Source organism: Methanoregula sp. (assembly GCF_028679125.1).
In the GTDB taxonomy this organism is placed as follows: domain Archaea; phylum Halobacteriota; class Methanomicrobia; order Methanomicrobiales; family Methanospirillaceae; genus Methanoregula.
The window spans coordinates 1-115,343 of record NZ_JAJRCG010000003.1 but is presented as its reverse complement, the minus strand read 5'-3'; the positions used below and the strand labels follow the sequence as shown (position 1 = coordinate 115,343).

Here is a 115,343-nt window from a genome sequence, read left to right as displayed (position 1 = left end):
CCCTCAAGCCTTATGCCCCATCCCGTCCAATGCCTGACAATCAATGTCGTTCGAACCATTGCAGGAAACTGCCATCGATCCCGAAGACCGGGACTATCTCTCGTATAACTGGGGAGGTCTTCCCTGGTCCCCGTGGATCCCATTCAGTGCCGATAAACACGCTTTCCATGAGATCCCTCGTGAACCCGGGTTGTACCGGATAAAACCGGTTTGCGGGGATTACCTCATGTACGTGGGCGAGACCAGCCGGGCCCTGTACCAGCGGTTGCAGGATCTCCGGATCGAACTCCGGAACTGTAACCAGATGCCATGGACCGATCCCCATGCAGAAGCCCCTGCACTCTGGGCCTGGCAGGACGCCGCAGGATTGAAGGAGCCGGGTACTTCACCGGATCCTGAAGTGAACGATCCCCGGGATGATGCAGATTCCGGGGAATCAATCCCCTCTCAGGAATACGAAGGACCGGTCAGGGCACTTCAGTTTGAATGTTCCGCCGCACCGCTCGATGCATCGACAGGCGGGCGAAAGGGAATGGAAAGTTTCCTGCTCTATAAGTATCGGCAGGAGCGTGGCGAATCCACGCTCTGCAACTTCGGGCGGTTTCACCCGCGATATCGGAAATCCACGACCCGCAAGGAGGGACGGCGGGGCGGGAAACTTGCCGGCGACCAGAAAGACAACCCGGCCGGGTGGCCAAGCATAACTCCGTTGGAGATCGGGGGAAAACCGGGCGACAGCGACTGGATGGGGCTTGAGTGGGCGGACTATATGCCGGTAGATGTGGAACATATCGAGGGTATTGCACCCGGAGCCGGTCTTTACCTGCTCATGGATGCCGGGTCACGGGAGATCCTGTATATCGGCCAGTCCGCAGATCTCAAAAAGAGTCTGTTCAATTCCTGCCGTAAATCAGGGGATGACCGGAACCTGAAATTTTCTTACCAGATCATCGGGCAGTCTGTTCTTCCGCACAATCTCAAAGAGCTGGAGAATGATCTTATCGGGAATTTCTTTGAGCTGTTCCGGAAAGTGCCTGAATTCCAGTTTCGTGGCGGTAAATAATTGAAAGGGTTCATTACGCATCAAATCAACCGTAACAAAAGATGTTTACCAGACGATTCTCATGAAACTTCAGGAAAAATCTTTTTTGGTTATCATCTGCATGCTCATTGCAGTTTTTTTTACGGCAGGTATTTTTTATTCTACCATCATTCTTGCCAGTTACACCTCTCTTGAAGAACAATATATCCGGCAGGATCTCGATCAGGCAGTCAATAAATACCAGGATGAGATCGGGTCCCTGTCGCTTACCGCATCTGACTGGGGTCCCTGGGATGAGACAGTTTATTTTGTGAACGGAAATGCTCCGGATTACATCTCCTCCAATCTCCATTCCTTTGGTTACGAGAACCTCGACCTGAACCTCATTGTCATAACCAATACCCGGGGAGAAATACTCTATTCTGGGGCATATGATATTCAGAAGCATTCAATGGTTCCCGTCCCGTCGTTCTTTTCAGGGACTTTGGATCCCCGTAATCCCCTGATGAACATGTCGGATCCCCATTATGTAACTACCGGAATTCTGATGCTACCGGAGGATCCCATGCTAGTGGTATCGCAACCGATCGTCTATTCGAATTTTTCCGGTAGGCCGCAGGGTGTCGTGATTATGGGACGGTATATCAGCCAGGTAGAGACCTCCCGGCTCACAAAACTCACGAGACTCACGCTCACCTTCAAAAGGATTGAAGACCGGTCAGTATCCCCGGATATTATTTCTCGTCTTCGGCAGTACTCCGGGACCTCCCCCGGCATCATCATTCCACTGAACAACGATGAAGTTGCCGGATATTCTCTTATCAGGGATATTTACGGAAATGATGCACTCATCCTTGAAATTACCGAGCCCCGCGATATCTACCACCAGGGAATAACTACCACGCTGCAGTTTATCCTCCTCATTCTTGCGGCATGCCTGGTCCTGGGCCTTGGAATAATTTTCCTGATGGATCATGCAGTACTGGGAAGGATCCGGTCCCTGGCAGACCAGGTGAGTACGATCGGCCGGTCGGGCAAAAGCAGGGATCCGGTGAAGATTGATGGCGACGATGAACTGACGGGACTTGCGCTGGAAATAAACCGGATGCTCGGGACAATCCGGGAGACCCATGACGGTCTGATGCAGAGCGAAGCACGATTCCATGAGCTCGCAGATCTTCTGCCCCAGATCATCTATGAAGCAGATAACCAGGGCAACCTGAAATACACGAATCGCATTGCATTTGCAAATTTCGGGTATACGGAAGAAGAATTCCAGCAAGGCCTTACCATCCAGCAGATGATTGTTCCCGAGGATCGTGAACGGGCCTCTGCCTTGTTCCGTATCATGAGCGAAGGAAAGGACAGGAGCCAGAATGGAAAAATTCCTAACGAGTTTCTGGCCGTGCGCAAAGATGGCAGTACGTTCCCGGTCTCAATCTATTCGTCACCGGTTGTTGAAAATGGAACTATTACCGGGCTCCGGGGAATCCTCGTTGATATTACGGAGCGCAAGAAAGCGGAAGATGCCCTCCGGGTTGCAAACCGCCAGCTCAGCCTGCTGACGGGTATCACACGGCACGATATCAACAACCAGATGACGGTCGTGCGCGGATATACCTCTCTGCTGGAAATGACGCAGAAGGATACGATTTCGGCCGAATATTTCAGGAAGATCAATGCTTCCCTTGACCGGATCTCTGCCATGATCCAGTTCACCAAGGAATATGAATCGATTGGGAGCCAGGCACCGCTCTGGCAGGACTGCCATGCGCTGGTAGAGTCTTCGAGATTCCTTGTTTCTCCCGGCACAATTGCCATAAAAAATGATATCCCGGCAGGCTCGGAGGTATTTGCCGATCCCTTGATTGCCAAAGTCTTTTACAACTTGGTAGATAATGCCATCCGGCATGGCGGAACGATCACGAGTATCCGGTTTGGTGTGCAGGAATCCGGGGATTCCCTGCTGATCCTGTGTGAGGATAACGGAATAGGAATACCAGCCAATGAGAAAAAAAGGATATTTGAACGGGGTTTTGGGAAAAACACCGGCCTTGGACTCTTCCTTGCGCAGGAGATTCTCAGCATAACCGGTATTACCATCCGGGAGACCGGGGAACCGGGAAAAGGTGCGCGGTTTGAGATGGTGGTGCCATGGGAGAACTGGCGAAAACCGGAACTATGAGAGTCTAATAATCCCTTGTCCTGGATAAGAGATGGAATGCCATGAAACCGGGTATCCGGGTTCCATATCAGAAATATCGGACTGCCAGGGTCGGGTACACGGTATGAACCATGCGGGAATCACGGTAGCACAAGTCATCCCGGGAACAAGTTATGATCAAAATTTATACGGGATATATTTCCAGCATATATTCAACTATTCCGGTTGGTTCAATGCAGAACCTCTTATACTCGGTAGTCAATTAAGATTACACAGTTTCTAAAAGAACTGTTCGAGAAACCATTATGTTCGGATCATCAAACTTTGGCGGCAACCGCGCTCCCCGTGACCTCGGCCCCCGTGAAATGACAAAAGTAGTCTGTTCAGACTGCGGAAAAGAATGCGAAGTACCGTTCAAGCCAACCGAGGGAAGGCCAGTTTATTGCAGGGACTGCCTGCCCAAACACCGGAAGCCCCGCTTCTGAAGTAACCGTACAAATTATCTTTCACTTTTTTTAATAAGCGCTGTGTTACTATAGCACGGTGAATTCAGCAACTCATATAATTACCCTGTAAAACCGGTCGTAATCCCGACTGGCACGATAACGTAACTTATCGGATAGAACAGAGCGCTGCATTCAAATCGTAAACGCAAATAAAAAAATATGCTCTGTAGAAAACCTTTTTTGAAATAACATTCCTCACTCCCCCTGTTTGTACACCATGCGACCCCCCCTCCCCCATGGTGCCTGGACAATCCCTTCATTCATCCTGTAAAACTGCACGAATCCGGCACGGAAATGGGAGGGCCCTGGGGGGGTCTGGCGGTGTACTTTGATACTTTATCGTCCGTGACCAACAGATCCGGGGGAAAATTCCCGATAGTACTTACATGAATTACATCGGTTTGTTCGCACTGGAAGTACACCGCCCGACCCCCGTCAATATATGCAACGTAAGCCCGGGAGCGTTAGCATTTCGAAATGATTTCTACAGAGCAAAAAATTATCTCTTCTGTCGTACGACAGCCAGGATCCCGACAGCAATAATTACCATTGCGATGCCGGGTGTTGCTTTCTGCGCTGGAGTTGCAGTCGTTGCAGTGACCACCGGGGGTGCCTGCCCGGTTGCCTGCTGTTCATCCAGCCACTCCATTGCGTAGGTCAGCTGGACATCCTCTCCCGCCATGGCCCGAGCTACCGTGCTTTCGTTAAGCGGTACCCGGATCTGCGGGGAGATCCCGCCGGAAAGGGTTGCATTACTGTCCACCTGTATCGCGCGGGTCTCATCAAGTGAAGCACCGTTCGGGAAAAACACGTACATACCCAGCGGCAGGATGCCCTGCACATTATTCATACCGAACGCCCCGTTCGTACCGTACCAGGAGATGATCTTTCCCCGTCCGGAGCGAGTAAATATCATCGGCAATCCTTCGCCGGAACTGATGGTATCCGGGGACACGAGCACCGCGACCGGCCCATGATAGGCGTTCACCTGCGGTTGCGCCCAGGCTTCCGTGAGAATGGTGAACTTCCGGGAACCGCGGTCATAGGTTGTCCCATACTCATAAAAGACCGGCTTGTCAACGAACCAGCCGGCATAACAGGCCGCAAGATTGTCATCCCCGCCATTGTTATACCGGAGATCGATAACAATACCCGGTGAATTGTTCGTGACCGCATCCAGCATTGCAGCCCTGAATGGCTGGTATACCTCATAGGACTCCTTGTAGATCCCGATGTACGAGTATCCCCCGGGCAGCGTCCGGTAGGTAACGGTATCATTGCTGATCTGCGGCAGGAAGTAAGTCAGGATATTGTCAGCGCCAATGTCATTAACCGGTTTCCCAAGATAGATGGTGCTCTTTGACAGGGTATCGTACGCATCATCATATGCCGTAAGATTCAGGGTCCGGGGATGGGGAATACCCCCGTAGGTGATCTTGACCGAGGCTTGTGAACCGACCGGATCGCGGGCCAGGAGCCGGGTCTGCTGGAGAAGGATACCCTCATGCGTCGAGGGCTTCTTCACAGCCCAGATATAGGAAGTAGCATTGATCGCATCATGGATCTCCTTCCCGTTCCACCCGGTGATCTTATCGCCGGGTTTGATCCCTATCTTCTCAGCGGCGCTGCCGTTTGCAACATAGCTCACTATCACATCATCGGAATCAAGCAGGGTCATCGTAATGCCGTACCCTCCGCCAATGTCAGCATACTTTGCACCGAACTCACCTTCAGTCGGCAACACGACCACATGCCCGTCTGGGATCGAGTACAGGTATTGCCGGATGGCACGGTAATAAGCAGCCTTGTCCTGTTTTTTCTCAGCGGCAGCAATCAGCGGTGTATACGTTGCGTTGAGAGAATCGAAGTCAACCGATCGCTGTCGGGTAAATGCATAACGTTCTTTGATATCGTTATGGAATGCAAGAAACGCCCGGGTCCAGGAAATGTTACGGTAATCTGCTGTCGGAGTCTGGTTCGCCGCAACAGGTGCAAAGGCTGCGATCAGTTCCTCGTTATAGGCAGATTCATTATTCTTCTCGAACGGTATGCAGGTGTCCTTCCAGACCATTCCGCAGCCCGGGCAACCTGCGGGATCCGTAGCTGCGGCTGATGGCAGAACACAACCGGCCATGAAGAGAAACAGGATAACAACAAACGCCAGATTGCAGAGGTTTTTCATACGGTAATTTTCCCGGGAACCGGCAGAAGCACTCATGATATAACCATTATTCTCTTTCAGTATGATAAGGGATGACCTGATTACCGGAAATTTACCCGATGATATCCCAGGAGGTACATGGTTCAAAAGCATAGACACCGGAAATGACGCTTATGAGAAGCAAGATATCCGGTCCAGTAGGATCTGAAAAAAATATGGAAACATCGGCCTCATTGTCATCGCAGTTACCTTCTTCTTCGGTATAAATCTCATGTCATTCATATCGTACGCGAGACGGGTAATCCAGCTCATTCTCATCCCGGAGTCTTCATTTTTTGCACCCGGCACAGGTCAAAGATATGTGACCATGCCAGCCAAAGGCAAAATCCTGATCCGAACAATTCTCCCTTTTCTGGTACTGGTTACCTCAGATGATGCCAGTTCTCCGGCAGGGATTAAAAAAAAGATCAGATGAACAGCATGATGCAGAGCATCACGCCAATGAGAAGTGTCAGGATAAGAGCAACCGGGGCTACCTTCCGGATGACCTCCCCTTCAATACCCAGTTTATCGATGACCGCCGCTGCATTGATGATCTTGGCTACAGCCACACCGGATGCTACCCCGCCTGCCACTGCATGAGCCGCATAAACCGAGAGGAAGTCAAGGGAGAGGACATCCGAGGATTTCTTCAGGATACCATAGAACATCACGTTGGATGATGCTTCCGAACCGGAGATAAATGACCCGAAGAGGCCGAGTGTCGGGCTGATCAGGGGAAACGTAATGCCAAAGGCGAGGGCAAGGAAGAGACCGATCACCGCGTTCATGTTAAATGCATCCGCCCCGGGGGCAAACGCGAGCGTCCCGCCAATCACCGACCGGCCGGACCAGTCCATCACGTATGCGATCGCAAAAAAGACCATTGCAGCAAGAGTCGGACTCCAGGCCCGCTTTACCCAGAGCGAGAGGATATCCCGTGCTTCTTTGCGGCTCCGGATAAGGAGCGGTGCGGAGATAATGGTACTGACAACTACCCAGAAGTAGGCCTGGTTCAGGAGTTTTAAATCCACGATCTTGTCGGCCACAACGGGAACTTTCTGGACCGGGCCGAGAAAATTGTAGAGTCCGGATTGGATAACCGGGATGCTGATGAGGACTGCAAAGGTAACCAGCAGGATCCAGGGGAAGGCTGCTTTCCAGAGTGGCATTGTACCCGTCACTGTCGGAATTGGTACAGGGGTCGGGACTGCATCTGCCGGTCTGCCCCGAAGAGCCCGCATGAGAAAGAGGACGGCGATGGTGACAAGCCCGGAAAAGACCCCTACAAGCCCGATTGCAGACGCAGGCAGGATATTGACAAAAAAGATTGCGGAGAACCCGAGGGTGAGTCCTGCAACGAGCGCCATGAAAAACCCTCGCCGGACTCCTTCAAATCCATCGGCAACCCAGAGCATGCCCAGGGCAAGGCCCGTGGAGATGACCGGCAGGAAGAGTGCAATCCTGCACCCGAGAACCTGGGCATCGAAACCGAAGGCCGCTGCCGGGATCGTGATGGGGACAGCAAGGAGCGAGAATGAAGTGAGCGGATCATAGCCAAGACAGGGAAGGGCGACGGCTGCCACGGGAGAGAAACCGAGAGCAAGCATTATGGGGGGCAGCATGGTGACCGGTGTTGCGCCGATTGAAACCAGGAATGACCCGAACCCGACATTCAGGATCATGATCTGCTCGTACCGCTCGGCTGCAATTGATTTGATGTACGCCGTAATCCGGGTGATTGCACCGGTCAGATCCATCATCGTAACCTGGAGGATGGTAAAGAGGACCATCAGCGAGATACCAAAGGAAGAGAGAACCCCGGCCCAGGATGCGGAGAGCGCTATTCCCAGGGAGGTCTGGAAGAAAAGGACCGCAATGATGACCGTCAAAAGCCAGCCAAGTACACCCATCAGCGTTCCCGATTGTTTCAGGAAAACAAGGCCGACAAAGATCACCAGGATCGGAAGGATGGCAAGGAGGAACAGGATAAGGGAATCGATGATCAACACTCCGTCATATGCTCATATCAGTGAATCATGGTCAAACAAAACCATATCGTTTTGATTATGAAATGTGGCCATAAGGGATGGAAAAACCGGGATGCCGGTAACAAAGCCAGATCGTAACCCGGACTTTACCCATCAGAATCAATCATAACGCTTCTTTAAAAAACAGCAGAATATGATTTGGGATTGATCTCATAGTAAATGAGAATATCTCAGTCCGTTAAAAGTCCCGTAAAAAATCCAGTTCACGACGATCAATCAACGGATTAATTTCGAATTTGTTATATGTTAGCATGCTACAAGTTAACAGGGAACCATGTTTGGATTACCGGATATCACCATTATTGCGGTTGGCGGCGTTGTGCTCGTCATCATTGTAGCATTGCTGTACTGGGGACTCACGTTCAAGGGGCATGACTGATGGCTGCTGACTGGATTACCATTGGCGTTGTCGGCCTCTACTTTATCCTGATGCTCGGCATCGGGGCATGGGCCTCACAGAAGATCAAGAACACGGAAGACTACATCCTTGCCGGGCGCCAGCTCGGGTTCTGGGTTTTCATTCTCATGATGATCGGCACAGTCTGCTCGGGCATGTCGCTGCTCGGCGTCTCGGGTCTCGGGTACAAAGCCGGCTGGCCAACCATCTGGGAGCAGATCTTTGTCCCGCTCTCGATTGGCATCTGCATCATCTTCTTCGGGGTCAAACTCCACAATGTCTCAAGGAGCGCCGGTTACATCACCGTGCAGGATTACCTTGCCCACCGGTTTGAAAGCCCGGTTGCGCTGAGGACGCTCTCCGCGGTGGCCGGTATCATCGTCTCGCTGATCTATCTCGTAGGCCAGTATACCGCAATCTCGATGGTGCTCATGTGGCTCTTTGGAATTCCGCTCTGGCTCGCGCTCGTAATCGCCACCCTGGTCACCATGGCCTATACGGCTATTGGCGGTCTCTATGCCGTGGCCTGGGCCTCGCTCGTCCAGTCAATCACGCTCATCATCGGGGTTCTTGTCATGGCCCCCATCATCATCTGGTATGCCGGCGGGTTCACGCATGTCAACGAGTTCATCGCCACCATCAACCCGAATCTCGTCATGCCGTGGAACCCGGTGGGAGCATTCGCACCACCGTACGTTGTCTCGTTCGCGCTCCTGCTCGGTCTCGGGCTTGCCTGTGCCCCGCACGTGATCAATAACGTGCTTGCCATCAAGGATGTCAAGTACTTCAAGTGGTCGCCGCTGATCGCCTTCCTTATCTACGGTGTGGTAATTTTCCTCCTGAAATTCGCCGGGTTTGCCGGTCTCGTCATGGTCAAGGAAGGGGTATTCACTCTTCCGGCAGTTTCGAATGCACAGGACTTCGTGATCCTGTACGGTATCCAGTATGCCATGCCGGTTATGGCGATCTGGGCCATCTTTGCAGTCATCGTGCTCGCAGCAGTCATGTCCACTACCGACCGGCTCATGCTCACGATTGGTGCAATGTTCTCGTGGGATATCTATAAGAAAGTCTTAAAACCGGATGCAGATGACAAGAGCGTCCTCCTCCTCTCCAAGATCGTTGTCGTTGTCGCGGCCCTGGGCACGATGATCATCGCGATCAATCCACCGGAGATGCTCGCCATCCTGATCTGGATGGGTATCGGTACGATGCTTGCCACATTTTCCGTCCCGCTCCTTGCCGGGTTATACTGGCGTGGCGCAACCCGGGAAGGTGCCCTTGCCAGCATGACGCTCGGACTCTTTGCAGCCCTGCTCTTCGGTTTCCTCAACTACTTCAAGGTCAAGGCGCTCGGCATTGACTTTGCCGCAATACCGCTCCACTTCTCGGCCTACGCATTCTTCATCTCGCTCCTTGCGATGATCGTTGTCAGTTCCCTGACAAAGAAGACTGCAACAAAAGTACTCGACGAGACGCAGACCGGCTGGTACATCTCAAAACAATAATCCACAGATAATACGCATTTGTGACACAAAAACAGAAGAAACCTTTTTTCATCATCCCGGGAAAGCAGATTAGCAGCATAGTATGGTGATTGCTCTTGCGAATCTGTGCTTCCTGCGGTGTACCCGCAAAACCTGACGATCAGTTCTGTGGCCAGTGCGGCACCCGGCTCGAACCGGAAACCGACGGGACTGCTGCTGCTTCTAACACCACCGTAATTCCGACAGTATCGGATCCAGGAGATTCCGGCAAACGCTCTCACCGCGCCCTGATACTCGGAGCCGCAGTAATTGTCATCGTTCTTATCATTCTCGCAGCGGGGTACCCGTTCCTCAATAGTTCCCCGTCATCCGGAAAGGCAGCCGCAACAAACCAGACCTCAACGATACCGAACGGATCCTATGTGATTGTCATCGATGAAGAACCGCTGACCACCGCGACAACGCCACCCTCCAACACAACGATCCTGCCAACAACGTCCCTCCCGATAACTACAACCAAACCTCAGGCAACCAAGGCCCTCATCTGTGCTTCCGATCAACGGCTATGCAATGGTACGTGTGTTGACCCAAGGACGAACAGCGGCCACTGCGGTATATGTGACAATGCCTGCGCGAAAGGACAATCCTGCGTCAATGGAAACTGCCAGAAAACCTGTGCATACGGGCAGACCGCATGCGTGGAGGGTTGTTTTAACCTCTCCTCCGATGCCGATCACTGCGGCACCTGCGACAACAACTGCCCGGCAGGCCTGCTCTGCGCGGATAGCAAATGTGTACCGCCAGAGACTCCCCTGCTGGTCTCATTCTGATAATGAGCCGGGAAATCTCTCACCCTCACGCATATAACTCCTGCCGGCAAATTCCTATGCAGTGACAACAGTAATTCTTGGCGGCGGACTTTCCGGCCTGACTCTTGCCCGGCTCCTGCACGAGCGCGGCGAAAAAGTCCTGGTTCTTGAAGCAGAACCGGCAATCGGCGGGCTTTGCCGATCGAAAACAACGGCAGGATTCACGTTCGATACCGGTGGATCCCATATCATCTTCTCGCGGGATACTGAAGTCCTCATGTTCATGCGCCGGATGATCGAAGGCAACGAACAGCGGAACAACCGGAATACCAAAATTTTCTTCAAAGGCCGGCAGGTCAAATACCCGTTCGAGAATGGCCTGTACGAGTTACCCCCGGAGGACCGGTTTGCCTGTATCAATGGCTTTGTGCAGAACCTTATCGCAGTTGAGAAAGGCACCATACCTGCACCCGTGAATTTCCGGGACTGGATCTATTACACATTCGGCCCGGGCATAGCCGAATGCTACATGGTGCCTTACAATGAGAAGATCTGGAAATATCCCACGGAGAAGATGTCGCTCCACTGGGTGGACGGACGGATCCCCCGGCCCCCGGTCGAAGACATCATCAAGTCCGCTATCGGGATCGAAACGGAGGGGTATACTCACCAGGCAGTCTTCTCATACCCGCTGGATGGCGGGATTGAGGCACTCGTCAAAGCCATCGCCAGCCCGGTCACCGAGTCCATCCGCATCGGGTTCCGTGTTACATCCGTAAAAAAGACCGGTAAAAAATGGCTCATAAGCAACAGCACCGAGACCATTGAGGCGGACCGGGTGATCTGCACGATCCCGGTCCAGCACCTGTTACCCTGCCTAAAGAACGTTCCCCCCGACGTAAGCGAGGCCTGTCATGCGCTCGTGTACAACTCACTTGCCTGCGTCAACATCGGCATCAAAGGATCTCTCCCGCCGGTCTCCTGGATGTACATCCCGGACAGAGACCTCGGCAAGACCAACCGGCTCTCGTTTCCGTCCAACTTCAGCCGACATGCAGCGCCGGAAGGATGCAGCGCCATCCTTGCTGAGATCACCCATCAGCCGGGCGATGAGATTGCCGCACGTTCCGATGGTGAACTGATCCATGAAGTGACGGGCATGCTTGATGCCATGCACATCTGCACCTCGGACAACATTGTTTTCTCGTCCGTTGAGCGCCAGCCGTTCGCGTACGTTGTCTACGACCTCGCCTACCAGAAGAACATCGCCATCATAAAGGACTACTGCGCCAAAATCGGTCTCCCGCTCGTTGGCCGGTTCGCCCAGTTCGAGTACCTGAACATGGACGGCGTCATCCGCTCGGTCTTTGACTTTATGGCACACGACAAAACAGCCTGAATGTACTTCTGCATCACGCTTATTATCCGCCAGACCCAAAAATGAACAAGGAGTCCTGAAAACCTGATGATATCTGTCGTTATCCCGACATTCAATGAAGAGGAGAATATTGCGCAGTGCCTGGTCTCGCTCTCCCACCAGAACATCCCGCGAAGCGAGTACGAGATCATCGTGGTGGATGGCGGGTCGAAAGATGCGACCTGCGAGATCGCGAAAAAATATGCCGACAAGGTCTTCACCCAGACCAGCAAAAAAGTCGGCGGTGCGCGGAACGATGGGGTCAATGCAGCAAAAGGAGAGATCATTGCCACAACGGACGCGGACTGTATCATCCCGCCCGGCTGGGTCAAACGGATTGGCGAAGATTTCCGGAACCCGGCCATTGTCCAGCTCTACGGTCCCGTGTACCCTATCGAAGAGGGTTTGAACAACCGCTTCTCGCTCATGCTTGCCAACACATTCTCGCGGATCGGCTACTACAGCCGGACATTCTATTACACGCTGGGCTGCAACACCGCATTCCGGAAAGATGCGTTCATACAGGCAGGCATGTACCGTTGCATCGATGCCGGGGACGATCTTGAAATCGCAATGCGGATGAAAGATCTCGGTAAAGTAAAGTTCGACGGGAAGCTCAGTGTCGGATTCTCGATGCGGCGCTATAAGCAGTTTGGCACCATGCAGTCCCTGTACGAGTGGGTGGCCATTGTTTCCGATGGCGGCGAGAGCGGGAAATACACCTACACGCAGAAGAAATACAAATGATCGCCAGGATCACGTCAGGTCTGGATTAATATGACCTCAATGCCCCATCCCCGCCCGGAAGACCTGAATACACGTGAATGTATTCAAGTATTCAATGAGAACGAGTTTGCCCGACTGCTCGGCATGGTGATCACCGAGGCCCGCGACGGGTATGCCCGTGTCACGATGAACTGTACGGGTAAACTGAACCCATCCGGCGCAGCACACGGCGGGGCAATCTTCGCGCTCGCAGACCAGGCCTTCGGGATTGCCTCGAACTGTGGCGGCATACACCGGACCGCCATCTCGATCAGCATCCATTATCTCGCTCCGGCAACGGGCGATCTTGTTGCCATTGCCGAGCGGGTGAAAGACAATGGTACTACTGACACGTTCCGGGTGATAATTTATGCCGGAGACCGCACCGTTGCGGAGTTCACTGGCGTGGCATTCCGGGTATGATCTTTTTCTTTTGTAACAATTATTTTAAAAATATCCCATGACGAATGGAACAGGCAATCGTTTTTCCGGAAGTCTGTGGGAATCACAGGTCATTTTTTCGTTTATTTGAAGTTTCAGATTATTACAGCGATACAGGAATATTTTAAGAGGGAAAAAAGATAAATAGAATCATTCAAAGACGTAGCGAGGTGATTGTATGCCGACAAGTAAGAAACAGATGACGAAACTGAACCAGGCAAAGAAGGTCAAGGCAGAAGAGCTCTCGAAGCAGGCAGCGTCGGGTAGCGAAAGCGCAAAGAAGAAGCTCAAGAAACTTGAGAAAAAACTCAAGTGAGCCAACGGGACGTTGTCTTGCTCATTTTTTTATCCGAAACGTTTTCTTAAATAAAATCTCCGCGCTTTTTAAAAATCTAAAAAATTTTCAAATTTTTTTTGTTATCAGCCGGAAAAATTCCGGATTTTTCATGAAGTCCCTGGAATTTATCTAAAAAATCTTTGGCGTGAAAAAATTTCACATGAAATCAACTCATTTCAGACAGGTACGATCAGACCACGTGCATCGACACGGGAGTTTCCAAAAAGCAGGACACATCCCGTCCAACGGGTTATCATTCATTATACACACAGAGCAGTAGGGTATTTCGTGCAGTTGCCCGGATCGAAAATAACAAAGGTTTCAAGAACATATAAAATACAGCATCAGGCCATTGTCCCATGTATCATATTCTGTATGTTGACGATGAACCCACCCTGCTCGACATCGGCAAACTTTTCCTTGAACAGAGCGGGGAGTTCATCGTTGATACCATCTCCTCTGCAACGGCGGCACGCGTACTGCTGGATACAAAAGAGTACGATGCCGTTATTTCCGATTACCAGATGCCGGAAATGGATGGCATCGCCTTCTTAAAAACGATACGGACTTCCAAAAATACTATCCCGTTCATCCTTTTCACCGGGCGGGGGCGTGAGGAGATCGTTATCCAGGCCCTGAATGAGGGCGCAGATTTCTACATCCAGAAAGGCGGGGAGCCCAAAAGCCTGTTTGCCGAGCTCTCAAATAAGATCCGCTACGCCGTCATGCGCAGGCGCGCAGAAAATTCACTGAAACAGAACGAGGCACAACTCAGGCAGATCATTGATCTGGTCCCCCACATGATCTTTGCAAAAGATGCAAATGGGAATTTCCTGCTCGCGAACCAGGCTATGGCAAATATGTACAGGACAACAGCTGCCGAGCTCATTGGAAAATCACAGGCACACTTCCACAAGGATGCTGACGAACTCCGGTACATGCTCGAAGACGATCGCGAAGTCATAACCACAGGAAAAATCAAATATATCCCGGAGGATTTCCGTATCAGTACCTCCGGAAACCGCCGTATCTTCCAGACAACCAAGGTCCCTTTTATCACCATTGGCTACAATCAGCAGGCCGTGCTGGGGGTTTCCATCGATATTACAGAACAGAAAAGAACAGAGCTGGCATTGCGCGAGAGCGAGGAGCGGTATCGCTGCATCGTCGAGACCACGGACGAAGGCATCTTCCAGCTGGATGAGAAGTTCACGATACTTTATGTCAACCGGAGAATGGCAGAGATGCACGGCTGCACTCCGGAAGAGATGACCGGACAACCCATTGCGTCATTCATGGCAGCAGAGGATATCCCGGCAAATTCCTCACGGATAACCGCGTGCCGGAACGGGAAAAGCACCCGGTACGAGCGCCGTTACATGACAAAAGATGGTGAGATCCGATGGATGCAGGTATCGGCAACTCCCTTTGTGGACCCGGACGGCACATTCCGGGGATCATTTGCAATGTGTTCGGATATATCGGATCGCAAAGACGCAGAAGAGGAGATTGCACGCCGCAGCGAGGAACTTCACGCTGCATACGAGCAGCTGGCCGCCAGCGAGAAAGAGATCCGGCAGAATTATGATAACCTGACAAAAAGCCAGGAACTGCTTGCAGAAAGCGAGAAGAAGTACCGGAACGTGGTCGAGGACCAGACTGAATTTATCACCCGGTTCCGACCGGATGGCACGCTTGTATTTGTCAATGAGGCATACTGCCGGTATTTCAGCCTGGATCGTGAAACAACTCTCGGTAAACGGTTCCGGCCAAAGATCCCTGCTGATGATAAGGATCGGGTCAAACAATTCTTTGCCTCATTACATCCGGCCCACCCGGTCGACAGTATAGAACACCGGATCATAATGCCTGACGGGACAATCCGGTGGCAGTGGTGGAGTGATCGTGCTATCTTTGATGCATCCGGGACGGTAACCGAATACCAATCCGTTGGCCGCGATGTTACTGAAGAAAAAGCAATGCAGGCCGCGTTGCAGGAAAGTGAAACCCGGTTCCGTCAGCAGTACCAGAATAATCCCCTTGCTATTTTCACGTGGCAACAACGGGACAACGATTTCATCCTCGTTGACTGTAACAGGAAAGCAGAACTCATTTCCGGTGGACGATCGAGTGATTACCTGCAAAAGACCGCATCTGAGATCTATGCAGACCAGCCCGGATTCATTGACGAGATCGCGCAATGCATTTCAGAAAAGAACGTTGTCACTATGGATCTGGAATCAGAGCATTTCATGCCGGGAAAGTATGTCCATATCAACGCGGCTTTCGTTCCACCGGATCTTATTATGGTCCATATGGAGGATATCACCGAGCGTAAGTCAACGGAAGTGGCACTCCGGGAAAGCCAGCGAATGCTTGCAGAAGCAATGGACCTGGCGAATCTTACGAGCTGGGAATGCGATATCCGCACAGGCATTCTGACGTTCGATGACCGTTTCTCAATGCTGTATGGTACGGATGTTAATGGTAAAGGCATCCGTCAGATGACCGCAGAAGCCTATATCCGGGATCTGGTTCATCCGGATGATCGCCATATCCTTGCTGAGGAAGATGAAAAAACCCGGACGTCACCGGACGCGGATTACGTATCACGGAGGGAATACCGGATTATCCGCGGGGATGGAAAGATCCGGTATATCGAGATGTGTGTCGGGATCACCAAAGATGCTGATGGCCGGACTATCAAGACTCATGGCGTAAACCATGATATCACCGAACGCAAAGTGGCAGAAGAAGCACTTCATCGTGCGAACCGCCAGCTGGGTCTGCTTTCCGGCATCACGCGACACGATGTCCTGAACAAAGTTACCTCAATTTACGGGTACCTTGAACTTGCAAAGATGCGAGCACAGGATCCAGAACTTATAGTGTACCTGGAAAAAATCAGAACTGCAATCACGGAGATCCAGTCACAAATCGAATTTAACCGGATCTATCATGATCTTGGCGCCAAAGAACCGCAGTGGATCAAACTGGATACGGTCATTTCCCGCATAAACGTACCAGCAACGATGACCCTTGATGCTGACGTACAAGACATCTGGGTATTTGCCGATCCCATGCTGGAAACGATCTTTTCCAATCTTCTGGACAACTCCCTCCGTCACGGAAGACAGGCAACCCACATTGCAGTTTCAGCGCATTCCTCTGGCGGAGATCTGGTTATTCTCTGGGAGGACAATGGCGTTGGCGTTCCTGAAGAGGAAAAAGAACGGATCTTCGACCAGGGATTCGGGAAAAATTCCGGTCTGGGGTTGTTCCTCATCCGGGAAATTCTTTCCCTGACTGGTATCACCCTCAGGGAAAACGGGATCGCAGGTAAAGGAGCACGGTTTGAGATGGTCGTACCAAAGCGGCAGTACCGTTCTGACAATTCCTAAAAATGGTAAGTACCAGCATCCTTCCTGTCAGGATCTCAGTCAGCCATTATCTTTCGAGAACGTTTTTATCATGATTCTTCGGTTCAAAAAGGGGTTGACGGCATAAAAGGAAATGCGCGTTTGAATGTACAATTAAAAAAATCAGAACTGAGCACAATAGGGGTTATTTTGTCCTGACCTGAAACGGGTCAACAATTTTCATACCCGGAACGATCCCAGTACTTTTCTCATAATTTTTTTGTGAATCGAGGCAATGTACACTACCAGCCAAAAACCTGAACGAATAGTTACTCAAGTATCAGCATCGCAATCGATCTTCCGCAAAAATTTTCAATCACACCCTCAGCCCCTTTTTAAAATTTTTCAGGCAGGGTCCGTTTGATCGGCAAACCCTCTCACGCCGGCAAATCAAAAAATTTTGTAGCATGTACATGCATTTTGTAGCATAATTGCCCGATTGTAGCCTCATCAACTAACACATCATGATCGCGATTGAAATTTTTTCAGCAGAGTCTGGCTCAAAAAAAATGCTCTAGAATACCTTAATCAAGACTAATTGACGGAATACCGTACGTCCCTGAAATACACTCTGTGAATAGAGGATAGTCAGCAACCCTGATATTCTTGTGCAGGAACGAGATGATAGTCAGTAGGTACCGGATCGCACGGTTTCCGGAAGATGTTTGAATATCCGGCTGGCTTTTTTACCCTATAGTGATCATATCCGGTGCCCACTGCCGGTTTAGATCTTAGCTTTTCTTTAGTTCGGGCTAAAATTTAGTAAAGTACTGGATCCAGGAAAATACCGAATAACTTACAGAATGCAACACGAACCAGAATATAGTTCGGGGGTGGGAAACCCCCGTTGTTGTCGAATTGTGCGGTACCGGTCTTCCGCATTCGGATGAGAGATTTCATGACATCACATTATGTCCCGGCATACCTCTGATTTATAACACCTCACCCATAGTGAGGGTATATTATCGTAAAACCGGAGGGAAAATAATTCTTTGCCACCCAATGATGCATGGCATTTGTGAACGTCAATAGTTTTTTCCTTCTTTCATTCCCCGAAAAACCGGCGCACACGTGAGCCTTGCGTGTAAAAAAAAGAGATTTCCGTTATGAGATTACTGGTGTCCCATGGCGAAATGGATTGCCTTATGGATGCAGGTCGCACCTTCATTTTCCTGCCCCATCTTCTTGAGGAGAATACCTTTATTGAACCAGCATTCAGCATCTTCCGGATCGCAGCTCAGCGCACTGTCATAACATTCGATTGCATCGTTATACTTGCCCATCGCATCAAGGGCATTTGCTTTGCTCTGCCATGCACGCGTCTGGGTATACTTTGACGAGCCTTTCAGTGCCCGATCATAGTATTCAAGCGCCTTTACAACCTGCCCCATGATCAACAGTTCATCGCCGTACTTAATCCAGGGATCCGTCTGGGATTCTATCTCAAACCTGCCTTCATGAACTCCACGCATGTCATTTTCCCCCCTCCACGGTCCTTGAGATCCGTCTCTCATACCGTGGATAAAATATAGTAAAATAAATGAGATTATATTTTTTTGCAATAAATGGTTGCATACCTGAAATGCTTTCATGGCTGCAATTATAAAGTGCACAACATAGATGATGAGCAAATCTTTATAATTTGATGACGGGAAAAAGATTATACTTTAATAATACGTGTGCATTATCAACCGGTCATAAAATAAATGGTAAAAACGTGCAAAATCGTTCGGGCTCTCTACTCCCGTAGCCCATACGTGGAATCCCTGGTCCTCATATGCTTGAAGAAGAAAAGATCTCCCGAATCAGAGCTATCCTGAAAACACATACCCGCGGGATGACAATCTCCGATATTGCATCGCAGCTGAAGATGAACAGGAATTCTCTTGCAAAATATCTGGAAATTCTCCTGATCTCCGGACAGGTTGAAAGCCGGACCTATGGCACGGCCCGGGTATTTTTCCTGTCGCACCGGATACCTATTTCAGCCATGCTGGACATGTCATCCGATCTCTCCATCACCCTGAATGAAAATAATGAAGTAATTTTTTTTAATGACAATTTTCTCCAGTTCTTCGAGTTAAAACGAGAGGACGTGACGGGCAGACATATCATCACTATTCCGTGCAATGCCATCCGCAACGTAAATCTCCACGAGATATTTTCCGATCTCATTGCTGATGACGGGAAGATAAAAGAAGTACGGGTAGAAAAGGAAACGGGAGAATGGTATTTCAAGATCAAAAGTATCGGAACTGTTTTTGATGATGGACGTAAGGGCGTAACCATCATCATGGAGGATATTACCCGGGAAAAGAAATATCAGCTCGAACTGGTAGCAAATGAAGCCCGGTACCGGGGAATCGTGGAAGACCAGACCGAGTTCATCAACCGGGTCAGACCTGATGGGACAATCACCTTTGTGAATGAATCTTTTGCCCGGTTTCTCGGAACTACTGCGGAGGCTCTCACCGGTACCTCAGCCCTGCCCTTTATTTTCGGGGATGATCAGGCAAAAGTGGACCGGCTGATCTCCCTTCTCAAAACCGGAATCCCGGTGGCAACCAGTGAAGTCCGTATTGTTGATTATGCCGGTCGGACAAGATGGTGTCTCTGGACTATTCGTGCATTACATGATGGGACCGGCGCGGTTTATGAATACCAGAACGTTGGTACGGATATAACAGAGCGCAAGGAAGCAACGGAAAAACTCACCCTGTACCTCTCCCAGATGGAGTTTTTCTCCAAAAAACTCGAAGAATTCTCCGAACTGCCATGGGATGCAGACATCTATGCTGCAATCGGCACCGGGTTAACGGATCTCCTGCCCCATGCAATTGTTGATGTGAATGACTATGACCCGGTTACAAAAACACTGAGAAAACGGGCTGTTTTCGGAACCCATGCCGAGACGTTTGTAACCAGGTGCCGGGAGAATAATTTTCCCTGGGATGATGCCCCGGCATACGACAGTTTGACACAGCTTCTTGCATCCGGAAAACTCTACCACCTTCCGGGAAGACTTCATTATGCATCCTTTAAACAGATTTCTCCAGAAACCGCAAGAGAAATTGAAACAGAACTGAACCTGGGGGATTTCTATTCGATTGGTCTCACGTGGAGGGGAAATCTCCTGGGAAATATCCTGTTCATTCTTCCGGAAGGAGAGACAATAGATACTATCCCTCTCATCGAACTTTATGCCCGGGCAGCGTCAATTACCCTCCAGCGGCATGTCGTGGATACTGCACTCCGGGAGAGTGAGCGTAAGAGAGTTGACGATATTATCAAGAACAGTGAAAATTATCTCCTGAAAATATTCAACTCCACCCAGTCAGGGATAGCCATCATCGATCCCGGGACGCATACCATTTTTGACATCAATTCAACCGCACTGGAGATGATCGGATGTGAAAAAAATGCCGTCATCGGTGCGCCGTGCAACCTGGTGTTCTGCCCTTCCGAGAAAGGAGCCTGTCCAATCACCGATAAGAATCTGGATATCACCCGCACTGAATGCACCATACGCACACCGAAGGGCGAGAGAAAACCCGTACTCAAGACCGTAGTTCTTGTTTCCATCAACAGCAGGACATACCTTCTTGAAAGTTTCCTTGATATCACCAAACAAAAAAATGCCGAAGACTCCCTGCGTGCCGACGGGGAGAGGTTCCGGAATCTTGCCGAGATGCTTCCCCAGAATGTCTGGGAATGCGATGCTTCCGGAAAATTTACCTTTGTGAATAACTGCGGAATGGAAATGTATGGTATGTCAAAGGAGGATTTCCGGCAGGACCTGTATATATGGCAGACGATCCACCAGAAAGACCGGGACAGGGTGCTGAAGAATTATAAGAAAGCTCAGATTCAGGAACCATCAGACTTTCCTGTATCCCATGAATTCACGGCAGTGCGAAAAGACGGGAGTACGTTCGATACCGTGGTCTACCATGTCCCGATTGTTCATGAAGGAAAAGTTGCCGGTATGCGTGGGATTGGCATTGACCTTTCTGCGAATAGAAAAATATCAGGAATGCCGCAAAAAACATAAGGCCCGTGTTTTTCCTGCTTCAGTTCACTCTTCACTAGCATTGAGGGCATAAAACCCGGGGGTGATTTCGCAGGAAACAATGGTGCGGATCACAGGAATAATTGCACCAACGGGAGTATCCGGTACAACACCGGCATGACAGCACGACATCTGGATCACGCAATATACAACCAATACTGATTTCTCGCAGGGAATTTTCCACCGACAACTTTTATTCACACCTTCCACCCATATTGCCTTATGACCCCGGAACAGAATGCGGTAAAAACCGTGGCAGAACTCATGGCCCTTGCTGCCAGGACAGCCCCCAAAGGCAAGGGGGAAGACACGCTGGAGATTCGCGTGCTTACGAAAAAAGAAACAGATACGCTCGCAACCCGGCTGGAGAACCTGGGTGGAGAACGGAACATCGGGTTCTTCATCCGTGATGCCAGGAACCTGGCAGCATCCGATGCCTGTGTCCTTATCGGCTCGCGGGGAAATACCATCGCCGGCATCAACTGCGGTGGATGCGGATATCCCACGTGCGCAGAATTCGAAAAAGCACGGAAGGGCAAAAAGAAATCCGATACGCCCTATGACGGCCCGAACTGCGTGATCCGGATGGCCGATCTCGGGATTGCGGTTGGTTCCGCAGTCAAGACCGCCCAGATCCACAATGTGGATAACCGGGTTATGTACTCCGCAGGAGTTGCTGCACGTGACCTGAAGTTCCTGCCAGAGGAATGTACCGTTGTGTACGCTATCCCGCTCTCGGCAACAGGTAAAAATATCTTCTTCGACCGGCCATCCAGCCACGGATAACCTTTTTTTTACCGCGCGGGTTACAGGAAGAGGAGCGGATTGAGTTCCTTCGATGGATCCGAATGATTCCGGATCCTTTGGATGATCGCCAGTTCGGCATTCAGGCCAAGATCCCGGCTGAACCGCGCTGCCTGTTCGAGCTTGTCTGCGGTATCTGCGTACTTGTCCGGGAACTTCCCGGCCTCATTGTGATAGAGCAGAGCTTCCGAGATGAACATCCGGACAATTCCCCAGCGGGAATTGATCTGGCAGTAAATCTCAAAAGCATTATCATATTTTGTCTCCAGGTCGGCAGGAAGGGGAGTGCCTGCTTTCTGGTAGGCAATACGCGCCAGTTCGCATTCCCCGATAAGCGTATGGGCATATCCCCGTATATTGCGGATTCGCTGGAATGCAATCTTTGCCTCGTCATATTTCCGGGCAGATTCTTCAAGGAACTGTGCCCGCTCTGACCCTTCCGCACAAAATGCCCGGGCACGCAGGAGTTCTGCCTGATCGGGGAGAAGCCATGACAGACCACGGAACATCTCCCCGCTTCGGTAAATCTTCTCAGCAGCAGCATAACCGGCAGCTGATTCCGGCAACCTGCCTTGGATCCGTTCGGCAGATGCGGTCAGCCGTTGGATGTCGCCATGCAGTTCCTGGACATCCATGTCCGTTCCCTCCGGATCCGCTTCGCGACAGAAATTTGCGGCCTGGGTAAACCGGCTAATGATCGAGGATGTGGAATCCGCGCTGCTGATAAGATCTACTTCACCAATCCCGAACAGGTTCTTGGCTTTAGAGAACGGGCTTGCGCCACGATCGTGGTACTGGTCAAGAAACGCCTGTCTGGCCCCGGCTAATTCATTGAGGTAAAGGAGGAGCGTGCCGCGGGAAATACGGGCACTGTCGAGAATCCCGGCAATGTTCACACCATCAGTTTGTGCACGTTCCACTCCGAGATCAAAGGTATCGAGCGCCTCCTGGTGCAGATCAAGGGTATAAAAGAACCCGGCATACCACAAAAAGAAGCGAATCGTACTCTCTTCCTGGGGTGCCGCAGCCACGAACCGGAGGAAGTCCCGGGCCAGCTGGCTGTCGATATCACTGGCCGGCACACGGTTTTCATAAATATCCGAGTAGATTCCCTCAAGATAATTATCAATGGCAGTACTGTTACCAAGGTGTGTCTTGAATGACGCATATTCTGCCGAGACCTGGTTGCCACGTTCCGTGCGCTCGCCGAATGCCGCAATAAAACGCGGGTGGGGCAGAGTTGTCGCACCGTCCCTGCTCTGCCGGGACAGTTCATGGAGAAGGATCGTGAGATCGAGCAGGCCGGCATCCGGGCCATCGCGACACTTGGTCATGATATAATAATTGAAGAGCCACTGGCGCCGGATAAAATAATACGGGTTAATCCGCTCATTGCCCGTGCGTGCTGCAATGCCACGGGATATGAGGGACTCCAGCCGTTTCCTGAGCGCAGACTCAGAGATGTCACGGGAACCTTTTTCTTTCGCACCGGAACCCTCTCTCGGGGTATTGACCGCAGCAAGGATCTGCCGGAGCCGAAGCGGCCCGTTGTACAGAACCGTCAGGGTCTCCCTGCCGGCAGCAGTGAGATCGGGCACATCATTGACCATCCGTGTGAAGGTTATCCGGTCAGGGTACATGGATAGTAAATGATATTATTCGCCGGTATTAATGCGTGATCAGTTGTGCGTGACAATAAAACAACAAGGGATCCGGGGGACGCGGGAACGGAAAATTTTTTTCCTTTTTCCCACGTTCCGTGATATTAATACTAGAATCATGAATCTCCCCTTCAGGCCGGGAATAAACCAAAATCCGTTACTTTTGGTACGGTTCTTCGTAGTTTCAGATGATTGGGATCGGATACGGATTGCTGACTATCCACTCATCACAGGAAAATTTCAGATACGCAAAGGGTTCCTTCAAGTTGTCTGGATTAAGGTATTCCAGAGCCTTTTTTCAGCCAGACTCTGCTGAAAAAAAATTGCTCTGTAGAAAACCTTTTTTGAAATAACATTCCTCATTCCCCTGTTTGTACACCATGCGACCCCCCCTCCCCCATGGTGCCTGGACAATCCCTTCATTCATCCTGTAAACCTGCACGAATCCGGCACGGAAAAGGGAGGGGCCTGGGGGGGTCTGGCGGTGTACTATGATACTTTGTCGTCCGTGACCAACAGATCCGGGGGAAAATTCCCGATAGTACTTACCTGAATTATATCGGTTTGTTCGCACGGGAAGTACACCGCCCGACCCCCGCCAATATATGCAACGGTAGCCCGGGAGCGTTATCATTTCGAAATGATTTCTACAGAGCAAAAAAAACCAATCGCGATCATGATGTGTTAGTTGATGAGGCTACAATTGGGTAATTATGCTACAAAATGCATGTACATGCTACAAAATTTTTGATTTGCCGGCGTGAGAGGGTTTGCCGATCAACCAGACCCTGCCTGAAAAATTTTGAGCAGGGGGTGAGGGGGTGGTTGAATTTTTTTTGCCGGAGATCGATTGCGATGCTGATACTGGTGAAACTATTCGTTCAGGTTTTTGACAGGAAGTGTACATTGCCTCGATTCACGAAGAAATTTTGAGATAAGTACTGAACCCGATATGCAGATCTCATGCACCATTACCGGGTTGCAGGGATATATTCCCTGTTTTGGCATCCGGACCGTTCTCTTACCTTTTCAACGGGAACAAACACGAGAAATACGAAACATTAAATCTGGTTGCTCCTAACAGGAACTGTTACCCATGGCAATCATGAAAATCCGTGGCGGCGATCTCGATCTTGTGGAATACGAGTTCGGTACGTTTGCCCCGGGAAAAAATCTCAAGACCCTGGGGCTTGAGAAGAAGAAATATTCTCTCAAACCCGTTACCGGGACCGTGCTCGTGAAAGCCCCAGCACGGATCCACCTGACCGTATTGGACATGAACCGTTTTGCACCGGACCACCCAGGCGGAGGGGGCATCGGGTTTGCCATCCAGTGTTACTGCACCGCAGAAGTCCGCTGCACAAAAAAGGAGATTACTATCGACTATAACCGGGCACCCATTGTCAAAAACTTTGTCGAGGTCTTCCGGAAGATCACCGGATACAAAGGCGGGTTTGCGATACGGGTGACCGATCACGAGCACAAACATGTGGGGCTCGGCTCGACCAGCACGGTTATGATCGCGGTTGCAACCGCCCTCAACGATGCAGTCGGCTCCCCGCTGACTGTCACCCAGCTCCGGCATCTGATCGGCCATAACTATGTCGAAGAGACCGCAGACGGGAAAATCGCGTTCGGCTTTGAGACCGGTGTCGGCCCGGCAGCCAGTATCCATGGGGGCATGGTCCTGATGGGCGATGAGCTCTCGCTTGTATATCATCACTCGTTCGCAGAAGGAAGAAATGTGTATATCCTCATCCCGCCCACGGACATCTCCTCAGCCGGGACGCAGGAATTCGATCTCCTGATGAATAAGGCCCGGACCCTCGATTACCGGGATCGTGAGCTCAAGGCATATCTCTTCCTCATGGACCTGGTCCCGGCCCTTGAACGGGATGATGTGAGAAAGATTGGGGAAGTCATCTGGGAGATCGAGTTCCGGGGCTCCAAACGTGCCGAAGTGGAGCATCACAGTTACGGTATCTATCATTACATGAACCTGCTCCGCGAACGAAAACTGGAGTTTGTGGGCATGAGTTCGGTTGGTCCCTCAATTGCCGTTGTCACCGAACTCGATAAATCCGCAATGAAAAAAATGCTGGACCCGCTCGGCCTGAAAATTGCCATTGTAACAAAGGCCGACAACAAGGGACTGGTTATTACAAGAACAGATTAACTTTTTTCCTCGTGTCCGGCATTTTTACGATATGAAGACAATAAAAAATACTATTTGGTCCGGGAAAAATACAGGGGAGATATGCAGGTCAGGTTACCTGTCGTTCTTCTCATTGGCCGGTTTTTTACACCATGCCATGATCAGACTGGCAACAATGAAGAGGATCGTGGCAACAGACAGGGCAACAACACCGATCATGAGAAGACTCATGTTCTCTTTGACAACGGTAAACGTACCCAGATAATATCCCGCCAGGACGATGACAAGCGCCCAGGAAATCCCCCCGAGTATATTATAAAAGAGGAATTTCGGGTACCGCATTGAACCAATCCCGGCAAGGCAGGGTGCAAATGTCCGTACCATCGGGACGAAACGGGCGACAAAGATGGTCGCTCCTCCATATTTCTCAAAGAACCCGTAGGTTCTGTCGATATACTCCTTTTTTACCAGGTTCGGGAAACGTTCAAGGAAAAAATGAAGCCCGACACGGTTGCCTATCCAGTAATTCAGGGTATCTCCAAGCACAGCCCCGACAATGATTACGATAAGCAGGTACTCGAGGTTGAGGATACCGCTTGCGGCTGCTGCCCCGCCGACAAAGAGCAGACTGTCACCGGGTAAAAACGGGGTGACAACAAGACCCGTTTCCAGAAAAATGATGATAAAGAGGATGACATATGTCCAGATCCCGTACTCGTTGACAACCAGGGGGAGGTTCTGATCGATATTGAGCGCAAGCGAGAGGAGCGAATCCAGCATATCTTCAGGAATATGTGCACCGAGCCTATATTAAGATACGGCGCTGACAGAAGGATGCAGGATTCCTGTGCAAATACTTAACGGTTATCCGGTTAAATCAGTATCAGAAAACCTGCGTTCAGTTCTTATCGCACGAACGTTCATCCGATAGCATACTATAGGGGAAATAACCATGGCCGACATCACTCCGCACATCACCCGGGGCTTGCTCCTGCTCATCTGCAGTGCATTCCTGATTACCATCCCGGCACATGCATTCACTGCCGATTCATTAGATATTACCGTGGATAAGAGCGGGGATGCAACCGCAACGTTCCGGTTCACTCTTGAAGGGCTCATCGAGAACGCCATCCCCCAGTCCATGCTCGAAGAGCAGCTGGTGAAAGGGCTTGCCGGCAGTTCCGATCCCCCTCAGCTCATCTCGATGGACAGGTCAAGCGCCTCCCTTCTCCTGAAAAAATTTGCGAATGTGAATGATGTTCCCACAGGAACTGAATACCTGACCAGTACCATGGACTTCAAGAAGGCGGAGATCGCGTTACAGAGCTCCGCAGTGAGCAATGTCATCACCGCTGATTTTTCACCGGCAAAAGTGACCATCACCTTCCCGGACAACTATGCCCGGGTTTTCAATAATGTGGACTCGCTCCCTTCTATCACCCATACCATTGTTGATCCGGAGAAAGCGGCTGCAGCTGCTGTATCGGCAAACACGGGATCCATCAATATCTCTGCATCCCCTTCGGAAGCCGAAGTCTGGATGGACGGAGTCTATATCGGTAATGCACCATCCACCTTTGATGAGATTACACCGGGAGCCCACACGCTCCAGTTCCAGAAAAGCGGGTATGCCCCGGTAACAAAAAACGTTAATGTGACTGCAGGCAGAACCCTCCGGATCTCCGTAGTCCTTGCCTATACCGCCACGACACCCGAGGCTACCCAATCCCCGGGCTTTGGAGGCATTCCTGCAGGAATTGCGCTTGCCGGTTGTGCTCTCCTGTGGGCATCCCGTAGACATTGAAGAACTTGTTCTCCATTTTTAGTCAGAAAAAATTTCCTTACCGGGTAATCGTCCGCTGTCATACGCCACATTCCCCAATGGGGAACGTGACGGAGTGCGATGATGCCGGCAGATTATCCAGAACCATTGACCAGGGGTATCCGGTTGTAGCGATAATATCCGGGACCCTGGATCCAGATTATCAGATGAATCCAATACCCTGGTTTTCCGGATCAGGTTTTCAGGCAAAACCGGTATGATTAAAACGGTATGATTTTTGTATTGGAGACGGGATCCTGAAATGATCTGCCCCAGACAATATGCATCACAGAATGGACTGGATGACTACTAAAAAGAAAGGAAACCGGTTAGTGTCTCCTGCGGAGAACAATAAATGCTGCACCAAGAATGGCGATGAATCCTGCTACCGGTATCATGGGGGATTTCAGGGTCGGGGTGACCTGGGTCAGGGCAGCTGAAACCGTGCTTACTGCACCGGTGTTCACCGGTGTGGTAACACTGTACTCCTGGTACCCATCCATTTTGATGGATACCACATGACTGCCTGTTGGCACCGTACTGATCGAAAGGGGAGTGATTCCTATGAACTGGTTGTCAAGGAAGACATTGGCGCCCGACGGGGATGACGTGACGGACAGGCCACCGGTGCCGGAGGGAGTCGTGGTTGGCTGGAGGATTGCACTCACTTCTGTAACGGTGTTTGAGGAGACTGACGTACGTGTGGAATATTGCTCGTACCCTGACCGGGTGAGAACAACGGTATGAGTCCCGATGGCGATATTGTTCAGTTTCAGGGATCCGGACGCAGGGGTCTCACCCATAGTGCTGCCATCGAGGGTTACTGTTGCACCACCGGGGCTGGATGAAACATAAAGCCAGCCGGTTGTGCTGGCCGGTACCGGGTTAAGCGTGGTATCTACGGTCTTGGTACCACCGGACGGAACTTCTACCGAGGATTTCCAGTCATAATACCCGGCATGATCGATCTCAAGGATGTGAGTACCGGGAGCCAGGTTGTTTATTGTCATCGGAGTGATGCCCTTGTAGGTCCCATCGAGATAAATATTCGAGTTGGTCGGGGACGACAGAACATAGAGAGCACCTGATGTTGATAATGCAGTGAGCGGACAGTACACGCTGGTCTGCGAACCGGACGAGACCGAAGTCGTGGTTGAATAGGTGCGGTATCCGTTCTTCTCCGCAGAGATGGTGTACGTTCCCGGCCAGACATCCGAAATCGTCAGCGGGGCAAGACCCCGGTAATCACCGTTGAAGTAGATCTCTGCCCCGGATGGCTGGGATGTGACGTAGATCCACCCATAACTGACGGGCGTCGGGGTAACGATCTGGTTCAGCGTTGCATAGATGGTCGTGGTCTGCCCTTCTGCGGGCATCGTGACACCGGAGGTGTACGTGGTATAACCGGATTTCTCAACCGATGCAGTGGTATAGGGAGTTCCGGTAGTGTACACCAGGATACTCAGGTCACCATTGGTGGTCATTCCCTTGTATTCCCCGTTGAGATACACCGCAGCACCATCTACATTCGAGTAAACGGTGATCCATCCTTCGCCACCCCCGAGAGCAGCAACTCCCGGTACGGAGGAGAACAGAAGGCAGATCGCGATCAGCACAAGTATTGCAGAAGTCTTCATGGTCTTTCACCAGTGAGGGTACGTAGGTGCGGATACCATAAAACAGTATCAAAATTACGGCATCATTCCTCTTTTTTGAATACCGCTGAAATTTCCGATCTCCGGTACTCTGTTCCCCGGACCCGGAGCGACCATTCCGTCACCCTGATAGATTCCCGGAGAAGACCTGAAAAGAGAGTCTCAACTTCCTTTTCGGTAAAATAATGGGTCTGGACACCATTGCCCCGCAAAAACGTCCCAGGTTCCGTCTCGCGACCGGTACCGGCCCGAAAATCATGTATTGAGAAATCGGTAAACCAGAGCTGGCCACCCGGGGAGAGTACCCGTATGATCTCCCTGGCGATTGCTTCACGTTCAGGAATCTTCCCGTGACCAATAATATGGAATGCCGCAATACCGTCAAAAGATCCGGAACCGAACGGAAGCGACACGGCATCAGCAATGGCTATGTCTGCTCCGGATCCTTCCTGTGCAGCAGACCGTGCAAGCACGGCTGCCCGGGATGAGAAATCGATCGCCGTTACCAGCCAGTCGCGGTGGAGCATGGCAGCCAGCAGCCGGCCATTCCCGCACCCGAGCTCCAGCACCCGTGAACCGGGCGGAAGAGGGGGAACATTGTGGGGGGTACCGCCATACAGCCGTCCTTTTCTCTGGTAATCCGCATCCCAGTTTTCCCGGGTAGTATCGTCACGCATCATATCCTTGTACTACCCGGAGTATTCTTCCGGGAGTTCACATATAGGTTCCATGAACGGGAAGGTGGAGATACTGTTCCACCGGGAATCAGTGGCCGGGGAAATACTCCGGTTTGCCGGGGATGTAAACCGCTGCTGCATACTCTTCAATAAAATCGGCATCAACCAGCAGGTCAATGTACACCATCTTTTTTGCCACTTCAGCTGCCTCCTGTCGTTTCTTTAAGGAAAGAAGCGCGGCACAGGCACCGGAAAGAGAACCGTTTCCGATCTGGTGGAATTCTGCACGGTTAAAGTCCGGAATGATGCCAAACGCAATGATCTTCCTGGTATCCGCGTAGGCACCGAATGCCCCGGCAAGGTACACGTGCCGGATATCTTCAATATGTACGCGATATTTTTTCATGAGCACACCGATGGAACCACAGGTAGCGGCTTTCGAATCAATGAGATATGCCATATCATCGCGGGTGATCAGGATATCCTGCCCGGTCGCGGTTTTGTCATGCGGGACGAGCACGAACTCCGGGCCATCCAGACCCGTGCGAACCCCGGGTTTTTCGTCCACGAGCCGACCAGTGAAATCAAGAATGCCGGCAGCAACCATACCGGCTGCGGCATCGATGATGCCTGACCCGCAGATTCCCCGGGGGCGGGCGTCACCAATCGTGGTCCACGAGACAACCCCTGTCACGGGATCAATGGCCACATGATCGATCGCCCCTTTCATAGCCCGCATGCCGGACGAGATACCGGCACCCTCGAATGCCGGCCCGGATGCACAGGAGACCGATGCCAGCCAGTCGGCATCTCCAAGAATAACCTCGCCGTTTGTACCCAGATCGATGACCAGCGAGAGATCCTGCGAGTCTGTCACGCCGGCAGTAACAATATCCCCGACAGCATCCCCGCCAACAAACCGGCTCACATTCGGGAGGCAGAAGACGCGGGCAAGGGGATGCACAGAAATTCCAAGAGTCCCGGCATCAACAATTTCCGGCGTGCGGGGAACCGCTATGTTGGCAATCTCCAGTTGTCCGGAATCGTGCGCAAGGAGAAGATACACCATGACGGTATTTCCGGCAATACAGAGATCGGTGATCATTGCTGTTGCGATCCCGGCCTGGCGGGCCAGGTGCCCGATAACGGCATTGATACTCTCGACAGCGGCAGACTGGAGTTTTGCTCTCCCGCCGGATTTCTTTGCAACGGCTATCCGGGTCAGCAGTTCCTCGCCATGCGTGATCTGCCGGTTCAGGACAGATGCCTCACCCAGGACCTTTCCGGTATTCAGATCCAGGAGGAGGCCGACAACCGTGGTGGTGCCAAGATCGATAGCAACGCCGTAATTCTGTGCCACCAGGTCTCCATCGCAGATCTCCATTACCTCGGGATAACCCCCCGTCCGCGTAATCGTAACAGTAAGCGGGTGATCGGTTGTCGTCAACTGATCGAGCTGATCCTTGGTCATATGGGGGCGCGGGCCATGCCAGCCTTCCAGCCGGAGGGACCGGGGGGCAGTTGCATGGATGGTGTGCCAGCGGCTGGGGTCAACCAGGTGGCGGGTGACCGAAGGAGAGATCTCCTGTAGGTCTTCATGGTGATTTTCTAGGATCTTGGGAGTATCGATACGGCTCTCAACAGGGATGGTAAACTCGCAGGGTCCAAGAATATGTGTCTGGCAGGCACGGCAGTACTTCCTGGCAATCTCATCTGCCGACAGCCCATGGAGAGAGGCAGGAGTGCCGGCATCGCAGTCGCCTTTGACAAGGATAACCCGGCACTTGTTGCACTCGCCTTTCCCGCCACAGATGCTCTCGACCAGGATACCGGCAGCCCGGATAGCGGTAAGAACCGTAGATCCCGGTGCAACAAGCACCTCTTTTTCCATGGGGTGAAAGAGAATCCTGTACGTATCAGTCATCGTGTGCACCTGTCGATAGGAATATAATGCTGGATCCTCCCGTCATGAGCAGGGCGGGCAGGAAAATGGCAACCGTGATCATAACCTTCAGGATTCCGGCGGCCAGCGTTCCCGGAGGAACTGCGGAAGACCGGATGAATCCTTGGGGCCTACCAGGATCTTCCAGCCGGTCGCTTCTTCGGTCTCGCCACTCAGGCGGGCTGCAAGCCCGGGGATGATCAGGGTCGTGTGACCGACAAGTGCGGCGACATTGTTGGATTTGAGAGCCGTGGCAATGGCTTCAGCAGTGAAGTACCGCCCGGCAACCGCGCTCTCGACACTCAGGCCACCGGTATCTGCAACAATCAGGTAACAGTCGAGGTTGGCTGCCTTGATGTCGGACTCCACCGTGAAGTAGGTCAGGGCATAATTGGTCGTGATAAGGACCGGAGAGCGCTGATCCGGCCGGCCGAATGTCCGGACACCCGGCTCCACCGTGACAGGTTTCCGGGGATCGGTATAGATATTGAAACGCCAGATCAGCTGCGGCAGGAGCACCCAGCCGTCAAGGCTGTGCATGATGAGGAGATCGGAATAGCGCGAGAGGAGCATGGAGGCGGTGATCGCTTCGCGCCACTTGAGCACATCTTCAGAGAGTTCTCCTCCTGCCCAGACCGTAAGCGGGACCCCGAGAAGCGGGTAACCGAAGGTCTCGTCAAACCGTTTTGTTGCGGCTGCACGGATAGCGGTAAAGTTCGCGATGGTGTCAGCCAGCCCTTCATCGGCAAATGTGCCCGGGTCCAGGACGAGATTTCGGATACCGCAGGCATTCAGCGTCTTTACGAGCGAGCGCAGCAGCGCAAGATTGCCCGGGGCAAATACCGCAAGGGGGGCATTGTGGGCGAGCGCGAGATCCGCCATCGCTTCCCAGTTCGCTTCAGTAGCTGCATAGATGAGCGGGCGGCGCCCGGCAGCGGCAGCAAGGCCGGCAGACATGACCTCCGGGTCAAGGGCGCAGAGGATCAGGGGCAGGTGGCTGGCGTTGGCGATGACCCGTACCGCATAGGCAAATGTTTCCGGGTTGCCGGATACCGAGCGGACGGCAATTGCGTTCAGGGTTACCGTTCTGCCGATATAATTGTATGAGTACTGCCCGATGTGCCGGACCCGTTCAAGCAGTTCGGGTTCCGGCATCAGGTCATTGACATCGATGGCAATGGGTGTCGGGTTATGATAGGTGAAATCATGCCGCTGCAATACGTATTTCCCGCCAATATCGATCGCATTTTCGCCGGACCCAATCGTAACCGTTCGCACCGGGGGTGCAAGAAGAATTGATAGTTTTTCGTGTGCTGACTGGTACTCCGCAGTAAAGAGCGGGAGGCAGTCGGCAAGGAGCAGTTCACCATTGACCAGCCGGGTTGCATAGGCCATGCAGTTTGCCTCACGACACTTCCCGCAGTTGGTCTTCGGCAGGAGTTTATAAACATCGATAGGACTGATCTCCCGGATGCTCTTTCGCTTCTTCTCTATGGCAGGCTGACTATTCCCGCTCATATGCGCACCCACACCCAGTCGGCGATCTGCTCCGGGTGTGCCGTGCCGTTCCTTGAAAGTTTTGGAATAAGATCCCGGAGGGTCAGTACTGCAGCCGGGTGCATCATCAGGAAGAGATCGACACCGGCAAGGAGGAGCGTCAGGGCATTGACCGTCTCCCAGACAGGGCCTCGCAGTTCCCGTGTTCCGTACTCGGGAGCCATCTTCATCCAGGCTTCCCGTGCAGCCCACGCGTTCGTGGCAGCCGAGATCGTGGGATGCGCCAGTTCGGTATCTCCCATGAGTGCGGCATATCGTGCCCGCTCATGGATGGTGAACGAGTATTCAAGACCGTACCCGAGTGCAACCGTAGTGAGGTCCATGACAATCTGCTCGGGAGGGATATACTCGTACAACCGCCGGTTGAGCTCCTTTGCATTGTTCAGGTCAAGACCCGTGAAAGCAAGCAGGGCATGACCATGGTCGCGTGCTGCTGTTGCAACCCGTTCAAGGGTTTTTGCCTGTGCCATATCCAGCGTGACCGAGTTGATGAGGAGCCGCTCGCCGTCGGCCATCTCGGCTACCGCGGAGAATACCTCGGCATCCTTCTTCGGGTCGCCGCATCCACCGATGATCAGCGGGACATCCACTGCCTGGAGTATACTTTCAACGGTTTTTACCGCGGTGGCCGCTGACGCATTGGCAAAGAGCGGATCGGTACTCATCAGGTGAATGGTGATCACATCAGCACCGAACTTGTTCACATTCATCCGCGCCCATTCGGCCGGATCGTTCATAACGTCGGCCACGTTCTCTTTGAGCACCTTGGGGAGCTGGACGGGCATATCGAAGACATCAAGGGATATGACTGCCGGATGGGCCGGGGGTCGTGCGGGATCGAAATATGCAGGCGTTGTTGAACCACCGATGGTGACAGAGTGCGATCTGCTACCCCCTTCGGCCCGGGTTGCCCCGAGTTGCACTTCACGAATCTTGCCCGGGAACGAATATTCAGCGGGAATATAGGCTTCCTGGATCAGGGCTGAAGGTTTAACCGGAGCAACCGGGATACCGCCGGCCTGGCCCGGTTGCGTAATGCCCGGTGAAGCGGCCGTTGTCGGGATAAAAAGTTCGAGATCCCCGATTTCCATGGCGAAATTTTCCAGCTCGATCTGGTGGACACCCTTGAGCAGTTCGCGGAGATGGGGAGCGAGGGCGAAGAGCTGTTCAGCATCAAGACCCGGATGGTTCCCGGTTTCAGGGTTTTTTTGCACCATGGTGCTCACCCCCTGGAGAACCCGGCTTGATTGGCTGGATGATCACCTTATCAGCGGTAATCCGGGCATTCTTCAAGATAATCCTGAAACCGCCGGAAGTGAAGGGAATGTCCCCCCCGGAAAAGACCGGGATCCGGGGACTGCCATCCTCCGCTCTGCCGGTCTCTTCCTCAGCATCCCACCGGCTGGTAACCGGATGGTTATGGGATTCAAGGAATGTCTTCAGTTCCGGGATCGTCCTGACGTCCTGCTCGGTTGCGATCGCCCCGAACACGGATTCCGGGATGAACTGTTTCAGGCGTTCTCTGGTCTCATGCGGCATCCAGACTACGCGGTTATAGCCGCCGTCGGCACCCAGGAACTTCATGGAGCGCATATACTCGATCGAGATGCCATGGAATCCGTCCACCTGTCTTCCTCCGGCAGTGGAATCCGCCATTGTCGAGAAGGGGAGGCCGTTGACCGTTACATCGCGGAATCCTCGCAGGACAATGCCGAAGCCATCCACTTCGGGAATATAAAACGCGATACCCTCGAAACACCCGCAGGAAGTGTGGGGATACTCAAATGCGGAGTACAGGTAGACGCGGTTCACTTCGCCCATGGAACGTTGCTTGGCACTCTCGTTCACACCGGTATACTCGCCTTTTACCTTGTCAATGCAGGTACCTTTATCGATGGCATAGATCGGGCCCTTGGGATCGATACCGGCCGCAGCCCGCCCGTCAAACCAGCTGATGGCCCCGCAGTTTGCGTACCGCTGGGGAGTGATGACGCAGACATGGGTGGGGGCAAATGACTGGCAAAGGGCACAGCCATAGAACGAATCCACATCATCATCTGAGAGCCCGCGTGCCCGGGCATCACGTGCCTCGTAGGTGGTGAGCGCTTTGGCATAGAGAGGGCTGATCGTTTCCGGATCCGTGATGAAGGTTATCTGGATCTTCTCAATGATTGGGAGCTCGCTCTTGTACAGTTCGAGCATCACTTCGCCGGCAAACCGTAACGATGTGAATCCTTTCTTATATGATTTCTTCGAGAGCCGGATCCAGATATCGTACCGCTGGTTGAGGTGCATAAAACCTTCAATGTAATTGCTGTACTCGTGAATCCGCCGCTCAAGGACACCTTCGAGATCCGGTTCTACTTTTGCCCCGGAGACTTCGACAATGATCGCTACCGGGTAGTGCTTTCCTTCCCCCATTTCGCCAAGATCGGGGCCGATAATAGAGATTCTGCCATCCTCGATCTGATCAGCAGGACTGACCCGGACGATCTCAAACTTCTCCTTCTCGTTCGGACCGCCAAGCTCCACCTGCATGTCGTTCTTGCGGACACGCTCGCCTTCATGGGTAAGGCCGACTTCCACCGGGATCTTCTCAAACATGGTATTCTTCCTAATCTTCGAGGTTCTCGACAATGCCCTTGAGACTTGCCGCCCAGTCCTTGATAGTACTGTTCGGGAACGACCAGCTGGCATTGGGCTGGTACACGCAGTCAAAGGTCATGGTCTTGACACCGGGAGCAAAATGCTTAAGCCCGGAGAGGATTGTCCACTCCATCGAGTACGGCAGGCCGACAAAGATAGCGAGATCATACGATTCCTTCCCGTCAAGCCCTTTCCATTCAGGATCCGTCAGCCGGTAACTGATGTCGATTGCCGACATAATAGCTGCAGGCTCGAACTCGCGGGCAAGGAACTCCTTGTTGGTACTGGCGGATGAGACAATGGGGATCTTCGCCTTCCTTGAGAGGTCGATGAGACAGTCAATCAGCGGCCTGCCTTCGACATCATATTCGATGATGCCATGGCCGACGATCATGATCGGGCGCTTTGCCCGCCGGATCATCGCGTCCGCAATGTCCGGTTTCATGATGAGCGAGGCCTTCTTGGGCCCGGGGATCTCGGCGGTCTGCCAGGACTCGTTCATCGGCATGATCAGGCCACCTTCCGGGAGTGGACCATACGGGACAGGAGAGTCGGGTCCGGTATGGTGGCTTCTTTCCAGTCATGCTCGGCCAGGTGAACCTGGATCTCATCCTTCATGGTCAGCGGGATATCAGCTGGAGTCCGCACGAGCCGGTACACGTCCGGGGGAATACCGCCGATCAACCGCTTGTGGAGGTCGATGTAATTGGCGAGCTTGTTGGCCCGTCCCTTGCTCGTGTCATTCGGGCGCATGGTCAGTTTTGCTATCATGACCATCGCCTCCTCCTTGGTCTCGGCCGCAAAGAAGAGATGCTCGGGCACCGGCCCGCCATTGACCTGCTCGCCGGTCCTGGCATCGTACACGAGCCAGTCCGCTTCCTTGTCAGCACGGCCGAGCAGCATGCGGCGGTACTTGGTGCCATGGGGTCCGACTACAACGGGAATACCGAGACGCCAGAACCCAGCCGCAATGGCAGCGGCCTTCTGCGACATGGCTCCCCATGCCACGCCAACCGCACCGACCCTGTTATACACGTAATCGGCAATCTCTTCATAATTGCCCCGCAGGGGACGTTTGGCAAAGACGCTCGCGATCTTAATTGCAGCTCCGGCAATATGGGCGTTCGCAACGCACGAGCCGACATTCACAATACCACCGGCTTCGAACGCGCCGGAGTAACGTTCATACGCAGTCTTTCCCTCCTCGTCACGGTACATACCGGCCGACATTGCGGAACACCCGGATGTGCAGACAATGTACCGGCGTCGCGCAAATTCCATGCACATCTCCGCTACTTCGCGCGAGCCTTTCGGGTAATTGGCGCAACCGACAAATGCGACAATACCGGGGATCTCGCCAAGCACGATGGGACCACCGACTTTGCGGATCTCGGTATCCTGGATGGCGCCCCGCCCGCTCCGCAGGCAAAAGGTCTCTTCCCGGGTCTTCTTGTCGGCAGCAGTAACGATGAGGCTGTGCACGGGGATCTTCTGCTTACAGGCGGATTCACATCGCCCGCATCCAAGACAGTCATCATAAAGCTCATCAAGCCCTGAAAGATTGCCGGATGCCGCGAGTCTGATTGCCTGCGCCACGGGCAGGTCATTGGGGCATGCACGACGGCAGAGCATGCACTGGGTGCATTTCTTTGCCCACTCGGTGAGCTGGTGCTTAGTCGGGAGAGCGCTGTGCTTCTTCCGCTGAGGGGCCATAGCAATGGCTACCCGGACTGCAACTTCACCGACTTTTTCGGGGTCGAGGATGAGAGCCCCGGGGACGGTTCCGGTAACGAATCCGGATATGATCGATTCCACAGGTTCATGCGTGAGATCGGGCAGACCCAGACAGTTCTTCTCGCTCGTTGCAATGAGGGGAGTATTGATCCGGGCCGCTTCAAAAAGAGTGTCGGTCCTGATACACTGCTCATCGATGACAATGACATCGGGCACACCGCTCCGGATATAACGAAGCTGCCAGGATATGGGCCCGACAATCTTTGCTTTCGGCGAGTACCGGGTGATATCCAGTGCTGTGCAGCAGATACCGGTTACTTCGACCTCCGGGAAGAGATCGTTCTCTTTCAGGTAATCGATAATTTCTGTTGCCGGCGGAACATTGTGGCCGATAACAAGGATGACTGGTTTTTTGGTATCAACCGTGCCAAGACCGAGATCCACCAGAGGGGCTTCGGCGTCCGCTTTGGGAAAACCAAGCGCCGATACCTGCGCGATATCAGCAACTTCCATCCCAACGTGATCGATCATCCCGGCATGGAATACCTTGGACTCAAAGTCGAGATTGTTACCTTCCTGGCCGGTGTGGGTGACCGCGAGGAGCTGGGTAACCTGGTTCTCACAATAGTCCAGTACCGGTTCAAGATCTCCCAGCGTTATGGGTTTGATCCCGCAGACGAGCCGGGTGATGGGGGCTTCCACCTCGACACCGGTGCCGCCGACATTGATCGGGCAGTCCCTCCCGGAAGCAGCGATCAGATGGGTGAGGAGGTCGCGTGAGTGGCTGATATGCGTTGCCGCCCCGATGCAGGCTGACAGGAGGACCGTACGGGACTGCTGGGCGGACATGGAAATTCCACAGGCCCCTTTCTTCGAGCCGGTGAGATCGCATTTCCCGTACGTGCACATGCAGCAGAGATCGCAGAACGGGAGATAGAATGGCTTGTACCGTTTCAGGAGCCGCTGGTCCCATGGGCGGAGGGTTGTGAGTGAAGGAAAAGGCGTGGGTCCCATCGGCTCGTCCCACTGCTCCCGGGTGATGGCGCCGATGGTGATATTGAGATCGCGGAACCGGGCGAGATCGGTATTGATCTCTTTTATACTGAAGTTGACACTTTTCCGTCCCATCGTGGATCCGCCCCAGAGATTCATCTATACATTGAGGGATGGGTAAAATAAGGTTATCGAAGTGGCAACTGGTGAACCCGTCTACCCCCTGGGGAAACCCCCTGCCGGTCCCGGCTCCCGGATCCGGACCTCCGCCATTTCCCCGGCCAGCCTTTTCCACAGGATCTCAGTTCCCGGATCAACCAAAAGGCAATAATTAGACGTTTTTTTGAGACTGAAATACCCCCCATATACGTAAATGGGGGAAGGCAAGGGTATTTTTTTAACATTGGCGATCGGTAATTCGTGAAAAAGTGCGACTATCGGAAGATCGTTTTTTCAATTCGGGCTCCGTTTGCCAAACGGGGCATTTTACGGGTAGTTATTTCTACGAGGGAACGCAGGTCCCGACCACCGACGAAAACGAGGGAGCGTATAACCCGGATCGGGAACCCCGCCATAGTACGGATCGCGAAAAGATACTCATGACTCATAGAGAGACCTGAACCCTCGTTCCAACCCATCCGGCCCCACGGCAGCCCCAGATCGATACGTTCGGGAATACTCCAACCGGCCTGATTCGGGGGTTATTGAGGGAAGTGCCCCGGAAAAACCCTATGCGTTGCTCTGCGGTGCAACGGGCGATTTCTACAGGAGAAAAACCGGCCTGTTCAGAACATGTTTCCTTTGAGGACAGGTGGTTGCCATGGGATTCAGGATGAGGAAGGGTGGGAATGAAGAAATCCTGTTTTTGGGATCCTGTTTTATGTCCGGGATCCGGGGCGATTTTACGAGGCCCTTTGCGATACCTTACGCGCAAAACGCCTCATTTGGTTTTGCGCTACGTACGTACCGGTACTCCCGGCTCTTTCAGATCACTTGGCCAGCGAGGGCTCGACACGTGCCCAGGCAACTCCCTGCGAAGCCGGGTGAGAGACCGTTGCAAATAATTTTGGAATTTAAAAAATCAACGAATCAAAAAAAACGGATGAAATTATCCGGAAACGTGTGTTGGCTTTTAGCCCCTGGAATTTATTCTTTGCCCAACACCTTTCCCACAATCCCTGCCACCGACCGGTACGCAGCAGAATCCGCAGGAGTGTCCAGCAGGTTCTTTCCCTGCAGCACCATCCGGGCCACCTCCGGATCCGCTGCAATCTTTCCGAGGTACGGCAGGCCGAGCGCGGAAAGTGAGGAGGGGTCCGGATCGGCATCAAAGCCGTAACCCCCGACAACGAAAAACCGGTTAAACCGGATCCCAACCTCATTGATGACGCGATGGGCCCGCTTCACGTGGGCGAAGGACTTGGAAGACGGCCCCATGATATCGAAGATGGTATCAACATCGCTTGCGATCTTCCGGTTCAGGTGCTCAAGGCCTCCCGGAGAATCAATGAGGATATAGCGGTACTGCCGGGTTATCGATGCAAGTGCATTTTTCAGGGCAGCATCCGGAAGGCAGTAACATCCCTCGACCCATTTGGTGCCAACCGAGAAGAGATCGAAGGACTCTCCTTCATAGAGCCCTTCCTGCCAGATCCGGTTCTCGATTCTCCGGGACGGGGGGATTCCCACCATGGTCCCACCCTGTTGGATGAACGTCTCAGACAAGAGTTCCGCGATCGTCTTCTTCCCAGCCGTCTCGAGATCAACACCCACCAGCTCCGCAAGGTTCTGGTCCGGATCCGCATCGACAAGCAGGAGAGGAGTCTCTCCATGTTCGACAAGATATTTTGCCATCAGCGCAACGAACGTAGTCTTGCCGGTACCGCCCCGGCCCATCGTGACAAAAGTCTTCATATGCGTACTCCTCCGGAAGAGAGACGCGGGGTATCCTGCATCATCGTCTCCAGGCAATCGGCAAGGTCCCCGATCGCCTTCATGGCAAGGGAACCGGAAGGATCCGGTAATTCCCCGGACATACCGGCATCTGCCACCCGTTCATCAAACGGGATCCTGCCGATGAGGAGAAGTCCGTGAGTCCCGGCATAAGTCCTGATCAGGGATTCCTGCCGTGAATTCGCAACACGGTTGGCAACAAGGCCAATGGTGCGGATTTCAGATTCCTGCGCAAGCCTGCAGATCGTGGAGGCGATTTCAAGGGATTTCAGGTTTGCATCTGCGACCGCGAGGAGAACATCGACATGTTCAGCGGTACCCCGGCCGAGATGCTCGATACCGGCTTCCATGTCAAGGATCACGATCTCGTTACGCTCGACAACAAGATGGCGAATAAGAGCCTTGATCACGGAATGTGCAGGGCAGACACAACCGGATCCCATGGATTTTACCGTACCCATGACCAGCAGATTTGCCCCGGAGGGGGTTGGCACAGCGTACCGGCTGATAATATCGTCGACAGTGAATAAGAGCCGGAACACACCGGGGTGTTCCGTACCTGTCTTTATACGTATCAGGTCTTCATTGTCTGCAACAGGAAGGATTCGTGATGCTTCTTCAAGCGAGAGCCCGAGATTGAGTGCGAGATTGGGCGATGAGTCCGCATCAATTGCGATGACCTGGCGGCCGGACGCTGCAAAATGCGCGGCAAGGGTCCCGACAATGAACGTCTTGCCAACCCCCCCTTTCCCGCAGACTGCGATCTTCATAGTTTCATTTCCTGCACAGGTGTACCGTGTTTCGCCTACATAGAGTATTGCTTTACAGCAGAATCCGGCAGGGTCTCTCAGTTTTTTCTGCGTGTGAATTATTCCGGGTGGAACGGATAGGAATAGTACCGGGAAGACTTTTACAGTCTGGAGCGTTACCGTACTATGCTTACCGGTCCGGGAGCATAATGGGGATTGAAACATGAAACTGCCGGGTTCCAAAAAGAAGAAAACCGTATCATGTCCACGATGTAACAGCCCGATGCCCGAGGGATCCGCGTTCTGTGATGCCTGTGGCGCACGAATCGCCCCACCGCCGGCCTGCTCCCTCTGCGGTACCCTGCTTGAACCGGGTGCCCGGTTCTGCCCTTCCTGCGGATCCATGATAGGTTCATCAAAAGATAACCCTCCAAAAGAGATCGAGAGACCGGCTGCAGGTCAGGTCCCTGAAAAGAAACCCGGAACGCCCCGGGCAAAAAAACCAAAAGCAGACGATAAAAACCGCAGCGCAGTAAAGGCAGAGAAAACCCCGGATCCCCTCATGATGATTCCGGAGGATGACGGAACCGGATCCGGTACTGGGAACGTTGAAACCGAACCGTCCTCACTTCTGGCAAAAAAGACACCTGCCCGATCTGCACTCATCACGATACCGCCATCCGGCAATAAAACCCCGGGTATCCTCGCGAAGGTTAATCAGAAAAAAACGATACTTGCAGCCGGCATCGTCATTCTCATTATCGGCATCCTGCTTGTCTTCTCTGGTGTCCTGCATGGTGTATCATCCCCATCCCCTGGCTCTCCCTCCTCATCCATGAACACAACCGTGAACGGTGTCATTGCACCAGAAACACCGGATGCAGCAATAAGTACCGCGACGGTGTCCGAACCTGCAGTGATTGCGGTCACGACAACGGAAACCGTCTCCCTGGTTCCGGGCCCGACCCAGGTACCACCCGACACATTCATGGTAAATTTCCAGGCAGAGCGGGACCCGCGATCAAAAATTGTTTCTGTGCAGTTCATGGGAGGAAAGGGGCAGTATGGCGTGCGGGATGTCTTTGTACGGCTCACCCGTTCCGATGGCGAGGTGCTTACTGCAACATTCAGGCCCATCCAGTCCGGCAGCGGTGTTGAACTCCAGGGCACTGAAAAAGTCGATCGTATCGAAGTGATTGTAAATTACCATACCGGTGATGTCTACAAGGTCATCGATAAAAATTTTGAATACAAAATACGGTCCTGAAAGACCCTGCATCCAACGGGGGTCTATCCCCCACAAGGATCCCCGGGGCGCCTAAAATTTTCTTTTCCGGATCGCGAGAATTTTCAGATACTCTGCAGACGGGCATTCTTTCTTCCCTGCTGCTGCACCTTCCGCTGAGTCAGCAGTACAGAACGTTCCCGTCTCACAATGACGCGAACAGGCCGGGGCACCGGACTCGCCCCCTTTTGTCGGTGCAGTACCGCTAAGATTCTTACAGATATAGGAAAAATCCGCCATAGGTCTTCACGTCTTTTTTTATCCACATGACCAGATAAAGGGGTCGGACCCGGAAAAAGGAAGGCGATAAATGATAACGAAACCAATGTACTGGTCAATGGCAGGTGTGGAGAATCTGGAATGCTTGACATAAGGTTCGTACGGGCCAGCCCGGATGCAGTGAAAGCGGATCTCAGGAAACGCGCGGACATCGAAAAGATCCCCTGGGTCGACGATGTGCTGGCAAAGGATGCCCGTTCCCGCGAACTAAAAGTGGAGACCGACCAGATCCGGCAGAGGCGCAACACCATTGCACGCGACATCAACGCTGCAAAGAAAGCCGGGCAGGATGCAAAGCCGCTGATGGCAGAAGCTGCCGCACTCCCCCTGAAGATCAGGGAATGCGATGCCGAGCAGGAAGATCTGAAAAATGCCATCAGGGGAATCCTGATGCGCCTGCCCAACATCCTGCACGAGAGCGTCCCGGTGGGAAAGGACGATACCGAAAATGTGGAGATCCGGAAGGTAGGAACCCCGAGAACATTCTCCTTTGAGGTGAAGAACCACGGGCAGCTCGCGGCCGACCGGGGCTGGGCTGATTTTGAGCGGGCAACCAAGACATCGGGTGCGGGATTCTATTTCCTGAAAGGCAGCCTCGTCCTCCTCGACATGGCACTCCAGCGGTATGCCATTGACCTGCTTGCGGCAAAAGGGTACACGCCGGTCATTCCCCCGTACATGATCAACCGGACATCCTACGAAGGAGTAACGGATCTCGGGGATTTCGAAAAAGTCATGTACAAGATCGATGGCGATGATGCCTACCTTATTGCCACGAGCGAGCACCCGATTGCTGCGATGTACCAGGACGAGATCTTTGAAGAGAAGGATCTTCCCCTCCGCCTTGCCGGGATCTCGCCCTGCTTCCGCAGGGAGATCGGTGCGCACGGGCTTGACACAAAGGGCCTCTTCCGGGTCCACCAGTTCACCAAGGTGGAACAGTTCGTCTTCTGCAAACCGGAAGACTCATGGACCATTGTCGAAGAACTCCTGGCAAATGCCGAGGAGATCTTCCAGGGACTGGGTCTTCCGTACCATGTCGTGAACATCTGCACCGGAGATATCGGTACCGTGGCGGCAAAGAAATATGATATCGAAGTCTGGATGCCGCGCGAGAATGCGTACAAGGAAGTCGTCTCCTGTTCGAACTGCACCGCGTACCAAGCGGTCCGGCTCAACATCAAAGTGCGGGACAAGAGCGATTTCGAGTCCAAACAACACGTACACACCCTCAACTCCACGGCAATTGCCACCTCACGGGTCATGCGTGCCATTCTCGAAAATTACCAGCAGGACGATGGGACCGTTATTATACCGGAAGTCCTCCGCCCGTACATGAACGGTCGCGATCAGTTATGGTGAGACAAAAAACATGATTCCCACAAACACTTTTTTTATTCGAATAGCGCAGATATATTCAGGAACGTGGTAGCATGGCATATCCCAATCTCTATAATGACGAATCAATCATCCTCAATGCACAGAATATAAAAGTCAAATCTGTATCCTTTGAGGCAGTGCTGACAACGCGCCGCCTTATTCTTGTTGACAGCAAGAAACATCTCATCGCACCCCAGGAGATCCTGCTTGCCACCCTCAGGGATATCGAACCCGGTGAAAATGCCATCCGCGACCCCACGATCGCCCTCTCCATCATCACCAATACCGGTGCGACCCGGCAGATGATCCTCACGTTCTCCAAGACCAGTGGCGAGCGGCAGCGCGAATGCGACGAATGGGTAAAGGCACTTCGCCACCAGATTACCGCGGCAGTCCAGCACACCATTATGCCGGATATCCAGGCTCATGAAGAAGCACCCGTATACCCGGCAAATACTCCCGTGCAACCATACCATACTGAATCCGTTGCTTCCCCGGTATCCCATTCACCGAAACGGAAGATCGAGATCGCCCGCCCGGGCCCGATGAAGAAAATTATTGAGACCGCACCCTCCATGCCCCAGCCGGTGGAGACGACATCACTGCCCACCGGTTCATTCTGCAACCGGTGCGGAAGCCGCGTTCCTCCGGAATCAGCATTCTGTAACAAGTGCGGGACACCTGTAGTGACAGAAGCCGATCTTGCGGCCCAGGTCGCAGCACCGTACCCGGTATCCTCCGTCCCCCAGGTCCATGTAACCACACCCCCGACATTCGGTACCGGAGCAACAGACCGGCCCATTGAAGATGTCATTCATTCAATCGAGCCGCTCATCGAGGATTCGGTTCCCCGCCGCAGGGAACCCGCGCCCCTGGTACCAAAACAGCATGGGCAGCAGCAACCGGCAGTAACAACACCGCCGGCAGCACCTGAACAGCCGGTTGCAGTCCCGGTTGCCGCACCCGGAACAGCATCTCCTGTTGCTCCGGCAACACCGGCAGTACCTCAGGATCCTCAGTCGTCACAACCTGGCACAACTGATGTGAAATGGCCGGTGATCGGTTCTCCGGAGACTGCGGCACCGGTGGAGCCTGCCGGGCCACCGACAGCAGCACCCGCTGCAGCAGCGCCGGCAGCGCCCCCGATTACCCCTCCCCCGGCAACACCATCGAAGAAGAAATGGATCGTTGTGGGAGGCATCGCAATTGCTATCATCGTCATCATTGCCGCAGTAGTAATTTTTGCCAATCCCCTTGGGGGGAATACGGGTCCAACCGTGGCAACACCCACACCCTATATTACCACCCTGGTAACTCCGGCACCAACGACCACCCTCCCGCAAGTATTAGTTCCTGATGTTACAGAAACCGTCGAACCCATAGTTACTGCTGCGACGACAGCAACAGGTGCAGTACAACTCGTTATTCCGGATTCCGGTGTCTGGGTGCGTGTCACCTATATCAGTGAATATGAAGGTACTGTTGGTACTCCTGGCACAGGGACATCCGTCACAGGCTCTGGTGAAAAACTCTTCCAGATCCCAACTAGTGAGGGTATTGTTGTCGCATCATTCCAGAAACTGGATGGATCATCCGACAAACTGACCGTGGAAGTGTATAAGAACGGTAACCTGGTTTCAGAAAAATCCACGGTCACCCCGAAAGGAGTTGTCGAGATCATGGCTGACCTGAAAACCCCTACTCCCACCCCCACCCCGACGAAGATAGCCGTAATTACCAAAACAACCACTGCATCAACAGTGAATACTACGGGTAACACGACCGTGTCAACAACAACCTAACTTTTTTTTAGTATTCTATCATTCGTCCCGAAAAACAACCATTACCGAATCTCACCACTTTTTAAAAAAGATTCGGAGTAAACCAGAATTTAATAATCCCATAATCTGGCCTGCATTCACGGAAAACTAAGTTTACCAGGCAGAATAAAAATCGGACACGATTAGATCCTGGGCACAATTAAGCTGAAATAAAAAAGAATTTACTGGATTCTCTAGGGATATACGAGATCTTCTCACCGGGTCAGCGGCATGCACCAGGGCTTTTCTTCAGCAAGGATGAACTCCCATTCCTGCTTACAGGCGCAGACCGTGTCAAACAGGGCACCGATAAGGTCCTTGTCGGCATTCAGGGAATAATCGCGGATGCCTTTGACGATCTCGTAATCACATTTCCCGCAATTGTGCGGTCCACGTTTCTGTCCGCCGCCAAGAGGATCGCAGGTGATGTGGCCCGGTGCATTCTTCAGGATGGACAGGACGCTCCAGAGGTAGGGCGGGCGATAAGCGCCGCGTTTCCAGTAATATTCCAGTTCCGTATTCCGCTGGACCGTGCAGGGATTCATGGAGATCATATCAGCAAACGGCTGGATGTCTGCGATGGTTGTCTCCATATCCTTCAATGCTTCCTGCTCTGTCAGGAAAAGGGGTTTGAACAGGAGGTATGCCTTCACACCGGCCCCGATCGCATGGGCGGTGTCTGCTGCACACCTAAAATCTGCGAAACTGAATCCTTTGTTGATGCATTTCTCCCGGATCGCATCGCTGCTGGTCTCAAGACCGATGGCACAGTACAAGGGGGTTTTCCAGCTGCCGTCATCGATTGCATCAATAAAATTCCTGAACACCGCTTCCTGAACGAACTCAGGGCGGGTCTCGGCAATCAGTAATTTGCCGCGGAACGCTGATGCAACATCCTGGAGAAATGCCGGGGGAACTTCAGCCGGATCGAAAAAACTTCCGGATGTGAAGATCTTGACCATACGGTACCCATCCACGGGATTCTCCCTGAGGACCATTGCCAGTTGAGCCCGGAGATGGGCCAGGAGCTCATCACAGCTCTGTTTGCCATAGCGTTCGTGGCGGTAACTGCACATCCGGCACTTTGACCAGCTGCACCCGCCGCTTTTGAAAATCACGGTCAGGCAATCGAGCAGCTCCGTGTCATACCGCTCTTTTCCCCGCCAGCTTGCAAGCGGTTTTTCAGTCACATCAGAGATCATTAACATCTATTAATTGATCCGATATAGATGAAAAAGGAGAGGGACAGACTAAAGTCGTGACCCGTGGTGCAACGAGCTTTGCCAGGTTGGTATCCCTGTATATGGATGAAACGGGGAACCTCCAGGTAACCTACTGGAGTCCTATCATATAGCCGTACCGTGAATACACGTCTTTCACAAGCTCCCCGGCCTTCGGGTTCCCCCAGTCATGCATCCATTCCGAGACAAGGGACTCGACCGTCATGGGGATGACGCCGGCCTGGAGCATCCGTTTGATGCCATACTTGTGAGCATCCGGGGTGGAATCTCCTGCTGCGTCCATCAGCCCGTACACTTCATAGCCGTCCCTGAGCGCGTGCAGGGCCGTATAGGCAAAGCACATACTCGTCCATAATCCTGAAACAATGATCTTCCTGCGGCCGGTTTTTTTGAACGCAGCATAGGTCTTCTCATCTTCGAATGCATCGAAGCTGGGTATGATGCGGGCAAATACCTCCTGGCCGGGAAATATTTTTGTCACGTCCGCAATAAAATTGCCATTGTGCTGCGGGTTGATGGTCGAGAGTACGACCGGTACGTTCAGGATACTCGCGGCCTTTGCAGAACAATACGCTGCGTTCCGGATGATCGTCTTGTCGCCGGACGCAACACCGGAAAACATCGTGGGCTGGTAATCCACCAGCACCAGTGCACTGTTTTTGTCCGTAAGCAGTTCCAGTTTTCCATCTTTAACAGTTGACATTTTTTCCCTCCGGGTTTCAAACTGCTTCCTTCCACTGGCAGGAGCAGTGACGGAAATCCATCAGGGCGGCCGATGCACAATCCTTGCAGATCCGTGCAGGTGCGGCAGCTACGGTCTTGTTCAGGGCGATGATGTTCGTCATCAGCGTCGCCGTGACCGGCTCGCTCGTCAGGAGGCAGGGGTAATCGGAGAGGCGCATCATGGCCGAGAACCGGACGGTCATTGCACAGGCCGGGTACGCGTACCGCTGTGGATTGGCCATCACCTCGTTCTTCAGGATAGGCGAAAGGTCGATATTGAACCCGCCGACTTTTGGCGTTATCGGGCCCGGCTCGCTGCTCTGCATCCGCCGTGCCTTGTCTACCATCTTCCAGCCACGGTAGATCATGTCCATGAAGTCACAGTTGTGGAGTTCGATGGCCGCACTCCGCTTCGGGTAGAGCTGGACATAGTTATGGTAGCGCTTCGTCAGCATGTCCACGACCATGATCGCGTTGAACCCGTCGAGTTCGAGGATATACTCCGCAGCACTGGCCGATGCCCCGGTTGCAACCGACAACACCTCGTTCGGGGACTTCATCTTCGGGGCCGCCGCGTTGAGTGTCTTGTCCATCACCTCAGTCACGGACTCGATGACAGCCATGATCACATCGTCCTTGCACATGTTGAACGTGGACTGGGAGATATGGTGGGCGATGTCGCCGACACAATAGGCCGGCACGGTCACGATGTTGCCGTAGTGAACGCCTTCATCGAGCGATGCCCTGACCGCCCCCTGCATCTTCGTGCGGTACTCCTTCATGTACTTCCGGCAGTCGAACGATGACTGGCCAACGCTGTCCATCAGTTTTGCCTGTGCTGCGACCGGGGTATCATAGATGGACTGGATCATGGAGACCTCCTGTTTCACGGCATCGGCAAGCGTTGCGCCGCCTTCAACCGCATGGGCAAAGACATCCCCGATACCATAGGACGTGTTCATTCCCCATGACTTCGCTGCAAGAATCGTCTGCTTGTGCGCAACCGGGATATCCGTGGTCTTGAGGATCTGGTTGACGATGTTGCTGCTGCTGCCCGGTATCAGGGCAAAGTCCACCACGCAGGTAGGCCCATAGAATCCCGCGTACCTCCGGGCTGACTCCTTGCCGATGAGAGCTTCGGCCTTGCCGACCGCTTTGATAAACACATCAGCACTCTTCCGGAACTTCGGGTCGGCATCATAGAGCATTTCAAGAATGACGGGTGTCTGGTAATGTTCGACAAACGGATCGTCTTCAGGACGGATCGTACTGGTCAGGCTTTTCAGGATCGTGTAATGGGCATTGACCGAATCGGTATGGAGGGCAAAGACCGCCTTGCTCTGGTCCCCGATGGGTTTCATATCCCGGACTGCATCTACATAGACTTTCGAATCATCGATGACAAAATTCTGCCCGCGTCTTTTTTTTATCTGGTTCACGTCAGCGTGCTGGGCAGCCATCGCTTCGGTGATCATCTTTTTTATGATTTCCTGTACCATATTATGAACTCCTGATCGTTCCGTATACCGGACTGATTCGTGATATCATCGATAACGGGGATAAAGTGTCGTTCATCTTTCAAATTTTGAAATAATAGTTGAAAGAAGAGCCGGGTGACCTGTCACCATCCTGGTACCCGAACGCCCGGGCAAGAAATCTCCTCACGCCCCCGGGCTCACCTTCGCGGTACACGAGGATCGCAGCGGCAACAAGCGGCATGCACGTGGCCCCGATATCAGTGACAGGAAGATTATCTATCGGGAGGTTTACAGGGAAGAAGACATTGATAAACCAGAAGGGGACGGAGAGCGCATAGACCAGAATAAAAAAAGCCAGGGTGATTTTTCTGGCGATGCATTTCCGGTCATGAAATAAAACCTTCCTGGGGGCCATGAAAAAAACCCGAATTTTAATCCGGTAACCCCAGCGGGCCTCCTGATCACATCCCTGTAAAGATCCACGCCGCGATCCCGATGAACACGAGGAACCCGAAGAGTGCCAGGATCGCATAAGTCCTTGTGGTGAAGGGGTTTGCTTTACTGAACCCGAGGAAGGAATTCGCGTTGATCAGGTGGAAGGCAAAGCCGAGGGCGAGCAGGGAAACAACCAGCGGAGACGGGACCGTAAGGACCGTGATCACGGAATAGAAGAGAAGTTCGAGGACAAACGCCGACCGGGGATAGTTCCAGAGACCGAGGCCGACTTTTGTGTCTCTGACGGTTCCCAGTACCGGGAGATCCTTTTTATGCGTCACCACATCGAGGAGCCAGTGCGAGGCCGAGGCGACGACAAACACGATGCCGGCAACCGGGCTGATAAGGCACCCGATAAAAAATCCTGGAATGGTGGCAATCAGGGTACCGGTCACCAGCGAGTGGGAGAACGGGTACGATGTGAACCCGATGGCGTTCTGGAGCGGGGTATCGGGACTGACGGTTACCCTCTCCTTCCCGGAGAGTACAAGGATCGGCCAGAGCAGGTCCGGGAAACTGACCCCGAACAGGACAACAAGGGGCGGAACGGCCGGGAAGAGCGCGATGAGGAGATAGGCCACCGCAAAGTGTCCGATGAACATGGATCGCTGCTCCCGTGATCGGCTCTAACTCTCCTCAACGGTGATGATCGACACGGGGCAGGAGTCTGCCGCATCGGTAACGCAGGCTTCCAGATCCTCCGGGGCAGTGCCTTTGCCAATATCCCCGTTGAGCCGGAATTTTTCCATCACCTGGCTGAACGCATCGTCCGGGTTCTCTTCAAAGAATGCCGGGCAGGCATCCCAGCAGGTACCACAACTGGTACAGTTTGCACGATCAATACTGACGTTCATAGACAGTCCTCATCGGGGCAGGTTAATGGTGCCCGCCGCACCCGCATTTTTTCCTGCCATGCGGATTTTCATGCCCGGGGGCTTCTTTTACCGACATGTAGAGGTGATGGGAATACACAACCCAGCCAATGAATGCTTCAATGAATTCCCGGCCGGCAGGTACATCATCCACATCATAGGTCTTCTTCTCCATCACGTGCTGGAAACGACTGTTCAGGTCGTCCTCAACCGTCATGAGAAGAAATGCGATCGTCTCGCCGGAATTGCCGTTCTCGATCGCTTTTTCCGCCATCGGTACAACCGGCCCTTCACTGAGCCCGGCCGGCTTCATACCGGTATAGGACGCACCTTCCCCGGCACGGTGGAGCCGGATGGCATTCTCGAAGAACCAGTCATCTGCAACTTCTTTTGCATCCTTCCCGGCTTTTCTTGCCTTTAAGGTTTTTGCAAAGATACTTTTGAGTTCTTTTTCGGATTCCTGGGGAATCCAGATCAACAGATAATTGAGGTTTCCCGTATCCAGCGCTTGTACCGCTGCCTTAACTACGGGGCCGTCTCGTGTATCGCAATGGGGTGGCATAAGGTATCACGTTCATTGTTATTGGCTCTCTTTGTCGGTACGGAACGCACGATGTATCCATCAGCGTTTTTTCCGGCCGGAATGTTCCGGTCAGATCTCTGCCAGAATATCCTGCCGGACCGGAATGCTCCGGTCCTGGTAAATGATCTGGCGCATGTCCCGCATGTTCAGTTTCTCAATGATCAATTCATTTTCCTTGAGTCGTCTCAGGGCAAAGCGCACGGTTCGCGGAGAACAATGGGATTTTTTCACAATATCCTTGTGAGTCAGTGCACCTTCTTTGCCAAGGATTTTAAGTACGATCTTTGATGAGGGGGGTAACGGTTTCATGATCATTCGCAGGTATGGGATCCCATCAGATACAGCTGGGTCCGCACGCCGCCTCCTTTCCATGGTCCATCGCATTCTTCTCTTCAAGAATGTGGTCGAGCGCTTTTTCCACAAAATCATCAATCAATGCCATGGGCCCCCAGGATTCTGTGCTGTATGCATCGCCACTGACCGGGTCACGCAGGATCCGGACCGTGCCGTGCTCGTTTGGCCCCGACAGATATTTTCTTCCAACATGGAGGTGGTGGGTCCCGGGGGCATGACTCCTGGGAATCCGGGCATATACGGTCCAGGCAGTCGGTTCTTCTGTTGCACTGACATAGACCTCGTGGTCCCGCTCAAATTTTTTCAGGAGTTCTTCTGTTTTTTTCTGCATGGTTTTCTTCATCACTCACATTCATTTGCCAGTTCAGGTAAGGACGCAGATCGCTTCCGGCGCCCGGATGAGAAGCGCAATACTCTCGGAGATACTGAATTCAAATGCATCCCCGGCCGGACCGTTAAACCCGATACTCATGTCCTGGCCGACTACGAGCGAACAGTACTGGCGGCCGGATGCAAGCATGACGCCTCCTTTTTTCAGGACCGGGGCCTTGATGACATCGCCTCCGATGATGGTCCGGACATGATCGAGTTCGGTACCCTCGCCCTGGGGATAGCGGCGCAGGAGAAGGTTGTACTGGGCTGGGGCAAGCCCCAGGCAGTACGGGCCGTGGAAGCCTGCATCGTCCAGCAGCGTCACGGCATTGATGAGCTGATCTGCTGCAGAGCCGACCTTATCCCATTTTGACAGGGGCATGGAACTCGATCCTTCAGCACCCAGGAGACCGGGAGTGTCCTGGATTCCGGAGAAGATGATACCATCCTCTTTACGGGCGCAGGTCATTGCAGCAGCGGCAACCGGGTCCAGATCCAGGAGCAGCCCGTTTTTCTCGCTTGCGGCAAGATCCCGCTTGTTGAGGAAGAACGTGCTCGTTACCAGGTTTACCGGAATAAACGGGCTGCTCGTGATCCCCTCAGCGATCTCGCAGTCGCTGAGCGGTACGACCTTGAGCCCAAAGCCGAACGGACCTTCGATACCAATTAACCGGCGTCCTGAAAGCTGGCTCTTTGCCGATTCAATCATCGCGGCATCGAGTTGTTTCCAGGTTTCAGCGCTTAAGGGAGCGTCTTCTCGTCCCATGTATGATTTTTCCATTTTTTTCCTCCTAGGATTGTTTTAAGGATCCGATGGTTGTCTCGCCCGCGGCCTGCGGGGGTTTCTGGGCCAGCGATGCGGCCATGGTGTCGACCTCGAGGGTTCCCTTCTTCATGTATTCATCCTCGTTACCGGTAAGGATCGAGAGAAGCCGGTTGAGTTCGCCGACGTGGACCCGTTCTTCATTCGCGATATCGATAAATACCGCCTTGGCAAGGGGATTGTCCGTTGCATCGGCGTGGGCCATGTAACCATGGATCGCTTCAAGTTCCGCGGCAACATCGAGGCGGACTGCCCGGATCAGTTCTTCCATGGTCATTTTACGTTCCGGTACCATCCCGCTGAACGGGTTAACAAATTCTGGCATTTTTTACACTCCATTTAATTCTTTATCCCGGCCGGGGATCATTTCCTCCATGTGTCGAACCGCTGTGCAACAACATCCCAGTTCACGATATCCCAGAATGTATTGACGAATTTTACCCGGTCATTCCGGTAGTCAAGATAGTACGCGTGTTCCCACACGTCGAGTACCATCAGGATGCCAAAACCGGGAATCACGTTCACATTGTGTTTTTCTATCTGCATGATGAGAGGCCGTTTTGTCTTCCGGCAGAAGGTCAGGGCTGCCCACCCGGAACCTTCAGCACTGGCCGCAGCCTGGGTGAACTCCTTTTTGAAACGGTCGAATGTTGAAAATTCACTCGTGATCGCTTTGGCCAGTTCGCCTTTCGGAGCCCCGCCGCCGCCTTTTCCTGAAGGGGCGAGATTTTCCCAGAAGAGATTGTGAAGTCGGAATCCTCCGATGTGGAACGAGAGTTCCTTTAAGGTTGCCTTCATGTCAATATCGGCGTTCTCTTTCCGTGCCTTATCGATTTTTTCCAGCACGGCATTTGCACCGGTGACATATGCCTGGTGATGTTTCTGGTGGTGAAGCTTGAGCTGTTCTTCAGAGATCTGGGGTGCCAGGGCCGTGTATTCGTACGGCAGTTTTGGCAAGGAATAAAATTTGTTGTCGTCCATGGTTTTCTCCTCATGAAACTGAGGAACCACCGGTAACGGCAGGTTCCTCGCATGCAGGAAACTGCACCACACGAAGGTATAGGCTCTTTCTCAAAAATCAAACTATGAAGCAAAATTTGAAACGAAAAGTACCTTGGGTTTTCTGACCGGGAACCTGTTGTGGAAATTTTAAACAACGTATCGCTAACGATGTGTAGATAAAATTCCTGCAAAAAAAATTCAGTGACCCTGGATGGGGACTCATGCCCCAAACCCCCGGTTGCGATGAACGCCGCCACCCTCCGCGGGGCGCCCCGCGACGGATCCGGGACGAATCATCTCCCTGAAAAGACCCTGCTGCTCCGCTGTGTCCCGGAGAGGTCCTGATGAGGGGAGGGATCAGTTGATCCGGAAGATCGCCCTTCTTCTCCGGGCACTTACGGTACCATGCAAAAGACCCTCCGATCAAAATAAAAGGGTTCTATTAGCGAAATTTCCTGGTCCGACGTGAAAAACCCGAATAAGCATCGCTTTCCGGAGCCAAAATTCTGGTTTTTGTGCGAATTCCCCCAGGGCATGGGATCCCGTGAAGAGTGGCCCCACAATGAAAAGGCCAAAATGACCTTCGTTTGGTAAAAGAAGCCTGATTTGAACTATCGATCATCCTGCCAGACGCTCATCTCCCAGAGGGGGCGTTCTCCGACGGAGAGCCCGGGATACGGAACCCCCCGCAGGAAGAACTGCCTGCCCGTGGCGGCAGTTCGGAGGGGAAGGAGGATTTGGGGGGAGTTGGCTCGCATGCTGAAAATTTTTGGAACTTCATCACAGTCAACAACCTCATGAGTTCGAGAGCACGAGATCCCGGCAGTTCACAAAACAAAAAAGGAGGATCAATCTGTTGCGGTTCGTGGTTTAATTTTATACATTGCCAGTGCGAGTACGTTTTCGAACGTGTCCAGCGATTCGTTCCACACGTCACTCACTGAATCCCACCTCCCGCCAGGAGAAGAGCTGCCAGGTCCCATGGTGAACCGGATCATACCGGCCTGGACTTCGGAGGTCCGTGTCATGAGCATCTCAATAGGAACGTCCGGACTCATGCCATAATGAATTGCCGGAACCACATCGCCTTTTTAATCGGCAATACGGTCCGTGCAGATGATCCATTTCGATTCTTCATCCAGGAAATCCTCGCGTTTTCCGGTACGGAGCCTTGATCAGGTTCCGCCCACGAAAGTCTCGGTTATCAGGTCTTCCTGTTTTTTGGTCAGGCTTGCGGGGATCTTCACGATCACCTTCACCAGGAGATCGCCCCGTTTGTCGGAATTGATACAGGACATTCCCTGTCCCCGGAGCCGGAAGAGGGTATGGCTCTGGGTGCCACGGGGAATATTCAGGGCGGCGCTGCCTGTCAGGGTATGCACGCTGATTTCCCCGCCGAGCAGAGCGGTTGCAAGCCCGACAACAGCGGTTGTGTGCAGGTCAGCACCCTGCCGGACGAACCGCTCGTGCGGTTTTACATGCACGACAACATAGAGATCACCCGGTGGACCCCGGTTCTCCCCGGGCTCTCCTTCACCGGAAATTCTCAGGAACTGGCCATCGGCAACGCCCGGGGGGATGGTTACTTCTATTCTCCGCGTTTTCTCTAGTGCACCTTTTCCCAAACAGGTACTGCAGGCTTTCTCGATCCGCTTCCCGCTCCCGCCGCAGTCCGGGCACTGGGCAATGTTCATCATCTGGCGGTTGCCTATCCGCTGGGGTTGCCGGATCTCACCGGTCCCCTTGCAGCTGGGACAGTCCCGCAGGTACCCGGGTTCAGCTCCGGTTCCATGGCAGGAACTGCATTCATAATTATGCGGAATTGCCACGGTATTTTTCGTGCCGGAGAACGCGTCAGACAATGAGATCCCGATATCATACCGGAGATCGGCTCCCGCCCGCTGTCGTACTCTCCGGGATCCGCCGGAAAAGGCATCGAAAATATCGCCCAACCCGAAATCCCGGAAAAGATCGTCATAACTGGGAGGCTGGTAACTGGCAGCATCCCCGGGTTTGAACTCAGCGTGTCCCACCTGGTCGTACTGGGCCTTTTTTGTGGGATCGCCCAGGACCTGGTACGCCTCGTTGATCTCCTTGAATTTTTCTTCTGCTTCCTTGCTCCCCTTGTTGAGATCCGGGTGATATTTCCGTGCAAGGTGCCGGAATGCCTTTTTCAGATCATCCGGCGATGCATCCCGTTTTACGCCAAGAGTTTCATAATAGTCGGCCTTTGTCATGGGTGGGGGGAAAAATATTATTTTTCATCGTGGACTTTGAAATCGGCATCGACAACATTCTCGCCACCCGGTCCACTTGAGTCTCCACCGGGTTCTCCGCCCGAATCAGATGCCTGCGGCCCGGCCTGCTTCTGTGTCTGCGATTCTGCCTGGCGCTGGGCTGCCTGCTGGTATGCAGCGGATCCGGCTTCTCCAAGAACCTTCTGGAGTTTCTCCGTTTCTGATTTGAGTTTTGCAGTATCCGTTCCTCCCAGTGCGGCCTTGACGCCGGTGATCGCCCCGTTCAGCCGGTCAATCATATCCGGATTCAGTTTATCCGCGAGATCGGTTTTTGTCTTCTCCGCGGAGTATACCAGGGAATCGGCGGCATTGCGCGCTTCCACCTCTTCCTTGCGCGCCTTGTCCTGCTCCTCGTACTGTTTGGCATCGCTGACCATCTTCTTCACATCGCTGTCGGCAAGCTTTGTCGATGCGGTGATGGTCATCTTCTGCTCTTTGCCGGTACCGAGATCCTTTGCCGATACATTGAGGATACCGGAAGCATCGATATCAAAGGTGACATCGATCTGCGGGATCCCCCGGGGGGCAGGGGGCAGCCCGACAAGGTTGAACTGGCCGAGGCTCACGTTGTCGGCAGCCATCGGGCGTTCGCCCTGGAGCACATGGATAGTGACCGAGGTCTGCATGTCTGCGGCGGTTGAGAATGTCTGGCTCTTCCGGGTAGGAATGGTGGTATTCCTGTCGATCAATGCAGTCCGTACGCCCCCAAGAGTTTCAAGACCCAGGGTAAGTGGGGTGACATCGAGCAGCACCATGTCCGTAATTTCGCCGCCAAGGATCGCGCCCTGGATCGCAGCTCCCATGGCAACGCATTCCATGGGGTCGATGCCGCGTTCCATCTTTTTGCCGACATGGTCCTCAATGAACTTCTGGACCACCGGCATGCGGGTGGGTCCGCCGACAAGGATCACTTTCTGGATATCGTTCTTGGTCAGGTTAGCATCCTTTAATGCGGTCTCGAAGGGGGTGATACACCGTTTGATGATCGGTTCGATCAGCTGTTCGAGTTTTGCCCGGCTCATCTTTATGGACAGGTGTTTGGGGCCTGCCTGCGTGGCGGATACATAGGGCAGGTTGATCTCGGTCTCCATGACGGTCGAGAGTTCGATCTTTGCTTTTTCAGCAGCTTCTTTTACCCGGTTGACCGCCATCTTGTCGCTCCGGAGATCAATGCCATCCGTCTTTTTGAATTCCGATGCAATCCATTCGTAAATGGCATTATCCATGTCCGTGCCGCCCAGCTGGCTGTCACCGGACGTGGCGAGGACGGTGAATGTACCGCCGCCGAATTCCATGATCGTCACATCGAGAGTTCCGCCACCGAGATCGAAGACCAGGATCTTGTATTCCCCGCCGCGATCAAGACCGTACGCCATCGAAGCCGCCGTGGGTTCGTTCACGAGCCGGACTACATCAAGGCCGGCGATCTTTCCGGCATCTTTCGTTGCTGTCCGCTGGTTGTCATTGAAATACGCAGGGACTGTAATGACTGCCTTCGTCACGGTTTCGCCAAGAAACGCTTCCGCGTCCCGCTTGATCTTCTGCAGGAGGAATGCCGAGATCTGTTGCGGCGTGTACTCCTTGTTGTAGATTTTATACACGTGCGAGGTCCCGATCTTCCGTTTGGCCGCTGTTACGGTCCCCTCAGGATTCGTTACGGACTGCCGCCGGGCCGGCTCCCCGACAAGCAGCTGGCCATCCGAGGTAAACGCTACGTACGAGGGAAACATTTTCCCGGCAACGGTTGCTCCTTCCGCGGACGGGATGATCGTTGGTTTTCCCCCGACCATGACCGCAGCCTCGCTGTTCGATGTCCCCAAATCGATCCCGATAATTTTTTCCTTACCCATTGTCCTCACCTGTATCATCCATAACGTGTTCTGCAATCTTTACTTTCGATGGCCGGATGACCTTCGATTTCAACCGGTATCCTTTCCCGAGATCCTCAAGAACCGTACCTGTCTCCTCACCGCACCGCTCCATGCAGAGGGCCTCGTGAGAATTCGGGTCGAATTTTTTGCCAATGCATTCGATCGGTTCAAGCCCGTAACCGGAGAGGATTTTTTGGAGGTTATTATAGACCATCTGCATCCCCTCCTTGTTCTTCTCCTGTTCGATCGCGGGTAGCGCCCGTTCGAAATCATCGAGAATTACCAGGAGATCTTTGATCAGTTGCTCGTTCGCTAAGGTGGTAATCACACCCTTCTCTTTTTCGTACCACTTGCGGAAATTGTCGAAATCTGCCTGGAGATACTTCAGCTGGTTGAGACGATCTTCGGCCTGGCGGGTCTGAACTTCGAGTTCTTTTTTCAGGACCTCAATATCTTCCACACGATCACCCCCTTTCCGGTACATGTGCTTTTCCGGATGCAGACATGATCAGTCACACCTCGGATGATTCCAGTAAAGCCGCAGGAAATCAACATAGATACATTCCTGATGATCACAATGGTTGCAGCCATATGCCGGACACGGTGTCCCGTACGCGGGGATTTCGGTGAAGAGTCCCTTCTGGGCAATACCTTTCCCCATACGAAAATTACTCCAGATCTTGTCCAGGATCTCGCCGGTCATAAACAACCCGCCGGCATGGTTATCAACAGAAATCGATCTCACCTGATGTGGAATTGATGGAGCGATATAATAGGCTCTTTTGTAAAAATCAGTTTTTGAAACAAATTTTGAAACGGAACTGGTTAGTTATGAAACCAAACGGATCGTTACAATCCGGGGATCAGGGGACCGTTTTTTCAAGAATGATCTCCAGTACTCCGTCAGAGAACTTCTTTTTGAAAACCCGCGCTCCCTGCGGAATATCGATAACTTTTCTGCAGGTATTTCCATTGTCGGCTATGGTTACCGTAAATGTCGTTTGTTCCAGATCGATCCGGATCTGTTCTTCCGCTACTCCGGGAAGACCGATGCTGACGTGAATATACCTGCCCTCATCAGTCATGCGAACCTCTGGGTCGAATGCAGTACTGTCGTTGAGTCGTTCACGTTCTTTCATGGTAGTAAGTCCTTTGCCAGGAGTCCCATTCGTCCGGCCCGGTGCAATGAATTTTTCCTGAAATTTGTTCCTGCCGCCAGTCATCTTTGTTGTGCGTGATCCCATTGCATCGGGAATCACCTTCAGACACTGATTGCGGTCATCGGTTTTTTTCTTGAACGTTCCCTGGCAGGGTTGCTTACTGTCAGGGAACGATCGGATACCCGTATCGGCGTCAGCGATTTCCCCCGGGCAGTATTACTCCACGGTTTTTCCGGTGTGTGCAGTGCTTCCGTGACAGAGGGTTTTGTCCTGCCCGCATGATGCCTTCAGCGATAATTGAGGGCTCTTTATCCTTGCGTGTATGGCATTTCTCTGGATGTGAGTACCTGATACTCACACATCACCCATCTTTTGCTCCGCCAATATAGGTTGGCAGATGTTGCAGGGATTGTTTCAAATTTTGTTACATCCCGCAGGCCATGATCCCGGATTACGATCCATGCAGTATCTCATGGCGTCATCTGCCGGGCATTTCCGGGATTCGTTGGCAGGAAAGATAGAGGCCCGGCCATTATTTTTTGTCGTTTGAGGGGATGGCAGCGACACTATCTCCCAGGATATGCCGGAAGACAAATTTGAATTCGTTCAAGCGGGTGTGGATATATTTTTTTCCGGCATCGGTCGGGGAATACAGTTTCGATTTTCCCGAAGCCTTCATGACAAGGTAACCTTTCTGTTCGAGATCATAGAGATACGTATAAATCCGTGCCTGGGGGATGAGGACATTATACCGGTTGTGGATTTCATGGACAATATCGTACCCGGATATGGGTTTATCGAGAAGCGAGAGCACTACCGGTTCAAGGGATTTTTTCACCACATCGTCAATAGTAGCCTGGGGAACCGCAGCAACGGATTCGGAAGGGAATGAGCGGTGGGCAAACGACAGGGTTGTCTCTTTTCCGGTGGAGATGATGATCTTTGCAATACCATCTGAGAGCTGTTTTATCTGGTGGTGATCGATATCGGCCATGTTGACGGCAATGATACCCGAGACGGGGATGCCCTGGCTCTTCTTTGCGAGGATGAGATCCTTTACCGTGATGATATCAGAAAATTCTCCGGTTTCAGAAAAATCCAGGAGAACCTGAAGTGAGCCGGATGATGTGTCCTCAGGTAATGATGCGGTACATTTCTCAAGGATACCCGGTAAGAGATAGATCTCCCCCGGTTTTATCCGTCGCGTGAAGAGGTCTTTGTCCTGGATCTCCTTTAAAAAATATTTCTGCAACACGGACCGTTGATACGCAAAGAAATTGCGCCCTCCTTTCTTTATGCCCGCTTCGATGGCAAATTTGAATATCGGCTCTTTTAAGGTGGGATCGGCGTACAGGAAAAGGACGATATCGGTAAAAATGTCTTTTAAGAGGACGGTCTTGACCTCCGGGAGATCGATATATTCTGCCCCGGACTCATCCTCGTCATCACGTTCGTTCTGGCGGACACTCTTTCCCCGGGTTCCCCGGGTGGCTTTGCGGAGTTCCTGTTCAGCTGCTTTCCGGAACAGGGCAACCTCTATTGCAGCCTTGATCTCCAGTTCATTGAAGGGTTTTACAATATACCCATAGGGCCCGACCTGTTTTGCTTTCTCGATGATTGCATCGTCTGCATAGGAGGTGACAAAAACTACCGGGATTGCGAGTTCCTCGCCAATGGTTTTTGCTGCTTCGATACCGTTTTGTTTTCCCGGCATAACGATATCCATCAGGATCAGGTCCGGGGAGAGCCGGCGTGCCTTCTCGATCGCATCCTCCCCGGATGCCGCCATACCCACTACCGTATACCCCATTGCATGCAGCCGTTCTTCCAGCTGCATGGTAATGATTGCCTCGTCATCAACTACAAGAATTTTCGACATTGTTCTCATCACTCCGTACCGATCGGGAAGTCAATATTCACCGCAGTTCCCGGGGCGGTACTCTCCATTATCAGGGTTCCCCGCAGCTGCTGCACCAGGTTCCGGATCAGTTTCAGGCCCAGGCTGGTTGCACGGTCGACATCCACATTTTTGGGAATACCAATGCCGTCATCCTGAATGCGGATATTGATCCTTCCTTTGTCGAGTCGCGCAGAGACCATAATGGTTCCCTGCCTGCGCCCTTTGAATGCATGTTTGAAGGAATTGGACAGGGCTTCATTGACGACGAGTGCACAGGGAATAGCCTGGTCGACCGACAGATTGAGTTCCTCCGCATTCACCTGGCAGGTGATCTCCGGGCCGGATCTCCCGTAAATGCTGGAGAGATCGGCCACCTGGTCACGGATCTGGTCGCCCATATTGATCTTATCGACCTGTTTGCTCTCGTACAGCCGTGTGTGGATCTGTGCCATGGTCTTGATCTTCATCATCATATCGGTCAGGATCTCGGTTGTTGCCGTATCCTTCGTCCTCATCCGGGTCATGTCGAGCAGTCCCGAGATGATCTGGAGGTTGTTCTTGACCCGGTGGTGGATCTCACGGATCAGGATCTCCTTTTCCTGGAGTGAGGCACGGAGTTTGTCCTCGGCATGACGGCGATCGGTGACATCCCGGTAACTCAGAACCCGTCCGATAATGGCCGACTCCATCTTCTGGGGTTTTGTATACCGCTCAAAAACCCGGCCATCCTTAAGTTCCAGCATGTCATAGGTCTCACGATCCTTGGGGGGAAGATGGTCATCGTTCTCCCTGAACGCCACCGGTTTTTTTACGAGCGTGCTCAGGTATTCTGACATCCTGCGATCATCACCGCTTTGCAGCAGTTCATCTGGAATCTTCCACATGGATGCAAAATTCTGGTTATACCGGATGATCCTGCCTGCCCGGTCAACGACATAAATCCCGTCCGCTGTTGATTCAATGGCAGCATGCAGTTCGGAAACGGTTTTTTTCACCAGGGATTCTGCAATCCTGCGCTGGGAGATCTCTTCTTTGAGCTGGGCATTGGACTGCACCAGTTCTGCGGTCCGCTCCTTCACCCGCTGCTCAAGGAGATCGTGCGCTTTACGGAGTTCTGTTTCGGCGTTCTTCCGATCGGTGATGTCCCGGGCAGAGGCAAAGACACCGGTGATATTTCCGAGGGCATCCCGGAACACGCTCGCGTTATAAAGGACCGGGGTCACCCGCCCGTTCCGGTGCCGGATCTCCAGTTCGTAATCGGTCACCGCCCCGTCACGGAATGCCTTCCCGTACCCTGCCTCTGCTTTCGCAGGTTCGGTGAAATAATTCGAGAAGTCGGTTCCTATCAATTCCTCCCGGGAGAAGCCGGTGACCCGGATCGTGGCTTCGTTGACGTCACTGATCGTACCATCAGGAGCAATCGTGACAAGCGGGTCAAGGTTCGCTTCTATCAGGCTACGGTTATAGGCATTCGCCTTCGCGAGGGCATCTTCGGCTTTTTTCCGTTCGGTGATGTCCCGGGCAGAGGCAAAGACACCGATAACCTCCCCGAAACCGTTCCGGTACACCGTTGCATTATAGAGGACCGGGGTTACCTGCCCGTTCCGGTGACGGATCTCCAATGCATAATCGGTTACCGAACCATCCCGGAACGCATTCACATAACCGGTCTTTGCTTTCGCGGGTTCAGTGAAGTAGTTCGAAAAATCAGTCCCGATCAGTTCATTCCGGGAGAAACCGGTGATCCGGATCGTAGCCTCGTTGACGTCACTAATCTTACCATCCGGGGCAATGGTAACGAGCGGATCAAGGCTTGCCTCTATCAGGCTCCGGTTATAGGCATTTGCCTTTGCCAGTGCATCTTCAGATTTCTTTCGTTCCGTGATATTCCTGGCGATCGTAGATGCGCCGATCAGGGTTCCGTTCCGGTCTTTGATGGGAGAGATGGTAAGCGCGACCTGAATCCATACCCCGTCTTTGCGCATCCTGACCGTATCATACTGGAAGACCGGCTTGCCGTCCCGGATCTGGCCCAGGATAAATTCCAGGTCATCACTCTCATCGGGAGGCACAAGCATCGATATATGCCTGCCGACTGCCTCCTGTGCAGAATAACCATAAATTTTCTCAGCACCGCTGTTCCAGCTCCTGATGATACCATCCAGGGATTTTCCGATGATTGCATCATCAGAATGATCGACAATGGATGCAAGGGCTGCCCGTTCTTCCTCGGCTTTTTTCCGTTCTGTGATATCGATCCCCATCTCAAGGATCATAAATGATCCGTCTGCATCGGTGAACGGGAAGTCATAGACATCATAGTCCCTGCCATTCGGGCCGTTCCAGAACCAGTGATGGGGCGCACCGGTCTTCAGGACTTTGTATGTCTCACAGCTCTTGCAGGGTTCGCTGCGGGAGAAGAGGGCATCGTAACACCGGCGCCCTTTCGATTCGCCAAACGATTCGCGGAAACACCGGTTGGCAAACGGCATATGGTAATCCTCGTCGAGCAGGCAGACATAGACCGGGAGCGTCTCGAGGACATCAAAGAGCCGGTGCCGTTCGGTGCCGATGGATTCAACGGCACTTTTCAGCTCCATTGTCCTGTCCCGTACCTGGTTCTCCATTTCGGCGTGGAGCAGTCCGCGATATTCTTCTGCACTCACACGATCCGTGATGTCCAGGCCCTGGGCCATGGTTGAAAAACCCGCTGTACTATTTTTTTCACAGAGCGGTGCTGAGTTCCACAGGATGATCCGGACATCCCCGTTTTTCTGGAGAATGGGAATTTCCACACCCTTCCATCGTTCCCCGGCGGTTGTCGATCGTATCAGGTCCATTGCTCTGCTGCGGTATTTTTCCGGGAACAGGATTTCTGGAGTCTGTCCGATGACATCCTGCGCGTTCAGGCCCGTGAGCCGTTCGAACGCAGGATTGAACCGGAGTATTCTGCACTGGTGGTCCCAGATCACTATGGGAGCATGGGCATGGTCAAGCAGGCTTTCAAGATAGTGGTTAGGATCCGGGAGATCCGTTTTTATCTCTTTACGGCTCTCTTTTTTCATCTGTCTGCTTCGCCTCTATACTATGGGAAAAAACATGTACCGCAGCGACCGCAGTACCCGATGATGCGATTCCTGAATTATAATTAATAAACCTTTTTTGGGAACTTAAAAAGGATTCCGTCATATTACAGATTTTGAAACGATCCTGATTCAGGAACGTGTAAGGCTCCGGGCAGAGACCAGACTCCCGGTTACTGTGGATCATGATAAGGTATGGCCAAAAAAAGCGGAGACCAATGCAGCGACGAGGGGTTTTATTGTTCTATATTTTGAAAACAATCCATGGGCTTATGAATCATCATTGCCGATGAAAAATTACCAGCGGGCAGACAATTGACAATAATCGCCCCGCTTGCGGTGATGCGTTCATGAAATCCCAGACAATAGTGATTATTTCTCTGGCTGCTGTCGTTCTGTTTGCTGGTATCTTTATTCTCATGAAGTTACCGGGAAATGTCACCAGCAGCACCTCCGATGGCCCGGTTCCGCTTCCGGACGTCGAAGTGAGATCATACCAGGGCAGAGATCTCTCTTCAATCAATGATTTTCACGAGAATTCCATCCGGGGCCCGCAATACATCAATATAGCTGACTACCGGCTTACCGTTACGGGGCTGACGAATGAAACCCGGGTTTATACATACGATGAAGTACTGTCCGTATTTCCCCATTATTCCAAGGTGACCACGCTTTACTGTGTTGAAGGCTGGGATGTGACACTCCTGTGGGAGGGGGTTCTGGTGCGGGATATGATCGCGGATGCAGGAATTGATCCCCGGGCAAACACCGTGATCTTCACTGCCCATGATGGATATACGACATCATTCCCGCTCGATTATCTGATGAACAACAACATTCTCATGGCATACCGGATGAATAACCTCACGCTCCCTGCAGAACGGGGCTATCCGTTCGAACTGGTTGCAGAAGACAAGTGGGGATACAAGTGGATCCGGTGGATAGAAAAGATCGAGTTGACCGACGATCCGACGTACCGTGGCTACTGGGAACAGCGGGGATATTCAAACAACGGAAGCCTCAATGGAACTATATTCGAGAGATGATGCAGCCGGGATTTATGATTCCCATCACATCAGATTTTCCGTAAAGTACCATGCAGGATATCGTAAGTCATGGAAATTATCCAATGCCGGTTCAGGAAGAGGTGCAGGCATACCAACACACCCAGGGCGATTCCTGACCAGTCGTGCAGATCCGAGATCAGTGCAGAGGGTAAGACAACCATGTTCAGCCCGGTCAGCCGTAAGAGCAGCGTGAGTTTCAACAGCCCGGTGATAAAACAGATCGCAAACATAATCCCCATCGCAAGGTTGACACCCCATTGAATAACCTGGATATTCGTGGTTGTTCCTCCTGCCATAATGGATGATAATGCAGAATCAGGATAAGGATGTTGCGAAGATAGCAGGTTTTTTCTAAAAAAGCCCGACAGATTACCGGCTACGGTAACAGTATTATTCTAAAAAAGGTCATGAGACGACTGCATCCTGATTAAAAAAAGTATTGCAGGATAACCAGTATTACATGGATTACTGCAAAAAAAATGGTGACCGCAGCCATCCTCATATGCCATTTGAAGGGGATGTTGTAGCGTCCCTTCAACACGAGAATACCCAGAGTTGCCGCTGTTACAAGACAAAGGAACGTGATCATGCCGAACCAGAGAGCAATAGGGAGACCGGAGATCATGATGTGTGCGAAGGAAGAAACCATGATCTCTCACTGCACGATGACAGTACCTTTCATTGATGGGTGAATTGTACAGTGATACGAGTACGTTCCAGCCTGAGTGAACGTGAATGAGTACGAGGCACCGTTCGGGAGCGAGTCGGAAGAGAACGGTACGGGTGAACCGGTATCGGAAGCGATGATGTGGGAAACACTATCCTGGTTTGTCCACGAAACGGTGGTACCGGTCTTCACGGTGAGCGAGCCCGGCTCGAATGCGAAATTTTTGATCGCAATGGTATTTCCTCCCCCCGTAACCGCGGGGGGTGTGGCGGTTACCGGCGCAGACGGGTATGATGTGCAGCCGGCAACCATACAGGCAAGAAGCACAAGAATAGTGCATGCAGTGCAGAATGCAAGGCGGGAACGTGATGGCATACGTTCCTGATTGTGGGGTGGGTTTAAAAAAGAAACGCCAGTTTTCAATTATTGTAAATTCGCATTCCCCTTAAGTAGTTACACACGTAATCAGCAGCCGGGAGAACTATATCATGGATAAGAAAAAAGGAATCACGCTCTGCATGTGCAGGATGTGCCCGAGTTTTGTTGACTGCAAAGAGGAGATTGCATTCTGCATGGCAGAACCGGGAACGAGCGGATGTATCAAGAAGGAACAGGGATGCCTCTGCCCGGGATGCCCTGTACAGGCAGCGGAGAATTTCCGGCATGTCTTTTACTGCACCCGGGGAAGCGAAGCCGGGCAGTCCCATGACCGGTAAAATATGGAAGTGTACGATCTGCGGCTATATCTTACCGGGAGAGACCCCTCCTGAAGAATGCCCGCAGTGTGCCGGTTCCGTCAGGGAATTCATCGAAGTTTCCGAAAAGAAAGGGCTTCGTTATGACAGGGAACCGTTTGACGTGCTACTGATCAATGGCAGCAGCCACCGGGCCAACAACACCAGTTACCTGGCGGACCTGGCAGAGGAGGTCCTGCGGGAGAAGGGAGTGAGTTACCGGCGGTACAATCTCAACGAATATACCATCAATCACTGCTGGTGCTGCTACAGCATGCGGGACAATGCCTGCCGCTATCCGTGCAGGGACCAGCTCGACGATATGCCCGCATTTCACGAGATGGTGATCGCATCCAAAGCGATCATCGTTGCCTCGCCCATTAACTGGAACAACATGTCCGCCCGGCTCAAGGATTTCCTCGACCGGCTGAACTGCATCCAGAACCTCTACCTGCTGAAAACGCCGGGGCTTACTGAAGGAAAAATCGTGGGAATTGCGGTCTCGGGGCATGAGGACGGTGCAACCAAGACCGCGATGGATATCTACCTGTACTTCCAGCAGATGGGGTACATCCTGGCTCCCTTCGGCATCGCGTACCGTACACACGGGGCACAGTTCAACACGATCACGGACACAGAATTCTTAAAATCCGATCCACTCGTGATCCAGAAAGTGAAAGGGATGACAAATAATGTCGTGGAAATGATCCGGCTGGATCCCGAAACAAAACTGAAAGGAAAACTGGTCCCGGTCTGCGAATGAACCGGTTCCGTAAGATGCCATAGACGGCCCCTTTTTACTCTGCCGCTGCACGGCAGACCTGAACCCCCGGCCGGGAAATCCGGCAGACCGGTTGGGGGAGGTGTGATATTCCCGACAGGAACAGGACAATCCTCATCTCCCGGACGCAGGACAGTATTGTGGAGTTTTGGACAAAAATACCTAAACCATCATCTTTATAATTAGGTAAGACCTAACTAACGAAGGATCGGAGCATGACAAAACGAGAAGAACACCTGTTCGAAGCATTGGACCGCCTGGTCAGGATCAGGAACGAATGCTCCTGCTCGATCTTCTCTGAATGCGGGCTCTCCGACATGACGGTGAAACAGATCGCCTACCTCAAAGTCATCAATGAGGAGGGGGATGTCACGTTCAGCCGTCTCGCGGAGATCACGAAGAACTCCAAGCCCACGATCACGGAAATGATCAACAAATGCGCACGGATGGAGTGCGTATACCGCGAACAATGTCCCGATGACGGCCGGATTCTCTATATCCGCCTGACTGAAAAAGGGAGAATGATCGCACAGGCCGAACAGGCCTCCCTGCGCAGGATGATTGAACGGATGATGAACTCGCTGGATGAACACGAGCAGGAACTCCTGGTGGAGATCCTGGAGAAAGTCAGGTAATTTTTTTGTCCCGGACTTTAGTTAGGTAAATTCGAACTAAATGATTGAGGCAACCATGCAACCCGAAAAAACTGAGAGTACCACAGAAATTACCGCAGAAAAGATCGTTATACCCCTCTTTGAGATTGTCGTGTTCCCGGACAGCCGGACAAAATTCCCGGTTGACCAGGCCACGGGAGATCTTCTCCTTGCCGCGATGGAGAATGAGAACGAAGATGCAGTGCACGCTATCGGCATCACGGTGAAAAGCGGTACCAGGCCAGCGGAACTGACCGCAGAGTCGCTGTACCGGATTGGCAACCTGTTCCGGATCCACCATGTGGAGCCGATTGATAACGGGTACCTTGTCTGTGCGCAGGTTACCGGGCGGGCAAAGACCATCGAGGTATTCGAAAAAGACGACCGGTTCTATGCAACGTATGAGCCGGTCCCGGATGTGCAGGATCTTGACTCCGACTTACAGAGCCGGATTCTCTCGGACATCAAACTCACCATCCACGAGATCAGCAGCCGCTTCAATGGTTCGGAACAGTTCACCGGCCCGATCGACCGGATGATCTCCATTGACGAGATTGCGGGCTTTGTCATGCCGTTCCTGCCGGTTACCCTGGAAGAGAAGCAGTCGCTCCTTGAGATCGTCTCGGTCCGGCAGCGGTACATCACGTTCCTCGCACTCCTCATCAAAGTACGGGAGAACATCAGCATCCGGATCGAGATGGCAAAGAAGGTCTCCGACAAGGTGAGCAAATCGAACCGTGAGGCAATACTGCGCGAGCAGCTCCGGGTGATCCAGGAAGAGCTTGACGAGAGTTCGGGAACTCCCGGCGACATGGGCTACCGGGAACGGATCGGGCAGTCCGCGATGCCGGACGAGGTCAGGAAGAAGGCACTGGCAGAAGTAAAAAAGCTCGAGACCGGAGGCAGCCAGAACCATGAGAGCTCCGTGATCCGGAACTATCTCGATCTCATGCTCGACCTCCCGTGGACAACCGGAGAGAAGAAGAACATCGACATTGCGGAAGCCCGACGGGTGCTTGAGAGTAACCACAATGGCCTTGAGAAGGTCAAGGAGCGGATCATCCAGCACCTCGCGGTCATGAAACTCCGGCAGGAGAAACAGGGTTCGATCCTCCTCTTTGCCGGCCCGCCCGGCACCGGCAAGACCAGCCTGGGCAAAAGTATTGCCGAGGCGCTCGGCCGTAAGTATGTCAGGATCAGCCTTGGCGGTGTCCATGACGAGGCCGAGATCCGGGGGCACCGGAGAACCTATGTCGGCGCCCTTCCCGGGCGTATCATCCAGGGCATGCAGAAAGCCGGCACCAAGAACCCGGTCTTCATCCTCGACGAGATCGACAAGCTGGCCACTTCGTATGCCGGGGACCCGGCAAGCGCCCTCCTTGAGGTGCTCGACCCGGAACAGAACAACACGTTCTCGGACCACTACCTTGAGGTCCCTTATGACCTCTCCGATGTGCTCTTCATCGCCACCGCGAACTCCCTTGCAACCATCCCGGCCCCGCTGCTCGACCGGCTGGAACTGATCGAGATCTCGGGCTACACGAAGAACGAGAAGTTCGCGATAGCGAAAGATCACCTCATACCCGAGATCCTCAAAGAGCACGGGCTCGATTCTGACAAACTCCGGTTTGAGGACGAGGCACTGAAGGTGCTCATCGAGAAGTACACCCGCGAAGCCGGTGTCCGGTGGCTCAAGAAACAACTTGCCAAGACTGCACGCCACGTATCCGAGAAGATCGTCTCGGGAACTGCCGAACTTCCGTTTGTCGTGTCAACGAAAAATCTTCAGGACGTGCTCGGAAAGGAATTGATCCGACAGGAAGTGGTACGGAAGGAACCGGTTCCCGGCGTTGTTACCGGTCTTGCATGGACCCCGGTCGGGGGAGAGATCCTCTTTATCGAGGGGACATTCATGCCCGGGACCGGGAAACTCACGCTGACCGGCCAGCTTGGGGACGTGATGAAGGAGTCTGCAACGATCTCACTCTCTCTCATCCGGTCCCGGCTTGCAACCATGGAGAACGGGTTCAACTTCATGACAAGCGACATCCACGTTCATGTACCTTCCGGCGCAACTCCCAAGGACGGGCCTTCAGCAGGCGTGACTCTGTTCACCGCCCTTGCCTCCCTGATCACCGGGAAGACCGTTGCTTCGGACCTTGCGATGACCGGCGAGATCACCCTCAGTGGCGGCGTACTGCCGGTTGGCGGGATCAAGGAGAAGATCCTTGCCGCTCACCGGGCGGGAATCAGAATGATCATCCTGCCTAAAGAGAACGAGCGGGACCTGCAGGACGTGCCCCAGGATGTCAGGGATGAACTGGTGTTCATGCCGGTGGAGACCGTTGAGGAAGTCCTGAAAGAGGCACTCGGGATAGAGATGCCCCGCTCTGTTGTCATGCATACCGGGAATAGTTTTGTCCCGGTGCAGAATGCCTGAATACGGGGGGATATGAGCGGGAGGTTTATGACCCCGACAGGGCTTTCATTTTTTTGCTCTGTAGAAAACCTTTTTTGAAATAACAATCCTCACTCCCCCTGTTTGTACACCATGCGACCCCCCCCCTCCCCCATGGTGCCTGGACAATCCCTTCATTCATCCTATAAACCTGCACGAATCCGGCACGGAAATGGGAGGGCCTTGGGGGGGTCTGGCGGTGTACTTTGATACTTTGTCGTCCGTGACCAACAGATCCGGGGGAAAATTCCCGATAGTACTTACCTGAATTACATCGGTTTGTTCGCACTGGAAGTACACCGCCCGACCCCCGCCAATATATGCAACGTAAGCCCGGGAGCGTTAGCATTTCGAAATGATTTCTACAGAGCACATTTTTTCAACAGGTTACGAAGACATCAATCCGGTAGACACTTCTTATTTTCTACCAGTTTTTTGAGTTGATCCTGAGGCATTTTTGATAATACTATTATATCTGCCAAAATCAACAATTCATTACTAAAATGATAGATCCATCAGATATCATATTCACAGGAAAAAATAATACAATCGCATCGGCGTCATGGGGATAATAGATGTCCAAGTTCGTCCTGCTGCTGATAGGACTTCTCTTTCTCACAAATCCGGTATTGGCATACCAGGTGAACATTGATGCACCGGATTCGCTTGCCGTTGGAAAACCCCTTGTGGTCACCGGCACCACCACATTTGGAGTGGGAACGCCGATCGATGTCGTGCTCTACTTCCAGTTAACAACAACCCGGGAGATAACCCGCAAGATTGCCTACATCCAGTCCGACAAGACATTCAAGGCGGTTTTTGATACTACCGGGCTGGACCCGGGCACCTACAAGGTAGAAGTCCCGTCTCCCTCCAATGGCGAGTCCGTGACCATGCAGCTTGTCACCCTGTATGACCGTACTGAAGAGATTGAACTCACTTCTCCGATAAACCAGAGTTTCACCGGAAAGATCTATGTTGCCGGGAAGATCAATGGCGCTGAAAATTCCGGGGTCCAGATTGAAGTAATCGATCCAACGGGTCTTGTCATCTTCGGCCCACAGTATATCAATACCGATAATGCCGCACACTTTGCTGCAGATATCGTTATTCCGGCGCCAGGAACCTATGAAGTGAGTTTCACTGACGTGAATGGGTACCTTGGTTCACGCACCATCAATGCCCTTGGCCAGGGCGGGGCATCATTTGTGACAACAACCGTCGCCACGACAACAACAGCCCCGAAGGTAATCTCCGCCCATACTTCATCATCACGAGACAACCCGGCCTATTTTGTCGTTGAGACCGGTACCGGGCCGGTAACCCTGTACACCACGAAATCCATTGACTGGGTACTCGAATATGTCGATGAAACGGGAACCCTGCACATGCAGAATGATAAGGGCAGTTCCAGTGCCGAGAAGGCAGAATTCCAGGGCAGGGGAAAGACCGTATATGTCAAAGTATATCCCTACAAGTATGCGGTCTCGGGCGATGTCTTCCTCTATGGAGAGAATGTCAAATCCGTTGCGGTGAGCAAGACCATCCCGGCCGCATTTGCAGCAACTGCACCGGCCACCCCCACGGAAGAATCCCCGGTCATGCCGGTAATAGGATGTATTGCCGTGGGTATTGCCCTGCTCATGTTCAGCAAAAAGAGCGCCTGACACCCGTTCCTTCTTCATGCCGGTATCCTTCCGCGACATCCGGATCATACCTATCTTGCGGACCTGATTCACTCTACGGATAAGAAGCCTTTTTTATATCCCAGAGCCAACATATGGAGCACTGCCGGGGTAGTCTAGTCCGGGAAGGCGGTAGCCTTGAAAGCTACTGGTGCCCTGCACCTCAAGAGTTCAAATCTCTTCCCCGGCGTCAGTAAAAATGTTCATATCTCTTTTTCCATGTTAATCAGCTCCATAGACTCAGCACATTTCCATAACCGCGGGACTCCCGGTGATTGAAAATACCTGTTATCCCGGGGGATCAAGAAAAAGCCAGAGATATCCAGACAGAACATCCCCAAATAATGCCTCTGGTTTGCGATGGAGAACCCGGGGGTGCAACAGTACCGCATGTGTAGGATCCGGTTAACCGAAGAGGCGTGGAATTATCAGGAGAGATGGAAAAAAAGCCATAGCCGGTAATCCGGATTTTATGATCAATCTCCTGATGGACATCAAACGAGAGAGCAGAAGCACAACGGGAGAGATGAGATATTCCAAAAGTATATTGTCGTATACACGTATATACATCAGCATATGCCCCAAGTTACCTCCGTGAGGATGAGAACAGATACCAAGGCGCTCCTGGACGATCTGAAACTTAATCCGCGAGAAACCTATGATGACGTTGTCCGCCGTCTGGCCGAAGCCGCATATGATGATGAGCCCATGACTCAAGAAGAGATTGAAGCCATGGAAGAAGGGATAGCGGATCTCAAGGCAGGCCGGGCCCGATCGCTTCGCGAGGTTATGAAAGAACTTGGCGATGACAAAGTGATCGAGTCCGGGAATTTGTGATTCCGTGTATCAGATCAAGTTGTCACGAAAGGCAGAGAAAGACCTGATAAAGATCCCTCAAGAGCACCGGACACACATTGAGCTGGCGTTAGAAAAGTTTGCCGAACATCCGGATCAAAGGCACGATGTGGTAAAAGTCAGAGACAGCCCGAAGGTGGCACCACGGTACCGGATACGGATCGGGGAATACCGGGCGACGTTTTTCATCTATCACAACCTGCTCCTCATCGAGATTATCACCATTGGGAAAAAGAATAATTTTGATTATTGAAAGACAGGGTCATAAGAATGATGGTCATTCCAAATCATTCAGATTTTTTTGCTCTGTAGAAATCATTTGATTTTATACTATGACGCTCTTGGGGGCTCCGCCTTCGGCTTTGCCCCCGCCGCGTGGGCATCCCCCACGTTACGATGTCTCTGTATTGCCGCAATAACCGACGGTATCGAATCATTGTTTTTATGTGGTTGAAAGACCCATATGAGTTGACAGATATCTCAAGAGGATCATCGATGTGTGTTGCAGTTCCCGCAGAAGTCCTTGAAATCAAAGAGGGAAATATCGGTCTTGTGGATTATGGCGAGCTCAAGCAGGAAGTGAGGCTCGATCTCGTTGACGTAAAAGTCGGTGAGTTCGTGCTTGTCCACGTCGGGTTTGCCATCCAGCGGCTCTCCCGCGAAGAAGGGCTAGAGACCCGTGAGATCTTCAGGCAGGTCTACGCGCAGCTGGAGAACTGATGCACGAGTATTCCATTGCATATGACCTGTACGCTACGGCACGTACGGCAGCACACGAACACAAGGCAACAAAAGTCAAGAAGATCAGTGTCGATGTCGGGAAGATGGCGATGGTGAACCCGGAACAGGTGATCTTCCTGTTTGACACCATCAAGGAGGATGACCCCCTGTTCCGGCAGGCGGTACTGGATTGCCATGAAGTGACACCGGAGACCCGGTGTCCCTGCGGGTACACGGGCAGCGAGATCTATGTCTGCCCGCGATGCGGCGCTCTCCCGGAGCTGGTAAAAGGCCGGGAGATCGTTGTCACGAATGTAGAGATCGAGGTAGGTGACGAATCATGAAAGTCAACATGATGCATGGGGCCGGCGGCGAAGTGATGGGCGAACTGCTCCAGACGTTAACGAAGTTCAAGCACAACAATGCCGGGGGTATCGGGCTTGAGGCACTGGATGACGGGGCCGTTATCCCGTTCGGTGGCGAGAACCTGGTATTCACTACCGATTCCCATGTTGTCCGGCCGATCTTTTTCCCGGGCGGGGATATCGGACGGATCTCGGTCTGCGGAACGGTCAATGACATTGCCATGATGGGTGGCCGGCCCATTGCCCTCTCCTGCGGCATGATCATTGAAGAAGGATTCGAGATTGGCAATCTCGAACGGATTGTCGCTTCCATGGACGAGGCACTGGGTGAAGCGGGCGCAAGTATTGTGACCGGCGATACCAAAGTCGTGGAACGTGGTGCACTCGACGGGATCGCCATCAATACGGCCGGTATCGGCGTGGCAAAGAAGATTGTCCGGGACAACGGGCTTGTTCCCGGGGACGTTATCATTGTCTCGGGAACGCTTGGCGATCACGGTCTTGCGATCATGGCACACCGTGAAGGATTCGATCTCGGCGAACAGATCCTCTCCGATGTCTCCCCGCTCGCAAAGATGATGGAGAGAGTCCTTGATGCAGGTACCATCCATGCGATGAAAGACCCGACCAGGGGCGGATTTGCCAGCGCTATCAACGAGATGGCACGGAAAGCGAACGTCTGCGTGCGTATCCGCGAGGAGCAGATTCCCGTCAGGAAGAGCGTAAAGAGCGCAGCGGCCATGCTCGGCATCGATCCCCTTGAAGTGGCAAACGAGGGAAAGGTCGTCATGGGAGTGCCTGCTTCCGATGCAGAAGAGATCCTGGCCGCCCTCCGGTCCCACAAGTACGGAAAAGAAGCCACTATTGTCGGTACCGTCTCACAGGGGGCCCACGTGATCATGGAGACCGCGATTGGCGGCGAACGGTTCATCGAACCCCCGATGGGCGACCCGGTACCCCGCGTCTGTTGATACCTGCTAATCGGAAATCTCTTTTTTAGGTGATTACGTAAAGTCCACCACTAACCCATGGTTAGTATTGAGCCAATTCAGGTTTTTTAGATTTGCGCTCCTGAGAACACAAAAATACAGCCCCCCTCTTGCGCCGCCAGTCCCCCGAGGGGGACGGGGCGCTATTAGCGATGCCTCGGCATTACCTTACTTTGGGGCACACACAGGTACAGGTAATACGGCACTATCGCAACCGGGGGATGCCCGAGCGGCGGGGGCGGAGGCTTGCCGGAGCCCCCAAGAGCGGTAATGAAAATTTTGTTTCAGGTTTATCGCACGTTTAGTGGATGTTTTACACAATCACCCTTTTTTTTAAATGCTCTCCTGAATCGCAATCAGGATTTCACGAAGCCCTTATTCCTTAGTCCGCGATCGAACGGAAATGTTCCCGGGGCACACGGATGATAAAACGGGCACCTTTCCCGGGAGTTCCTGCTTCCGAGAGAGTGAGATTCGTGATCGCCAGGATCTCCCGTGAGAGGAAGAGACCAAAACCGGTATTCTTAAAATATTCCCTCCGGAAGATATGTTCCTTTTCGGCATCCGGGACTCCCACCCCGTTGTCTTCAATGATGATATCGAGATTATCCGCCCGTTCCACGGTCCGCACTGAAATCTCCGTTACATGTTGCCCATGGCGGATGGAGTTCTCGATCAGATTATAGAATACTTTCTCAAGAAGCGGATCGGCATAGATCTCAACCGGAGGGATATTGGCGCGGATAACGATCGAACGGAGATCAATACTGGCGGTGGCAAGGGTAACGGTCTCGGCAATATTATGCCACTGGGGCGAGTGGACACCAATGTTCTGGTAGTCCCGGGTGAAGAGGATCTGGCTCCGGATAGCGTTTGCAGCCGATTCCTCTTTTTCAATGTATTTTGTCATTGCCGGATCGCTGTTATCCTGTTTTGCGATCTCGATATACCCGAGCAGGGCAGTCAACTGGTTGAGGATATCGTGGCGGGTGATATTGTTGAGCAGGTTCAGTTTCTTATTGGCCTGCGTAAGAGCTTCCTGGGCTAACTTGCTGTCCGTGATGTCAACAACCGTACATATGACACCGGGCTCACCGGTCTCGGCAGCCGATACGAGTGCCCAGCGCATGCTGCCATCCCATGCCCGGAACCTGACCTCAATATCCCCGACCCGCTTCAGGTCGCGTATCTTGTCGATGAACTTTTTGCGTTCATCAGTATCGGGAATGAGATCCGGCAGGGACTTTTTCATCAGTTCATCACATTCGTACCGGATCATATGCGCAAATTTCCGGTTTGCATCGCGGATTTTGAGAGTATCCCGATCATAACTGAAGATACCCGCCTGGGAGTTGTAATAGACACCGCAGTTTTTGTCTCCTTCCTTCCGGTATACCTGCGAATACGTGGAGATGAGAACCCCGAGCGAGACGAAAATATAGAACCAGACCGTGGCAAGGGCATACAGTTTGAGATCCGGTACCCCGAGAAGGTAGACCAGTGCAAGGTACAGCCATCCTATAATGACCGTCCCGTATATGCTCAGCTTCGGGCGGGAGAAGGCGATCAGGATGATGGGGATGAGATAGAAATACGGGAATACATCATAGATATCCCGGCTGATACTGAAATACGTGACAAGAACCGCCGCAAGGATACTTACGAGAATACAGACATCAAAAAGCATCTGTTTTTTTCGGGAAAATGGTCGCATTGTCATAATAGTCCCAAAAATCAGCCGGAGCCGGAATCAGCAATCAGAAGTGGGGATCCATGTTATTTAAGTATTATTGGGTGCCCCGGCCGGGTATGCCGGAGGTACACCGGGGAATCCCCACAGGGTGAAAAACCGTCCCTGTCCGGAATAACCGTAATCAGGATTGCCCGATATAACCCATGAGGAGATCCATTGCTTCCAGCTCCCGGTTACCCCCGCACTTCCGGATTATTCCCGTATGGTATTCGATAAGTTCCTTAAGTTTCGGATCGCGGTTCTTCTGGTAACGTGTCGCATGGACCGTTGCATCGATAATACTGCCAAATCCCCGGTTGACAGGATAGATGACTGCCTCTTCAATGATCTCCTTCTGGAGGGACAGGGAAACAACCGTCACTTCAGGAGTGGTGCGCTCGATGGTTGTTGTGAAGGCTGCCCATGCATCGGCAGCGGCCAGGCGCTGCACCAGGGTATCCCCGACCGGTTCCCCGACAAACATCTCCCGGGGGAGATCTTCAAACGCAGTCCGGACATACAGGACCGGATCATGGATGAAATTTGCAACCAGCCAGCCGTCCCGCCGGATGTTCTCCACCGTATGGCTTCCCGAGAAAAGAACCATGGTGGCTTTCTTATCCCGGAGGTGAATGCCCATGGGGGCAGCATTGAAGGCGGTGGTTGCAATTATTTCATTGATACCGCCTTTTAAAAGTCCCATGACCAGCCTTCCCCAAGGGCAAGATAGATCGATGCAATCGTGATATCTGCAATAGAACCGGGATTGATATCCCGCCGGATGCATTCTTCATCAAGGTCTTCAGCGGTTCGCTTTCCCTCTAAGACATCGCGGGCCGCCATCATGGTCTCACGGGCAACATCGATCCCGTGCTTCTTGATGATAAGCGTGTCCGGTTCCGTGGCCAGGAGCGTTAGGAATGTCCGGACAATGGACTGCCTGCCCGGACCGTTTTCTTTCAGGAGATCCGCTCCGCGGCGGGAGAGCGGGAACCCGGTCACCCATTCCCGGGCAACCATATCGTTTGCCGCGGAATGCTGCATCACATCCAGCAATGACATATCCCTCTCCCGGATGAGCGTGAGGGTATGGGGATCGTTGACATCGAGTTCGTCATCTGCATTCATCTTCACGGAGGTCATGGCAAAGGCCTTGTAAAAAGCGATTGCATCCGAGGATTCCGTTTTTGCAATGGCCGCCATCGCGCCGGCGATATCCTTGCCATACACGAGAGGGATGAGGAGGATAAACGCCCCGAAATGCGTGTTTCCCCCGGAATGGCAGTTGGTGTCGCGAACCGCATGCTTGATGATCTCGCCGATACGGCCCTGGCCTTTTTCCGCTTCTTCGAGTGCGGGCCGGGCAAAGATCGTGGACGCAAGAAAATGCTCCAGCCGGGTCTCGGGATAATCATGACAGCGGTCAACGTTTCCCGGTTTGGGATACGCCGATACCTCGAGCATCATGGCCAGTTGCGCACGTTCAACTGCGCTTGTCCGAAGGCACGTCATGGAATATACAACCCATTATCGTATCAGAGAGATCGTGTTTCAGGCGCATATACTCTTTCTTTGAGAGCCGGGCCTGCTGGAGGGTCATATCCCGGAACATGCAGGGCGACGAGATCTTGCAGCACCAGGCAAGGCTGCCAAAACAGGTCTGTTTCCCGTCATCAAGGGGAGTTCCCTTGACAGCGTCCAGTTTCATAGTGATATAATCCTCGTGTGCCAGGTTGATCCGGGAAAGTGTCGGGATGAGCGGGCATTCCTTCACGGGCATGCAGCAGAACGCGAGGGAGCGGATATCGCCCCCGCGGCAGAGCTGCTTTGGGGCATTGTACCAGCCGTCTTCATCGGCAGACCGCGTGATCGCAGCATCAAGACCTGCAAGCGTCCGGATATCGGACTGCCGGGCGAGCGAGACCATGTCGGCCCCGTGGGAGAGCATGTCTTTCATACGCTCGAACGTATTGATCGTATTATTGGCTATCAGCATCAGCGGACAGCTGTTGCGGATCTGGCGGAGTTTGGCCGTACCGAAGTCCATGAGATCGATATGGAGAATATCTGCTCCGGCTTTCCAGAGATTCACTGCCAGTTCCCTGTCATCCCCTGCCACACCGGCGCGGAACTTGACCGAGACAGTGACCCCCTCTTTTTTCAGTGCCCGCACGATAGCAACGAGTTTTTCGGTATGTTTAAGGTAATATTCCCCGCAACCCGCATCCACCATTGCCGGCTGGCGGCAGTGCGCATCGATCTCGTAGACTACGCTGTCGCCGAATGCCTGTGCAATGGCAGTGAACGATTCCGGTGCGCTGCCCCGCAGGTTGATGCCCAGGATGACATCGCTCTTTTCCATTGCATCAATCTGCTCCTTAAGTGCAGGAACCGGATCATCATAGATGAACTCCCTGCGGTCTCCTCCTGCTGCAAGGGAACGGGCTGCTTCCAGGGCAGGCGCGTCAATGGAATAGCCCCCGATAAACGCAAGACCGACATGGTCAGCCCGTTCAAGCACGTACGCTGCATCAACAATGCCGGCCATGGACGCAATTGCCACGGGTGTCCGGACAACGCGATCGTTGATAAGCAGACCAAAGCGATCGAATGCATCCATCATGAGTTCATATTCGTTGACAATGCCGGGACAAATTCCTTTGGGTTTGATCCGGTTCATGCCAACGAAAACCAGCGGTTTTTGACGCGTGAAACCACCAGGGACGTGATTTACTTGAGAGACGGGCCGATATCTTCCAGCACGTACCCCGCTTTCGAGCGCGGGAGCGTAATACCGTCCCGGGCATCACCGATGGATATACCCTTGTTCTCCCGGAAGTGCGAGACTACCACGGTCCATGGGAGCAGGAAGGCTTCGCTGGTAGTTCCCGGCTCCTGACGAAATTCCAGTGCAAGATACCCTGCCCGGCCGGTTGCAGCAAGGAACTCTGCAACCGCGTCAACCTGGTGGAGATTATTTTTTGCAGCGGGAAAATGCTGCGAGAAGTAGAGTTTCTTATCAATGATCGATTTACATTCAATGGCAAGATTGTACTTCGGGTTGAGCGAATCCACGAGAATACCGATGGTCCGGCCCGCGGGTTTTTGCTGACGGGGCCGGTACGCAAAACCCTGCATATGCCGGGTTTTGAAGAACCGGTTCAGGCAGTTGACGATCTCCCGCTCGAAATCACTCATTGTATACAGGTACGACAATATACCATATATTTCTGAACAAAATCACCAGCCGTCCTGAGGGGGGGCTGAGTCCGGGCATGATATCATCAGATGGTCGGCACACCCGGTTCATCGATTCCCCTATAAGATCCCCCGGGTCTTCCGGATATCGTGCAAAAGTGGGGTGATGCAATCAAAACCCGAAAGTTATTACGATTACAGGTATATTTTCATACGTAGTGTTTTCTCATGCTGGGTTTTCAGCATACGAAAAAACAACAAACCAGGCGGATATCCCAGAAAAACCCCTGGAATTCATTACACCGGAGTTATTCACATGAGCAAGAAGGGAATGTTACTCGTAGGGCACGGGAGCACGATGCCCTACAACCAGGAGCTCGTTGAGAAGACCGCTGCCATGATCAAGGCTCACCATGCCGATTATATCGTCAAGTGCGGTTTCATGAATATGAACAAGCCATCGATCAAGGAATCCATGGAGGCATTCAAAAAAGAGCCTATCGATGCGCTCGTGGTCGTCCCCCTGTTCCTGGCAAAGGGCGTCCACATCGAGAAAGACATTCCCGGGGAGATTGGCCTGCCCGAAGGCGTAAAGAAGGGATCGTTCGTGCTCAATGGCACATCCATCCCGCTCGTCTATGCAGAGCCCATCGGCAGCGATCCCCTGCTTGCCGATCTCATGGTCAAGAACGCAGCAAAAGCGCTCTCTACCCTCTGACCTTTTTTATGCATATCCTGGTGCTGGACACGATTCATGGCGGGAAGCCGATCGGGGATGCATATACCTCCCGCGGCGAAACAGTGGATCCCGTTGATGTGTACCGGGGGAACAGCGATGTCGATGTGCCGACTGCCCTTTCCCGCACCTATGACCTGATTGTTGCCCCGGTCCATCTCGATCCCGGTCACCCGCTCCTGCACTATTCCGGCACGAAGGTGATAACCCACCATGAGGCAGTCCGGCACCTGCTCGGCAATGATATCCCGCAACCCATGATCGAAATAACGGGTGCACGGGGCAAGACAACGACTGCCCATGCCCTCGCGGCACTCCTGCCGGGACGCGGCATCCTGCACACCTCCACGGGCACGTTCCGGTTCCCGGAGAAGGAATGGATATCGCGTTCCAGCATCACCCCCGGCTCCGTTCTTGCAGCAGCAAGTCTTGCGCGGGCGATCAACGGCTGGCTGATTGCCGAGGAATCGCTTGGCGTGACCGGGGCCGGCACCCTTGCCATCATCACATCCGATGTTGACTACACCTTTGCAGCAGGAAAACGGCATGCTCTTGCAGCGAAGATCGCGTCCACGCAACATTCCCGTTGCGTGCTGCTCGCAGAAGGAATACCGGCAGAAGATCGCAAGGGGATTTTCCCTATTGAAGACATTGCCTCATGTGATGGAACAGAATGCACGCTCACCAGTGACGGGAAAACCTTCCGGTTCACCAACCCGCTCCTGGGGCTGCCGACCTACAGAAACGCCCTGGTGCTCGCGGCATCTGCGGCGGTCCTGCTGGGAATAGACCCCTCGCCGCTTTCATCATTTACCGCGCTCGAAGGCCGCATGTCGGCCCGTCGCGAGGGGAGCGTGCTGGTCGTGGACAATGCCAACAGCGGCACGAATCTCCTGACAACGCTCGAAGCCGTACAGTATGCACGGAACGTGTCGGGACTGAACGATATCACCCTGGTCATCGGCCAGCAGGAGGGAGATGGCAAGGTCTGCGAGGGATTCGCGCACGACCAGATCCTCGCGGCGATCGAATCCATCCACCCCCGGCACCTGATCTGGGTTGGCCGGTTCCCCGAACATGGAACCCCGGCATATGCACGGCTTGATCCACAAAAGACTGCCCATGCACGAACACTTGACGAAGGATATACCCTTGCACAGCAGAAAACTGATCACGGATCGATTGTCCTTGCGGTCAAGACCTGGAGATGAGAGAGAATGAAATACATGCACCCCCGCCCGAGTTCCATTGTTGCTGCCCTGTATACCGCCCGCGATCTCAATGTCGATGTGGCCATCCTGCACGGCCCGTCGGGCTGTTCGTTCAAACATGCCCGGCTGCTGGAGGAGGACGGCATGCGGGTCCTCACCACCTCGCTTGCCGACAACGAGTTCATCTTCGGGGGCCAGAAGCCGCTGGAGGATGTGCTGAAGTATGCTGAGGAGACGTTCCATCCCAAACGTATGGCGGTAGTCGGCACCTGCGTTGCCATGATCATTGGCGAAGATCTCCAGGCTGCAATCGAGGGCTCGGGCATAACAACCCCAACGATCGCGGTGGACATCCATGCCGGCTATATTGAGAATATTGCCGGTGTTATCTCAACGCTTGAAGCCGCGGCAGAGGCCGGTTGGATCACGGAAGAGGAACTGACCCGGCAGCGGTTCATGATGCAGAAGGCCAACGAGGTCGAGCGGCTCCGGGGCGCCGCGTCGCATCCGTACATCGAAGCATCCCGGGGCGATCTCAAGCACGTGGCTGCGCAGGAACTCATCCGGCTCGCCCGATCCGGGGCAAAAGGAGTCGCGATCCTGAATGCCAAGAAAGAGACCGCGTACATGTTTGCCGATGAACTGATCGCACTCAGGGAAGCCTGCCCTGATGCGGATATCACGTACATCGCCAACCTCGAACAGCGGGGACTGCCCAAGACCCGGGGCGATGCCGGGCGGATCGCCGCAGAGATGAAGGCCCGGGGAGTGCCAATTGAACTGCTCGGTGCGCTCGACGAATACGGTGCAAACGGGGATGCGCTCGGGAAGCGGATACAGGAGATTGCTCCCGCGTTTGCGCTCATCGCGGGCGTTCCCCATGCCATCGCCCCGGAATATACGCAGGGTGTCGAGTGCTTCTCCGTAACGAACGGCCCGCGACAGGTTGCACCGCTCCGCGAGATCGGGCACAGGCACGTGATGGTCGAGATCGACCTGCACCCCAAGACCCTCGGGGTCCGGGAGATTGTCGAGAGCGAGTTCGGGGCCGTGCTCCGGAGCATTGCATGAAGGCAATCCTTATCACCGGCGATCGATCAGGCAGCGGCAAGACCAGCATCACGCTCGCACTTTCTGCCCTGCTCGCCAGAGAGCAGCGCGTCCAGACCTTCAAGGTCGGGATGGACTACATCGATCCGTCCTATCTTGCTGCGGTCTCCCGCCGACCCTGCCGGAACCTTGACAGTTTCGCACTTGACAACGGGCAGATCCAGGACATCTTCCATTTCGGGTGCAACGGGGCAGACATTGCCCTTGTCGAAGGTGTGCGGGGGCTCTATGAAGGAGCTGAAGCCCTGACTGACACCGGAAGTACTGCGGCGATCGCCAAGCAGCTCGATCTCCCGGTCGTACTCGTGATCTCGGCACAGAGCATCACCCGGAGTGCGGCTGCGATGGTCAAAGGGTTCCAGGCATTCGACCCGTCCGTCCACATTGTCGGTGTCATCCTCAACAATATCAAGGGCGGTTCGCACAAGGCCAAGGCGGTTGCCGCAATCGAGCACTACTGCGGTATCCCGGTTATCGGGGCCATTCCCCGGATGGAGGAGATGCAGCTGGCCATGCGCCACCTGGGTCTTGTCCCGTACCGTGAAGGATCCGGCAACGGGGATTTCGATGCCCGCATCGGGACTATCACAACCCTCATCGGGCAGTACGTGGATCTCGACCGGTTCAAAGCGCTGATGAAGGACGTCTCATTTTCGACAACAACCCCGACCGTTTTCGATGACATCCCGGTTCCCGACCTGAAGATTGGTGTAGCAATGGACGAGGCGTTCAATTTCTATTATGCCGATCTCTTCGATATCCTGAAGACCTGCGGGGCGAAGACAATCCCCTTTAGTCCCGTCCACGACCGGCTCCCGGAAGCGGATGGCTACATTATCGGCGGAGGATACCCGGAACTCTTCACCCGCGAACTCGAAGCCAATGATCGCATGCGGGAAGCAGTCCTTGAAGTCTCACGGAACGGGACACCCATCTATGCGGAGTGCGGGGGACTGATGTACCTGACCGGACGCATGACCCTGAAAAAAGGGTGGCAGGGGAGCGATGAAGAGCACTCGTCTGATATGTGCGGGGTGTTTGGCGGGGAGACGCGGATGCCGGCCAGGCGGGTCGTCAGTTATGTGGAAGGCACCAGCAGCCCGGATTCCCCGGTTGGTAGCGCAAGGTTCCGCGGGCACGAGTTCCATTACTCGGAAGTTGTTCTTCCGGAGGAGACCCGGTTTGCCTATACGCTCTCCCGCGGCGTGGGGATCCGGGATAACCGCGACGGTGCTGTTGTGGGAAATACACTTGGGAGTTACACGCACCTGCACCCGGTAGCGAGCACCGGGATGTTCCGGCATTTTACGGATCTCTGCCGGAACCGGGTGTAACCCCGGAACCTCTGCATCCGCATCACAGGATGCAGGTATCTGCCCCGATCTTTTCAAAGTCCGTGATATGATCGACGAATGAACTCATCTGTGACAATATCACAGGATCAAGCCCTTTCTCGGCGCAGAGAAAGACCCCGGAGACATCCGTGAGCTTGAGTTTGGTGACCACAAAATGCAGGAACTTCGACGCGGTCACGGACGGGATATGGATGAGCAGCATGCTCACGGAGTCGAACATAATGCACTTCTTTCCCGCAGGCATCTTTTTTAAAAGTTCCGTGATGGCGATGCCGAGGTCCGTGAGGTTGGAAGGGTTGGTCACGTATTTTACCCGGGATCCGGGGATGCAGACCCCCCCGGAGTACTGGGTCACGGCATCGATCACATAATACGAATCGGGGCTGATCCCTTCCTTTTCATACATTTTTGCAAGAACCTTGCAGGGTTTGTTGACTGTGACAACCAGCGGCGTGCACCCGCTCTTCAGGATCTTCTTCATGACCAGCAGGTTCATCTCCGGGACATTCTCCGGCCGGGCAAGCAGAAGGCAGAGCAGACTCTCTGCCGCATCTTCCGTTGCTGTCTGTGCATCCATCCCGGCTCACGTCCTTTTAAAAAATTCCCTGAACTCCGGGGGGATCTCGTCAGATCGTCCCTCCAGTGCTTTCTTCTGGAGGTCTTCAATATTCGTCAGGATCTGGCGAAGGTTATTGGCATGCACCTGGAGCTGCATCCGGATCTCCTCGGCATCGTAGTCCCCGCTTTTGGCCTGGGCGGCAAGCTGCTCGAAATCCTGCTGCATGATCTCAAGGGGTTTTCTCGCACGCAGGATAGATTCAGACAGGAACGCGATAAGAGCCAGCTGGCGTTCTTCGGCTCTTTTACGGTCCGTGATATCGGTGAAGCTCTCGACCAGGTACTCCCTGCCGCCAATCTCTGCCTTTGCCACGGTCTTTAAGACAGGAACCCTTTTGCCGTTCGCATTGATGATCTCGCGCTCTGCATTCAGGGTGTCCCGGTGAAGATCGGTGACCGGACATTCGCCAAACCTGGCTGGACAGACAAAACCGTGGCAGGTGCTGCCGAGGAGCTGGTCCCGGCCAAAGCCGGTGAGGGATTCCATCAGGGGATTGACATCAACGATACGGTGGGCGGCGGGATCGATGACCAGGATCGCTGTCTGTATCCGCTCAAATACCGTTCTGAAGAGATCAACCGGACCGGCTTCCCCGACTGCACCTCCTTCAATCAACCCCTTCTTCTCCGGCATATCAGTACCCTGTTCCTGCACCCGTGCTGCTCATCGTATGTGTAATAATCCCCGGCAGGTATATCAATTTTAGTACCCCCGCCCCTCAACAAAAGAAAAAACTACAAAACCTCTGGCACCCCATACACCTTTTATGATAATTTATCTGGATGGGAAATACCTGACGGAGGATCAGGCAAAGATTTCAGTCTTCGACCACGGGTTCCTCTATGGTGACGGGGTGTTCGAGGGCATCCGTGCCTACAACGGGAAGATCTTCCGGTTACAGGAACATCTCGACCGGCTCTATGATTCGGCGAAAACGATCGATATCCAGCCGTCCATCACAAAAGAGGAGATGGCCGAGGCGATCTGCGAGGTGCTGCGCCGGAACAAGCTGAATGACGCCTATATCCGCCCGATCATCACCCGGGGCGTTGGGGATCTCGGGCTTGACCCGCGGAAATGCAAGAAGGCATCCGCGCTTGTCATTGCCGTGTCGTGGGGTGCAATGTACGGCGACCTGTACGAGAAAGGTCTCAAGGCCATCACGGTCTCGGTCCGCCGCAACCCGGCTGAATGCCTTCCCCCGAATATCAAGAGCCTAAACTATCTCAACAACATCCTTGCCAAGATCGAGGCGAACTACAAGGGTGGTGACGAGGCGATCTTCTTCGATACCAACGGGTACCTCTCGGAAGGTTCCGGAGACAACCTCTACATCATCAAGAACGGCGAGATCATCACGCCGCCAACGCTCAACAACCTCCGGGGTGTCACCCGCCTTGTCGTGCTCGAGATTGCAAAATCGCTGGGCATCACCGTTCGCGAGCAGAACCTCGGGTACTTCGACCTGTACACTGCCGATGAACTGATCTGCTCCGGCACCGCGGCCGAGATGGCCCCGATCACCTGGGTTGACGGGCGGACGGTTGGATCCGGGAAGCCCGGGCCGGTCTTCCGGCAGCTGGCAGCGGCATTCAAGGTTGTAACGAAGACGGAAGGATACCCGATCAATAAAAAATAATTTTTTCGTCCCTTTTTTAGAAACTATGGCTCCTGTTTGATCTCCTCATCGCTGAACAGGAGAGCCATGGTGCATTGCACTGAACGTAGTGTGAATGCTGAAATGATGGTGCACGTTTCGAGGCAGTCACAATTTTACTATCTTCATACAGAATTTTCTGGTGTGAATATGGCAATTCCATCGCGGATGGACGCATACATTCCCTTTATGCGGGTGGGGGGGTATGCGGTATACCCCCCTCCCACGTGGAATATACCGGGTCTTTTTTATGACCCGTGGGAGAGCAGCACGCGATCACTGACGTTGAATTCAGCACAAGGGGTTACCGGGTACTGATCCGGTTGCCGGAATTTCCTGCATGGGTGGGGGGGTATGATCCGGCCAGGTGCCGGCAGGGTGGGGGGGTATGATTGATTTGAAAAAATATTGGAGGGGGGGTATGCCGGATACCCCCCTTCTCAAAAATGGTATTGCACAGGTATTGCACAACAAAAGAGGCAATGGTTGTGCTGCTCTCCCGACGGAATGCAGGGCAAGAAGGCTACCCGAATCTGGTAAGGGGGGGTATGATCCGGCCAATGGGGGGGAGGGGTCTCGCGGATACCCCCCCACCCCCATGGCAGGGGGGTATGATCGGTTTGAAACGCAACAGGGTGGGGGGGTATGCCGGATACCCCCCCTCCATTCTGGAAAATGACGCGGGGGTTCTTCCGCGAGTTCCCCGCAATCATTCACCCCGTAATCATGAGCTCCGGAGGGACTGCCAGCCTTGCAGCCTCCATAATCTATTTATGACGTGCCGTGTAAGATTATAGGCACACGCTGCTATAGTGTAGTGGCCAATCATGTCGGCCTTTCACGCCGACGACTGGGGTTCGAATCCCCATAGCAGCATCCTTTTCTCAGGTTAGAACCCCTAAAGCTCAGGATACGTTTTTCCGTAAGACCGGGAACCCATGTGACGTGACACCGGCACGAAAACAGCAGGCACCGACCCGGCATATGCGTCCGTTTCATAATCCGAAAACTGTGTATGCCGATCACTCCATCACCAATGCCACCAACCGGGGAAAACTGACTGCTGACGATGCCCAGTTGATCCGGGATTTCATCGCGGAGATCAAGGCCACGAAAGGAATAGGGGTCGCACGGGCCAACAAAATCATTTTTACGCTTGGTACATGGAGAAATTTCCTTGGCCCGTTCCGGGCAAATACGATACCCGACCTGTACCGTTGCACCGAGAAATTGATCCTGAAATGTTAGTGTGTAGAATAGTGTCGGGGCCGGTCGCTTCCGTAAAAGAGCCGGTTCCCGAAGCGTCGTCAAAGACCCCGCAGCCCAATCCCTCTGTGGCAGATGCGGCGGCACCGGTTGTATCCGGCGATTCCATTCAGCAGGATGACATGACACTGACCGTGCGCAGGGTAAAAAGGGACGGGAAAGTGGTTATAGAAGTCTTTGAACCGGATGCAAGCCCTGTGAAAACAGCGGACACACCACCCGATTCCAAGCCCGAACCCAACCACACCACCACTGAACAGAGGAAACTTGAGCTCACGGGCTGTGATGGGAAGTATTGTCACATTTCCAAGTTCGGGGCATTCCGAAAGAAGAAACTTGCAAAGAATGACATTGAGGGAGGAAATGGAAAATAAATCATCTCTTCATTCAGTAGATTTTCCACAAAACATTGGGTTATTTTAATCGGTCGTTTTTCCCGTAGGGGGTCAATTCAATAATTTTAACGTCTTTTGTCTCAACAATACTCATATCAGATGTTGTGCAGGATAATGCCATGGGCAGTATTTTCAAAATGCATGAAAGAAACGGGCAGAATTGGATACGTTGTATGCCCGACTGTCTGGGTTGTCACGCGATGATCTGTGGGATTCTGGATCCTGCGGGAAGGCGTGTGAACCGGAGTTCCCAGGTGAGACATTCAGTATTCTAATGGAGACTGAAGTGAAGAAATTCAAGGAGTGCCGGATAATAAGGCTGATGCAGGACGCGTGGGATCGATTAACATGAAAGAGGATATTGTGATTAAAGGGAGATGGTGGATCCCCACCAAAGCAAGAAAAAAAATTATTGGGACACTGACAGTTTCACCTAGTGGGAGGGGTATTTTAGAATTAGTAGGGACATTCCATTATCCAACAGCTGAACATGATTTTGGATCAAATTTTGAAGTAATCCTTGGACAATCCACATTAGGAACAAAAGTTACTCTTCACAATTGTCAGGTTCAGAGTACTCAAGTTGGTGCAACAGGATTTGAAACACAAGTCTATGCTGTAGATACAACATTTATTGGATTACATGCCAAATCGGTTCAGAAATTGAAATTTAAACGGGTTAGAGTATATTTTAAACATCTTGATCATCTCATAAAAAATTCTAGTGTTCAAACTACCACAAATAAAAAAACACTAAAGCAAACGATCCGAATATCAAATCCGAAACCAGTTCATCTTCTCACGTTTAACGGTTTTAACATCAAGATACATCCCACTAACAGATTAATTGGATCATATGGAGCCTCTTCAAAGATTGAAGTAAATGAACTCACATTTATATCAATAGAATCGAAGAAAAAGGAGCAAGAATATCAAGCCTTTTTAGACATCATTTTTAAGCTCCAACAATTACTAACGTTTTGTCTTTCAAAGCCTACATATCCCACTGAATTATCAGGAGATTCTTCATCAAACATCATAAAAAATAATGCGACAGATTCGCCGATCTATGATTCAATTAGAATAATAACTCATTGGAATGATCTTATCGATCCTTCGGATACAGATTCAATTCATCCTTTTCAAATTGTGTTTACTTTCAACAATCCGCCTAAAAAAATGAACAAAATAATGATGGGTTGGTTTGAAAAGTCAAATGAAAATAAGGCGATTTTTGAATTATATTTTGCCACAATGTTTAATTCAAAAATGTACTTGAATAATATTTATCTTACTCTTGCCCAATGCCTTGAAAGTTATCATCGTAAATCACCACGCTACCATGATTATCTCATAAATCCTGATGCGTATCAGCAAAGGGTTGATACTGTAAAAAAAGTAATAAAAGAACATTCGATTCTCGGAAATTCACAAAGAAAATCCATAATTAGTTTATTAAAAAGTGGAAATAAACCCTCATTGGAGAAACGTATTGATCAATTATTAAACAATTATTCTTCAGTCTCACCGATTATCATAGGGTTTGAGTTACATTTTGCAAAGACAATTGCAGATAATCGCAACCATCTCACTCATTTAGATCCTAGAAGCGATGTGAGATATGCAACAAATGTAGAATTGTATTATTTGTCGCTTCGAATGCGGCTATTGATGATTACAATAATTCTGGATGAAATTGGATTCGGGCAAGAGGATATTAATGATATCATTCCGAGAATTAGTCAAGGTTTTAGATTGCCATCCATTAACGAGAACTCGGATTGAACGGAAAGTATGTTGAAGAGGTTGAGATGAAAAGCACCATTAATAGTCCGACGTTTATCCAACGAATTTCCCCTTTGACAATATCTTCGATTTCCTATCAATGGAGCCCCGTGAATTCATCTGAAAACATACCCTATTCTTTTCCTAATGAAATCACAGATTACATGAAATTGAAATATGGGTTCCCTGCATTGTACCGTTGGGTGATCAGAAGGAGTGATGGATCAGTTCTCTATTATTTAGGTGAAACAGAAGGACTTGTTCCAAAAAGGATCTATCAGTACCTCAAGCCAGACCCTACTCAAAAAACAAACCAACGATTGCATAAAGTGATGCATAGTGAAATCCAAGGGGGAAGTAAGATTCTATTGGAATACCTCTCGTTCTCGCCATTCAAACTCAATAATCATGAAATTATCCAGTCTTCATTAATGGATGCACATATTCGTCGGTTACTCGAAGAATTATTCACTGTTTTATTTCTAAAGAATGGTGAGCGGGTATTAAATAAGTAATGATACATAAATAAAATGATTAAATAATAATTCGAAATAAATTGGGGGGTGCAATCGTGAACTCCGCAAATCGCTGGATAAATTGTCAGAAACAGTATAATTGGAGCGTTGATCTCAATAAATTTGAAAGTCGTAAAAAATATCCATCACATTTTATTGATAGAATTACCCCTCAAAACATACGTGACTTCGAGAATAAATTTCGTAAATCCCTCAATGAGGGTTTTCCCATGGATGAATATTTGGTCTGCGGTGAAGTCTACTTTTGGAAAAATTTCCGAAGTCTGAATAAGAACTCGAAAACAACTGAAATTATTGAATACCTTTCGAATCCCGAACATAAACAAATTTTTATCGAATCACTCATAGAAATAATCCGAAATCCCACACATAGTGCCTTCGTAAAATTCCGAAAAGCATGTAATTTACCAAATGGTTTTGCAACACCGATCACATATCTGTCATTTTGTCAATCTGATGAATATCCGATGATTGATAAGATCATCGCGTTTTGGTGGAGAGATAATAAGGAAAGGTTTGGATTAGAAAATGCTCCACTATTCTCTCAACGGAGTGATGGGTGGATCCAGTCTACTACCGAACAGAGTAGTATTAGGAATTGGAATGCATATCTTGAATGGGTGAAATTCTGCAATTCTTATCGGGTAATTTTAACTAACATAACAAAGACCAAATGGAGAGCACGTGATGTTGAAATGGCAGTATGGGAATCTCAAAAATGTTGCTATCCTTTGGATCGATTGGATTGAACGATAATAAGAGAGAAAAAACTTTTGAATCGGAATATCACACCCTATCTGGAATTTTTTTAGAAGGTATCAATCCATCTGAATTATTTTCATAATTTAAAGCAAAATTTACTGGATAACGATTCGTCATACTCTCCCGAATTGAATCAACATTAGGACTGCTGTCTCCAGAGACAATCAGTGAAGGTGCTGGATGAATCCATTGCGGGTCCATAGGCTCGACTGATAGATCTGGAGTAAGCTCAATAACGAATCCAATAAAATTAGCAAGCATTTCAGGATGCGGGCGGAGGTATTTTACTTCACAGAAACTTATTAGGTCTTCGTTGTCAATTTTCTGAATATCTAGATTATCTGACGCTTTTGCAATTACAATATCAGGAATATAATCCCCATCATCATAGAACGATCTTACTCGCATGTTTGAACGAATATCATACTCAATTCTTTTATTGTCGTTTAAATTTGAAGGACGAGAAATCCTGAAAAAACTATACTTATTTGGGATACCAGATGTTGTAGCCTTAAATCGAAAAATGTTAGTTGGGGGGGGTGACCGGATAGAGATAGAAAAATTCTGCTGACGATAATATTGAAGAACTCTAGAATAACATGCCAATTCAAAAAAGTGACAGAGTCTTTTAGAATTGTTTGATATCCTTGTATGATTACGGTCGATGAATGTATACATCTCATTCTGAAATTGTGCTTTCTTCTGGAGGTATTCAGTTTCATTCATCTTTGTACCCCCAACATCGGTTTGAGATTATGAAGGAAATCATCCATTGATTTGTAAAATAACAGATTCGGCGGGATATCAAAAATTCTTAACAATGAATAAAAATCCTCTACGATCTCATGAAGTTCAGAGATATCAATGTCAATATCATTTATATTTGAACCGTGATTGATTTCCGTCACTCCAATTTTTATTTTCCTTGGTAGGAAATCAAAAAAAATTTGATTTTTTTCTTGGAACTCTGGATATAACGCTGAATCATTGATTAATTTATAGAATTTTTCCGTTTCATCCATGGGATGAATGACTCGCCTATAATAGACACTAAGTAGAATGAGATTGAGAATTAAATCGTTATCAGAAATCCATGAATAATCATCAGAATGATCTTCACGTAACTTCCAATACGATTTTATTTTCCGAGTATATTCTGACTTAATTTCCTTCGATAAGCTTTTATTCACGGTTGTTAAAAGATGTTTTTCTAGATCTAGTGCCATAAACCCCGCCTAACTCATATTACTCCATATCCTAGATTGATTGAATTCATATATTTCTATTCCAACTCAAACAAACCCATGAGTGTTACTTTCGATGGATCTGTCCCTATCAACTAATGAGGAACTTCACCCTCAAATAATTCATAGGAAATATGGATTCTAAACACACAATGTTCTGTTAATAATGTAATCTCTTAACCCCCATATATCTCCGTATATCTCACGACGACATATATTATTCGAAAAGTGATCCAAAATTTATCATTTTAGTTTATACATAGAGAAAATTCTGCATTTATGAGCATTGCTCAAGGATAATTAGGTTAGAAAATGTGACGAGTTCAAACCATACTCAGTCCATTCCACAAGATATGACGAGATACGGTGTTTTACCATCAACAATTCATCAGATTCACAATCCGGATCACACCGGAATTCAAAAGTCTTATCATGATATCGCGCATATTGAGATCTCATCCCAATTTGGGGTTGATTTCATGAAAAAAAGCTGGAATGAAGCGGATTCTAACCAGCCAAAAGGTAGCTCCATAGCAGCACTTTTAACACTGATGGTTCGATTCTCTAAATGTTTTTCAGAAGAGCGCGAGCCACAGACATTTTCTATAGCAGCACTCTTTAGCCGCGGTCTGAAACTTCCGGACAATTACTAGAAAAATAGTATCGGGTATTTTGCTGTTTGCGGATAGCGATCATCATATACCCGTACCTTGTCATGCATTTCGCGTTTATCCACACTTTTGCTGGCATGGTGTGAATACCTTCCACGTGCATAGGGGCGAATTGCCACCAGTATCTATTCTGCACTGGTGATACAAATCACGGCAATTATCAATGCAGGGATCTCCCGTATGATATACATCATTCTCCGGAATCTGCACATTTTTCTGTTGCGGGAGATCTACTGCGTACCAGTGTAATCCGGCTACAAATGTTCCGGCAATCGACAGGCAGGCAATAAACAATACGAGTCGGGTGAGTGGCGATTTTGTGAAGTGTGACACGAGAAAAACCTTCCTGATAATTAATCGTTAATCTTCGGTGGGGTTGAATGGTATAAAAGCCTGATGAAATTGGAAAAAAACCTGGGAAAATGTTCCAACACGATGTTCATGCCGGAAACCCCCATAGCAGCACTTTAAAACTGATGGTGCGATGTTCTATTCTTAAGCAGATTTAATTCAAGACGATTCTTCCACGCAATGAAAACGGCCATTTCAACATCACGCGGTCGCCAAATATAACCTGCGAAATCCGGGATCGTGAAAGATTTCAAGAAAGACTGCGAATAATAATTCACTAAAAAAGTGTGATCGGTATGTTGATGCAGGAAGTTACCCCTGAAATGGTCAGGGCATGGAAAATTACGTTTGATCAATACCGGCCACGGATGCGTCCCAATAAAAAAACGGGTTCGGAACTTATCGCCTTCGTTAAACAAAAATATCCCTTGACAGAACTCACAGATGATGCAATCAGACAGGTTATTGTCGACAATCTCACCCTGAACGAATGCCATGCCAAAAAACTGCCTGCGGGAAAAACACCGGTAGTAAAGGGTTTTTGTATAGAGGATACCGGTGCAGGAAAAACCCTGTATGAAAAACAGGATGATATTTTCAAAGGAAACAAAATCATTGTCGGTTTTGAACTTGAAACAGCCTTTTTTATGGTCGAGGGAAGCAGCCTGCTATGGGATGAGTTATTCGCATTCCGGGGTCTGGATGACGATGATTTAACCAATTGTTACCTGGTTGCGGAATATATTTCCTGTTTGAAGAAATCTGGTACGCTTGACCGTGTATTGGCGTAAGCAGCCTCTCGGTCAATGTATTCACGTACATGCAACAAAAACAAACAATTTTAATTAAGACGGGTCCAATTCCGCCTTGGACCGACAGAAAAAAATTTACTTCTTCTGGTGACCGCTCTGGATCTCCAGCTGGTGCGCAAGCAGCGGGAGGAATGTCCCGGCATCGGAGACAATGCCGATTGCCTGCGTGGTCCCCCGGTCCATCAGTTTTGTCAGGTGTGCCGGATTGATATCGACACAGACCGTCTTTACGCTTGACGGAAGGCAGTTGCCGACCGCAATCGAGTGGAGGAGGGTTGCTATCATCAGTACCATGCTGCACCCGGGGATATGTTTCCTCATCGTGTCCTGGGCTTCCATGGTATCCGAGATCACATCGGGAAGCGGGCCATCGTCACGGATCGATCCAGCAAGGACAAAGGGGACATCTTTCTTCACACATTCATACATGATCCCGCCCTTGATTACCCCCTGGTCGACCGCGTTCCGGATCGATCCCGCCCGCATGATCTCGCTGATCGCATACAGGTGGTGCTTGTGCCCGCCCGTTACCGGGTTGCCCGTGGAGATATCCATCCCCAGGGACGTGCCGTACAGGTTGTACTCGATATCGTGCGTTGCAAGCGCATTGCCGGCAAAGAGCACATCCACGTAGCCATTGTGGATCATGGAGGCCAGTGCCTTTGCTGCACCGGTATGAATGATGGCAGGGCCCCCGACAACGGCAATCTTCCCGCCATTTTTCCGCACTTCGAGGATCTCTTTTGCGATCTTGGCGATCAGGGTCTGGCTGGGGCGTTCTGATGAGACCGTGCCGTGCATGAACTCAAACGTGCTCTGCTCGCGGGGGCGTTCGGGGTAACTGACGCTGACGCCCTGCTCGCCAACCACAACAAGGTCGCCTTTCCTGATCTTCCCGAGGGGCATTGCGGTTGCAGATCTCTTTTTTGTGTCAACGACAATGAGGAAGTCCATCTCAATGGCGCCAACAGAGATCCATTCCCCTTCAAACTTCACCTGCGTGGGGTGGTGGGAGGTGGTATAGAATCCCTTGGGAACAACCTTGTCGGCTTCTGCCGGGACAAGGAACACATCCTTCACTTCAACCGGCCGGGCGCCGAGCCGGTGGAGATCCGACAGGATCGAGTGCAGTTTCTCCTTGCTGGAGGCAGTGATACGCAGGTGTGCATAACTCGGGTCGGTCTTTTTCTTGCCAATCTCAAAGACAAGGGTCTCGAAGTTTCCCCCCATGTCCATGACCCGGTCCATGAGCTGTGCCATATTGCCGGAGTCGATGATATGACCCCGCAGCTCGATCTCCTGCGCCTCGACCATAATGTAGCTATTTAGGGCGAGATCCTTAATATGCATTCCTGAAAAACAGGGCTGATTTATCCGTCTTTTGTGGGGATTGCCACGAATTGGGATGAATTCACCCATCCCGGAATATTATGTCCCGGAAATTCCGGTCTCCCGCTGCCGCATGAACGTTTCCGCTGCTGCACGGTCGGCCGGTGTATTGACGTTCAGGGCAAGGCAGGGATCATCCAAGAGGAGGGCGTATTCGTCCTGGACCTTGTCAATACGATCGGCACGGAGGATGTTGATACCGGCAGGGCAGGATTCAATGCCGTTGATACACTCGCGATAGGGCATACCGCCGCGGCAGGATTTCACCAGATTTGCCGGGATCCAGGTTGACAGGGCATCAGTTCCCGCGGAATGGTAGGATTCCATAACGGATCTGACAATATCGGATGTGACGCAGGGAATATCTGAGACCGAAACGAACAGGGGATCTTCTTCTTCCAGGAACTGCACAGCGTGAACCATGTCATCCACAAATCCCTTCCCTTCCGCCCGGCATACCGCGACACCATGAGCATGGCACCAGTTCACGGTCATTGGCGTCTTTGGGGATGCGGCAACCACGGGTTCACAGCCGGCCTTTTCGAAAGCCCGGATCACATACGCGATCATGGGTTGCCCGTGGATCAGGATGAGCGGTTTTTCTCCGCTGTTAAGCCGGCTTCCTGCTCCCCCGGCCATGATCAGTGCACGCATGCGGACAAAGCCCCGATAAGTTTCCGGTTCTCTTCACGGGTCCTCACGGCAATGCGGATGCATGTCGGCAGGCCAAAAGACGTGCAGTCACGGACCAGGATTCCCCGGGCTGCCAGTGCTTCGCAGAGTGATGCAATAGTCCTGCCGCACTCCACCAGCACATAATTTACTTGAGTGGGTGCGCAATGCAGTCCAAGATCCTGCAATTCCGCTATCAACAGGGTCCGTTCCTTTTCAATAGCAGAACGGGAAGCGGCAAGGTCATCCATGTGCCGGAGCGCTTCCATGGCATAGGCCTCGGCATAGGCATTCACGCTCCAGGGGGGGCGGACGGTTTCAATCTTTTCAATGAGATCCGGTTTGCCAAAACCGTACCCGAACCGGATACCCGGCACCGCAAAACACTTGGTGAGCGATCGCAGGACAAAGAGATCAGGATCGCGGATATCAATAACGCTTTCCTGCGGATCAGAGAGTTCGATGAAGGCTTCATCGCAAAAGAGGAAACTTCCATGTTCATGCACGGTATCGAGGCAGGTGAGAACATCCGCCTGAGGCAATAACCGTCCGGTCGGGTTATTGGGGTTGCAGAGAAAGGTGAGACCCGCATCACGCGTTTTATCGGTAGGGACTGCACCGGCAATGCGGGCGGACAGATCATATTCGCCAAAGGTCGGCGATTCACAAAAAAAAGTTTTTCTTCGTGCTCTGTCGCGGAACAGGACGGAACAGAATACCCGGATCAGTTCGATCGATCCGTTTCCCACGCAGATCTCTTCCGGACGGCGATGAAAGACTCCGGCAATCTGCTCTTTGAGGGCAGCGTAGGAGTCATCCGGGTAGTACTCCAGGCACTCCGGATCCAGCGCCCAGGTGAATTGCGGGGGGTAGGGATTCACGCTCGCGCTGAAATCCAGCACGGTTTTCCGGGTTTTTTCCTGCTGGCGCTTGCCGGTTCCCCCATGCACAACCCGCTCCGGAAAGTCAACAGCCATAGAAATCCGCTCTTTTTCTAAAATACTTGGATTATCTGTCATAAATGCATTGTGAAGCCATCGCAGGCACCAAAGAATAAAATTTAAATACATAAGCGTGTTAGTTAGATTCATCTGGTTAAGTCAGACACAAGAGTTCTCTTTGTCTGACATATGGACGACAGAAGCCAGACATATGTCAGAAATGTGAGATACGATGATGCAACGAATCACGCTCCGGTTACCTGAACAGCAGATCAATCTGCTCCAGCAGATGGTCGATTCCGGGGAATACCCGAACGTATCGGAAGCTGTTCGGGCAGCGGTCCGTGAACTTGTTGAAAAACGTGCAAACCGTGTCCTGAAGGAAAGTGACCAGGTTTCATTCAAGGTTTGAGAGGGTAGTAATATGCAAAGTATTATTAACGACGCACTAAAAAACGCCGAACTTGAAAAGGAAGTAAAACAGTCCGGCAGCTCAGGCGCAATGGAAGATGACTTCGTAGGACAGCCAAGGATCGTTATCATCGGCTGCGGTGGAGCAGGTAACAACACCGTGAACCGTATCCACCACATGGGCGTTTCCGGTGCAGAGACCATCGCGATCAACACCGACAAACAGCACCTGGACATGATCCAGGCCGACAAGCGCATCCTCATCGGGAAATCCCTGACAAAAGGCCTTGGCGCCGGCGGTTACCCGGATGTCGGTAAACGCGCAGCCGAGATGGCACGCCCGACGCTCGAAGCGGTTCTTGAGTCAGCAGATCTCGTCTTCATCACAGCAGGTATGGGAGGAGGTACCGGTACCGGTTCCGCACCTGTTGTAGCACAGATCGCCAAGGAACAGGGCGCAATCGTTGTCGGAATGGTCAGCTACCCGTTCCAGGTCGAAAAGGCACGCCTGATCCGTGCAGAAGAGGGTCTTGAGGCACTCGCAGCAGCAGCAGACTCCGTTATTGTCCTCGACAACAACCGGCTGAAGAACTTCGTCCCGAACCTCCCGCTCGGCCAGGCATTCTCTGTCATGGACCAGCTCATTGGTGAGACCGTCAAGGGTATCTCCGAGACCATCACCGAACCCTCGCTCATCAACATCGACTACGCAGATGTCCGCGCCATCATGTCCAAGGGCGGCGTTGCAGTCATGCTCGTAGGTGAGAGCAAGCAGCAGAACAAGGCAGAGAGCGTTGTCCGCGAATGCCTGTCCAACCCGATGCTCGACATCGACTACCGCGGCGCAACCGGCAGCCTGATCCACATCACCGGTGGCACGGACCTGACCCTTCAGGATGCAGAAGAAGTCGCAACCTCGCTCACGTACGAACTCGACCCCCACGCAGATGTCATCTGGGGCGCCCGCGTCAGGAGCGACATGGAAGGCAAGATCCGTGTCCTCGCTATCATGACCGGCGTCAAGAGCGCACAGATCCTCGGCACCCGCCAGTCCTACAAGACCATGGTCCAGGACATCGACAACAAGCGCTCCAGCCCCAAGGCAGTCGAGATGCCCGTCCAGCGGAGAACCAGTGGCGGCAGGGACCAGCCAAGTGGCGGCGGCGTCCTTGAATGGGTCGGTTAAACACCACGCACCAGAGATCAATCCCGACAATTCCAAAGCCAGAATCCCTGAACGTGTTTCAGGAATCGTTGGTCCAACCAACGACCAATATCCTTTTGTTCGTTTTTTCTGCACTCCCGAAACACCATGCCGGAACCCGGTTCCTGCCTGCACCCGGCGAAACGCTTAATAGTCCCCCACTCCTTTAAAATATAGTACATTCGAATTATCCTTCGCTGGGAGGATGGGGGCATGATCCTGGGATGATCGTGCACCGGTATCGGGAGTTGAACATCATGAACAGAGTGTTGAACAAAGGCTTCAGTCCGGAGTCTTATCTGAATTCTGCGCTAAGTATCTTTTCTGGTGTTTTTCATCCTGCATCCTGTATGCAGTGTTGCAGTAAGGGTGTATCAGGAAGCCGTAATCCAACGGCGAATCTGATCACTGAAACCTCATACGCAAGAGTGTGCGCCTCCAGTGAACGGAGAATCTGATGAGGAGTTGGTAACGCATGTTGAATGACCTGATGGAAAAGAGAAAAAAAACCCTTGCCGAGTCTGAAGAACACAAAAACCACCGCAACGAGCTCAACGCAAATGCGAGCAAGTTCGCCCGCGAGCGCAATACCTTAAACAACCAGACCCGCGAGTTTGTCGAAGAGGCGCAGAAGAACAAAGATCTCCGGGACAAATACAACCAGGAAGTCCTTGACATCAAGGCCCAACGCAACGAGATGAACGACAAGGCCAATGTCCTTTTTGAAGACATTGAATCGTTCAAGAAAGAGCACGGCACCCAGAAGAACCGCGGGGTCAAGGAACTCCAGAAGCAGATCGAGTACATGGAGTACCGCCAGCAGACCGAGGTCTTCACCACCGATAAGGAACGTGAGCTGATCGAGAAGATCAAGCAGATGAAAGGCCAGGTGCGGGAACAGGAATCCGAGCTCGAGCAGAACAAGGAGATGCGGACCAAGATCAGTGAAGCCCGCGATTTTAGGAAAGCCGCATCGGATCTCCATGCAAAGGTGACCGAGGTTGCCGAGCTGGCCCAGAAACACCACGATCTCATGGTCGAGTCCTACCGCAAGGCCGACAAGTCCCGGGAGGCAGCTGATGCAGCCCACAAGAGTTTTGTCGAGGCACAGGAAGCAGCCGATGCCGAGCACAAGTTCTTCATCACCTGCCAGAAAGAGCTCCGCGATTACGACAAGGTGATCTCCGGCCTGCGCAAGAAGACCAAGAAGGTCAAAGTCACAAAAGAGCAGAAAGCGGTCAGGAAAGAAGCCGAGACCCTGTTCAAGAATTTCCGGGCTGGCGAAAAACTAACCACCGACGATCTTCTGCTTCTCCAGCGCTCAAAACTCCTCTGATCCAGAATCATCCTTTTTTTCACGTCAGCAATGATTTAATAGATTTACGGCGTTTTTATAGATGTAATGACACAGGGGCGGACACTGGTCCTGAGTGTCGACCGTGACGATGACATCGGCTGGAAAGCCAAGGTTGAGAGCCCGTGCATCGGCCGTGCGGCATGTCTGAATGCGGCAAATACACTGGCACTTGCTGATCCTGAGGACTCAGATGTCAACGCAATATTTTCAGCAGTCAAGATCTTTGATGAACTGACTGCAAAAGGCGAAGATACGGCCATTGCCGTGGTTGCCGGAAACCACCTGCACATGATAGAAGGGGACCGGAAGATTGCCGCCACCCTCAAAGACGTTATTGAAGAGACAAAGGCAACGAACTGTATCCTGGTGACCGACGGGGCGGAGGACGAGTATGTCATCCCGATCATCCAGTCCAATATACCGGTCACCAGCATCCGCCGGGTCATTGTCAACCAGATGCCCAACCTTGAGGGTACGTACTATATTCTCAAGAAATTATTCGACGATCCAAAGATCTCACGCATGGTCTTCATACCGATAGGCCTTGCCATGCTGTTGTATGCCATTGCATTCCTGATCGGTGCACCGGGCCTTGCAACCATTGTCGTGGTGGGGGTTATTGGCTGTTTCCTGCTCTACAAGGGATTTGGCTTTGATGAGCTTGTCCACGGTATAACAGATGCCTTACGGGCATCCCTGTCACGGGGACGGTTCTCGTTTGTCACGTACACGACCACGATCCTCCTGGTCATCATCGGGTGCACATGGGGAGTCAATAATATCCTGAAATATTATTCAACGGACGGTGGCAGTCTGGGGATTGTCACCTACTTAATGACCTTCATCTATGGTTCCTTTGAGTGGCTTATCTTTGCGGGCTGGGTCCTGTCGGTCGGCGTCATCATCGATGTATACCAGAACGAGCGGGAGAACCTTGGAAAGGTCATCGTCTTCCCGTTCTTTGTCACCGCGATCGGGCTTATCCTCTATGCGGCAAGTATCTACCTCATATCATACCAGGGGGTTCAGGACTTCCCTCTCTCTTCAGATACCGTTACAAAATATATTCTCTGGTCAACGATCGCCGGAATCATCTCTGCGATTGCCGGGGTAATTACCCAGTATTACGTGAACAAGAAGATGGCGGAAGAGCGGAAGCAAGAGATTATTGAGGTCATCTGATCCCGTTTTTCTTTTCAGGTATTTTTCTTCCATGAATCCATGATCGTATCCGGTTCGAAAGAATGCGGGAATCCTCCGGGGATTTTCCCCCAGAATAATCCGGGGTAACGATCAGGAACACAGATAATTGCATCTCGTCTTTAAATCCACTACATCATCCGGAAAAAGAGCTGCCAATAATCTAAATAAAACCCATTGGAGCACCGGTTAAAAAAGAACGGCCAGAATTATTGATGGGTCGGTGTTGCCTGAGGGATTGCAGGAACGGACGATGACCCGTTCATAGCAAAATACCCGATACCGGCGGGGAACTCCTTGACCATCCGGAAATTCCGGGTCACCTGCGGAGATTTGACGGTAAGGTTGGGGATGACTACATTGAAGTGGTGGGCAGGATACCAGTAAATTCCGTCCCCATAGGAAACAGCCGCTTCTTCAACGGTGAATTCTGCACTGGACAGGTCAATCTGCTTCATCTTTGCATCATCATAATTGAGGATCTTCAGCAACTTGCTCTTGAGATCCTGTTTCCCAAAAAGGAAGAAGATAAAACGTGTTCCTTCGTCAACGCTGTAATTCACCTGGATCAGGGCAGTACCGTTATCGAGCTGGACATTCACATCGGATATGGTGAGGTACCCGTATCGTTCATCGTCTGCTGCTAAAACAGGAGCCACGAGAATTACAAATAACAGCAACATCACGGCGACAGCGCGGGCTCGCATAGCATAATAACTTCGTGAAGTCCCCTTAAATCGTTTTGGGTGAACATGAGCCGGCCGACGACAAATCCCCATAAATCATGCCATGCAGCCCGGGTGAAAAAATTATTTATTGCTGGCAAGGACGATCTCAATTGAAGAGACATTTGTCTTGCCGGTATCGGTATCGATAATTTCCGTGGAGATAACGATATCTTTCTTTGTTACACCATCAAGGAAGCGGTTGAGGGCAATCTCCGCTGTGTCCACGGCACGGGAGATCGCCTTTCCCCGGGCCTTGATTGCTACTTCCGGTGCACCATTGTTGAACTGGGTTACTACAGCAAGCACGTAGTTCATGACGGGCTTGTTTCCTACGAAAACGGTGTTCTCTCTGGGTTGCTGCATAGGACACACTCTTAGCGTTATCAGAGATACTTCTTTTTGACGATCAATTCGGCATTCAGTACACTGGCGCCGGCAGCGCCCCGGATCGTGTTGTGACCCATGGCAACGAACCGGACTCCCTCGCGGAGACGACCGACCGAGACCGTCATACCCCTTCCCCGCATGCGATCGAGCCGAGGCTGGGGCCGGTCCGGCTGGTCATCTTCAAAGAAGTGGACCGATTCGGCCGGCTGGGTCGGAAGACCCTTGATCGGGGGTTTGTAATCGCGGTATGCCTTCCGGATCGTCTCGAGCGGTTCCTTGATATCCGCCCAGACCGCCATGGTATGCCCGTCAATAACCGGTACGCGGTGGCAGCTGGCACTGACCCTGAAGGGTGCGTTCTGCACTTTTTTACCTTTCAGCGTGCCCATGATCTTGAGCGTCTCCGATTCCATCTTCTCTTCTTCCTTGCCGATATACGGGATCACATTGTCATAGATGGCCATTGCAGCAACCCCTTCAAATCCGGCACCGGAGATTGCCTGCATGGTCGCCACCCTGATATCGGTGAATTTGAACTTCCGGAGCGGGGCAAGGGCAGTCACCATCATGATAGTGGAGCAGTTCGGGTTGGTGACAATGAATCCTTCACAGCCGGTATCCCGCTGCACATCGATAAGCCCGAGGTGTTCCGGGTTGACTTCAGGGACAACCAGGGGTACAGTCGGCTCCATGCGGTGGGAGCTGGCGTTGCTGCAGACCCCGATACCGGCTTTGGCAAATTCAGTTTCAGTCGCGGTCGCGATCTCGGCCGGGAGGGCGGAGAAGACAAGGTCGACATTCTTCATCGCTTTTGGCGATGTCGGAACAACCTTGATCTTGCCGATATCCTCCGGAAATGGCGTATCAAGACGCCATTTGACAATACTTCCATAGGGCTTTCCCGCACTGCGATCGGAAGCGGCAAGCGTTGTAAGTTTGAACCAGGGATGATCCGCTAGAAGTTCAACAAATCGCTGACCAACCGCACCCGTAGCACCGAGCACTCCAACATTGATCATGGTGACAGTCCTGTATGTTCTTATTTCCCCGTTTCAGAATGATGGCGGGTTGTAAAATCCCATTTCACTTTGGATGATAAAAACATTGTTTTTTTATAATTGTTTTTAAGCGATACGATGCATCGTGATGGAGATGCGATGAGCAGAGGTGATGCCGGATTACCTGATCCTGCAAGCATCCTGGCAAACGTCTGTGAATAATTATCGGGACTGATATCCGTACAGAAATTTTTCAAAAAAACAGAACCGGGAAATACCGGTTTATTCCATCTGTATTGCTTCGGACGGGCAGACATCAACACAGGTCTGGCAGTCCACACACATATCCTTGTCAACCTTTGCCTTGTCATTCTCCATTGCAATGGCTGATGCGGGACATTCGCTTACGCAGGTTTCGCATCCGGTACACTTATCACTGTCAACGATTGCTACCAAGTCGTTCACTCCGTTCTATATGTTTCAGTGAAGACAAAAAAAGGGTTTCTATTATGATCTGTTCCCAAGGGTGTGTAAAAAGACTCCGGGAACGACGGCTGCGACGGGATCAGTTCTTCTTCAGCCCGAGCACATCGTTCATGCCATAGATGCCGGGCTTTTTCCCGGCAACCCAGCGGGCTGCAACAATGGCGCCGCTTGCAAAGACCGAGCGGTCGTATGCACGGTGAGAGAGTTCGATCGTCTCGAAATTCTTCGAGTACATTACCTTGTGGTCTCCCACGATATCGCCACCCCGGATTACATGGACGCCGATCTCGTTCTTCCGCTCAGTCATACCCTCGCGCCCGTACTGCTTCTCACGGGCACCGGCCTCCTCTTCGATAATCTGGATGATGGTCTTTGCCGTGCCGCTTGGCGCATCCTTCTTGTTCCGGTGGTGGGCTTCGATCACTTCGATATCATAGTCTTTCAGGAGCCGTGCCGATTCCCGTACAAGCTGCTGGAAGATGCTCACACCGATCGAGAAGTTGGTGGATATGACCGCCGGGACATGACCGTTGATCGCCTTCTCCATCTCTCCTCTCTGTTCCGGAGAGATACCGGTGGTGCCGACAATGAGGGCACAGTTATTCCTCGCGGCGGTCTGAACGTTCCCGACAACCGCACTGGCAACCGTGAAATCGATAACAACGTCTGCCTTTGTCTTCTTTAACAGGGCATCGGCATCTTTCGCCTCAACGATCTCTGCTCCAAAAAAAGAGCTGGGCTTGAGATTGATCCCGCCGACAAGTTCCATGTCGGGAGCGTCGTGCACCATCCTCCCGAGGGTCTGTCCCATTCTGCCGGAGGCTCCACAGATAACTACTTTGATCATGATCGGGTCACCTGCGGGAGCTGCGGATGGCGGTCTTCTTGGGGGACGCTGCCTTCTTTACAACCTTTTTTACCGCTGCCGGTTTTTTTGCAGGCTTTGCAGCGGGTTTTGCTTTGAGAAGTCCTTTTGAGGGAATCGTTGCAAGGACTTTTTTCAGCTGCTCGGTTTTCTTTGCATCAAGTTCATCGAGCGGGAGACGGACCGGCCCACCGGCAAAGCCGATGAGTTCCACCGCTTTTTTGACCGGGATCGGGTTGGTGTCGATGAACATGGAGCGGAAGAGAGGCGACATAGCGTAGTGGAGCACCAGCGCTTTCTGGTAATCCCCGGCTTTTACCGCGTCGTACATTGCTACCATACGAGCCGGATCAACATTTGCCGCCACGGAGATGACACCGGCCCCTCCCAGTGCAAGGATGGGGAGGGTGATGCCATCGTCACCGGAGATGACCATGAAATCCTCGTCCTGGGTCTCCTCAATGATGCGGGAGATCTGGCCGATATTGCCGCTTGCCTCCTTGACACCGACAATATTGGGGTGCTGGGCAAGTTCCGCGATAAGATCGGGCTCAAGGTTCTGGCCGGTACGACCGGGGACATTGTACATGATCACCGGAATATCGAGATCCGCCAGTTTCGTGTAGTGCTTGATAAGACCGGACCGGTTCGGCTTGTTGTAGTACGGACTGATGGCGAGCACGCCGTCCGCACCGATGTCCTTCGCCGCCTTAGTCAGGCGCACTGCCTCGGCAGTGTTGTTGGATCCCGTACCTGCAAGGACAGGGATCCTGCCATTAATCTTATCGACTGTGACCTCAATGACTTTCTCGTGTTCTTCGAACGTGAGAGTCGCAGACTCGCCAGTCGAACCGCAGGGCACAATCCCGTGAATACCGCGGGAAAGAAGGAACCCGATGTTGCGTTCAAGACCCGGTAAGTCCAGGCCCATAGCAGGGTTTCTTTTAAAAGGGGTAATGATTGCTGGAAGGACACCTTCAAACATAAAGAGGTTTATGAGTGTCTTTTGGTATTTATTTTTCTTGTAATGTATCCGGCGATACGATTCCGGACGCGTTTGCTGCCGATAACTGCTGAGCTGCCGAGCTGCACCTTGTTCTCATCAAAGCTGGGCGAGAAGTTGTCGCGCTGCTTGGTCAGGAGTTCTGTTCCGATTGTCTTGATATATGACGGCTTGATTCCCATGGACGATTCCTCAAGGATTCTATATTTTAAATGCGGTTTGAGCAGATAATAATATTGTTTGCAACGTCGGCCGGCTTTTCGCCTAAGAGGAGGAGCCAAGCATCCGTAATTCCGCTTCCGCGGGGGTATATCACGTCGGGGACCCCCTTTTTGCAGCAGGACGCGATCCCCCAGTCCATCGAGCTGATGCCCTGCGGGGCCACGCCACCATCATACGGCACGCATTCAAGGAAGAGATTTTCGTCGAGCACTTTCAGAGCGCGGTCGGAGAAACGGAGCAGTGCGGCACTTCTCCTGCGGGGATCGAATTTCATCACCGTGAGAAGGATACGGGAGATCTCCTCATCAGCCCCGAATGAACAGGGGCCGGAAGCCTGTACGTTTCCGCCACGAACGGAGATTCTTCCTTCAACCGCTGCAATTCCGCCGGCGTCCCGGGCACCCCGGATTGCATAACCGATCTGCGCTCCCTCCGGAGGAACAAGGTTCGCGTTCATTGACTGTTCCAGCAGAGTAACCGCGTCTTTTACGTGCGCAAGGACCGCACCGCGTTCAGAGACCGGATCCATGAGAGTATTCTTTGAGGGCGGGGGATTATTAACCGCTCTGTTGAAAGATTCCATGGGATTCTGGTTGGATTCAGTCTTTGCATTTTGAAAAAAGAAGTGAAACCTGCGTAATCTCCGGTTATTTCAGCCCCAGTTCCTCCCGGATCTCCATGAGCCCCGCAAGCCCGATGCCATAAAATTCCGGGCTGCCGATAACCGGATCAACCAGCGCAATCCGGTCCCGGTCGCAGCCGGCAGCAAATGATTTCTCTTTTGCTTTCTTTGTTATTGTCTTTACGGAAACATCGGAAAGGTTCCCGCCTTTCACCAGCCCGCAGGCGATGATGAGCCCCGAGAGACTGTCGGCAGCCTGGAGCACCACCTCAACCGGTTCTGTATACGTTCCCTTGTGGAGCAGGTGGTTATGCCGCCGGATGATCTCCGTCTCGTCCGCGCTGGTACCGTGCCGGAGAAGGATTTCTGCACCGGTGACGCCATGCCGCTGCATGTCCCCGCCGATCTGCTCGAAATCGATATCATGCAGGATCCCGATCCGCTCCCAGCGTGCCTCATTCTCGTGAAGATGCCGGGCTGCATGCTTCATGATGGCACCGGTGGCAAGGCAGTGCCGGACAAGATGTTCGTCATGGATGTACGTTGTTATGACAGAGATTGCCGCAGCCCGATCCATACCGGTGGATTTACCTTGTCAGGATATACGCGTTTTTATACCACCGAAGACCTGAATGTTGGATAAGCCTATATTCTCCGGTGTCGAAAAGAGTATGAATGGACGCGCGACTCCTTGATGTGGTCATCGGCCTCATCGCCTTCATCATCCTTATCGTACTCCTTGCGGTTCTCCCGATGGCATTGCCGGCAGCGATTGCCTATATTGCGGCAATTATCGGCTTTACGATCTTCCTGTCCGGTGCAGGATATCTCGTGAACGATAAAATCGTATAATAACATCACGCGGGCGATGCCGGGGGAGTCCCATCAGGGTTATTTTCCGCTTTTTTTGGGCCCTTCTTTGATGCATCCCGCTTTTTCACCTTATAGTAACTGAGCGGGTGGCTGACCTTTTCACAGAGCAGATCCCGGTGCACGCACAGCCCGGTTGTCCGCATGGCAGCACAGGCAGGTGCCGTGTATTCGGTGCCGGATCCGCCCCTCCCGGTGATATGCTCAACCTGGTACATCGTCATGTCAGGATTGAAATCCGGCGACCGGGCATAGAGCGCGGCAATCCCGTTCAGATCCATACCGATCGTATGAAGGAATGAGGTCAGGGAGAACCGGCCTGCATGGGTCAGGTTGGTGCCGGCCGTGAGTGCCGTGATCAATGCCTGCATGCAGGGCGGGAACGCACTCTCTTCGATTGAGCCGAACTGCTGGAGCATCTGTTCCTGGTATGCCTTCTTCAGCGCGGCAACCCGGGGCGAGAGTTGTTCGCAGAGCGCGGCAGGTACTTTGTGCGGGAGATCGCGCCGGAGGAGAAGCCGGACACGCTCCCGCACCAGTTCATACCGCTCATCCTTCCGGATCGCGACAAATCCTTTTTCAATCCTGCGGTTCACCAGGTGGAACCGGTCCTCGTGCAGGGGTGCCACGAGTTCAACATAATCGACCAGCGGCATCCGGTCCTGCGTGATCCGGATGCCGAGTTCGGCAGCCAGCGCAACGCAGAGCCGGGAATATTCACCATCTTCCTGCTGGTAATTTGAATTCCAGTCTTCTTCGCGGACAAGGAAATAATATGCCCGTTCCGCCTCGTACCGGGTCAGCCGGTCAATGAGCTGGCGATCGTTGACGCACGAGACAATTATCCGGGCCATGGCATACGCAGCGATCTCTTCTTCAGGAGTCCCGGTCACGTCCGGAGTAAATGTCTTCTTCGGCGTTATTGCATCCTGCAGCCGGTCAAGGGCGCGGTCAACAAGGGCCTGGCCCCGCGCATCAGAAAGCAGGGAATCAAGTGAACTAAAACGGCCCCGGGCATGATCCTGGGCTTTTTTTAAAAAGGGAAAATGGGAAAGTTCCTTAATCGACGGAGAATAATCCATCAATCAGCCTCGATACGGGGTGCGAGGAGGTACTCGACGTGCCCGTTGCCACCCGCGATATCGAATGCGAACCGGACCGGGTGATCGATGCCAAGGAAGATCTCGACTTCGGCTGCCTTGCTCATGACCTTGCCCATATCCTTCAGGTAGTCAAGCGAGAAGAGCGAGCGGGCTTCTGCCGGGGTGAGCGAGACGAGCTCGTCCTTGGTGAACTCGCGGCGGATATGATCGGTGTCGCCTTCGGCAACCAGGTAGAACGTCTGGTCCTTGGGGTTGATCCCAAGAGCAATCTTGTCAGAGATTACCGCTGCAGCCTTCATTGCGTTGTTGAGATCCTCTCCCTTGATCACGATCTTTCCCGGGAGGCTGATGGTGGGGGGATTGGGATCCTTCCGGATCGTGTTCGTGTCAAGGAGGGTGATCGAGTAGTGGTAGCCATGGACCGAGACCGACATCTTCTGGGCATTATCGGCCATCTCAATGCTGATCAGGTCGCCTTTGGTGGCCATGCCGAAAATATTCTTCATTTTCATGAGGTCAATGCCCAGCTGGCTGTCCGTTGCCTTATACGAATCGAACGCTTCCTTCCTGAGCGTGAGGGAGATCATTGCCACGTTTGCCGTGTCAACAGCCCGCGTGGAGAATCCGCTCTCGTCCGTATGCAGGCGGCACTCAGGGATGAGAGCCGAGATAGCTTCGATCGTTTCCCTGAACATGTCTGCATCAATAGTTGCTTTTAACATCGGGTACCCCTTAACAAACTCTAATCTACTATATCGGCATACGTTAATAATAGTGTTTTGGGTTTTACTCAGGATTACTGGTTTTGAGGGGGAACAATCTACACCATGGGTTCACAATGGGGATATGACAAGACGTACATGCGGGCAAAGCTTGAGGGATACCGATCCCGGGCCGCCTTCAAACTCATGGAGATCCAGAAAAAATTTGAGATCATCCGGCGCGATGACAACATTGTTGATCTCGGGGCAGCACCCGGCAGCTGGCTTCAGGTTGAGCGGACACTCACCGATGCACGGGTTGTCGGGATCGACCTCAACCAGATTGCCCATCTCGATGGAATAGAGACAATTGAAGGCGATCTCAATGATCCTGAAGTTCTGCAGCAGGTCCGGTCCATGATGCCGGTTGTCAATGTCGTCCTCTGCGATGCAGCCCCCAAGTTGTCCGGGCACAAAAGCTACGACCAGGCCCGGGTCATCGAGCTGAACGAACAGGCGCTCGCCTTTGCCTGCAAAGTCTTAAAACAGGGCGGCAATTTTGCGGTAAAATCATTCCAGGGAACCGATTTCCCCGAACTCTATGCCGCAACCAGGGAACACTTTTACTCTGTCAAGACCTGCCTTACGAAATCCACCCGTAAAGGCAGCACGGAACTCTACGTTGTTGCAAAGAATTTCAAAGGATGATCAATTCCCATGGTTCTCAAAGACGCATTCGACCGGCCGGTTACCAATATCCGCATCAGCATTACCAAGGAGTGTAACCTCTCCTGCATCTACTGCCACCGCGAAGGTGAGAAAGCACCCCATGACCCGCTCTCTGCACCGGAGATTGCCGAGATCCTCAGGGTCTCTGCAGGCTTTGGAATCCGGAGCGTCAAATTCACCGGCGGAGAGCCACTGCTTCGCAGGGATCTCCTGGACATCGTCCGGTCGGTTCCCCACGGTATGGAGTCCTCGCTGACAACGAACGGGACACTCCTTGGGAGTATTGCACAGGATCTCAAGGACGCCGGCATGAGACGGGTAAACGTCAGTCTCGACAGCCTGAACCATGAGACGTACAAGAAGATTGCCGGTATTGACCAGCTGGGCGATGTCTTTGAAGGGATCGATGCCGCGCTTGAAGCCGGACTCACCCCCATCAAGATCAATATGGTTGTTCTTGAAGGGATCAATGATCACGAGATCGATGATTTCCTCGCATATATCCGGGGCAACCGGAATCTTATTCTCCAGTTGATCGAGCTGATGGACTTCAACAGCTGCGAGCACCACAATGATCTCACCCGGCTTGAGGGGATCCTGGCGTCAAAATCAAAACAGATCCTGACAAGGAGAATGCACCACCGGAAAAAATACTGTCTTGACGGGGCGGAAGTGGAAGTGGTCCGCCCGGTCCACAACACGGAGTTCTGCGCATTCTGCAACCGGCTCCGGGTAACCTCGGACGGCAAACTCAAGCCCTGCCTCATGCGGACCGACAACCATATCGATATCCGGGGAAAGCAGGGAACAGAACTCGAAGACCTGTTCCGGAAAGCGGTTGCCGAACGCGTGCCCTATTACCGGTGATCGGTCATACACTATTCACTGTTTTTTCCATAATCTCGTAATTCTCCCATTACTGTCCCAGACGCGAATATATTTACCGTGCCTGAACGAACCAGTGGATATGCAGGATGATAATGAATACCTCACCGTCCTTGACTACCTGTACGGGAAGTCGCTGATGCTCCAGGACACGGGAGGGTTTAACAAAGTTCTCTACTTCTATCTCATCGATTCCCTCGCCCATATCGACTATACGGTCGGAATCTATTCCTATAATTTCGGGTCGCCCAAGAATATTATCGGCGCCGAGTACATGCGCTGGAGGATCGATGAGGAGAAGAAAGGCGACCGTGCAAAATTCCCTGCCTTCATCAACTGGCTCCGGGAGAACAAGCAGGAGAAGTTCAATGCACTGCCTTCTCTCTGGCAGATGATTTACGATACGGAAGACCCGGCCAGTTACCGGAGTTTCCGGATTGTCGTTGACCCGGACAGCAAGAGCCCGGTCCCCGCGAACTTCTTCTCCGCGATCATTGACGAGTTCTTTGAACCGGAATTCTTGAAAAGCCTGTACGAGGAGGCCTCACTTGGCACGCTCTTTGCCTCCTACTGCAAAGAGCACTAATACAACCAGGTTCACACCATGCATGTCAGCCGCATCTGTTCCGATCTGGTAAAGATCAAGAGCGAGAATCCCCCCAACAGGACAGAAGACGTTATCGCATATATCCGGGATTTCCTTGACGGTATCGGTATCAGATCATCGATCTCAGGAAACGGACAGGGAATGGATAACCTTGTGGCCCTGCAGAAGAACGCCCCGCTGATGTTCTGCGGCCATGTGGATGTTGTGCCTGCGCTTGCTGATGGCTGGAGCAGGCCGCCGTTTTCCGGCGCGATCGAAGACGGATATGTCTGGGGGAGAGGCGCAACGGACATGAAAGGCGGGTGCGCAGCAATCCTTGCCGCATGCCAGGATCGTGCCGACCGGGACTGCGGGATTCCCGCAACGCTTGCATTTGTCTGCGATGAGGAGACCGGGGGAATTAACGGAATCCGTTATCTCCTCTCCCATAATGCACTCCCCCCGTGTGACTGTATTATTGCCGAACCCACGCCCGTCCGCCATCCCAACATCGGACAGAAAGGGCTCTGCCGGGTGAGCCTTGCATTTGAAGGCGTCCCGGCCCATGGTTCGCTGTACCCTGCGGTGGGGGTGAGCGCCATCATGGAGACAATGCCCTTCCTTTCGTACATGAACGAGCTCCACAACACGGAGTATCCCGTGGACGAAACCCTCCGCGAGATCATCGATTCTTCTTCGGGGGTGCTCGAAAAGGAGTTCGGGATGAGCGGGGCGGGCAATATCCTGAAGAGGATGACCTTCAATCCCGGCGTGATTTCCGGGGGAGAGAAGTCCAATGTCGTTGCCCAGCACTGCGATCTCGAACTCGAGATGCGGATCCCGTGGGGATGCTCCATTTCCGATCTCCTGGCGGGCATTGCAGCCCATGCCCCTCATGCAACCATGACAACGCATGAATCCTTCACCCCGTCCATCACGGATCCTGCCTCACCGCTGGTCAGCATCACCTGCCGGGAAGTGGAGCGGGTCTATGGCGGCACGGTAGCCCCGATCGTCCAGTGGGCAGCAAGCGATGCCCGGCATTTACGAATGCAGGGCTTCTCCGTGATCGAGTACGGCCCGGGAGAGATGTCCTGCCTGCATGCCGTAAACGAGCGGACCTCTGTTGATTCGCTGGAGAAGGCAACGGCGATCTACAGCGGGATCATGCAGCACTATGCCGGGAACAAGCGTCAGGTGTCCTAATCATAACCTGCAATATCCGCTATTTTTTAACCCTTGCCCGGAAAACCCGGACGTTCCCCTCACGGGGAATCGACCATATCCAATGACGAGCCGGTAAAAAAGAGTGATTATTGTTTCCGGCTTTTTCGTACAACCGCTGCCAGGGCAGTAAGGGCAACGAGCGCGCCAATCGCAGTGAGTGGCGAGAGCGGGGCATAGGTTGTTTTTGTTGCGACCGGTAGTGTCGTAGTATGCGAGAGCGGAACGGTCTCTTCAGGAGTTGAGGTAACGGTCACGGTGGCGACCGGTGTTGCAGTTGTATAATATGTCCCAAGCCGGTTGATCGTTACAGTCACGGTTGGTGTTATACTGATATTGTATGACTGTAACTGACCACTCATGCTCTCCTTGTTCGTCTTTGCATCGGCAAAGTTCGGATCGATACCGAGTGCTTTGTTGAAGCACTGGAGCGCATCGGAGGGTTTTCCAAGCCCGATATAGGCCTTTCCCTTGTTGTTCCAGACCGAAGCATTCTTGATCGTGATGCCGGTAGCCTGATCGAACATAGTGAGCGCCTGTTGATAATTTTCCTTGTCCAGGTAGATGAGACCCAGGCTGTTCCAGGTCAGCGCATTCTGGGGATCAATCGTTGTGCATTTCGTGTACGAGACGATCGCATTATCGGGCTTGTTGAGCATCTCGTAGGCATATCCCTGGTTGCAGTAAGCATCCGGCGTATAGGTCTGGACAACGAACAATTTGTCATAGGCAGTTACCGATTCATTGTATCGCTTGAGCCGGAAGAGCGCCAGTGCTTTTGCATTGAGCGCTTTTGCATCCTGCGAGCGGATTGCCAGGGCCTTGTTGGCCGCGTCAAGTGCCTGGGTTGAATTCCCCATGGCATTAAGGGCAACTGCCTTGCCGGAGAGGGCAGATGCATAATTCGAGTCAAGCTCAATAGCATTATTGAAATAGGTAAGCGCAGTCGGATAGTTCTCGGCCTCAAGAGCGGCCAGTCCCCGGGTAGTCCATTCGAGTGCATCCTCAGCCTGGACTGCCGGGATCAGCAGAAGAAGCACGAGAAGAACCGGAATCAGCATTTTTGATTGCATATTCTCATGACGAATTTCCCGTTGATCGCAGATGAATCTATTGTTTTCTCTGGAAATTGGGGTGTATCTCCTTTACCACCCCGTTTCCGGAATTTTCTTTGTACGAACGATCGGAATGAATTTTTTAATCTGCTGGACCTGCAAGGATCTTCTGATATCCTTCCTTGATTATAACGTCCTGCTATCTGCGGAAACACCCAGATTCCGGGAATCTTTTAGACCTGGCAGGACGGGAGGGTTTAATGAAATCAGTTGTGGATCCATTGCGCAGGTGCGGTGTGCATTGTCAGCCCGGGGTATTAGAGACGGCAATAAATCTGCCGTCACTGCAAATCGGGAACCCTGAAACTGAGAAACCCATCACCCAAAATCGAGGCACTGACTCACTCACTACGAACCTACTCTTCCCATGAGATGCCAGCCTGGCGGAGAATTCTTATCTGGAGATCCACTCTTATCATAGCTCGATGGGGATTTGGTATAGTAAGAACGAGATCATTTTGGATCATGCAGGGGTGTTTTCCGCCATGGAACGGACCGTCAAAACCAAACATTTTTAGTTTTTTAACAAGTTCCGCCCACGTGACCAGAATAAACAAATACCCGGACACTCTGATCCAGTCTTACGATTTCCTCGAGGGTACAATTATTTATCGGGGAATGGGCAGACCCCGCCGCAGCCTCAGTACTTCACTAATGTTTAGCTCGGGCTGAGGAAAACAGTAAGATCTAAATAGGCAGCGGGCGCCGAATATGGTCAAACACCGGCAAATTGCCCGCCGAATAAAGAATGAGCTCCGAGC

The 115,343-nt window shown here is 52.3% G+C and carries 110 protein-coding genes and 2 tRNA genes; 50 read left to right on the top strand and 62 right to left on the bottom strand.

Translation table 11 applies throughout. The annotated features are described in order from the left end of the window. Positions 1 to 43: 43 nt before the first annotated feature. The 3 genes from LUQ43_RS03510 to LUQ43_RS03500 all read left to right on the top strand — a co-directional run bounded on the left by LUQ43_RS03510 (position 44) and on the right by LUQ43_RS03500 (position 3,691). Positions 44 to 1,063, top strand: a complete 1,020-nt coding sequence (locus tag LUQ43_RS03510; RefSeq protein ID WP_299963847.1) for a hypothetical protein — start codon at positions 44 to 46, stop codon at positions 1,061 to 1,063. Between the two features lie 61 nt (positions 1,064 to 1,124). Then, entirely contained in the window at positions 1,125 to 3,227 is a 2,103-nt protein-coding gene (locus tag LUQ43_RS03505) for a CHASE4 domain-containing protein (RefSeq protein WP_363318476.1), read from the top strand. Positions 3,228 to 3,511: 284 nt separating this feature from the next. Continuing rightward, positions 3,512 to 3,691: a CxxC-x17-CxxC domain-containing protein gene (locus LUQ43_RS03500; RefSeq protein ID WP_299963845.1), complete on the top strand. Its 180-nt coding sequence runs from the start codon at positions 3,512 to 3,514 to the stop codon at positions 3,689 to 3,691. Between the two features lie 520 nt (positions 3,692 to 4,211). Here the strand turns inward: LUQ43_RS03500 and LUQ43_RS03495 are convergent. Further along, the gene (locus LUQ43_RS03495; protein ID WP_299963842.1) at positions 4,212 to 5,894 is read right to left on the bottom strand and encodes a S41 family peptidase; all 1,683 of its coding nucleotides are present in this window, start codon (positions 5,892 to 5,894) and stop codon (positions 4,212 to 4,214) included. A gap of 446 nt (positions 5,895 to 6,340) precedes the next feature. Then, positions 6,341 to 7,921 (bottom strand): L-lactate permease, encoded by a 1,581-nt coding sequence (locus LUQ43_RS03490; protein WP_299963840.1) that lies wholly within the window; start codon positions 7,919 to 7,921, stop codon positions 6,341 to 6,343. 420 nt (positions 7,922 to 8,341) lie between these two features. Here LUQ43_RS03490 and LUQ43_RS03485 point away from each other — a divergent pair, with 420 nt between their 5' ends. The 7 genes from LUQ43_RS03485 (at position 8,342) to LUQ43_RS03455 (ending at position 17,017) form a co-directional block, all read left to right on the top strand. Further along, entirely contained in the window at positions 8,342 to 9,868 is a 1,527-nt protein-coding gene (locus LUQ43_RS03485; protein ID WP_299963837.1) for a sodium:solute symporter family protein, read from the top strand. A gap of 95 nt (positions 9,869 to 9,963) precedes the next feature. Then, a complete protein-coding gene (locus LUQ43_RS03480) occupies positions 9,964 to 10,677 on the top strand; it encodes a hypothetical protein (RefSeq protein WP_299963835.1) in 714 nt (237 codons plus the stop codon). 61 nt (positions 10,678 to 10,738) lie between these two features. Next, a complete protein-coding gene (locus LUQ43_RS03475; RefSeq protein ID WP_299963833.1) occupies positions 10,739 to 12,055 on the top strand; it encodes an FAD-dependent oxidoreductase in 1,317 nt (438 codons plus the stop codon). A gap of 66 nt (positions 12,056 to 12,121) precedes the next feature. Further along, on the top strand, positions 12,122 to 12,820 hold the full coding sequence (locus LUQ43_RS03470; protein ID WP_299963830.1) for a glycosyltransferase: 699 nt from the start codon (positions 12,122 to 12,124) through the stop codon (positions 12,818 to 12,820). 30 nt (positions 12,821 to 12,850) lie between these two features. After that, positions 12,851 to 13,261: a hotdog fold thioesterase gene (locus LUQ43_RS03465; RefSeq protein ID WP_299963826.1), complete on the top strand. Its 411-nt coding sequence runs from the start codon at positions 12,851 to 12,853 to the stop codon at positions 13,259 to 13,261. Between the two features lie 196 nt (positions 13,262 to 13,457). Beyond that, entirely contained in the window at positions 13,458 to 13,595 is a 138-nt protein-coding gene (locus LUQ43_RS03460) for a hypothetical protein (protein ID WP_299963824.1), read from the top strand. A 380-nt stretch (positions 13,596 to 13,975) separates the two neighbouring features. Then, positions 13,976 to 17,017 (top strand): PAS domain S-box protein, encoded by a 3,042-nt coding sequence (locus LUQ43_RS03455; RefSeq protein WP_299963822.1) that lies wholly within the window; start codon positions 13,976 to 13,978, stop codon positions 17,015 to 17,017. A 1,130-nt stretch (positions 17,018 to 18,147) separates the two neighbouring features. Here the strand turns inward: LUQ43_RS03455 and LUQ43_RS03450 are convergent. Continuing rightward, positions 18,148 to 18,507: a tetratricopeptide repeat protein gene (locus LUQ43_RS03450; RefSeq protein ID WP_299963819.1), complete on the bottom strand. Its 360-nt coding sequence runs from the start codon at positions 18,505 to 18,507 to the stop codon at positions 18,148 to 18,150. A 305-nt stretch (positions 18,508 to 18,812) separates the two neighbouring features. Here LUQ43_RS03450 and LUQ43_RS03445 point away from each other — a divergent pair, with 305 nt between their 5' ends. Beyond that, the gene (locus tag LUQ43_RS03445) at positions 18,813 to 21,086 is read left to right on the top strand and encodes a PAS domain S-box protein (protein ID WP_299963817.1); all 2,274 of its coding nucleotides are present in this window, start codon (positions 18,813 to 18,815) and stop codon (positions 21,084 to 21,086) included. Positions 21,087 to 21,326: 240 nt separating this feature from the next. After that, a complete protein-coding gene (locus tag LUQ43_RS03440; protein ID WP_299963815.1) occupies positions 21,327 to 21,890 on the top strand; it encodes a DUF2148 domain-containing protein in 564 nt (187 codons plus the stop codon). 20 nt (positions 21,891 to 21,910) lie between these two features. On the opposite strand, the gene LUQ43_RS03435 is transcribed toward LUQ43_RS03440, so the two are convergent. Then, the gene (locus tag LUQ43_RS03435) at positions 21,911 to 23,548 is read right to left on the bottom strand and encodes a hypothetical protein (protein ID WP_299963813.1); all 1,638 of its coding nucleotides are present in this window, start codon (positions 23,546 to 23,548) and stop codon (positions 21,911 to 21,913) included. Positions 23,549 to 24,665: 1,117 nt separating this feature from the next. Between LUQ43_RS03435 and LUQ43_RS03430 the strand changes: the two genes are divergently transcribed. Next, positions 24,666 to 25,745, top strand: a complete 1,080-nt coding sequence (locus LUQ43_RS03430; RefSeq protein WP_299963811.1) for a GHMP kinase — start codon at positions 24,666 to 24,668, stop codon at positions 25,743 to 25,745. 93 nt (positions 25,746 to 25,838) lie between these two features. On the opposite strand, the gene LUQ43_RS03425 is transcribed toward LUQ43_RS03430, so the two are convergent. Next, positions 25,839 to 26,504, bottom strand: a complete 666-nt coding sequence (locus LUQ43_RS03425) for a VTT domain-containing protein (protein WP_299963808.1) — start codon at positions 26,502 to 26,504, stop codon at positions 25,839 to 25,841. Between the two features lie 172 nt (positions 26,505 to 26,676). Between LUQ43_RS03425 and LUQ43_RS03420 the strand changes: the two genes are divergently transcribed. Further along, positions 26,677 to 27,528 (top strand): PEGA domain-containing protein, encoded by an 852-nt coding sequence (locus tag LUQ43_RS03420; protein WP_299963806.1) that lies wholly within the window; start codon positions 26,677 to 26,679, stop codon positions 27,526 to 27,528. Positions 27,529 to 27,875: 347 nt separating this feature from the next. On the opposite strand, the gene LUQ43_RS03415 is transcribed toward LUQ43_RS03420, so the two are convergent. The 10 genes from LUQ43_RS03415 to LUQ43_RS03370 form a co-directional block, all read right to left on the bottom strand. After that, positions 27,876 to 29,183, bottom strand: a complete 1,308-nt coding sequence (locus LUQ43_RS03415; protein ID WP_299963804.1) for a PEGA domain-containing protein — start codon at positions 29,181 to 29,183, stop codon at positions 27,876 to 27,878. Positions 29,184 to 29,245: 62 nt separating this feature from the next. Then, entirely contained in the window at positions 29,246 to 29,881 is a 636-nt protein-coding gene (locus tag LUQ43_RS03410) for a class I SAM-dependent methyltransferase (protein WP_299963801.1), read from the bottom strand. 85 nt (positions 29,882 to 29,966) lie between these two features. Next, positions 29,967 to 31,802, bottom strand: coding sequence for an ASKHA domain-containing protein (locus LUQ43_RS03405; RefSeq protein WP_299963800.1), 1,836 nt, complete (start codon positions 31,800 to 31,802; stop codon positions 29,967 to 29,969). Positions 31,803 to 31,889: 87 nt separating this feature from the next. Further along, the gene (gene acsC, locus LUQ43_RS03400; RefSeq protein ID WP_299963798.1) at positions 31,890 to 33,338 is read right to left on the bottom strand and encodes an acetyl-CoA decarbonylase/synthase complex subunit gamma; all 1,449 of its coding nucleotides are present in this window, start codon (positions 33,336 to 33,338) and stop codon (positions 31,890 to 31,892) included. Further along, positions 33,335 to 34,594 (bottom strand): CO dehydrogenase/acetyl-CoA synthase subunit delta, encoded by a 1,260-nt coding sequence (gene cdhD, locus LUQ43_RS03395; RefSeq protein WP_299963797.1) that lies wholly within the window; start codon positions 34,592 to 34,594, stop codon positions 33,335 to 33,337. Before cdhD ends, acsC begins: the two co-directional genes overlap by 4 nt. After that, positions 34,575 to 35,981 carry a CO dehydrogenase/CO-methylating acetyl-CoA synthase complex subunit beta gene (gene cdhC / locus LUQ43_RS03390; RefSeq protein ID WP_299963795.1) on the bottom strand — a complete coding sequence of 469 codons (1,407 nt, stop codon included), beginning with the start codon at positions 35,979 to 35,981 and terminating at the stop codon, positions 34,575 to 34,577. Before cdhC ends, cdhD begins: the two co-directional genes overlap by 20 nt. Before the next feature lie 10 nt (positions 35,982 to 35,991). Beyond that, positions 35,992 to 36,531 carry a CO dehydrogenase/acetyl-CoA synthase complex subunit epsilon gene (gene cdhB / locus LUQ43_RS03385; protein ID WP_299963793.1) on the bottom strand — a complete coding sequence of 180 codons (540 nt, stop codon included), beginning with the start codon at positions 36,529 to 36,531 and terminating at the stop codon, positions 35,992 to 35,994. Between the two features lie 2 nt (positions 36,532 to 36,533). Next, positions 36,534 to 38,909, bottom strand: coding sequence for a CO dehydrogenase/acetyl-CoA synthase complex subunit alpha (cdhA, locus tag LUQ43_RS03380; RefSeq protein WP_299963791.1), 2,376 nt, complete (start codon positions 38,907 to 38,909; stop codon positions 36,534 to 36,536). Positions 38,910 to 39,896: 987 nt separating this feature from the next. Beyond that, positions 39,897 to 40,664 carry an AAA family ATPase gene (locus LUQ43_RS03375; protein ID WP_299963789.1) on the bottom strand — a complete coding sequence of 256 codons (768 nt, stop codon included), beginning with the start codon at positions 40,662 to 40,664 and terminating at the stop codon, positions 39,897 to 39,899. Continuing rightward, positions 40,661 to 41,473 (bottom strand): AAA family ATPase, encoded by an 813-nt coding sequence (locus tag LUQ43_RS03370; protein ID WP_299963787.1) that lies wholly within the window; start codon positions 41,471 to 41,473, stop codon positions 40,661 to 40,663. Before LUQ43_RS03370 ends, LUQ43_RS03375 begins: the two co-directional genes overlap by 4 nt. Before the next feature lie 202 nt (positions 41,474 to 41,675). On the opposite strand from LUQ43_RS03370, the gene LUQ43_RS03365 reads away from it, so the two are divergent. Next, positions 41,676 to 42,719 (top strand): zinc ribbon domain-containing protein, encoded by a 1,044-nt coding sequence (locus LUQ43_RS03365; protein ID WP_299963785.1) that lies wholly within the window; start codon positions 41,676 to 41,678, stop codon positions 42,717 to 42,719. 51 nt (positions 42,720 to 42,770) lie between these two features. Here the strand turns inward: LUQ43_RS03365 and LUQ43_RS03360 are convergent, their stop codons facing one another. Beyond that, complete coding sequence (locus LUQ43_RS03360; RefSeq protein ID WP_299963783.1) at positions 42,771 to 42,977, bottom strand: hypothetical protein; 207 nt, start codon at positions 42,975 to 42,977, stop codon at positions 42,771 to 42,773. A gap of 120 nt (positions 42,978 to 43,097) precedes the next feature. Between LUQ43_RS03360 and serS the strand changes: the two genes are divergently transcribed. Beyond that, positions 43,098 to 44,378: a serine--tRNA ligase gene (gene serS / locus LUQ43_RS03355; protein ID WP_299963781.1), complete on the top strand. Its 1,281-nt coding sequence runs from the start codon at positions 43,098 to 43,100 to the stop codon at positions 44,376 to 44,378. 71 nt (positions 44,379 to 44,449) lie between these two features. Continuing rightward, positions 44,450 to 46,198: a zinc-ribbon domain-containing protein gene (locus LUQ43_RS03350; protein ID WP_299963779.1), complete on the top strand. Its 1,749-nt coding sequence runs from the start codon at positions 44,450 to 44,452 to the stop codon at positions 46,196 to 46,198. A gap of 233 nt (positions 46,199 to 46,431) precedes the next feature. Here the strand turns inward: LUQ43_RS03350 and LUQ43_RS03345 are convergent, their stop codons facing one another. The 19 genes from LUQ43_RS03345 to LUQ43_RS03255 form a co-directional block, all read right to left on the bottom strand. Further along, positions 46,432 to 47,418 carry an archaeosine biosynthesis radical SAM protein RaSEA gene (locus tag LUQ43_RS03345; RefSeq protein WP_299964047.1) on the bottom strand — a complete coding sequence of 329 codons (987 nt, stop codon included), beginning with the start codon at positions 47,416 to 47,418 and terminating at the stop codon, positions 46,432 to 46,434. Between the two features lie 130 nt (positions 47,419 to 47,548). After that, complete coding sequence (locus tag LUQ43_RS03340; protein WP_299963776.1) at positions 47,549 to 48,160, bottom strand: isochorismatase family protein; 612 nt, start codon at positions 48,158 to 48,160, stop codon at positions 47,549 to 47,551. 16 nt (positions 48,161 to 48,176) lie between these two features. After that, positions 48,177 to 49,679 carry a DUF2193 domain-containing protein gene (locus tag LUQ43_RS03335; protein WP_299963774.1) on the bottom strand — a complete coding sequence of 501 codons (1,503 nt, stop codon included), beginning with the start codon at positions 49,677 to 49,679 and terminating at the stop codon, positions 48,177 to 48,179. Positions 49,680 to 49,758: 79 nt separating this feature from the next. Beyond that, positions 49,759 to 50,073, bottom strand: a complete 315-nt coding sequence (locus LUQ43_RS03330) for a hypothetical protein (protein ID WP_299963772.1) — start codon at positions 50,071 to 50,073, stop codon at positions 49,759 to 49,761. 46 nt (positions 50,074 to 50,119) lie between these two features. Continuing rightward, positions 50,120 to 50,755 carry a hypothetical protein gene (locus LUQ43_RS03325; RefSeq protein ID WP_299963769.1) on the bottom strand — a complete coding sequence of 212 codons (636 nt, stop codon included), beginning with the start codon at positions 50,753 to 50,755 and terminating at the stop codon, positions 50,120 to 50,122. 24 nt (positions 50,756 to 50,779) lie between these two features. Next, the gene (locus LUQ43_RS03320) at positions 50,780 to 51,007 is read right to left on the bottom strand and encodes a ferredoxin (RefSeq protein WP_299963766.1); all 228 of its coding nucleotides are present in this window, start codon (positions 51,005 to 51,007) and stop codon (positions 50,780 to 50,782) included. A gap of 22 nt (positions 51,008 to 51,029) precedes the next feature. Then, positions 51,030 to 51,587, bottom strand: a complete 558-nt coding sequence (locus tag LUQ43_RS03315) for a DUF6448 family protein (RefSeq protein ID WP_299963763.1) — start codon at positions 51,585 to 51,587, stop codon at positions 51,030 to 51,032. A gap of 90 nt (positions 51,588 to 51,677) precedes the next feature. Continuing rightward, positions 51,678 to 51,917: a winged helix-turn-helix transcriptional regulator gene (locus tag LUQ43_RS03310; protein ID WP_299963762.1), complete on the bottom strand. Its 240-nt coding sequence runs from the start codon at positions 51,915 to 51,917 to the stop codon at positions 51,678 to 51,680. Positions 51,918 to 51,942: 25 nt separating this feature from the next. Next, positions 51,943 to 52,293 carry a hypothetical protein gene (locus LUQ43_RS03305; protein WP_299963760.1) on the bottom strand — a complete coding sequence of 117 codons (351 nt, stop codon included), beginning with the start codon at positions 52,291 to 52,293 and terminating at the stop codon, positions 51,943 to 51,945. A gap of 33 nt (positions 52,294 to 52,326) precedes the next feature. Further along, positions 52,327 to 53,115 carry a family 1 encapsulin nanocompartment shell protein gene (locus LUQ43_RS03300; RefSeq protein WP_299963758.1) on the bottom strand — a complete coding sequence of 263 codons (789 nt, stop codon included), beginning with the start codon at positions 53,113 to 53,115 and terminating at the stop codon, positions 52,327 to 52,329. A 10-nt stretch (positions 53,116 to 53,125) separates the two neighbouring features. Then, a complete protein-coding gene (locus LUQ43_RS03295; RefSeq protein WP_299963755.1) occupies positions 53,126 to 53,482 on the bottom strand; it encodes a ferritin family protein in 357 nt (118 codons plus the stop codon). 38 nt (positions 53,483 to 53,520) lie between these two features. Further along, positions 53,521 to 54,138 (bottom strand): superoxide dismutase, encoded by a 618-nt coding sequence (locus LUQ43_RS03290; protein ID WP_299963753.1) that lies wholly within the window; start codon positions 54,136 to 54,138, stop codon positions 53,521 to 53,523. An 869-nt stretch (positions 54,139 to 55,007) separates the two neighbouring features. Next, positions 55,008 to 55,217, bottom strand: a complete 210-nt coding sequence (locus LUQ43_RS03285; RefSeq protein WP_299963751.1) for a hypothetical protein — start codon at positions 55,215 to 55,217, stop codon at positions 55,008 to 55,010. A 117-nt stretch (positions 55,218 to 55,334) separates the two neighbouring features. Beyond that, positions 55,335 to 56,396, bottom strand: coding sequence for a molecular chaperone DnaJ (dnaJ, locus tag LUQ43_RS03280; protein WP_299963749.1), 1,062 nt, complete (start codon positions 56,394 to 56,396; stop codon positions 55,335 to 55,337). Between the two features lie 17 nt (positions 56,397 to 56,413). Further along, positions 56,414 to 58,306 carry a molecular chaperone DnaK gene (dnaK, locus tag LUQ43_RS03275; RefSeq protein ID WP_299963747.1) on the bottom strand — a complete coding sequence of 631 codons (1,893 nt, stop codon included), beginning with the start codon at positions 58,304 to 58,306 and terminating at the stop codon, positions 56,414 to 56,416. Further along, the gene (locus LUQ43_RS03270; protein ID WP_299963744.1) at positions 58,299 to 58,787 is read right to left on the bottom strand and encodes a nucleotide exchange factor GrpE; all 489 of its coding nucleotides are present in this window, start codon (positions 58,785 to 58,787) and stop codon (positions 58,299 to 58,301) included. The genes dnaK and LUQ43_RS03270 overlap by 8 nt, the downstream gene beginning before the upstream one ends. A 403-nt stretch (positions 58,788 to 59,190) precedes the next feature. After that, complete coding sequence (locus LUQ43_RS03265; protein ID WP_299963741.1) at positions 59,191 to 59,571, bottom strand: Hsp20/alpha crystallin family protein; 381 nt, start codon at positions 59,569 to 59,571, stop codon at positions 59,191 to 59,193. Positions 59,572 to 60,019: 448 nt separating this feature from the next. Then, positions 60,020 to 61,366, bottom strand: coding sequence for a response regulator (locus LUQ43_RS03260; protein WP_299963739.1), 1,347 nt, complete (start codon positions 61,364 to 61,366; stop codon positions 60,020 to 60,022). Between the two features lie 8 nt (positions 61,367 to 61,374). Continuing rightward, entirely contained in the window at positions 61,375 to 64,452 is a 3,078-nt protein-coding gene (locus tag LUQ43_RS03255) for a PAS domain S-box protein (protein WP_299963737.1), read from the bottom strand. A gap of 437 nt (positions 64,453 to 64,889) precedes the next feature. Here LUQ43_RS03255 and LUQ43_RS03250 point away from each other — a divergent pair, with 437 nt between their 5' ends. Continuing rightward, positions 64,890 to 65,516, top strand: coding sequence for a molybdopterin-dependent oxidoreductase (locus tag LUQ43_RS03250; protein WP_299963734.1), 627 nt, complete (start codon positions 64,890 to 64,892; stop codon positions 65,514 to 65,516). Between the two features lie 29 nt (positions 65,517 to 65,545). Here the strand turns inward: LUQ43_RS03250 and LUQ43_RS03245 are convergent, their stop codons facing one another. The 3 genes from LUQ43_RS03245 to LUQ43_RS03235 all read right to left on the bottom strand — a co-directional run bounded on the left by LUQ43_RS03245 (position 65,546) and on the right by LUQ43_RS03235 (position 66,579). After that, positions 65,546 to 65,833, bottom strand: a complete 288-nt coding sequence (locus LUQ43_RS03245) for a hypothetical protein (protein WP_299963732.1) — start codon at positions 65,831 to 65,833, stop codon at positions 65,546 to 65,548. A gap of 131 nt (positions 65,834 to 65,964) precedes the next feature. Further along, the gene (locus LUQ43_RS03240) at positions 65,965 to 66,186 is read right to left on the bottom strand and encodes a hypothetical protein (protein WP_299963730.1); all 222 of its coding nucleotides are present in this window, start codon (positions 66,184 to 66,186) and stop codon (positions 65,965 to 65,967) included. Positions 66,187 to 66,192: 6 nt separating this feature from the next. Next, entirely contained in the window at positions 66,193 to 66,579 is a 387-nt protein-coding gene (locus LUQ43_RS03235) for a cupredoxin family copper-binding protein (protein WP_299963728.1), read from the bottom strand. A 113-nt stretch (positions 66,580 to 66,692) separates the two neighbouring features. On the opposite strand from LUQ43_RS03235, the gene LUQ43_RS03230 reads away from it, so the two are divergent. From LUQ43_RS03230 to hypE, 11 genes are all read left to right on the top strand, one after another. Continuing rightward, on the top strand, positions 66,693 to 66,920 hold the full coding sequence (locus tag LUQ43_RS03230) for a DUF2769 domain-containing protein (protein WP_299963725.1): 228 nt from the start codon (positions 66,693 to 66,695) through the stop codon (positions 66,918 to 66,920). Further along, positions 66,868 to 67,701, top strand: coding sequence for an NAD(P)H-dependent oxidoreductase (locus tag LUQ43_RS03225; protein WP_299963723.1), 834 nt, complete (start codon positions 66,868 to 66,870; stop codon positions 67,699 to 67,701). The genes LUQ43_RS03230 and LUQ43_RS03225 overlap by 53 nt, the downstream gene beginning before the upstream one ends. A 233-nt stretch (positions 67,702 to 67,934) precedes the next feature. Continuing rightward, positions 67,935 to 68,354, top strand: coding sequence for a MarR family transcriptional regulator (locus LUQ43_RS03220; protein ID WP_299963722.1), 420 nt, complete (start codon positions 67,935 to 67,937; stop codon positions 68,352 to 68,354). A gap of 55 nt (positions 68,355 to 68,409) precedes the next feature. After that, positions 68,410 to 70,812, top strand: coding sequence for an endopeptidase La (gene lon, locus LUQ43_RS03215; protein WP_299963720.1), 2,403 nt, complete (start codon positions 68,410 to 68,412; stop codon positions 70,810 to 70,812). 593 nt (positions 70,813 to 71,405) lie between these two features. Next, on the top strand, positions 71,406 to 72,497 hold the full coding sequence (locus tag LUQ43_RS03210) for a hypothetical protein (protein WP_299963718.1): 1,092 nt from the start codon (positions 71,406 to 71,408) through the stop codon (positions 72,495 to 72,497). A gap of 123 nt (positions 72,498 to 72,620) precedes the next feature. Continuing rightward, positions 72,621 to 72,705: transfer RNA gene (locus LUQ43_RS03205), tRNA-Ser, on the top strand. A gap of 410 nt (positions 72,706 to 73,115) precedes the next feature. Then, on the top strand, positions 73,116 to 73,352 hold the full coding sequence (locus LUQ43_RS03200; protein ID WP_299963716.1) for a hypothetical protein: 237 nt from the start codon (positions 73,116 to 73,118) through the stop codon (positions 73,350 to 73,352). Between the two features lie 4 nt (positions 73,353 to 73,356). Continuing rightward, positions 73,357 to 73,623, top strand: coding sequence for a type II toxin-antitoxin system RelE/ParE family toxin (locus LUQ43_RS03195; RefSeq protein WP_299963714.1), 267 nt, complete (start codon positions 73,357 to 73,359; stop codon positions 73,621 to 73,623). A gap of 242 nt (positions 73,624 to 73,865) precedes the next feature. Then, positions 73,866 to 74,090 carry a HypC/HybG/HupF family hydrogenase formation chaperone gene (locus LUQ43_RS03190; RefSeq protein ID WP_299963713.1) on the top strand — a complete coding sequence of 75 codons (225 nt, stop codon included), beginning with the start codon at positions 73,866 to 73,868 and terminating at the stop codon, positions 74,088 to 74,090. Next, positions 74,090 to 74,434 carry a hydrogenase maturation nickel metallochaperone HypA gene (locus tag LUQ43_RS03185; RefSeq protein ID WP_299963711.1) on the top strand — a complete coding sequence of 115 codons (345 nt, stop codon included), beginning with the start codon at positions 74,090 to 74,092 and terminating at the stop codon, positions 74,432 to 74,434. Before LUQ43_RS03190 ends, LUQ43_RS03185 begins: the two co-directional genes overlap by 1 nt. Then, positions 74,431 to 75,426 (top strand): hydrogenase expression/formation protein HypE, encoded by a 996-nt coding sequence (gene hypE / locus LUQ43_RS03180; RefSeq protein WP_299963709.1) that lies wholly within the window; start codon positions 74,431 to 74,433, stop codon positions 75,424 to 75,426. Before LUQ43_RS03185 ends, hypE begins: the two co-directional genes overlap by 4 nt. A 400-nt stretch (positions 75,427 to 75,826) precedes the next feature. Here the strand turns inward: hypE and LUQ43_RS03175 are convergent, their stop codons facing one another. From LUQ43_RS03175 to LUQ43_RS03155, 5 genes are all read right to left on the bottom strand, one after another. Continuing rightward, positions 75,827 to 77,164 carry a PAS domain-containing sensor histidine kinase gene (locus tag LUQ43_RS03175; RefSeq protein WP_299963707.1) on the bottom strand — a complete coding sequence of 446 codons (1,338 nt, stop codon included), beginning with the start codon at positions 77,162 to 77,164 and terminating at the stop codon, positions 75,827 to 75,829. Between the two features lie 154 nt (positions 77,165 to 77,318). Further along, a complete protein-coding gene (locus LUQ43_RS03170) occupies positions 77,319 to 77,879 on the bottom strand; it encodes a DUF447 domain-containing protein (RefSeq protein WP_299963706.1) in 561 nt (186 codons plus the stop codon). Beyond that, complete coding sequence (locus LUQ43_RS03165) at positions 77,867 to 78,688, bottom strand: triphosphoribosyl-dephospho-CoA synthase (RefSeq protein ID WP_299963704.1); 822 nt, start codon at positions 78,686 to 78,688, stop codon at positions 77,867 to 77,869. Before LUQ43_RS03165 ends, LUQ43_RS03170 begins: the two co-directional genes overlap by 13 nt. Further along, positions 78,660 to 79,799 (bottom strand): methanogenesis marker 9 domain-containing protein, encoded by a 1,140-nt coding sequence (locus tag LUQ43_RS03160; RefSeq protein ID WP_299964045.1) that lies wholly within the window; start codon positions 79,797 to 79,799, stop codon positions 78,660 to 78,662. The genes LUQ43_RS03165 and LUQ43_RS03160 overlap by 29 nt, the downstream gene beginning before the upstream one ends. A gap of 107 nt (positions 79,800 to 79,906) precedes the next feature. Continuing rightward, positions 79,907 to 80,374 (bottom strand): Holliday junction resolvase, encoded by a 468-nt coding sequence (locus LUQ43_RS03155; RefSeq protein ID WP_299963702.1) that lies wholly within the window; start codon positions 80,372 to 80,374, stop codon positions 79,907 to 79,909. Positions 80,375 to 80,690: 316 nt separating this feature from the next. On the opposite strand from LUQ43_RS03155, the gene cfbA reads away from it, so the two are divergent. Genes cfbA through cfbB form a run of 4 tightly spaced genes read left to right on the top strand, consistent with a single transcriptional unit; the run spans position 80,691 to position 84,765 of the window. After that, positions 80,691 to 81,092, top strand: a complete 402-nt coding sequence (gene cfbA, locus LUQ43_RS03150; RefSeq protein WP_299963700.1) for a sirohydrochlorin nickelochelatase — start codon at positions 80,691 to 80,693, stop codon at positions 81,090 to 81,092. An 8-nt stretch (positions 81,093 to 81,100) separates the two neighbouring features. Next, complete coding sequence (gene cfbE / locus LUQ43_RS03145) at positions 81,101 to 82,321, top strand: coenzyme F430 synthase (RefSeq protein WP_299963698.1); 1,221 nt, start codon at positions 81,101 to 81,103, stop codon at positions 82,319 to 82,321. 6 nt (positions 82,322 to 82,327) lie between these two features. Next, on the top strand, positions 82,328 to 83,392 hold the full coding sequence (cfbD, locus tag LUQ43_RS03140) for a Ni-sirohydrochlorin a,c-diamide reductive cyclase catalytic subunit (RefSeq protein ID WP_299963696.1): 1,065 nt from the start codon (positions 82,328 to 82,330) through the stop codon (positions 83,390 to 83,392). Continuing rightward, positions 83,389 to 84,765, top strand: a complete 1,377-nt coding sequence (gene cfbB, locus LUQ43_RS03135; protein WP_299963694.1) for a Ni-sirohydrochlorin a,c-diamide synthase — start codon at positions 83,389 to 83,391, stop codon at positions 84,763 to 84,765. Before cfbD ends, cfbB begins: the two co-directional genes overlap by 4 nt. 22 nt (positions 84,766 to 84,787) lie before the next feature. Here cfbB and LUQ43_RS03130 read toward each other — a convergent pair whose 3' ends face one another. Both LUQ43_RS03130 and LUQ43_RS03125 read right to left on the bottom strand, forming a co-directional pair. Then, positions 84,788 to 85,363, bottom strand: coding sequence for a hypothetical protein (locus tag LUQ43_RS03130; RefSeq protein WP_299963692.1), 576 nt, complete (start codon positions 85,361 to 85,363; stop codon positions 84,788 to 84,790). 6 nt (positions 85,364 to 85,369) lie between these two features. After that, the gene (locus LUQ43_RS03125; RefSeq protein ID WP_299963690.1) at positions 85,370 to 86,038 is read right to left on the bottom strand and encodes a PAS domain S-box protein; all 669 of its coding nucleotides are present in this window, start codon (positions 86,036 to 86,038) and stop codon (positions 85,370 to 85,372) included. Between the two features lie 133 nt (positions 86,039 to 86,171). Between LUQ43_RS03125 and ilvE the strand changes: the two genes are divergently transcribed. The 7 genes from ilvE (at position 86,172) to LUQ43_RS03090 (ending at position 91,793) form a co-directional block, all read left to right on the top strand. After that, on the top strand, positions 86,172 to 87,044 hold the full coding sequence (ilvE, locus tag LUQ43_RS03120) for a branched-chain-amino-acid transaminase (RefSeq protein WP_299963688.1): 873 nt from the start codon (positions 86,172 to 86,174) through the stop codon (positions 87,042 to 87,044). Positions 87,045 to 87,865: 821 nt separating this feature from the next. Then, positions 87,866 to 87,938, top strand: a tRNA-Glu gene (locus tag LUQ43_RS03115). 69 nt (positions 87,939 to 88,007) lie between these two features. Beyond that, complete coding sequence (locus LUQ43_RS03110; RefSeq protein ID WP_299963686.1) at positions 88,008 to 88,310, top strand: hypothetical protein; 303 nt, start codon at positions 88,008 to 88,010, stop codon at positions 88,308 to 88,310. Further along, positions 88,304 to 88,702 (top strand): hypothetical protein, encoded by a 399-nt coding sequence (locus tag LUQ43_RS03105; protein ID WP_299963684.1) that lies wholly within the window; start codon positions 88,304 to 88,306, stop codon positions 88,700 to 88,702. Before LUQ43_RS03110 ends, LUQ43_RS03105 begins: the two co-directional genes overlap by 7 nt. A gap of 369 nt (positions 88,703 to 89,071) precedes the next feature. Beyond that, the gene (locus LUQ43_RS03100) at positions 89,072 to 90,508 is read left to right on the top strand and encodes a HEPN domain-containing protein (RefSeq protein WP_299963682.1); all 1,437 of its coding nucleotides are present in this window, start codon (positions 89,072 to 89,074) and stop codon (positions 90,506 to 90,508) included. Between the two features lie 110 nt (positions 90,509 to 90,618). Then, positions 90,619 to 91,023: a hypothetical protein gene (locus LUQ43_RS03095; RefSeq protein ID WP_299963680.1), complete on the top strand. Its 405-nt coding sequence runs from the start codon at positions 90,619 to 90,621 to the stop codon at positions 91,021 to 91,023. 56 nt (positions 91,024 to 91,079) lie between these two features. Further along, entirely contained in the window at positions 91,080 to 91,793 is a 714-nt protein-coding gene (locus LUQ43_RS03090) for a hypothetical protein (protein ID WP_299963678.1), read from the top strand. 37 nt (positions 91,794 to 91,830) lie between these two features. Here the strand turns inward: LUQ43_RS03090 and LUQ43_RS03085 are convergent, their stop codons facing one another. Both LUQ43_RS03085 and LUQ43_RS03080 read right to left on the bottom strand, forming a co-directional pair. Further along, positions 91,831 to 92,532: a hypothetical protein gene (locus tag LUQ43_RS03085; RefSeq protein ID WP_299963676.1), complete on the bottom strand. Its 702-nt coding sequence runs from the start codon at positions 92,530 to 92,532 to the stop codon at positions 91,831 to 91,833. Continuing rightward, complete coding sequence (locus LUQ43_RS03080) at positions 92,529 to 92,828, bottom strand: hypothetical protein (protein ID WP_299963674.1); 300 nt, start codon at positions 92,826 to 92,828, stop codon at positions 92,529 to 92,531. Before LUQ43_RS03080 ends, LUQ43_RS03085 begins: the two co-directional genes overlap by 4 nt. A 1,546-nt stretch (positions 92,829 to 94,374) precedes the next feature. Here LUQ43_RS03080 and LUQ43_RS03075 point away from each other — a divergent pair. Further along, entirely contained in the window at positions 94,375 to 94,863 is a 489-nt protein-coding gene (locus tag LUQ43_RS03075) for a hypothetical protein (protein ID WP_299963672.1), read from the top strand. A gap of 96 nt (positions 94,864 to 94,959) precedes the next feature. Here the strand turns inward: LUQ43_RS03075 and LUQ43_RS03070 are convergent, their stop codons facing one another. From LUQ43_RS03070 to LUQ43_RS03060, 3 genes are all read right to left on the bottom strand, one after another. Then, on the bottom strand, positions 94,960 to 96,198 hold the full coding sequence (locus LUQ43_RS03070) for a TIGR00300 family protein (protein WP_299964043.1): 1,239 nt from the start codon (positions 96,196 to 96,198) through the stop codon (positions 94,960 to 94,962). Between the two features lie 114 nt (positions 96,199 to 96,312). Next, positions 96,313 to 96,927 carry an NTP transferase domain-containing protein gene (locus LUQ43_RS03065; protein ID WP_299963670.1) on the bottom strand — a complete coding sequence of 205 codons (615 nt, stop codon included), beginning with the start codon at positions 96,925 to 96,927 and terminating at the stop codon, positions 96,313 to 96,315. Beyond that, positions 96,915 to 97,922, bottom strand: a complete 1,008-nt coding sequence (locus LUQ43_RS03060) for a histidinol-phosphate transaminase (protein ID WP_299963668.1) — start codon at positions 97,920 to 97,922, stop codon at positions 96,915 to 96,917. The genes LUQ43_RS03065 and LUQ43_RS03060 overlap by 13 nt, the downstream gene beginning before the upstream one ends. A 196-nt stretch (positions 97,923 to 98,118) precedes the next feature. Here LUQ43_RS03060 and LUQ43_RS03055 point away from each other — a divergent pair, with 196 nt between their 5' ends. The 4 genes from LUQ43_RS03055 to LUQ43_RS03040 all read left to right on the top strand — a co-directional run bounded on the left by LUQ43_RS03055 (position 98,119) and on the right by LUQ43_RS03040 (position 102,040). After that, complete coding sequence (locus LUQ43_RS03055; RefSeq protein WP_299963667.1) at positions 98,119 to 98,298, top strand: type II toxin-antitoxin system ParD family antitoxin; 180 nt, start codon at positions 98,119 to 98,121, stop codon at positions 98,296 to 98,298. Positions 98,299 to 98,310: 12 nt separating this feature from the next. Then, positions 98,311 to 99,483 (top strand): cell division protein FtsZ, encoded by a 1,173-nt coding sequence (gene ftsZ / locus LUQ43_RS03050; RefSeq protein ID WP_299963666.1) that lies wholly within the window; start codon positions 98,311 to 98,313, stop codon positions 99,481 to 99,483. Between the two features lie 493 nt (positions 99,484 to 99,976). Further along, positions 99,977 to 100,837, top strand: a complete 861-nt coding sequence (locus LUQ43_RS03045) for a phosphoserine phosphatase (protein ID WP_299963665.1) — start codon at positions 99,977 to 99,979, stop codon at positions 100,835 to 100,837. A gap of 66 nt (positions 100,838 to 100,903) precedes the next feature. Beyond that, complete coding sequence (locus LUQ43_RS03040; RefSeq protein ID WP_299963664.1) at positions 100,904 to 102,040, top strand: DUF373 family protein; 1,137 nt, start codon at positions 100,904 to 100,906, stop codon at positions 102,038 to 102,040. Between the two features lie 227 nt (positions 102,041 to 102,267). Here LUQ43_RS03040 and LUQ43_RS03035 read toward each other — a convergent pair whose 3' ends face one another. From LUQ43_RS03035 to LUQ43_RS02995, 9 genes are all read right to left on the bottom strand, one after another. Beyond that, positions 102,268 to 102,741, bottom strand: a complete 474-nt coding sequence (locus LUQ43_RS03035; protein WP_299963663.1) for a hypothetical protein — start codon at positions 102,739 to 102,741, stop codon at positions 102,268 to 102,270. A gap of 126 nt (positions 102,742 to 102,867) precedes the next feature. Then, positions 102,868 to 103,149, bottom strand: a complete 282-nt coding sequence (albA, locus tag LUQ43_RS03030) for a DNA-binding protein Alba (protein WP_299963662.1) — start codon at positions 103,147 to 103,149, stop codon at positions 102,868 to 102,870. Between the two features lie 20 nt (positions 103,150 to 103,169). Continuing rightward, a complete protein-coding gene (asd, locus tag LUQ43_RS03025) occupies positions 103,170 to 104,192 on the bottom strand; it encodes an aspartate-semialdehyde dehydrogenase (protein ID WP_299963661.1) in 1,023 nt (340 codons plus the stop codon). Positions 104,193 to 104,453: 261 nt separating this feature from the next. Then, positions 104,454 to 104,627, bottom strand: coding sequence for a 4Fe-4S binding protein (locus LUQ43_RS03020; RefSeq protein ID WP_299964041.1), 174 nt, complete (start codon positions 104,625 to 104,627; stop codon positions 104,454 to 104,456). A 109-nt stretch (positions 104,628 to 104,736) separates the two neighbouring features. Further along, complete coding sequence (dapB, locus tag LUQ43_RS03015; protein ID WP_299963660.1) at positions 104,737 to 105,504, bottom strand: 4-hydroxy-tetrahydrodipicolinate reductase; 768 nt, start codon at positions 105,502 to 105,504, stop codon at positions 104,737 to 104,739. Between the two features lie 7 nt (positions 105,505 to 105,511). Further along, positions 105,512 to 106,507 carry a 4-hydroxy-tetrahydrodipicolinate synthase gene (gene dapA, locus LUQ43_RS03010; RefSeq protein ID WP_299963659.1) on the bottom strand — a complete coding sequence of 332 codons (996 nt, stop codon included), beginning with the start codon at positions 106,505 to 106,507 and terminating at the stop codon, positions 105,512 to 105,514. Positions 106,508 to 106,515: 8 nt separating this feature from the next. After that, positions 106,516 to 106,707 (bottom strand): 30S ribosomal protein S17e, encoded by a 192-nt coding sequence (locus tag LUQ43_RS03005; protein WP_299963658.1) that lies wholly within the window; start codon positions 106,705 to 106,707, stop codon positions 106,516 to 106,518. A gap of 26 nt (positions 106,708 to 106,733) precedes the next feature. Then, positions 106,734 to 107,276 carry a thiamine-phosphate synthase family protein gene (locus tag LUQ43_RS03000; protein ID WP_299963657.1) on the bottom strand — a complete coding sequence of 181 codons (543 nt, stop codon included), beginning with the start codon at positions 107,274 to 107,276 and terminating at the stop codon, positions 106,734 to 106,736. Positions 107,277 to 107,394: 118 nt separating this feature from the next. Continuing rightward, positions 107,395 to 107,946, bottom strand: coding sequence for an HDIG domain-containing metalloprotein (locus tag LUQ43_RS02995; protein ID WP_299963656.1), 552 nt, complete (start codon positions 107,944 to 107,946; stop codon positions 107,395 to 107,397). Positions 107,947 to 108,044: 98 nt separating this feature from the next. On the opposite strand from LUQ43_RS02995, the gene LUQ43_RS02990 reads away from it, so the two are divergent. Beyond that, positions 108,045 to 108,221 (top strand): hypothetical protein, encoded by a 177-nt coding sequence (locus tag LUQ43_RS02990; protein WP_299963655.1) that lies wholly within the window; start codon positions 108,045 to 108,047, stop codon positions 108,219 to 108,221. 5 nt (positions 108,222 to 108,226) lie between these two features. Here LUQ43_RS02990 and priL read toward each other — a convergent pair whose 3' ends face one another. Both priL and LUQ43_RS02980 read right to left on the bottom strand, forming a co-directional pair. Further along, entirely contained in the window at positions 108,227 to 109,321 is a 1,095-nt protein-coding gene (priL, locus tag LUQ43_RS02985) for a DNA primase regulatory subunit PriL (protein ID WP_299963654.1), read from the bottom strand. Continuing rightward, the gene (locus tag LUQ43_RS02980; protein WP_299963653.1) at positions 109,321 to 110,064 is read right to left on the bottom strand and encodes a DNA polymerase sliding clamp; all 744 of its coding nucleotides are present in this window, start codon (positions 110,062 to 110,064) and stop codon (positions 109,321 to 109,323) included. Before LUQ43_RS02980 ends, priL begins: the two co-directional genes overlap by 1 nt. 105 nt (positions 110,065 to 110,169) lie before the next feature. On the opposite strand from LUQ43_RS02980, the gene LUQ43_RS02975 reads away from it, so the two are divergent. The 4 genes from LUQ43_RS02975 to LUQ43_RS02960 all read left to right on the top strand — a co-directional run bounded on the left by LUQ43_RS02975 (position 110,170) and on the right by LUQ43_RS02960 (position 113,449). Then, entirely contained in the window at positions 110,170 to 110,751 is a 582-nt protein-coding gene (locus LUQ43_RS02975; protein WP_299963652.1) for an RlmE family RNA methyltransferase, read from the top strand. Between the two features lie 9 nt (positions 110,752 to 110,760). Continuing rightward, positions 110,761 to 111,639 carry a GTP 3',8-cyclase MoaA gene (moaA, locus tag LUQ43_RS02970; protein ID WP_299963651.1) on the top strand — a complete coding sequence of 293 codons (879 nt, stop codon included), beginning with the start codon at positions 110,761 to 110,763 and terminating at the stop codon, positions 111,637 to 111,639. A 100-nt stretch (positions 111,640 to 111,739) separates the two neighbouring features. After that, positions 111,740 to 112,243, top strand: a complete 504-nt coding sequence (locus LUQ43_RS02965) for a hypothetical protein (RefSeq protein WP_299963650.1) — start codon at positions 111,740 to 111,742, stop codon at positions 112,241 to 112,243. Between the two features lie 18 nt (positions 112,244 to 112,261). After that, positions 112,262 to 113,449 carry a M20/M25/M40 family metallo-hydrolase gene (locus LUQ43_RS02960; RefSeq protein WP_299963649.1) on the top strand — a complete coding sequence of 396 codons (1,188 nt, stop codon included), beginning with the start codon at positions 112,262 to 112,264 and terminating at the stop codon, positions 113,447 to 113,449. Between the two features lie 107 nt (positions 113,450 to 113,556). Here LUQ43_RS02960 and LUQ43_RS02955 read toward each other — a convergent pair whose 3' ends face one another. Next, positions 113,557 to 114,528, bottom strand: a complete 972-nt coding sequence (locus LUQ43_RS02955) for a tetratricopeptide repeat protein (protein WP_299963648.1) — start codon at positions 114,526 to 114,528, stop codon at positions 113,557 to 113,559. Between the last annotated feature and the right edge of the window lie 815 nt (positions 114,529 to 115,343).

What these genes read in the sequence shown, in the direction of transcription:
- LUQ43_RS03510 (WP_299963847.1), top strand. Translation starts at nt 44, where the DNA reads ATGTCGTTCGAACCATTGCAGGAAACTGCCATCGATCCCGAAGACCGG.
- LUQ43_RS03505 (WP_363318476.1), top strand. Translation starts at nt 1,125, where the DNA reads ATGAAACTTCAGGAAAAATCTTTTTTGGTTATCATCTGCATGCTCATT.
- LUQ43_RS03500 (WP_299963845.1), top strand. Translation starts at nt 3,512, where the DNA reads ATGTTCGGATCATCAAACTTTGGCGGCAACCGCGCTCCCCGTGACCTC.
- LUQ43_RS03495 (WP_299963842.1), bottom strand. Translation starts at nt 5,894, where the DNA reads ATGAAAAACCTCTGCAATCTGGCGTTTGTTGTTATCCTGTTTCTCTTC.
- LUQ43_RS03485 (WP_299963837.1), top strand. Translation starts at nt 8,342, where the DNA reads ATGGCTGCTGACTGGATTACCATTGGCGTTGTCGGCCTCTACTTTATC.
- LUQ43_RS03470 (WP_299963830.1), top strand. Translation starts at nt 12,122, where the DNA reads ATGATATCTGTCGTTATCCCGACATTCAATGAAGAGGAGAATATTGCG.
- LUQ43_RS03465 (WP_299963826.1), top strand. Translation starts at nt 12,851, where the DNA reads ATGACCTCAATGCCCCATCCCCGCCCGGAAGACCTGAATACACGTGAA.
- LUQ43_RS03460 (WP_299963824.1), top strand. Translation starts at nt 13,458, where the DNA reads ATGCCGACAAGTAAGAAACAGATGACGAAACTGAACCAGGCAAAGAAG.
- LUQ43_RS03455 (WP_299963822.1), top strand. Translation starts at nt 13,976, where the DNA reads ATGTATCATATTCTGTATGTTGACGATGAACCCACCCTGCTCGACATC.
- LUQ43_RS03450 (WP_299963819.1), bottom strand. Translation starts at nt 18,507, where the DNA reads ATGCGTGGAGTTCATGAAGGCAGGTTTGAGATAGAATCCCAGACGGAT.
- LUQ43_RS03445 (WP_299963817.1), top strand. Translation starts at nt 18,813, where the DNA reads ATGCTTGAAGAAGAAAAGATCTCCCGAATCAGAGCTATCCTGAAAACA.
- LUQ43_RS03440 (WP_299963815.1), top strand. Translation starts at nt 21,327, where the DNA reads ATGACCCCGGAACAGAATGCGGTAAAAACCGTGGCAGAACTCATGGCC.
- LUQ43_RS03435 (WP_299963813.1), bottom strand. Translation starts at nt 23,548, where the DNA reads ATGTACCCTGACCGGATAACCTTCACACGGATGGTCAATGATGTGCCC.
- LUQ43_RS03430 (WP_299963811.1), top strand. Translation starts at nt 24,666, where the DNA reads ATGGCAATCATGAAAATCCGTGGCGGCGATCTCGATCTTGTGGAATAC.
- LUQ43_RS03425 (WP_299963808.1), bottom strand. Translation starts at nt 26,504, where the DNA reads ATGCTGGATTCGCTCCTCTCGCTTGCGCTCAATATCGATCAGAACCTC.
- LUQ43_RS03420 (WP_299963806.1), top strand. Translation starts at nt 26,677, where the DNA reads ATGGCCGACATCACTCCGCACATCACCCGGGGCTTGCTCCTGCTCATC.
- LUQ43_RS03415 (WP_299963804.1), bottom strand. Translation starts at nt 29,183, where the DNA reads ATGAAGACTTCTGCAATACTTGTGCTGATCGCGATCTGCCTTCTGTTC.
- LUQ43_RS03410 (WP_299963801.1), bottom strand. Translation starts at nt 29,881, where the DNA reads ATGATGCGTGACGATACTACCCGGGAAAACTGGGATGCGGATTACCAG.
- LUQ43_RS03405 (WP_299963800.1), bottom strand. Translation starts at nt 31,802, where the DNA reads ATGACTGATACGTACAGGATTCTCTTTCACCCCATGGAAAAAGAGGTG.
- acsC (WP_299963798.1), bottom strand. Translation starts at nt 33,338, where the DNA reads ATGAGCGGGAATAGTCAGCCTGCCATAGAGAAGAAGCGAAAGAGCATC.
- cdhD (WP_299963797.1), bottom strand. Translation starts at nt 34,594, where the DNA reads ATGGTGCAAAAAAACCCTGAAACCGGGAACCATCCGGGTCTTGATGCT.
- cdhC (WP_299963795.1), bottom strand. Translation starts at nt 35,981, where the DNA reads ATGTTTGAGAAGATCCCGGTGGAAGTCGGCCTTACCCATGAAGGCGAG.
- cdhB (WP_299963793.1), bottom strand. Translation starts at nt 36,531, where the DNA reads ATGCCGATGAACGAGTCCTGGCAGACCGCCGAGATCCCCGGGCCCAAG.
- cdhA (WP_299963791.1), bottom strand. Translation starts at nt 38,909, where the DNA reads ATGAATCTCTGGGGCGGATCCACGATGGGACGGAAAAGTGTCAACTTC.
- LUQ43_RS03375 (WP_299963789.1), bottom strand. Translation starts at nt 40,664, where the DNA reads ATGAAGACTTTTGTCACGATGGGCCGGGGCGGTACCGGCAAGACTACG.
- LUQ43_RS03370 (WP_299963787.1), bottom strand. Translation starts at nt 41,473, where the DNA reads ATGAAGATCGCAGTCTGCGGGAAAGGGGGGGTTGGCAAGACGTTCATT.
- LUQ43_RS03365 (WP_299963785.1), top strand. Translation starts at nt 41,676, where the DNA reads ATGAAACTGCCGGGTTCCAAAAAGAAGAAAACCGTATCATGTCCACGA.
- LUQ43_RS03360 (WP_299963783.1), bottom strand. Translation starts at nt 42,977, where the DNA reads ATGGCGGATTTTTCCTATATCTGTAAGAATCTTAGCGGTACTGCACCG.
- serS (WP_299963781.1), top strand. Translation starts at nt 43,098, where the DNA reads ATGCTTGACATAAGGTTCGTACGGGCCAGCCCGGATGCAGTGAAAGCG.
- LUQ43_RS03350 (WP_299963779.1), top strand. Translation starts at nt 44,450, where the DNA reads ATGGCATATCCCAATCTCTATAATGACGAATCAATCATCCTCAATGCA.
- LUQ43_RS03345 (WP_299964047.1), bottom strand. Translation starts at nt 47,418, where the DNA reads ATGATCTCTGATGTGACTGAAAAACCGCTTGCAAGCTGGCGGGGAAAA.
- LUQ43_RS03340 (WP_299963776.1), bottom strand. Translation starts at nt 48,160, where the DNA reads ATGTCAACTGTTAAAGATGGAAAACTGGAACTGCTTACGGACAAAAAC.
- LUQ43_RS03335 (WP_299963774.1), bottom strand. Translation starts at nt 49,679, where the DNA reads ATGGTACAGGAAATCATAAAAAAGATGATCACCGAAGCGATGGCTGCC.
- LUQ43_RS03330 (WP_299963772.1), bottom strand. Translation starts at nt 50,073, where the DNA reads ATGGCCCCCAGGAAGGTTTTATTTCATGACCGGAAATGCATCGCCAGA.
- LUQ43_RS03325 (WP_299963769.1), bottom strand. Translation starts at nt 50,755, where the DNA reads ATGTTCATCGGACACTTTGCGGTGGCCTATCTCCTCATCGCGCTCTTC.
- LUQ43_RS03320 (WP_299963766.1), bottom strand. Translation starts at nt 51,007, where the DNA reads ATGAACGTCAGTATTGATCGTGCAAACTGTACCAGTTGTGGTACCTGC.
- LUQ43_RS03315 (WP_299963763.1), bottom strand. Translation starts at nt 51,587, where the DNA reads ATGCCACCCCATTGCGATACACGAGACGGCCCCGTAGTTAAGGCAGCG.
- LUQ43_RS03310 (WP_299963762.1), bottom strand. Translation starts at nt 51,917, where the DNA reads ATGAAACCGTTACCCCCCTCATCAAAGATCGTACTTAAAATCCTTGGC.
- LUQ43_RS03305 (WP_299963760.1), bottom strand. Translation starts at nt 52,293, where the DNA reads ATGCAGAAAAAAACAGAAGAACTCCTGAAAAAATTTGAGCGGGACCAC.
- LUQ43_RS03300 (WP_299963758.1), bottom strand. Translation starts at nt 53,115, where the DNA reads ATGGAAAAATCATACATGGGACGAGAAGACGCTCCCTTAAGCGCTGAA.
- LUQ43_RS03295 (WP_299963755.1), bottom strand. Translation starts at nt 53,482, where the DNA reads ATGCCAGAATTTGTTAACCCGTTCAGCGGGATGGTACCGGAACGTAAA.
- LUQ43_RS03290 (WP_299963753.1), bottom strand. Translation starts at nt 54,138, where the DNA reads ATGGACGACAACAAATTTTATTCCTTGCCAAAACTGCCGTACGAATAC.
- LUQ43_RS03285 (WP_299963751.1), bottom strand. Translation starts at nt 55,217, where the DNA reads ATGAGTCCGGACGTTCCTATTGAGATGCTCATGACACGGACCTCCGAA.
- dnaJ (WP_299963749.1), bottom strand. Translation starts at nt 56,396, where the DNA reads ATGACAAAGGCCGACTATTATGAAACTCTTGGCGTAAAACGGGATGCA.
- dnaK (WP_299963747.1), bottom strand. Translation starts at nt 58,306, where the DNA reads ATGGGTAAGGAAAAAATTATCGGGATCGATTTGGGGACATCGAACAGC.
- LUQ43_RS03265 (WP_299963741.1), bottom strand. Translation starts at nt 59,571, where the DNA reads ATGGGATCACGCACAACAAAGATGACTGGCGGCAGGAACAAATTTCAG.
- LUQ43_RS03260 (WP_299963739.1), bottom strand. Translation starts at nt 61,366, where the DNA reads ATGTCGAAAATTCTTGTAGTTGATGACGAGGCAATCATTACCATGCAG.
- LUQ43_RS03255 (WP_299963737.1), bottom strand. Translation starts at nt 64,452, where the DNA reads ATGAAAAAAGAGAGCCGTAAAGAGATAAAAACGGATCTCCCGGATCCT.
- LUQ43_RS03250 (WP_299963734.1), top strand. Translation starts at nt 64,890, where the DNA reads ATGAAGTTACCGGGAAATGTCACCAGCAGCACCTCCGATGGCCCGGTT.
- LUQ43_RS03245 (WP_299963732.1), bottom strand. Translation starts at nt 65,833, where the DNA reads ATGGCAGGAGGAACAACCACGAATATCCAGGTTATTCAATGGGGTGTC.
- LUQ43_RS03240 (WP_299963730.1), bottom strand. Translation starts at nt 66,186, where the DNA reads ATGGTTTCTTCCTTCGCACACATCATGATCTCCGGTCTCCCTATTGCT.
- LUQ43_RS03235 (WP_299963728.1), bottom strand. Translation starts at nt 66,579, where the DNA reads ATGCCATCACGTTCCCGCCTTGCATTCTGCACTGCATGCACTATTCTT.
- LUQ43_RS03230 (WP_299963725.1), top strand. Translation starts at nt 66,693, where the DNA reads ATGGATAAGAAAAAAGGAATCACGCTCTGCATGTGCAGGATGTGCCCG.
- LUQ43_RS03225 (WP_299963723.1), top strand. Translation starts at nt 66,868, where the DNA reads ATGTCTTTTACTGCACCCGGGGAAGCGAAGCCGGGCAGTCCCATGACC.
- LUQ43_RS03220 (WP_299963722.1), top strand. Translation starts at nt 67,935, where the DNA reads ATGACAAAACGAGAAGAACACCTGTTCGAAGCATTGGACCGCCTGGTC.
- lon (WP_299963720.1), top strand. Translation starts at nt 68,410, where the DNA reads ATGCAACCCGAAAAAACTGAGAGTACCACAGAAATTACCGCAGAAAAG.
- LUQ43_RS03210 (WP_299963718.1), top strand. Translation starts at nt 71,406, where the DNA reads ATGTCCAAGTTCGTCCTGCTGCTGATAGGACTTCTCTTTCTCACAAAT.
- LUQ43_RS03200 (WP_299963716.1), top strand. Translation starts at nt 73,116, where the DNA reads ATGAGAACAGATACCAAGGCGCTCCTGGACGATCTGAAACTTAATCCG.
- LUQ43_RS03190 (WP_299963713.1), top strand. Translation starts at nt 73,866, where the DNA reads ATGTGTGTTGCAGTTCCCGCAGAAGTCCTTGAAATCAAAGAGGGAAAT.
- LUQ43_RS03185 (WP_299963711.1), top strand. Translation starts at nt 74,090, where the DNA reads ATGCACGAGTATTCCATTGCATATGACCTGTACGCTACGGCACGTACG.
- hypE (WP_299963709.1), top strand. Translation starts at nt 74,431, where the DNA reads ATGAAAGTCAACATGATGCATGGGGCCGGCGGCGAAGTGATGGGCGAA.
- LUQ43_RS03175 (WP_299963707.1), bottom strand. Translation starts at nt 77,164, where the DNA reads ATGACAATGCGACCATTTTCCCGAAAAAAACAGATGCTTTTTGATGTC.
- LUQ43_RS03170 (WP_299963706.1), bottom strand. Translation starts at nt 77,879, where the DNA reads ATGGGACTTTTAAAAGGCGGTATCAATGAAATAATTGCAACCACCGCC.
- LUQ43_RS03165 (WP_299963704.1), bottom strand. Translation starts at nt 78,688, where the DNA reads ATGACGTGCCTTCGGACAAGCGCAGTTGAACGTGCGCAACTGGCCATG.
- LUQ43_RS03160 (WP_299964045.1), bottom strand. Translation starts at nt 79,799, where the DNA reads ATGATGGATGCATTCGATCGCTTTGGTCTGCTTATCAACGATCGCGTT.
- LUQ43_RS03155 (WP_299963702.1), bottom strand. Translation starts at nt 80,374, where the DNA reads ATGAGTGATTTCGAGCGGGAGATCGTCAACTGCCTGAACCGGTTCTTC.
- cfbA (WP_299963700.1), top strand. Translation starts at nt 80,691, where the DNA reads ATGAGCAAGAAGGGAATGTTACTCGTAGGGCACGGGAGCACGATGCCC.
- cfbE (WP_299963698.1), top strand. Translation starts at nt 81,101, where the DNA reads ATGCATATCCTGGTGCTGGACACGATTCATGGCGGGAAGCCGATCGGG.
- cfbD (WP_299963696.1), top strand. Translation starts at nt 82,328, where the DNA reads ATGAAATACATGCACCCCCGCCCGAGTTCCATTGTTGCTGCCCTGTAT.
- cfbB (WP_299963694.1), top strand. Translation starts at nt 83,389, where the DNA reads ATGAAGGCAATCCTTATCACCGGCGATCGATCAGGCAGCGGCAAGACC.
- LUQ43_RS03130 (WP_299963692.1), bottom strand. Translation starts at nt 85,363, where the DNA reads ATGGATGCACAGACAGCAACGGAAGATGCGGCAGAGAGTCTGCTCTGC.
- LUQ43_RS03125 (WP_299963690.1), bottom strand. Translation starts at nt 86,038, where the DNA reads ATGCCGGAGAAGAAGGGGTTGATTGAAGGAGGTGCAGTCGGGGAAGCC.
- ilvE (WP_299963688.1), top strand. Translation starts at nt 86,172, where the DNA reads ATGATAATTTATCTGGATGGGAAATACCTGACGGAGGATCAGGCAAAG.
- LUQ43_RS03105 (WP_299963684.1), top strand. Translation starts at nt 88,304, where the DNA reads ATGTTAGTGTGTAGAATAGTGTCGGGGCCGGTCGCTTCCGTAAAAGAG.
- LUQ43_RS03100 (WP_299963682.1), top strand. Translation starts at nt 89,072, where the DNA reads ATGAAAGAGGATATTGTGATTAAAGGGAGATGGTGGATCCCCACCAAA.
- LUQ43_RS03085 (WP_299963676.1), bottom strand. Translation starts at nt 92,532, where the DNA reads ATGAATGAAACTGAATACCTCCAGAAGAAAGCACAATTTCAGAATGAG.
- LUQ43_RS03080 (WP_299963674.1), bottom strand. Translation starts at nt 92,828, where the DNA reads ATGGATGAAACGGAAAAATTCTATAAATTAATCAATGATTCAGCGTTA.
- LUQ43_RS03075 (WP_299963672.1), top strand. Translation starts at nt 94,375, where the DNA reads ATGCAGGAAGTTACCCCTGAAATGGTCAGGGCATGGAAAATTACGTTT.
- LUQ43_RS03070 (WP_299964043.1), bottom strand. Translation starts at nt 96,198, where the DNA reads ATGGTCGAGGCGCAGGAGATCGAGCTGCGGGGTCATATCATCGACTCC.
- LUQ43_RS03065 (WP_299963670.1), bottom strand. Translation starts at nt 96,927, where the DNA reads ATGCGTGCACTGATCATGGCCGGGGGAGCAGGAAGCCGGCTTAACAGC.
- LUQ43_RS03060 (WP_299963668.1), bottom strand. Translation starts at nt 97,922, where the DNA reads ATGGCTGTTGACTTTCCGGAGCGGGTTGTGCATGGGGGAACCGGCAAG.
- LUQ43_RS03055 (WP_299963667.1), top strand. Translation starts at nt 98,119, where the DNA reads ATGATGCAACGAATCACGCTCCGGTTACCTGAACAGCAGATCAATCTG.
- ftsZ (WP_299963666.1), top strand. Translation starts at nt 98,311, where the DNA reads ATGCAAAGTATTATTAACGACGCACTAAAAAACGCCGAACTTGAAAAG.
- LUQ43_RS03045 (WP_299963665.1), top strand. Translation starts at nt 99,977, where the DNA reads ATGTTGAATGACCTGATGGAAAAGAGAAAAAAAACCCTTGCCGAGTCT.
- LUQ43_RS03040 (WP_299963664.1), top strand. Translation starts at nt 100,904, where the DNA reads ATGACACAGGGGCGGACACTGGTCCTGAGTGTCGACCGTGACGATGAC.
- LUQ43_RS03035 (WP_299963663.1), bottom strand. Translation starts at nt 102,741, where the DNA reads ATGTTGCTGTTATTTGTAATTCTCGTGGCTCCTGTTTTAGCAGCAGAC.
- albA (WP_299963662.1), bottom strand. Translation starts at nt 103,149, where the DNA reads ATGCAGCAACCCAGAGAGAACACCGTTTTCGTAGGAAACAAGCCCGTC.
- asd (WP_299963661.1), bottom strand. Translation starts at nt 104,192, where the DNA reads ATGATCAATGTTGGAGTGCTCGGTGCTACGGGTGCGGTTGGTCAGCGA.
- dapB (WP_299963660.1), bottom strand. Translation starts at nt 105,504, where the DNA reads ATGATCAAAGTAGTTATCTGTGGAGCCTCCGGCAGAATGGGACAGACC.
- dapA (WP_299963659.1), bottom strand. Translation starts at nt 106,507, where the DNA reads ATGTTTGAAGGTGTCCTTCCAGCAATCATTACCCCTTTTAAAAGAAAC.
- LUQ43_RS03005 (WP_299963658.1), bottom strand. Translation starts at nt 106,707, where the DNA reads ATGGGAATCAAGCCGTCATATATCAAGACAATCGGAACAGAACTCCTG.
- LUQ43_RS03000 (WP_299963657.1), bottom strand. Translation starts at nt 107,276, where the DNA reads ATGGATCCGGTCTCTGAACGCGGTGCGGTCCTTGCGCACGTAAAAGAC.
- LUQ43_RS02995 (WP_299963656.1), bottom strand. Translation starts at nt 107,946, where the DNA reads ATGGATCGGGCTGCGGCAATCTCTGTCATAACAACGTACATCCATGAC.
- LUQ43_RS02990 (WP_299963655.1), top strand. Translation starts at nt 108,045, where the DNA reads ATGGACGCGCGACTCCTTGATGTGGTCATCGGCCTCATCGCCTTCATC.
- priL (WP_299963654.1), bottom strand. Translation starts at nt 109,321, where the DNA reads ATGGATTATTCTCCGTCGATTAAGGAACTTTCCCATTTTCCCTTTTTA.
- LUQ43_RS02980 (WP_299963653.1), bottom strand. Translation starts at nt 110,064, where the DNA reads ATGTTAAAAGCAACTATTGATGCAGACATGTTCAGGGAAACGATCGAA.
- LUQ43_RS02975 (WP_299963652.1), top strand. Translation starts at nt 110,170, where the DNA reads ATGGGTTCACAATGGGGATATGACAAGACGTACATGCGGGCAAAGCTT.
- moaA (WP_299963651.1), top strand. Translation starts at nt 110,761, where the DNA reads ATGGTTCTCAAAGACGCATTCGACCGGCCGGTTACCAATATCCGCATC.
- LUQ43_RS02965 (WP_299963650.1), top strand. Translation starts at nt 111,740, where the DNA reads ATGCAGGATGATAATGAATACCTCACCGTCCTTGACTACCTGTACGGG.
- LUQ43_RS02960 (WP_299963649.1), top strand. Translation starts at nt 112,262, where the DNA reads ATGCATGTCAGCCGCATCTGTTCCGATCTGGTAAAGATCAAGAGCGAG.
- LUQ43_RS02955 (WP_299963648.1), bottom strand. Translation starts at nt 114,528, where the DNA reads ATGCTGATTCCGGTTCTTCTCGTGCTTCTTCTGCTGATCCCGGCAGTC.